The organism is Pseudomonas sp. RL_5y_Pfl2_73 (genome assembly GCF_963970515.1).
Lineage (GTDB): Bacteria > Pseudomonadota > Gammaproteobacteria > Pseudomonadales > Pseudomonadaceae > Aquipseudomonas.
The window spans coordinates 1-114,641 of record NZ_CAXAPD010000004.1 but is presented as its reverse complement, the minus strand read 5'-3'; the positions used below and the strand labels follow the sequence as shown (position 1 = coordinate 114,641).

Sequence of the window (114,641 nt, the reverse complement as noted above, 5' to 3'; positions counted from 1 at the left end):
CAGGGCGAAGTCGTGGAGGACGACGGCGTCGGAGCTGAGTTCTTCGCGAAAGGCGATGTTTTCCAACAGTTGGGTCACGGCGCGGATGCGGTAGGCGGCGGTTTCGTGGAGGACGTCGAGGGGGGCTTGGGTGTCGATGAGCAGGGCGGCGGGGGAGCAGTCGACGCCGGTGAGGGGCATGTATCGGTTCATGGCTAGAGCCTTTATTGATTAATAAAATTAGGACTTCAGGCCGTGGTGTATCGAGTCGCCAAACCCGAGTCGCCATGTGGACGACGGGACAAACTATAGGCATCGCGGATTGGCTGGGGCAAGGCTCGCTATTGCGGGGGATTTCCCAAGTAGTTGTAAGATTTTTAGTCGACGGTGATCGAGCGCCGGTTGTGGCCAGAAATTGCACGCGTCGGGCTGTGGACACTGTGTAGGAGCTGCCGAGTGAAACGAGGCTGCGATCTTGCCCCAGACACTTGAGTCTCAAGCGAAAGATCAAAAGATCGCAGGCTTCGCCAGCTCCTACGGGGCTGTTGCGGTCTCGACCCGCTCGCTCATTGACGCCCAAGGACGATGAGCATGCCGGTCAGGATGACCGCGACGGTGGCGCCGCCGATTATGGACACACTCTGCTGGAGGACGCCGAACTGTACGGTAAATGGCACAGGGGATGGCAGGGGGGCTGTGCTGGAACAGTGAGACGGTTGCCATGACCGATCAATAAATCAAGTTGAAGTAGTCGGCGTCCATCAATCTGCACATTCGGGTATCCGCGCTTTCGCAGCGATTGCTCATCCACTTCGAAAAGGTCGGTTCCAGGATTTGTTGATAGTCCAACTTCAGATTGATCGCCCCGTACCTGCATGTGATGGTCGCAAGGGCGGGTGTCTGCTCGTTCCCATCGTCCTCATGGATAACGTACTCGGCGCCTTCAAATTGCAACGATGCCGGGTCGACCACGTCCACCAGGCTTTCGCTCTCCCATTCGTAGTCGTCCTGTACCTCGACGAAGAAAATATCTTCCACCGATTCAATGTTTCTATGGATATCAGGGACGGCAGGGCAGGTGATTTCACCGGCATGGGCGTGGCCGATGATCAGCAAAAGCAACACCGCACCTCCAGCCAGTTTTTTCTTCATGTGCCAGGCTCCAGGGCTCAGTTCAACTATTCACGGCTTCGCTCGGGCGGGCTACTGTCAACGTTGGCAGTTATTTATGTCAATTTAGAACTGTATAGGAATGTTTGGTAACTTTTAGACATATTAAAAAGCGCAGTTTTCGTTGAATCAGACACTTCTGACGGCCTTTGGAGAATTTTCTGTAATGGCTATCGGCCATTTATGTAATGCGTTTAGGAACAATCTGCGTCCGCGCCAGTCCAACGCACGCTTTACGCCGCTCTTCATGGGCGGCTTTTTCATGCTCAAGAGGATGTCCCGGATGAAGGTTTCACGCGGTTTTGCACTGTCTTGGCTGTTGATACTGGCCGCCAGCCCGGCCTTCGCGCAGTTCAGCCTCAGTGATGCAGCCAATGTGGTGTCGGCGATGCAGGGCAACCAAGGCGAGCAGGGTGAGGGCGCCGTGGCCGCCGCGCCGAAAGCCGCCGGCCTGCTCAACACCTTGGGATCGGAACTCAAGATCACGCCGGAACAGGCCATCGGCGGTGCCGGTGCGATGCTGGGGCTGGCGAAGAACCGACTCAGTGAGCCGCAGTTTTCCGAGTTGAGCAAAAGTGTCCCGGGCCTGGATCAGATCGCTGGGAACAGTGCCATCGGCGGGCTCAATGGCCTGGGCGGTTTGCTCGGGGGCGGGTCGGACAAGAATGCATTGCTCGACGGCTTGCTGGGCAACGTCAAGGACACCGGCGACCTGAACAATGCCTTCAGCGCGCTGGGCATGGACAGCGGCATGATCGGCCAGTTTGTCCCGATCATCTTGCAGTACCTCGGTCAACAGGGTGTTGCCGGTTCGCTGTTGCAGAACTTGGGCGGTATTTGGGGGAGTGGTGCGGGGGTTTGATGAGGGTGTGGCGACATCGAAAATCCGCCACGCAACCATCAGAATCTCAAGCTGAAATAGTCGGTGTTCACTCGTCTGCAGGTGTTGGTGTCCCGGCTGACGCAACGGTCGGCCGCCGAGGGCAAAGACATCGGCTGATAATCCAGCGTGAGATTGTTCTCGCCGTAATTGCAGGTGATGGTCACCCTCCTCGTTACCTGCTCATCTTCGTCGGGCTCATGGACCGCGAACTCGGCGTCGTTGAAGGGCAGTGCCGCCGGGTTGAGCTCCTGCACGAGGCTCTGGCTTTGCCATTCGGGATCATCCTGCATTTTTATCGTCGCAGTGTTGTCATGGAGTTGTGCCACGGCCGGACAAGTGACTTCTCCGGCGTGGACATGGCCGATCATCAGCAGAATTATTCCGCCGCCGCCCGTCATGAAGTTTCGCATGGGTGTGCTTCCGTATGATGTCCCGGCGACATGGTTACGGCTGGGGCTGGTGAGGGGTACTGTCAGGGTTGACAGTTTTTTAGGTTGATTTGGAATTGATTTTTGTTTAACTGACATCTCTGGCGATAAAAAATCAATGTTCAGAGATTGGCCATTTGCCTTTGTCCAATCCTTTCAAGAGTCAGGGCGACGCAAAGCTCTAGGATCCCCTTGCATTGGAATTACGAGGCAACAACGTTTCAGGAGGGCGAGGGGGGACAGGCGGAGGTGGTCCGTCTGGACGTGTAGCGGATGAAACTTGCCGATTTTGGTAACGAGGCGCAGGCCGATTGAAATAAAGCGGTGGCGCTTCTCGACTCATCCAAAACTGCTCAGCGTCATTAATAAACTCCGGAAGAGAATATTGTGGCGGCGATATTGATATCGCCTCCTCATAACTTGGTAGAGCAGGTTTAGGTTGAGGTCGTTTTAGATATAAGGTCTCAACCGCATTAGCCATAGGGTTTCGATTGGTTGGTCGGATTGCATTTGAAATGCTATCTGTCCTTCGTGATACGGTACTCAAGGTTTCAGATGCCAACGTCTGGACCTTCCTAACTGCGGTTGACATGGGCGTTCGAGATCTGCCAATAAGACTCAGAAATTTCTGAACTGCTTTAGAAACCGTAAAAAAATTATGTCCATTTGGGTCCGTTCGATTGACCGGCTCTCCCTCGCAATATCCATAAGTATTCATCCCCCCCTCCCCAAACGGACTCAAACTATCCGGACTATTAAACCGCATCAACACCGGATTAAATGCCCGATACCCATTCCCCAACAAATAATGCCCCGTCACCGGATCCGGCCGTTCGCCGTTAAATCCCAGCAAACTGAGCAGACCGTTCGCTGCCGGGCGATGGCCGTAAGGGCTATAGGCAAGGGGATGAACCCGGTTCGCATCGAGCACATTCAACACCGACCGCTGCTGATCGGTCGCCAGTAGCGCAGTCTCAACCTTCACATCCTCGCGCCGAAGTTGCGCCAGCAACTGGTCGTCGTGCTGAAAGACGCTACGTTGCACCGCGCCCTGTATCTCCGTCGCCAATCGGCTCTTGCAGTAAAACCGCTGAATTCCAGCCTCAGCGGAAGGCGCACAATCGACCAGGCGATCCAGCGGGTCGTAGCGGTAGCGGCACAATACGGTTTCGCGAGGGGCGGTAGGCATGCTCCTGGCTCCGTTCAAGGTCCAAACATCCGCGCCTCTAGCATCGGAGTTTTTTCAGCCGCTGCCTACTATCAGAACTGTTAGGTTCCACTCCCTTCGTTGCGCAATTGGGCGATGCGCCGGTCCTTTTCAGTCCAGAGCCGGTTGACCCAATCCTGCACCTGTTGGCGAAACACCGGGTCGTTTTCGTAGTCGCCTTGCCACAGTGCCGGGTCCAGTTCGCGGGTCTGGATGTCGATGATGACCCTGGGCACCGCGCCGCTGATCAAGTCCCAGAACCCGGGGATGCGGTCTTGCGGATAGACCACGGTCACGTCCAGCACCGCGTCCAGTTGCTCGCCCATGGCAGCCAGCACGAACGCCACGCCACCGGCCTTGGGCTTGAGCAGGTGGGTGAAGGGCGATTGCTGTTGTTGGCTTTTGGTGGCGGTGAAGCGGGTGCCTTCGAGGTAGTTGACCACGGTGACCGGTTGGCGCTTGAACAGCTCGCAGGCGGCCTTGGTGATTTCCAGGTCCTTGCCGGCCAGTTCCGGGTTCTTCGCCAGGAACGCCTTGGTGTAGCGCTTCATGAACGGGTAGTCCAAGGCCCACCAGGCCAACCCCAGGAACGGCACCCAGATCAGTTCTTTCTTGAGGAAAAATTTGAAGAACGGCGTGCGCCGGTTGAGGGTCTGGACGAGGGCGGGGATGTCCACCCAGGATTGGTGATTGCTGATCACCAGGTAAGACGTATCGCCGCGCAGGTCCGCGCCGCCGCGGATGTCCCAGCGGGTGGGGATGCACAGGGCAAAGATCAGCTTGTCGATTTCGGCCCAGGTCTCGGCGATCCACATCACCGCCCACGAGGCATAGTCGCGAAAGCGCCCGGGCAGGACCAGTTTGAGCAGGGCGAACACCATCAGCGGCCCGAACAGCACCAGGGTGTTGAGCAACAGCAACAGGGTGACGAAGCAGCCGGTGAGCAGGCGGCGCATAGATGACTCTTGCAAACAGGTGGGCGGGCCATGATAAGCAAGCTTCGGGCGGCAGGCCAAATCGGTGTGGACGAAAGTTTCACCTGGGCTAGGGTAGGTTGGGACTGCTTTTGTGGCCAGAGATTGCTCCCGCTGGGCTGTTGTAGGAGCTGCCGAAGGCTGCGATCTTTTGATCTTTCGCTTTGGACTCAAGTGCCTTTGGAAAGATCGCAGCCTCGTTTCACTCGACAGCTCACAGGGCCGAGCGGGAGCAAGCGCCCTCGCCACAGGTGTGCGATCAACCGAACGAATTCATCAGCCACGGTCTAAAAAACCACGCCCACAATGGAAGCCCTAACTACATGAAATCAGTCCTCGCCCTGCTTTCCCTGATGGCCCTTCCAGTGCTGGCCGCCGAGCCGACCCTGTACGGGCGCTATGAATACATCGCGTTGCCGGATATCGGCGGTGAAGTGCTCAAGGCCAAGATGGACACCGGCGCCCTGACCGCGTCGCTGTCAGCCAAGGACATCGAGACCTTCACCCGTGACGGCGACGATTGGGTGCGGTTCCGCCTGGCGACCAAGGATGCGAGCAACAAGGTCTACGAACACAAGATCGCGCGCATCAGCAAGATCAAGACCCGTTCCGAAGAGGATGAGGACGACGACGAAAAGATCGCGCCCACCAAGCGCCCGGTGGTCGATCTGGAGTTGTGCCTGGGCAACGTCAAGCGCACGGTCGAGGTCAACCTGACCGACCGCAGCAGTTTCAATTATCCGCTGTTGATCGGGGCCAAGGCGTTGCGTGAGTTTGGCGCGGCGGTGAACCCGGCGCGGCGGTTTACGGCGGATAAGCCGGATTGTTGATGCAGTAGACGAATTCGTATTGTTCTCAAAATTATTTGCATGAGCCGCTCGTTATTCGCGTATGAGTTTGGCAGGTGTATGCATGCTTATATAACGGGCGCGAGCGTATTTAGCTTGGGTAATTTGACTACTAGATGTTCGTTTTAAAGGATCCAGTCCCAGTTCGCTATACCTAACATTTACCTCGGATAGTTTTTTAGGACTACTCAGATTTCGCGCAACATCGACCCTGGTATCGTAAGCTATGGTATTAAGCATTCTGGTTCCGTCAGGTTGGAGCAAAAAAGATGGTTTTGTTATTTTTGGATGTTTTTCAAAATTTTGTAACATTCTAAAAAATTCATACCGCAGCACGCTTTGGTAGGCATCGGTTAATGGTGGGTTGACGGAAAAATCACTGTGCTGCCCTAATGCTTTTTCGCGTTTTTCCGCGACTGTTACTAGGTTTTTGATTTTTTTCTGGTTCCTCATTACATGAGCAGATCTAGCAGACGTTCTCTTTAAACTGTTTTTAGCTACCCGGCCACTCTGGCCAGCGATAGATTTTGATGCACTTGCCGGTCTAATAATCTGTTTTAGGACACCACTAACAGGTGGAATTGGAGTATGCCCCGTAGGGTCCGTCCAATTAATCGGATCTCCCACGCCATACCCATATGCGTTCAATCCCCCCTCCCCAAAGGGACTCAAACTATCCGGACTATTAAACCGCATCAACACCGGATTGAACGCCCGATACCCATTCCCCAGCAAATAATGCCCCGTCACCAGATCCGGCCGTTCGCCGTTAAACCCAAGCAAACTGAGCAAGCCGTTTTCCGCCGGGCAATGGCCGTAGGGGGTGTAGGCAAGGGGGTTAGGCCCGGTGGCATCGAGCACATTCAACACCGACCGCTGCTGATCGGTCGCCACCAGGGCGGTATCGACCTTTACATCCTCGCGCCGAAGTTGCGCCAGCAACTGGTCCTCATGCTGGAAAACGCTACGCTGCACCGCGCCCTGTATCTCCGTCGCCAAGCGGCTTTTGCAATAAAAGCGTTGGATGTTGGCGACCTCGGAGGGCGCACAATCGGCCAGGCGATCCAGCGGGTCGTAGCGGTAGCGGCACAATACGGTTTCGCGAAGGGAGGCAGCCATCGATTCATCTCCATCTGGAGTCCAAAAAACCGGTTTTCAGCATCTGCCATTTTCCAGTGCGTGCCTACTATCAGAACTGTTAGTCCTGACCGCCAACCACCGGTCAACTCGACTGCCGATTGACTCCCCCCAAACCTTGCGGCACCGTTCCGGCAACTTTACTGCCGGGCCCGCAAGCCATGCCTCATATCCTGATTGTCGAAGACGAAGCCGCCATCGCCGATACACTGGTGTTTGCCCTGCAAGGGGAGGGGTTTGACACCACCTGGTTGAGCCTTGGCGCAGCCGCTCTCGAACACCAGAAAAACACCCCGGCGGACCTGATCATTCTCGATGTGGGCCTGCCGGATATCAGTGGATTCGAGACTTGTAAAAAAATCAGACGTTTCAGCGACGTTCCGGTCATCTTTCTTACAGCTCGGGATGGCGAGATCGATCGGATCGTGGGTCTGGAGATCGGTGCCGACGATTACGTGGTCAAGCCCTTCAGCCCCCGCGAGGTGGCGGCCAGGGTCCGGGCGATTCTCAAGCGCGTGGCTCCGCGGCCGGCGGCGGAGGTGGGCATGGCGTTGTTTCAGGTCGATTCCGACCGCGTGCAGATCAACTATCGCGGCACCCCGCTGAACCTCACCCGCCACGAATTCCGCCTGCTCAATTGTCTGCTGGAGCAACCTGAGCGGGTCTTCAGCCGTGAGCAATTGCTCGATGCCCTGGGCGTGGCCAGCGATGCCGGCTACGAGCGCAGCATCGACAGCCACATCAAGAGCGTGCGCGCCAAGTTGCGCCTGATCCGGGCTGAGGCCGAACCGATCCAGACACATCGGGGCCTGGGCTACAGCTACAGCCCGGGGCACAGCTGATGTCGTTGGGGATCCGGATTTTCCTGGTGTATGTGCTGTTTATCGCCTTGACCGGTTATTTCGTGCTCAACACGGTCATGGAGGAAATCCGCCCCGGCGTGCGCCAGTCCACCGAAGAAACCCTGGTGGACACCGCCAACCTGATGGCCGAGATCCTGCGGGACGATTTCAAGGCCGGCACCCTCAACCAGAATCGCTGGCCGCAGTTGCTCAAGGCTTACGGCGAGCGCCAGCCGGCGGCGACGATCTGGGGTTTGCCGAAAAACCAGGTCAGCCATCGCATCTATGTCACCGATGCCAACGGCATCGTGGTGCTCGATTCCAGTGGCGTGGCGGTCGGGCAGGATTATTCGCGTTGGAACGACGTTTACCTGACCTTGCGCGGCCACTACGGCGCCCGTTCGAGCCGCAGCGATCCGGACGATCCGGCGTCGTCGGTGATGCACGTCGGCGCGCCGATCCGCGACAACGGCCGCATCATTGGTGTCGTCACGGTCGCCAAGCCCAACAGTTCATTGCAGCCTTATGTTGATCGTACCGAGCGACGGCTGCTGGCCTATGGCGTCGGTTTGGTGGCCCTTGGCTTGTTGCTGGGCGGCTTGCTGTCGTGGTGGCTCAGCGCGGCATTGCGGCGTTTGACCACTTATGCCCAGGCGGTCAGCCAGGGGCGGCGGGTGGAAGTGCCGCATTATCGTGGGGGCGAGTTCGAGCAACTGGCGGGCGCTGTGGAGCACATGCGCACGCAACTGGAAGGCAAGGCTTACGTCGAGCGTTATGTGCATACGCTGACCCACGAGCTCAAGAGCCCGCTGGCGGCGATTCGCGGGGCCGCCGAGCTGCTGCAAAGCGACATGCCCGCCGCCCAGCACCAACGCTTCGTCAATAACATCGACAACGAAAGTGTGCGCATGCAGCAGTTGATCGAACGGTTGCTCAACCTGGCCCAGATCGAGCAGCGCCAGGGGTTGGAAGAAGAAGTCGCGGTGCCGCTGGCGGCGTTGATGGACGAGCTGCTGGAAGCGCGTGGCGGCTGGATTGAAAGTCGCCAGTTGATGGTTGAGCAGCACATCGCTGCCGACCTGACGCTGACCGGTGAGCCGTTTCTGTTGCGCCAGGCCTTGGGCAATCTGTTGGAAAACGCCCTGGACTTCACCCCCGTCAACGGTCGGCTACGTATCAGCGCCGAGCGCAACGGGAACCGCGTCGAGATTCGTTTGTTCAATCAGGCCGCGCCAATTCCCGACTACGCGCTGCCACGCCTGAGCGAGCGCTTCTACTCCCTGCCGCGCCCGGACAGCGGCCGCAAGAGCACTGGCCTGGGGCTCAACTTCGTGGAGGAGGTGGTGCAGTTGCATGGGGGGCAATTCAGTATTGGCAATGTCGCGGGTGGGGTTGAGGTGGTGTTGAGCTTGCCTTGAGGGAATTTGGTTAATCTTGTTATTGATTAATTTACATAACCATTTTTTAGGTTTAATTTCCCCTCAGCACCGGCGAACAATTTTGTAGACCTGTCAGCAAGCCATGCCTTACGGCGAGATGACTTTCGGTCGGCTGGTCCTATTCGTGGATACACAACCGGGAGCATGAGCATGGTGAGCCTCTGGCAAAAACTGCAGGCCAAGTTGTTGCGCGCCTTCGCCAAGAGAATGAAAGCGAAGTTTACCTACGACGCTGCGCTGTTTGCGTTGCGCGCCGTTGTCGTGCAGACCATTCCGACCCCTTGGGGGGATGCGCGGGCGCTGTTCTACTGGCCCCATTCGCAGCCCTCGGTGAAGCTGGCGGTGTACCTGAATTTTCATGGCGGTGGCTTTGTTGCGGGGACCCCCGAACACGATGACAGCTATTGCCGTCGACTGGCCCATAACCTGAACTGCCTGGTGGTCAATCTGGACTACGTGCTGGCGCCAGAGCACGCCTTCCCCGCAGCCCCGCGACAGTGCTTCGCGGTGCTCGAATGGCTGGCCAGCGAAGCCGAAACGCTGGGCATCGATCCTCAGCGTTTCGCCGTCGGCGGCCATAGCGCCGGCGGCAATCTGGCTGCCGTTGTAGCGGGTCTGGCGCGAGGGCATCAAGGGTTGAAGGTGGTGCATCAGTTGATCGACTATGCGGCGCTGGATCTGCACCAGGACCCTGCCTTGAAGACGTCCACCAGTGCCCGGCCACTGCTCAATGCCGGCCTGATGCGCTTCTTCAACAACTGCTACCTGAGCGATCCGGCACAGGCTCGCGATCCGTTGGCCTCTCCCCTGTTGGCGCCGGTCGACGCGCTGGTGGGGATGCCGGCTGCCACGGTGATCACGGCGCAATACGATATCTTGCGTGCCGAAGGCGAGGCCTATGCCGAGAAGTTGCGCCAGGCCGGCGTGCCGGTGCGCCAGCGAATGTTTGAAGGCTGCGACCATATGTTCACCCACTTGGGACCGGACGAGTCGGCCGAGGAGGCCTGGCAGCTGATGGAGGATTCCCTGCGCGAAGCTTTCCAGACCGTGGACGTGGCGAATGCCGGGGTTCGTGCTCGACACGACGATGGCAGTCTCCACACAATCTCCACAATCGCTCCATAAGCCCAGCACACAACCACCCCAGACTCTCCCTCATTCGAACAGGGAGAGCCCCACATGAACCGCAGCCTCGCCATAAAACTGGGCATGATCGCCCTTTTGATTCTCTTGCTGATGATCCCGCTGTTGATGATCAACGGCCTCATCGACGAGCGCCAGGAGCTGCGCGACGGCGTGCTGCAGGACATCGCCCGCAGTTCCAGCTACAGCCAGCAACTGATCGGGCCGATGATCGTGGTGCCGTTTCGCAAGAGCGTGAAGGTCTGGAATACCAACGAGAAGACCGGCGTGCGTTTCCTGGAAACCGTCGAGCGAACCGGCGAGTTGTATTTTTTGCCGGAGCAGTTTGAGCTCGACGGTCAGGTCCGCACCGAAACCCGTGCCCGGGGTATCTACGAAGCGCGGATGTTCCACGCCGATAACCGGATCGATGGCCGCTTCAAGGTGCCTGAGCGCTACGGTGTTGCTGCCAAGGATTTTGCCGATTACCGTTTTGATGAGCCGTACCTGAGCGTTGGCATCAGCGATATTCGTGGCATCGAGAATGCGCTGACCCTGACGCTCAACCAGCAGACCGTCGACTTCCTGCCTGGCTCGCGGCTCGGCTGGCTGGGGCAGGGTGTGCATGTGCCGCTGCCGATGATCACCGCCCAGGGCGGCCCTGAGTTGACCTTCGGTTTCGACCTGCGCCTGCAAGGCACTGGCAATTTCCAGATTCTGCCAGTGGGCAAATCCACCAAGGTGCACCTGTCGGCCGACTGGCCACATCCGAGTTTCATCGGCAACTACCTGCCCACCCAGCGTGAGATCAATGAGCAGGGTTTCAGTGCCGACTGGCAGACGTCGTTTTTCTCCACCAACCTCCTGGAAACACTGCAGGCCTGCGAACCGCGCGATGGTTGTGACGCGTTCCGCAGCCGGGCCTTCGGGGTGAGCTTCATCGATCCGGTGGACCAGTACCTCAAGAGCGACCGGGCGATCAAATATGCGCTGCTGTTTGTCGCCCTGACCTTCGCCGGCTTCTTCCTCTTCGAGGTGCTCAAGAGCCTGGCGGTGCACCCGGTCCAGTACGCCTTGGTGGGCGTGGCGCTGGCATTCTTTTACCTGCTGCTATTGTCGCTGTCGGAGCACATCGGCTTCACCCTGGCGTACCTGGTGTCGGCCAGTGCCTGTGTCGTGCTGATCGGGTTTTATGTTTGCCATGTGCTGCGCAGCGTGAGTCACGGTCTGGGGTTTTCGGCGGGGCTGGCGGGCTTGTACGGTTTGCTCTACGGCCTGTTGAGCGCCGAGGACTACGCGCTGTTGATGGGCTCGCTGTTGCTGTTCGGCCTGCTAGGCGTGTTCATGGTCCTGACCCGCAAGTTGGACTGGTACGGGGTCGGGTCGAAGCCAGCCGCGGCGATGAACTTCGAGTTGGGAGAGGTGAAATGAGCCGGTCGTTGGGGTTGCGTGAGGACCGGCAATGGCGAGAAGTGTTAGTGATGCAGGTTGCTGGGTTGTTTCCTTTGGATCCGGTGTGCCCCTATCGCGAGCAAGCTCGCTCCCACAGGGGATCCCGGTGGTCCAAACAAAACAACCCAATGTGGGAGCGAGCTTGCTCGCGATGAGGCCGGAACGTTCAATGCAGAGCTAAACCCTGGGCACCGTCTCGACCATCGAAGGCCGCACGCTCACCTCGGCAAACCACTGCGCCAATTGCGGGTTGGCCTCGCGCCATTCCAGATCGGGATGGCGCAAATCCAAGTAGCCCAGGGCGCAGGCCACGCTGATGGAGGCCACGTCGAAATGGCAGGCCAGTTCGGCAATCGCTTCGGCTTCGAGCTGGCCCAGGGCACGGCGAATCTTGTCCCGCTGCGCATCGAGCCATTCGTCCCAGTGCTTTTCCACAGGGCGCAGCGCGGTTTCGTAGCGGATCATCACGGCCGCATCCATGATCCCATCGGCCAGGGAGGCCAGGGTCAGGCGCCGCCAGCGGGCCGCGCCGTCCCGGGGGATCAGCGGGTTGCCGACGTGCTGGTGATCGAGGTAGTCGAGGATGACGCGGCTGTCGTGGATCACCGTCCCGTTGGCCAGGCGCAGGGCCGGGATCTTGCTCAACGGGTTGTCATCGATGAGCGCCCGGTCCGGCTTGACCGGCGAGAGCTGGCTGAGCTGCAACGCCACGCGGTCTTGCTGGCCGGTTTCGTGCAGCAGCACCAGGACCTTGCGCACGAAAGGGGAAGCGGGGTTGTGGAACAGCGTCATGCTGGGGGTGGACATGCGGATATCCTCGATAAACGGCCAGGGGCTTAGCCTAGCCAGTTACGGGGTGGCTGGCGAGCGGTCGGGTGACCAGTTGGATTCCAATGTGGGAGCGAGCCTGCTCGCGAAAGCGGGGTGTCAGTCAACTTCAATGCAACTGACTCACCGCAATCGCGAGCAGGCTCGCTCCCACATTGGGTTTGCGTCCGGTTGGAGTTATCCGCGCTTGATCAATCCCCAAGCCCCCAGCACCGTCGGTATTCCCAGCCCGACCCAGCTCACCGCATCCCAGGCGCCGTCACCGAGTAATGCGCTGACCAACCCCGCCGCACTGAGCGCACCAATCATCAGGGGAATACCAAACACTTTCCAGAAACTCGACTGCCGAGGCCTCACGAGAGGACCTGCGTGCCGATGGTCGCGCGCTTGGCCGCTTTGCGCCGCACCAGCCACAGGTAAACGCCGCTGCCGAGGATGATGATGGTCAGCACATCGAGGGTCGCCCAGAAGATCTGCATCGGCCGGCCACCGTAGTCGCCGAAGTGCAGGGGCAGGGACAGGCTCATCATGTCCATGTACCACGGTCGCTCGGCGACGGCGGTGACGTCCAAGGTGGTGGCATCGATCAACACGGGGGTGAGCAGGTGCGAGGTCAGGTGGGTGTCGCCCTTCATGAAGACGCTGTAGTGGTGCTCGCTGGAGAACAGCGTGCCGGGGAAGGCGATGAAACTCGGCGCCATGCCAGGCGCGACGCCCTTGGCAATATCCAGCAAGCGGGTGGCCGGGGCCAGTTGGGTCAGCGACGGGACGTCGCGGTAGGGTTCGACCATGGCGCTGAGGCTGTCGTTGCGCCACGCGGCGATGATCAGGTCGGCGCAGGCGGCGATCACACCAGTGATACCCACGGTCAGCGCCCAGACCAGCGTGACCACGCCGATCAGGTTGTGCAGGTCGAGCCAGCGCAGGCGCGTGGATTTGTCCTGGCGCACCGTGGCGAACTTCAAGCGACGCATGAACGGCAGGTACAGGACCACCCCGGAGACGATAGCGATCACGAACAGCAGGCCCATGAACGCCAGCAACATCTTGCCCGGCAGCCCGGCGAACATGTCCACGTGCAGGCGCAGCATGACCATCATGAAACCGCCATTGGCCGAGGGCATTTCCAGGGTCTCGCCGGTACGCGCATCGAGCATGAAGGTGTGGGATGAGTTGGGTTCGGTACCCGGCGTCGGCGCCATGATGGTGATGACACCATTGGGCTCGTCATCGTCCCAGCCAAAATACTGGACCACTTCCCCCGGGCGATGGGCCTTGGCTTTTTCCAGCAGTTGTTGCAGGTCCAGTGGCGGCGTGTCGGCGGGCATTTCCCGAAGCTGCGGAGCGTCGCCCAGCAAGTGTTCGATTTCATGGTGGAAGATCAACGGTAGCCCGGTGATTGCCAGCATCAGCAGGAACACCGTGCAGATCAGGCTGGTCCAGGTGTGGACGAAGGACCAGCGGCGGATGGTTTTGCTTTTCATGATCGATTCGGATGCAAAAGGGCACCTTGTGGCGAGGGGTATCTGTGGGAGCAAGGCTTGCCCGCGAAACAGGCGATGCGGTCTTTCTGAAACCGAGTCGCCTCCATCGCGGGCAAGCCTTGCTCCCACAGGCGAACCACCCTAGGAGCAGAGAATTTAGAGTGAGGGCGCCTGCTGCCGTCGTTTCCACTGGCTCAGGCGCTGTTGCAGGTCAAGTGGGCTGTGGAGCTGCTGCTGACGGGCGCGGCTGAACAGGATCAGCGCCAGTTCCGCCGTGGCCAGGGCGTCGGCACTGGCGTTGTGGCGGTCGAAGACTTGCAGCTTGAACCAGTCGATCCACTCGTCCAGGCCGGATTTGCGCAGGTGGGCCTGGGGGCAAAGCATCGGGGCCAGGTCTGCCACGTCGAGGAACGGATGCTGCAGGCGATAGCCCAGGTAATCTTTCAAGGCGCGCCCGAGCATGTGGGAATCGAACGGTGCGTGAAAGGCCAGCAGCGGACTGTCGCCGACAAACTCCATGAACGCCAGTAGCGCCTCGGCCGGGTTGCTGCCAGCGGCGATGGCACTGGGCGCCAGGCCATGGATCAACACACTCGGCCCGAGTTTCTGCTTATCGCATTGCAAGGTGCGTTCGAACTGTTGGCTGAAGTCGATGGCGCCGTCTTCGATGACCACCGCACCGATGGACAGCACCTGGTCCTTGTTCAGGTTCAACCCGGTGGTTTCCAGGTCCAGCACGACCCAGCGTTGTTCCCGCAGGTCGCATTCACCCAAGGCTGAAGCCGCCGGCAGGCGTTCCAGGTGCTTTTGCATTTCTTCGGGCAACATGGGTTGGGCTGGGCGCAACCAGGAAAAAATGCTCACAACTGATACCTCAGCGTTAGGCTGCTTTGCAGACGTTGGGCCTGGCGCAGGGATTCGCGCAGGATGCGTCGGTCCAGATGGTTGAGGCTGTCAGGGTCTACGCGGTTGGAGTAGGGCAGGTTCTCGCGGGTTTGCAGTTGGTGTTGCTGCATGCGGGTTTGCTGGATGAAGTGATAGGCCTCTTCATAGGCTGCGCCATCGAGCGGTTCGATGACTTGTTTGTCGACCAATTGCCGCAAGCGTTCCAGGGTATTGTTGGCTTCGATGCCGTTGGCCAGCGCCAGCAGACGGGCGCCGTCGACGAAGGGCGTCAGGCCCTGCACCTTCAGGTCTAGGGTGGCCTTTTCGCCATTCTTGCGGCTCAGCACGAAATCCCTGAAGCGTCCCACGGGCGGGCGGTGGCGTAAGGCGTTTTCGGCCATCATGCGCTGGAACAAGCGGTTATCGGCCACTTGGTCGAGGAGATGCCGACGCAATTGATCGCAGCCTTGCTCATCGCCCCAGACCACCCGCAAGTCGAAATAGATGCTCGAGCCCAGCAGGTTTTCTGGCGTCGCTTCGCGGATGAATGCCGAAAAGCGGCGCGCCCATTCGGCGCGGGACAGGCACAGCTCGGGGTTGCCGGCCATGATGTTGCCCTTGCACAAGGTGAAGCCGCACAAGGCCAGGTTCTGGTTGATCTGCTGGGCGATGGGCAGCAGCAGGCCACGAATCTGCGCGGCATGGGCGGCGTCCCGGGCTTCGAACAAAATTCCGTTGTCCTGGTCGGTGTGCAGGGTTTGTTCACGTCGGCCTTCACTGCCGAAGCACAGCCAACTGAACGGCACGCCTGGGTCACCCTTGTCGGCCAGGGTCAGCTCGATGACCCGGCACACAGTGTGATCGTTGAGCAGGGTGATGATGTGGGTGATCTGGGTCGACGACGCGCCGTGGGCCAGCATGCGCTCCACCAGTTGGCCGATCTCGCCGCGCAGGGCCACGAGGTTTTCCACTCTGGGCGCGTTGCGGATGGTCCGGGCCAGGTGCACCAGGTCGACGCGCTGCAAGGAAAATAGATCGCGCTCCGATACCACGCCACACAGGCGATGGTCCTTGACCAGGCAGACGTGGGCGATGTGCCGTTCGGTCATGGCGATGGCTGCGTCGAAGGCGCTGTGATCCGGCGAGAGAAAAAACGGCGCCTGGGTCATGTGCCCGACGATTGCCTGGGAAAAGTCCCCGGTACCATCGGCCACCACGTGCCGCAGGTCGCGCAGGGTGAAAATCCCCACCGGGGCTTTCTGCTCGTTCACCACCACGATGCTGCCGACCTGCTGCTCGTGCATCAGCTTGACGGCTTCGCGCAGCGGCATATCCGGGCTGCAACTGACCGGATGGCGCATCGCCAGTTCACCCAGCCGTGTATTGAGGGAGTACTGGGTCCCCAGGGTTTGTGCGGACTTTTGCTGGACCTGCTGATTGACCTGATCGAGCAAGCTGCTGACCCCACGCAGGGCGAAGTCGCGAAACGGGCCGGACAGGGCGAACAGCTTGATGAAGGCCTGCTTGTTCAATTGCAGGCAGAACGTGTCTTCGCCGGCCCGGTGTTCGGTGCGTGTGGCCCGTTCGCCCAGCAGTGCGGCGAGGGGGAAACATTCGCCGGTGGTGATCTCGAAGGTGGTCTCTGTACCCCCCTTGGCCGTATGCGGACGTTCGCCTACCACCCGGCCTTGCTTGACGATGTAGAAGTGTTCCACCAGGCCGTCGGCCGGTTTGATGATGGTGTCGCCCGGCGCATAAAAGCGCAGCAGGCATTGCTCCACCAGATAGGCCAGATGAGCGTTTTCCATCTGGTTGAATGGGGGAAAGCGCTGGAGAAACTGCAGTGTCCCCTGGATGTTTTGCAACACCGCGGTTTTCCCTGCCTGGGTGAAGGCGTCCGCTTTTTTCATAACCATTGCGCAGTCTTTTTTGATTGTTTGTGGTCGGATCCGTTATTGCATGGTCGGCCCCTCAGCGTGGGGTGCCCATTGGACGTAAGTCTAGGTCGCTGAATAGGGGTGGGCTTACGGAAAAAGGCTACGCTAGGTGGCAGAAAAGTCTTCATTAATGTTCTTGGTAAAAAATCCGACGAAGTGCACATTGAAGCGCAGCAGAACGATGTCTGACCACTGTGCCAGGGGATTGATTTAAAGAACGTAGAGAGCACCATGTCCGACCACGATATTTTGAGTGACGCCGAGCGCGAGGCGCTGAGTGCCGCCATGCTGGAACCTGACCTGCCGCCGCAGCGCGTCTTGATCGTCGATGACGACAAGGACGCTCGTGAGCTGCTGTCGGAGATCCTGGCGTTGGACGGGATTCGCTGCATGACCGCTGCCAGTGGTGAAACGGCACTCAAGATGCTGGAAACCAAGCCATCGATCGGCCTGTTGATCACCGACCTGCGGATGCGCAACGTCGATGGCCTGGAACTGGTTCGCCTGGTGCGCGAGTCCGAGCGGGCGGCGTTGCCGATCATCATCGTGTCGGGTGATGCCGACGTGAAGGACGCCATTGAAGCCATGCGCCTGAGCGTGGTGGACTTTTTGCTTAAGCCGATCGATACCGACAAGCTGTTGGGGTTGGTCAAGCGTGAGTTGGGGATGGAGCTTTAAGATCATCTGTGGGAGCAAGCCTTGCTCCCACAGATGAATACCGTCGCCATAAAAGCGCTATGAAAGCGGTCGAGTACTGGAAAATGAAAAAACCCTGATCTTTCGATCAGGGCTTTTTTTTGTGCCGCTGTTTACCGCTCAATCACAACCCATTGGCGGCCTTGAACTCGCGCCGACGGCGGTGCAGTACCGGCTCGGTGTAGCCGTTAGGCTGCTTCGTGCCTTCGATCACCAGCTCGACTGCCGCTTGAAAGGCGATGTTGCGGTCGAAGTCTGGTGCCAGCGGACGGTATAGCGGGTCGCTGGCGTTCTGGCGGTCGACCACCGGCGCCATGCGCTTGAGGCTTTCCATCACCTGGTCCTGGGTGACGATGCCGTGGCGCAGCCAGTTGGCAATGTGCTGGCTGGAGATACGCAGCGTCGCACGGTCTTCCATCAGGCCGATGTCGTTGATGTCCGGCACCTTGGAGCAGCCGACACCCTGGTCGATCCAGCGCACCACGTAGCCAAGGATGCCCTGGGCATTGTTGTCCAGTTCGTTCTTGATTTGCTCCGGTGTCCAGTTCGGGTTGACGGCCAGTGGGATGGTCAGGATGTCGTCCACCGATGCGCGAGCGCGTTTGGCCAGTTCGGCTTGGCGAGCGAACACGTCGACCTTGTGGTAATGCAGCGCGTGCAGGGCCGCGGCGGTCGGCGAGGGCACCCATGCGGTGTTGGCGCCGGCCAGCGGATGAGCGATTTTCTGTTCGAGCATCGCCGCCATCAGGTCCGGCATCGCCCACATGCCTTTGCCGATTTGTGCGCGACCTTGCAGGCCGGTGCTCAAACCGATGTCGACGTTCCAGTTCTCATACGCGCCGATCCACTTCTCGGCTTTCATGTCGGCCTTGCGCACCATCGGGCCGGCTTCCATGGAGGTGTGGATTTCATCGCCGGTACGGTCGAGGAAACCGGTGTTGATGAACACCACGCGCTCGCTGGCGGCCTTGATGCAGGCCTTGAGGTTGACCGTGGTACGACGCTCCTCGTCCATGATCCCGACCTTGAGGGTGTTGCGCGGCAGGTTCAGCACGTCCTCGACGCGACCGAACAGCTCGTTGGTGAACGCGGCTTCTTCCGGGCCGTGCATCTTCGGCTTGACGATGTACACCGAGCCGGTGCGGCTGTTGCGACGGCTGGTGTTGCCGTTGAGGCTGTGGGTCGCGGCCAGGCTGGTGATCAGACCGTCGAGAATGCCTTCTGGCACTTCGTTGCCATGCTTGTCCAGGATCGCGTCGATGGTCATCAGGTGGCCGACGTTACGCACGAACAACAGCGAGCGGCCGTGCAGGGTCACGCTCGAGCCGTCGACGGCGGTGTAGACACGGTCGGGGTTCATGGTGCGGGTGAAGGTCTGGCCACCCTTGGCGACTTCTTCAGCCAGGTCGCCTTTCATCAGGCCGAGCCAGTTGCGGTAGATCACCACTTTGTCGGCTGCATCGACGGCGGCGACCGAGTCTTCGCAGTCCATGATGGTGGTCAGCGCGGCCTCCATCAAGATGTCTTTGACGCCGGCGGCGTCGGTCTGGCCGACCGGGGTACTGGCATCGATCTGGATTTCGAAGTGCAGGCCATTGTGCTTCAACAGCACGGTGGTCGGTGCCGAGGCATCGCCCTGGAAGCCGATCAACTGGGCATCGTCACGCAGGCCGCTGTTGCTGCCGCCCTTGAGGGTGACCACCAGTTTGCCATCAACGATTTTGTAATTGGTGGAGTCGACATGGGAGCCGGCCGCCAGGGGCGTGGCTTCGTCGAGGAAGGCACGGGCGAAGGCGATGACCTTGTCGCCGCGGACCTTGTTGTAGCCTTTGCCTTTTTGCGCGCCATCGGCTTCGCTGATGGCATCGGTGCCGTACAGCGCGTCATACAGCGAACCCCAGCGGGCGTTCGATGCGTTGAGGGCGAAGCGGGCGTTCATCACCGGCACCACCAGCTGCGGGCCGGCCATGCGGGCGATTTCGTCATCGACGTTTTGGGTCGTGGCCTGGAAATCCGCCGCTTCTGGCAGCAGGTATCCAATGTCTTGCAGGAAGGCTTTGTAAGCCACGGCGTCGTGGGCCTGGCCGACACGGGCCTGGTGCCAGGCATCGATCCGCGCCTGGAAATCATCGCGTTTGGCGAGTAGGGCTTTGTTCTTCGGTGCCAGGTCGTGGATGACCTTGTCGGCGCCGGCCCAGAACGCGTCGGCGGTGAGGCCGGCTCCGGGAATGGCTTCGTTATTCACGAAGTCGAACAGGACTTTGGCGACCTGCAGGCCACCGACTTGAACGTATTCAGTCATTGCTTGCCTCACTCTGCTCAGCTATTTCGCTTTTCAGCTCTTCGATTTTGACAATGAAGCCTCGGGACATTTAAAGCACAAACCCCGGAACCAGTGCATGCCATCGCTGGCGGCTGGGTGGTAAGCCTTGCTGACGGGGCTTTTCAGGGATGCGACTGCGCCTTAAGCAGACATCGGTACAGCGTTATGTAGTGCTAGCTGCGGCATACTACATGATCAATTGCGGTTGTGAAAATTAGACTAATTGCGTCGTTCCGCGACCGACTAAAGTGTTACGGTCACGTCGAGACACGGGATGTTCTCAAAAAATAGATGAATTGTTCCATATAATTTTAGTGTTCGTACACAAATCACTGTGAGGAGGGAGCTTGCTCCCCTGTGGAGCTGCCGAAGGCTGCGATCTTTTGACCTTTCGCTTTAGACTCAATTGATAGGGACAAGATCGCAGCCTCGTTGCACTCGACAGCTCCTACGCAGCTCTTACACAGTCCAGCGGGAGTAAGCTCCCTCGCCACAAAAGCGCGAACGTGCTGATTGTCTCTCTTGCCTATACTGTCCCTTCCCCAACAAGAGGACTGCGCCATGGACCACCTCGTCATCACTGTTTTTGCCCCGGACAAGCCCGGGCAGGTCGAGCGCATTGCCGATTGCATCGCCGAACACGGCGGAAACTGGCTGGAAAGTCGCATGTCGCGCCTGGCTGGGCAGTTTGCCGGAATTCTGCGAATCAGCGCCCCGGCCGAGGTCCATGAGGAACTGATCGAAGCCTTGCAGGGGCTATCGACTCACGGCATCCGCGTGTTGATCGCTGAAAGCGCCCTTGAGGAGTCCTGCGCCTGGAAACCCATCACCATGGAGCTGGTGGGCAACGACCGTCCCGGCATCGTGCGGGACATCACCCGGTTGTTGAGCGAGCAGGGCGTCAATGTCGAGCGTCTGGTGACCTACGTCCGGCCGGCGCCGATGAGCAGCGAGCTGCTGTTCCACGCCGAAGCGACTCTGGGGGTGCCGTTGACCTTGTCGCTGGAGACGTTGCAGGAACACCTGGAGACCCTGGCCGATGAGTTGATGGTGGAGCTCAAGCTCAGCGACGAAGCGTAATCAAGGTTATCCAAGGAAAAACGGCGCCTGCCTGTGGATAACCTGTAGAGACCCGGCTCCAGCCCAAGCCCGCCGGGGCTTAGCGGTTAATGATCAAAAAAGCACCAGTTTTCAAGGGCTTGTGCACAAACGGCGGGGATCACGCTGTGGATAACCTTGGGAAGGATACGTGCAGGCCACGGCAGGCGTGGCCTGGAGAACTTTGTGTGTTTTTTGATCAGTTGCGCCGACGCATGCTGATCATCGCATCGACGCTGTACACCGCCAGACCGGCCCAGATAAACAGGAACGCCACCAGCGTGCTGGACGACAGGTGCTCACCGAACAGCATCACGGCGAGCAACAGCACCAGTGTCGGCGCGATGTACTGGAGAAAACCGATGGTAGTGTAGGGCAAATGCCGTGTTGCGGCGTTGAAACACACCAACGGCACCAGCGTCACGGGGCCGGCCGCCACCAGCCACCAGGCTTCGGAGGTGGTCCAGAAGGCCGCCTGGGCACTGGTGGCCGTGGGATTGAACAGCAACCAGGCAATGGCGATCGGCACCAGCATCCAGGTTTCCACCACCAGCCCCGGCAACGCCTTGACCGGTGCCTGCTTGCGGATCAACCCATAGAAACCGAAGGTCAGCGCCAGTACCAGCGACACCCACGGCAGGCTGCCCACTTGCCAGACCTGCTGCGCCACACCGACCGCCGCCAATCCCACCGCCAGCCATTGCATGCGGCGCAGGCGCTCGCCCAACAGCAACAGGCCCAGCAATACGTTCACCAGCGGGTTGATGTAGTAACCCAGGCTGGCTTCGAGCATGCGGCCGTGGTTCACCGCCCAGACGTAGGTCAGCCAGTTGGCTGCGATCAGGGTCCCGCTCAGGGCGAGGATCGCCAGGCGCTGTGGATTGTCCCGCAGTTCACGCCACCAGCCCGGGTGCTTCCAGACCATCAGCAACGCCGCGCCGAACAAGGCCGACCACAGCACCCGGTGGATGATGATCTCCACCGACGGGACGCTGGCGATGGCCTTGAAGTAGATCGGGAACAGACCCCAGATGATGTAGGCACTCAGGCCCAGGATGTACCCGCGACGTGGGTTGGCGGCTTGCATGCAGAATCCTTGCTTAGGCAGCTAACAGAAGGGTGATTGTAAGGAGATTTGTCTGGTTGTGCTGTGAGTATTGTGCACAATCACCGCAGATCCCACAGGGTGGTTCTGCGGTACATCAGAACAGCTTCAACGGCTCTTCATTGAGCGCCGCCAATTGCTCGCGCAACGCCAGCACCTGGTCGCCCCAGTAGCGTTCGCTGCCGAACCACGGGAAGCTACGGGGGAAGGCCGGGTCGTCCCAGCGTCGCGCCAGCCAGGCGCTGTAGTGCATCAGACGCAAGGCCCGCAGTGGTTCGATCAGCGCCAATTCCCGCGGGTCGAAGTCGTGGAACTCACGGTAGCCGTCCATCAGTTCCGACAATTGCCCCAGGCATTCCTGGCGATCGCCGGCGAGCATCATCCACAAGTCCTGCACCGCTGGGCCCATGCGACAGTCGTCGAGGTCGACGATGTGGAACACCTCGTCGCGGCACATCATGTTGCCCGGGTGGCAATCGCCGTGCATGCGGATGTTCTGGTGGGGCGTGGCGGCGTAGACCTCTTCAACGCGCTTGAGCAGGTCCCGGGCGACCGACTCGTAGGCCGGCAGCAGGCTACGCGGGACAAAGCCGCTTGCCAGCACGGTGGCCAGTGAATCGTGGCCGAAGTTCTTCACGCCCAGGGCTTCACGGTGTTCGAACGGGCGGGTCGCACCGACCGCGTGCAGGCGCCCGAGCAATTGTCCCAGGCGATAGAGTTGATCGAGGTTACCCGGCTCCGGTGCACGGCCGCCGCGACGGGGGAACAGGGTGAAACGAAACCCGGCGTGTTCGTGCAGGCTGGTGCCGTTGTGGATCAGTGGTGCGACGACGGGCACTTCGTATTCGGCCAGTTCAAAGGTAAAGCTGTGCTCTTCCAGGATCGCTTCGTTGGTCCAGCGCTGAGGGCGATAGAACTTGGCAATCAGCGGCTCGGAATCTTCGATGCCCACCTGGTAGACGCGGTTCTCGTAGCTGTTGAGGGCCAACACGCGGGCGTCGCTGAGGAATCCGATGCTTTCAACGGCATCGAGCACCAGGTCGGGCGTGAGGGTTTCAAACGGATGGGACATGCTGACTCCTGCGCAGCGGCAGGGCTGCCGCGTCCGGCCCAGCATGGTAGCGCAGACAGAGGCAGATAGGTGGTGGCTGTTGAGACCATCGCGAGCAAGCTGACCCGAGCCCTGTGGAAGCGGGCTTGCTCGCGATGAGGCCTACTCAGGCGCCGATCACCCCGCCATCTTCCCGGGTAATCACCATCACCGAGGACCGTGGCTTGCCGTTGGGCAAGTGCTCAGGAAAGGTCGAGCCGCCGTTTTCCCCAGGATGCTGGATCCCGACGAACAAGGCCTTCTGGTCCGGGGCAAAACTGATCCCGGTCACTTCGCAGCCCACCGGCCCGACCATGAAACGGCGAATTTCACCACTGTTAGGGTCGGCGCAGAGCATCTGGTTGTTGCCCATGCCGGCAAAGTCCCCGGCGTTGCTGGAGTCACCGTCGGTGAGGATCCACAGCCGGCCGGCTTTGTCGAAGCCCAGGCCGTCGGGGCTGTTGAACATGTTCTGCGCATTGATGTTGGACGAACCGGCTTTCGGCGTGCCGGCGTGTACCGTCGGGTTGCCGGCGACCACGAACAAGTCCCAGTCGAAGGACTTGGACGCGTGGTCGTCGCGGTCGGTGCGCCAGCGCAGGATCTGCCCGTAGACGTTCTTGGCCCGAGGGTTCGGCCCATCCACCGGTTGGCCGTCTTCGCCACGCTTGGCGTTGTTGGTCAGGGTGCAATAGACCTGGCCGTCTTTGGGGCTGACCACGATCCACTCAGGGCGGTCCATGCGGGTGGCGCCCACGGCACTGGCGGCCAGGCGCGCATGGATCAGCACTTCGGCCTGGTCGGCGAAACCGCTGCTGGCGTCGAGGCCGTTCTTGCCGTGGGTCAACTCGATCCACTGTCCCTTGCCTTTTGGGTGGTCCGGGTTGCCGTCGCCGGCATCGAAGCGCGCCACGTACAAGGTGCCATCGTCCAGTAGATGACGGTTGGCCTGGGCATTGCGCGGGTTGATGCGCTCGCGACTGACGAACTTGTAGATGAACTCACCGCGCTCATCATCGCCCATGTACACCACGGCACGACCGTCATTGGTTTGCGCCAGGGCGGCGTTTTCGTGTTTGAAACGGCCCAGGGCGGTGCGTTTCACGGGAGTGGATTGCGGATCGAACGGGTCGATTTCCACCACCCAGCCGTGGCGATTGAGTTCGTTGGGGTTCTTCGCCAGGTCGAAGCGCGGATCGTACAGGTGCCAGTTGATCTCGCGGCTGGTGACGGTCGCGCCATAGCGTTTTTGCGCTTCATCGAACTGCAAGTCGGACTTACTGCTGCCGAAGCAGTCGGTGAAGTTTTCTTCGCAGGTCAGGTAAGTGCCCCACGGCGTCATGCCGTTGGCGCAGTTCTGGAAAGTCCCCAGTACATTTTTGCCGCTCTGGTCGGCACTGGTTTTAAGCAGGTCGTGGCCGGCGGCCGGGCCGCGCAGGCGAATCGGCGTGTTGCCGTGGATCCTGCGGTTGTAGCGCGATTGCTGGACGAACTGCCATTGGCCGCGACGACGCTGGACCTCGATCACCGACACCCCTTCGCTGGCCTGGGCCTTGTGCACGTCTTCGGCCGACTGCGGCTGGCCGCCGTGGGGGAAGAGGTAGCGGTAGTTGGTGTATTCGTTGTTGATCGCCATCAGCGCCCGGTTATTGTCGCCGGGGAAGGGGAACAGGCTCATGCCGTCGTTGTTGTCGCCGAACTGCTCTTCCTGTGCGCGGGCGGTGCCGTTGCCACTGGGGTCGAAGGCCGGTGCTTTTTTCTGCAGTGGCTGGCCCCAGCTGATCAGCACCGAGGACTTGTAGCCTGGCGGCAACGTGATGGTGTCGGCCGTGGCGGCGGCGATGCTGTTGAAGCCCAGCAGGCGGCTGTTGCCTTCGCTCACGGCGGCGGCCAGGACGCTGCGGCTCAGCAGGTTGCCGCCCAGGAACATCGCCGCGCCGCACAGGGCGCCGGCGCTGATGAAGCTGCGCCGGCTCAGGCCGACGATCTTTTCCAGGTCGGTGGATTGGTTTTCTTCTAATAGGCTCATCTGAGGCTCCCTGCTGGTTTTGGCAGTCACCTTAGAGCGGGTCGATGAAACTATTGTTGCAACACGCTACAGCGGTGTGCCGAGCAGCACATTTGTCGCTGAAAACGTCACTTGCACCGGTGAGCCGGTTTCCAGATGCTGCTTGTGTAGCTCAAGCGGGTCGGCCAGGGCGCACAGCGTCTGGCCGTTGGGCAGGCCGATGCGCACTTCGCTGGGGCCGTCTTCGGCGGCGTCGACCTGTTCGATCAGGCCGCGCAGCGTATTGGTCCCCGGTTTTTCCGCTTGTTCGATGGGGTGCAATTGCAGCCAGCCAGCCTTGATCAGCGCCACCACGTCGGTGCCGACAGCCAGCTCCAGGCGCAGCGTGCTGTCATGGGTAATCTGGGCTTCGATGAGCAGGCCCCGGGCCAGCTCCAGGCGTACCCGGTCGTTGTGCCCCTGGGCCTCGATACTCAGGACCTTGCCATGCAATTGATTGCGGGCGCTGGTGCGCAGCATCAGGCGACTGAGCAGGCCCAGGTCGCCGGCATCCTCGCTTGCTTCCAGCAGTTGCGTCTGCAGCATTTGCAGGCGCAGATACAGGCGCAGCACGCGTTGACCTTCCTCCGACAACTTGGCGCCGCCACCGCCCTTGCCGCCGACACTGCGTTCCACCAACGGTTGGTCCGCCAGGTTGTTCAACTCATCGATGGCATCCCACGCCGCCTTGTAGCTCAGGCCCGCGCTCTTGGCTGCGCGGGTGATCGAACCTTGTTCGGCGATATGCTGCAACAGGGCGATGCGTTGCGGGCGCCGAACGATGTGCTGGGTCAGAAGCGTGGGCAAGGACATGGCGGAAACTGCGTGTAAAGGTCGATGAGCGGACGTTGGCGCCTTGGGCGTGGCGCGTCAAGCCGACTCTCCGGGTTTCGGCGTGCGAGCCAGGCAGTACACATCGACCCGCGCAGCGCCGGCATCGAGCAGCAGGGCGGCCAGTGCCTGAGCGGTGGCGCCAGTGGTGAGCACGTCGTCGACCAACGCCAAGTGACGGTTGCGCAACGATGCCTGGGGCGCGAGGGCAAAGGCCTGACGCAGGTTTCGCCGCCGGGCCCTGGCATCGAGAGCCTGTTGGGCGGGGGTGTCCTGGGTGCGTCGCAGCAGGTGTTCTTCGCATGGGATCGCCAGCGGCCCACTGAGCCAGCGGGCCAGCAACGCTGCCTGGTTGAAACCGCGCTGGCGCAAACGCCGGGCCGCCAGTGGCACCGGCACCAGCGCGTCGGGCCGCTCCAGCCCTTCGTCGAAATGGTGTTGCAGCGACTGCGCCAACAATTCGCCCAGCAGCCTGCCCAGGGGCCATTTCGCCTGATGCTTGAAACGGGTGATCAGACTGTCCATCGGGAAGTCGTAGGTCCAGGGCGCCAGGACCCGTTTGAAGGCCGGCGGTCGCGAGGCGCACTGTCCGCAACGCAGTCCGGCCATGGGCAGCGGCAAGGCGCAGACGCTGCATTGATCGCCGAGCCAGGGCAACTCGCTTTCACAGGGTGTGCAGATGGGTTGTGGCGTATCGGTGCTTTCGCCGCACAGCAGGCAGGGTTGTTTGTTTTTTAACCAGATGTAAACCGGTCCTTTGTATCGTGGTTGACAGCGCATGGCTCTTCCTTAAATATGCCGAACATCCGTGTCGCGCCTGTGGGTATTCCATGCCCCAGGCGCTAGCCAAGCATAATCAAGGAAATGCCCATGAGCGCCAGCACCACTGCCAACCTGCGTCATGACTGGTCTTTGGCCGAAGTCAAAGCACTCTTCGTCCAGCCATTCAATGACCTGCTGTTCCAGGCGCAGACCGTGCACCGCGCGCACTTCGACGCCAACCGCGTCCAGGTTTCCACGCTGCTGTCGATCAAGACCGGCGCGTGCCCGGAAGATTGCAAATATTGTCCGCAGTCCGGTCACTACAACACCGGGCTGGATAAAGAGAAATTGCTCGAAGTGCAGAAGGTCCTCGAAGAGGCCGCGCGCGCCAAGTCCATTGGTTCGACACGCTTCTGCATGGGGGCGGCCTGGAAGCACCCGTCGGCCAAGGACATGCCCTATGTGTTGGAAATGGTCAAAGGCGTGAAGGCCATGGGCCTGGAAACCTGCATGACCCTGGGCCGACTCGACCAGGAGCAGACCGAAGCGCTGGCCCTGGCCGGCCTGGACTACTACAACCACAACCTCGACACCTCGCCGGAGTTCTACGGCAGCATCATCACCACCCGCACCTACAGCGAGCGCCTGCAAACCCTGGCCTACGTGCGTGATTCGGGGATGAAGATCTGCTCCGGCGGCATCCTCGGCATGGGCGAATCCCTGGACGACCGCGCCAACTTGCTGATCCAACTGGCGAACCTGCCAGAGCACCCAGAATCGGTGCCGATCAACATGTTGGTCAAAGTTGCCGGCACGCCGTTGGAGAATGCCGAGGACGTCGATCCGTTCGATTTCATCCGTATGCTCGCTGTGGCGCGGATCATGATGCCCCAGTCCCATGTGCGCCTGTCCGCCGGCCGTGAAGCGATGAACGAGCAAATGCAGTCCCTGGCGTTCCTGGCCGGAGCGAACTCGATTTTCTACGGCGACAAGCTGTTGACCACCGCCAACCCGCAAGCCGACAAGGACATGCAGTTGTTCGCACGCCTGGGCATTCAGCCCGAAGCCGGCGAAGAACATGCCGACGAAGTGCATCAGGCGGCGATTGAACAGGCGCTGGTGGAGCAGAAGAGCAGCGAGCAGTTCTATAACGCCGCTGTTTGAGTTGACGCAAAACCCAGTGTGGGAGCGGGCTTTGTGGGAGCCAAGCCGGCTCCCACAGGGGATCTCATCCCGTCTTAAATCAGTGGTTCACCCCGAGGCCTGCATGCCCTTCGATCTCGCCGCACGCCTGGCTGCCCGTCGTGCCGACAACCTCTATCGCCAGCGCCCGCTGCTCGAAAGCCCGCAGGGCCCGGAAGTGGTGGTGGACGGCCAGCCGTTGCTGGCGTTCTGCAACAACGATTACCTGGGCCTGGCCAATCACCCGCAAGTGATCGAAGCCTGGCGCGCCGGGGCGCTCCGTTGGGGGGTCGGGGGTGGCGCCTCCCATTTGGTGGTCGGCCACAGTGGCCCTCATCACGCCCTGGAAGAAGCCTTGGCCGACCTGACCGGCCGCCCGCGGGCGTTGTTGTTCACCACCGGTTACATGGCCAACCTCGGCGCCGTCACTGCGCTGGTGGGGCAGGGCGACACAGTGCTGGAAGACCGCCTCAATCATGCTTCGCTGCTCGACGCTGGGCGGTTGTCCGGTGCGCGTTTCAACCGGTACCTGCACAACGATGCCTCGAGTTTGGCCAGCCGTCTGGAGAAAGCCACCGGCAATACTCTGGTGGTCACCGACGGCGTGTTCAGCATGGACGGCGACATTGCCGACCTGCCGGCCCTGGCCCGTGAAGCCAAGGCCAAGGGCGCCTGGCTGATGGTCGACGATGCCCACGGTTTCGGTCCGCTGGGGGCCCATGGCGGCGGTATCGTCGAGCATTTTGGCCTGAGTCAGGATGACGTGCCGGTGCTGGTGGGCACTCTGGGCAAGGCCTTTGGCACCGCCGGGGCTTTTGTCGCCGGCAGTGAAGAATTGATCGAGAGCCTGATCCAATTCGCTCGCCCCTATATCTACACCACCAGTCAACCGCCGGCCCTGGCCTGCGCCACGCTCAAGAGCCTTGAACTGCTGCGCAGCGAGCATTGGCGGCGCGAGCACTTGCAGGTGCTGATTCGTCAGTTCCGCCAGGGCGCCGAGCAGATCGGCCTGCACTTGATGGACAGCTTCACGCCGATCCAGCCGATCCTGATTGGCGATGCGGGGCGGGCCATGCGCTTGTCGCAGATGCTGCGTGAGCGCGGGTTGATGGTCACGGCGATCCGCCCACCCACCGTACCGGCCGGCAGCGCCCGTTTGCGCGTGACCCTGACCGCCGCCCACAGCGAGGCCCAGGTGCAGCTATTGTTGAATGCACTGGCCGAGTGTTTTGCCCTATTGGGACCGGAGCCAAGCGATGCGTGATCGACTGATACTGCTGCCGGGCTGGGGGTTGGGCGTTTCACCACTGGAGCCGCTGGCGGCGGCATTGCAAGGGCTCGACGAACACTGGCGAGTGGAAATCGAACCGTTGCCGGCGTTGGTATCGAACGACCCCGATGAATGGCTCGAAGAGTTGGACGCCACCGTGCCTCAGGACGCCTGGCTGGGCGGTTGGTCCCTGGGCGGGATGCTGGCCGCGGCGCTGGCGGCGCATCGGGGTGAGCGCTGCCGCGGTCTGCTGACCCTGGCGAGCAATCCGTCCTTTGTCGCCCATGAGCAATGGCCGAGCGCGATGGACGGCCAGACCTTCGATGGCTTCCTCGCTGGCTGTGCGGCCGATCCACGCCAGACCCTCAAGCGCTTCAGTTTGTTGTGCGCCCAGGGCTGCAGTGATCCACGCGGGTTGTCGCGGTTGTTATTGGCCGGGGCGCCGAGTACATCGCCCGAGGTCTTGATGGCCGGGCTCGAACTGCTGGCTCAATTGGACACTCGCGCCGCATTGCAGCGCTTTGGTGGCCCGCAACTGCATCTGTTTGCCGGGCTCGATGCGCTGGTGCCGGCCGAGGCCGCGGGTGAATTGCTGGCCTTGCTGCCGGATGTCGAAATCGGTCTGATCGAACAGGCCGGCCACGGATTCCTTCTGGAGGACCCGCACGGTGTAGCGGGGGCGATCCAGGCTTTTTTGCATGAGTCCGGCGATGACTGATCTGTCTCTTCCCCAATTGCCCGGTGCCTTGCCCGACAAGCGCCAGGTGGCAGCTTCGTTTTCCCGGGCGGCAACCAGCTATGACAGCGTGGCCGAACTGCAACGCGACGTGGGCCAACAGTTGCTCGGGCGCTTGCCGTCTTCGTTTGTCCCGCAACGTTGGCTGGACCTGGGTTGCGGCACCGGCTATTTCACCCGGGCCCTGGGCGCGCGTTTTGGCGTGACTTCCGGTCTGGCGTTGGACATCGCCGAGGGCATGCTCAACCATGCTCGTCCCCAAGGTGGCGCCGCGCATTTTGTCGCTGGCGACGCTGAGCGGTTGCCTTTGCAAGCGGCCAGCTGCGACCTGGTGTTCTCCAGCCTGGCGGTGCAGTGGTGTGCCGATTTTACCGCGGTGCTGAGCGAGGCCCATCGTGTGTTGAAACCGGGCGGGGTGTTTGCCTTCACCAGCCTCTGCGTAGGCACACTGTACGAGTTGCGCGACAGTTGGCGTCAGGTGGATGGCTTGGTGCACGTCAACCGTTTTCGTGGGTTCGAGACGTATCAACACCTTTGCGCGGACAGCGGGCTGAATGTCGTCAGCCTTGAAAACCGTCCCCATGTGTTGCATTACCCCGACGTGCGCAGTCTGACTCACGAATTGAAGGCCTTGGGCGCCCACAATCTGAACCCCGGTCGCCCCGGCGGCTTGACCGGCAGGGCGCGGATCCTGGCGCTGGTTGAAGCCTATGAGCCGTTTCGTCAGGCGCAAGGGCTGCCGGCGACTTACCAGGTGGTCTACGCCGTTTTGGAGAAACCGCTATGAGCCTAGCCTATTTCATTACCGGCACTGACACCGACGTGGGCAAGACCACCGTCGCGGCGGGGCTGCTGCACGCCGCGCGCCAGGCCGGCATGAGCACCGCCGCCGGCAAGCCCTTGGCCTCCGGTTGTGAGGTCACGCCCAAGGGCCTGCGCAATGCCGATGCCCTGGCGCTGCTGGCCGAGTGCTCGGTGCCGCTTGAGTATGCCCAGGTCAATCCGCTGGCATTCGAGCCGGCCATCGCGCCGCACCTGGCCGCCCGGGAAGCCGGCGTGGCGCTGACGGTGCAGTCCTTGTTGGGGCCGATGCGTGAGGTGCTGGCCCTGGAGGCCGATTTCACCTTGATAGAGGGTGCGGGCGGCTGGCGCGTGCCGTTGGCCGATCAGGATAATCTTTCGGATCTGGCGATGGCTCTGGGCTTGCCGGTGATCCTGGTGGTGGGCGTGCGCCTGGGTTGTATCAGCCATGCGTTGCTGACCGCCGAGGCCATCGCCCGGGACGGCCTGCAACTGGCCGGTTGGGTGGCGAATATCATCGATCCCAAGACCTCGCGCCTGGAAGAAAATCTCGCCACCTTGGCCGAACGCCTCCCGGCGCCGTGTCTGGGGCGCGTGCCGAGGGTCAAAGGCATTACGGCCGATATCGTGGCTGAGCATCTGCACCTGGATTTGCTGGATTAATCATCCAAGGGAAGGTTTTTACTATGACAAGGCACTGTGCCATTAGTGTTTTTGTCGGGTCTTTTCCTTGGGGTTCTGATTCAATAGCCATTGTCGACCCTTCAAGAAGACGAGCCCTGCCATGGAAATCTCAGGAAACACCGCGTTCTATGCCGGTCTGAGCACGATTCAGACAGGGCAGAACCGTGTCGATCAGGCGGCCGGCCAGATTGCCAACACCACGATCGAGCGTTCGGTCACCAGCCAGTCGTCCGAAGTCCAGGTTGATCGCCTGCGGTCAGTGGATCGTAGCCAGCAGTCGGACCTGACCAGCAACATGGTCGAACTGTCCCAAGGCAAGTCCCAGGTGCAGTTGGGCGTGAACGTGGCCAAGGCATCCGACGAAATGCTCGGTACGTTGATCGATACCTTCGCCTGATCCTGCTCTTCAGATTTTCGAGAACGCCGCGATTATTCGCGGCGTTCTTGCCTCTAACGTCTTATTGCTCAACTAATATTTTCCTACGCACATCGCGGATTCTTCAGCGCGATGGATTTCCCGTGTCCGACATTTTTTTCGGCTGATGATGAACGGCAAAAGATCGGCGCTTGACAAGATTTGGGCGTAAACGTATGTTTCAAACAACTGTTTGACCGCTACAACAAATCCACGCGGTCGTTCATTCCCGGTTACATCAGCAGAGGTTTATCGCTATGCCTGACTACAAGGCCCCCTTGCGTGATATTCGCTTCGTTCGTGACGAACTGCTTGGCTACGAAGCGCATTATCAGAGCCTTCCGGCTTGCCAGGATGCAACTCCGGACATGGTTGACGCCATTCTCGAAGAAGGCGCCAAGTTTTGTGAGCAGGTGCTGGCTCCGCTGAACCGCGTGGGCGACATCGAAGGTTGCACCTGGAGCGAGTCCGGCGTGAAGACCCCGACGGGTTTCAAGGAAGCCTACAAGCAATTCGTCGAAGGCGGCTGGCCAAGCCTGGCCCACGACGTCGAGCACGGTGGTCAAGGACTGCCGGAATCCCTGGGCCTAGCGGTCAGCGAGATGGTCGGTGAAGCCAACTGGTCGTGGGGCATGTACCCGGGCCTGTCCCATGGCGCGATGAACACGATTTCCGAGCACGGTACGCCCGAACAGCAAGAGGCCTACCTGACCAAGCTGGTTTCCGGCGAATGGACCGGCACCATGTGCCTGACCGAACCGCACTGCGGCACCGACCTGGGCATGCTGCGCACTAAGGCCGAGCCTCAGGCCGACGGTTCCTACAAAGTTTCCGGTACGAAGATCTTCATTTCGGCCGGCGAACACGACATGGCTGACAACATCGTCCACATCGTGCTGGCGCGCCTGCCGGACGCACCGGCTGGCACCAAGGGCATTTCGCTGTTCATCGTTCCCAAATTCCTGCCTAACGCGGACGGTTCCATCGGCCAGCGCAATGCGGTGAGCTGTGGTTCCCTGGAACACAAGATGGGCATCCACGGCAACGCCACTTGCGTGATGAACTTCGACGCGGCCACCGGTTTCCTGATCGGCCCGGCGAACAAAGGCCTGAACTGCATGTTCACCTTCATGAACACCGCACGCCTGGGCACCGCGCTGCAAGGCTTGGCCCACGCCGAGATCGGCTTCCAGGGCGGTCTGAAATATGCCCGTGATCGCCTGCAAATGCGTTCCCTGACCGGCCCGAAAGCGCCAGACAAGGCCGCCGACCCGATCATCGTGCACCCTGACGTGCGTCGCATGCTGCTGACCATGAAGGCTTTCGCCGAAGGTAACCGGGCGATGGTCTACTTCACCGCCAAGCAGGTCGACATCGTCAAGTACGGCGAGGATGAAGAAGAGAAGAAAAAAGCCGATGCGCTGCTGGCGTTCATGACGCCTATCGCCAAGGCTTTCATGACCGAAGTCGGCTTCGAATCGGCCAACCATGGCGTGCAGATCTATGGCGGCCACGGCTTCATCGCCGAGTGGGGCATGGAGCAGAACGTTCGCGACAGCCGTATCTCTATGCTGTACGAAGGCACCACCGGCATCCAGGCCCTCGATCTGCTGGGTCGTAAAGTGCTGATGACCCAGGGTGAGGCGCTCAAGGGTTTCACCAAGATCGTCCACAAGTTCTGCCAGGGCAACGAAGGCAACGAAGCGGTCAAGGAGTTCGTGGAACCCCTGGCTGCGCTGAACAAGGAATGGGGCGAGCTGACCATGAAAGTCGGTATGGCGGCCATGAAGGATCGCGAAGAAGTCGGCGCGGCGTCGGTGGACTACCTGATGTACTCCGGTTACGCCTGCCTGGCCTATTTCTGGGCCGACATGGCGCGCCTGGCGGCGGAAAAACTCGCAGCCGGCACCACTGAAGAAGCCTTCTACACTGCCAAGCTGCAGACCGCGCGTTTCTACTTCCAGCGCATCTTGCCGCGTACCCGTACCCACGTGGCAACCATGCTGTCGGGCGCCAACAACCTGATGGACATGAAGGAAGAGGACTTCGCGCTGGGCTACTAAGCCTAACGCGGTTCTTCCAAGCCGCTGTTTCTTCGGGAGCAGCGGCTTTTTCATGTCCGCCGTAAATCACCTTGTGGGAGCGGGCCCGCTCTCACAGGGGGATCTCTAAACATTTCGAAAAAACATTCATCCAACTCGACCCTAAGAAAACCGTCCCCTCTGCCGTTACAGCGATGGCAGTGTGACATCTGTCACGTCTCGCGTGCCTTACTGCTCCAGTTGCAGGCACAATGCCATCCTTGATCAGCCGGGTCGGAGCTTTACCCTTGCCGCGTTCTTCCGCTGTACGTCTAAGCCATTTCCTACCGTCATTGCTGTTGTTGCTAGCGGGGCTTGCAGCTGCCTACGTCAAGGATCTCAACGTTTTCTTCACCTCGCTGTTCAACGTCCTCCCGACACTGGTGTTATTGCTGGGCGGGGCGTATTGCGCGGTTTACCGACGTCAACGTGAGCTGTTTCTGATGGTCACGGTGTACATCGCCTATTTCTTGCTGGATACCCAGACTGACTTCTACCGCGATAACGGCAAGGTGCGCGAAGACGCGGCGGTGGTGTTCCATCTCGTTTGCCTGTTGCTGCCACTATTGTTCGGGCTGTTCGCCGCCTGGCAGGAGCGCACCCATCTGTTCCAGGACATGGTGGCGCGGTTCGCGGTGTTGTTGGTTTTTGGCAGTGTGGCGCTGGCCCTGGAGCAGAGTTTTCCCCAGGCCCTGCTGTTGTGGCTTTCTGAGATCCGCTGGCCGGCGTTGCACGGCGCCTGGATGAGCTTGATCCAATTGTCTTACCCAATGTTCGCCACCGCGTTCCTGCTGCTGGCCTGGCAGTATTGGCGCAACCCCCGGCCACTGCATGCTGCGCAATTGGTGGGGGTGCTGGGGTTGTTCTGGATGCTGCCGAAAACCTTCATCCTGCCGTTCACCCTGAACATCATGTGCAGCCAGGTGATGCTGATGATCGCCGCGGCGGTTGCCCACGAGGCCTATCAAATGGCCTTCCGTGACGAGCTCACCGGCCTGCCCGGGCGTCGGGCGCTGAACGAACGCATGCAGCGCCTGGGTCGCAATTATGTGCTGGCGATGAGCGACGTGGACCACTTCAAGAAATTCAACGACACCCACGGCCACGATGTGGGTGACCAGGTCCTGCGCCTAGTGGCCAGCAAATTGTCGAAAATCGGCGGTGGCGGTAGGGCGTATCGCTATGGCGGTGAGGAATTTGCCCTGGTGTTCGCAGGCAAGACCATCGACGAGTGCATGCCCCATCTGGAAGTCATCCGTCAGTCCATCGAGACGTACGCCATCCAGCTGCGCAACCCCGACAGTCGTCCCCAGGACGATCAGCAAGGCCGCCAGCGCCGTTCCGGCGCCGGAACGTCCAGCGTCTCGGTGACGGTGAGCATCGGCGTCGCGGAGCGCGTTGAGCAACGCACGCCTGAAGAAGTGCTCAAGTCCGCCGACCAGGCGCTCTATAACGCCAAGGGCGCGGGGCGTAACTGTGTGATTGCCTTCGGGCAGAGCCGCCGCGGCGCGGTGCGCATGGAGGCTGCCGCGGGTTGAGTGATGACGGCGCATTCAGCGTCTGGACTGTGATTGTGGGCCTGGGTGGCCGGCAGTAGGTTGAAACGATCTGCTACCGGAGAAGACCACCATGCCCGAGTACAAAGCCCCGCTGCGCGACATGCGCTTTCTGATCGATCACGTCTTCGATTTCCATGGCCGCTATGCCGAGCTGGGCGCCAGCGATGCCAGCCCGGACATGGTCAGCGCGATTATCGAGGAAGGCGCCAGGTTCTGCGAGAACGTGCTGGCGCCGCTCAATCGCTCCGGTGACGAAGAAGGTTGTCATTTCGACAACGGCGTAGTCACCACACCGACAGGCTTCAAGCAGGCTTTCGCACAGTACGTGGAGGGCGGCTGGCATGGGCTGGCGGTGGACCCGGCGTATGGCGGCCAGGGCTTGCCCAGCTCCCTGGGCCTGGTCATCAGCGAGATGATCGGCTCCAGCAACACCTCCTGGGGCATGTACCCGGGCCTGACTCACGGCGCCATGTCGGCGATTCACGCCCACGGCACGGCAGAACAGAAACAGGCCTACCTGAGCAAACTCACCGCCGGCCAGTGGACCGGCACCATGTGCCTGACCGAAGCCCACTGCGGCACCGACCTGGGTATCATCAAAACCCGCGCCGTACCCCAGGCCGACGGCAGCTACGCGATCTCCGGCAGCAAGATCTTCATTTCCGCTGGCGAACACGACATGAGCGATAACATCATCCACTTGGTGCTGGCCAAGTTGCCAGATGCTCCCGCCGGGACCAAGGGCATCTCGCTGTTCATCGTGCCCAAGTTCCTGCCCGACGCCACGGGTGAGGCAGGGGCGCGCAATGGCGTTTCCTGCGGTTCGATCGAACACAAGATGGGCATCAAGGCATCGGCCACCTGCGTGCTCAATTTCGATGGGGCCAAGGGGTTCCTGATCGGCGAGCCGAACAAGGGCCTCAATTGCATGTTCACCATGATGAACCACGCCCGGCTCGGCACCGGCATGCAGGGCCTGTGCCTGGGCGAGGCGAGCTTCCAGGGCGCGATCAAGTACGCCAACGACCGTTTGCAGATGCGCTCGCTGACCGGCCCCAAGGTGCCGGAAAAGGCCGCCGACCCGATCATCGTCCATCCCGATGTGCGCAGAATGTTGCTGACCATGAAGGCCTTCAACGAAGGCAACCGGGCGCTGACGTATTTCACCGCGCAACTGCTCGATACCGCGCACCTGAGCCCGGACGAATCCGCCCGCCAGGAGGCCGATGACCTGTTGGCATTTCTCACCCCGATCTGCAAGGCCTTCATGACCGACACCGGGCTGGAAGTGACCAACCACGGCATGCAAGTGTTCGGCGGTCACGGCTTCATTCGCGAATGGGGCATGGAACAATTGGTGCGAGATTGTCGCATTGCGCCGATCTACGAGGGCACCAATGGCATCCAGGCCCTGGATTTGCTGGGGCGCAAAGTGCTGGGTAGCCAGGGCAAGTTGTTGCGAGGCTTCACCAAAATCGTCCACACCTTCTGCGCCGCGAACGCCGGGCATCCGCAGCTCAAGGAGTACGTCGCCCAACTGAACGGACTCAACCAGCAATGGGGTGAACTGACCACCCAGGTCGGTATGGCGGCCATGAAGAATCCCGATGAGGTGGGGGCCGCCTCCGTGGATTACCTGATGTACAGCGGCTACATCATCCTGGCCTACCTGTGGGTGCGCATGGCCTTGGTAGCCCAGGCGCAGCTTGACAGCGGCCACGGTGATGGGGATTTCTGTCAGGGTAAATTGGCGACGTGTGAGTTTTACTTCAAACGTCTGCTACCGCGCACGACCGCCCATCGGGCTGCCGTCGAGGCGGGGAGTGATTGCCTGATGAAGCTGCCGGCGGAGTTGTTTGCGCTTTGATTGAGGGTGAATGCCAACGATCGCAGGCTTCGTCAGATCCTACATGGAAATGCGTATTCCCCGTAGGAGCTGGCGAAGCCTGCGATTTTTGTTGGTGACTAAAAATAACAAAACAGTCATGGGTTGACCCTATGTGTCGCAAAAGTTGTTGAGGTACACTCAGGTCATTGCGAAAACCGTCTTTTACGAACCAACTGTTTAGATCCTGCGAGGTTTGCCATGGCTGACTACAAAGCGCCCCTGCGCGATATGCGCTTCGTCCTCAATGAAGTGTTCGAGGTCGCGAAACTCTGGGCCCAATTGCCGGCGCTGGCCGACACCGTGGATGCCGAAACGGTCGAAGCGATCCTTGAAGAAGCCGGCAAAGTCACCAGCAAAAGCATCGCGCCCCTCAACCGCTCCGCTGACGAAGAAGGTTGCCACTGGGCCGACGGCGCCGTCACCACGCCGGCAGGTTTCCCACAGGCCTACAAGACTTACGCTGAAGGCGGTTGGGTCGGTGTCGGGGGTGACCCGGTGTACGGCGGCATGGGCATGCCCAAGGCCGTGTCGGCCCAGGTCGAGGAAATGGTCAACTCCGCCAGCCTGTCCTTCGGTCTGTACCCGATGCTGACCGCCGGCGCTTGCCTGTCGATCAATGCCCATGCCAGCGAAGAACTGAAAGCGGCGTACCTACCGAACATGTACGCCGGCATCTGGGCCGGCTCCATGTGCCTGACCGAGCCTCACGCCGGTACGGACCTGGGGATCATTCGTACCAAGGCTGAGCCCCAGGCCGATGGTTCCTACAAGGTCAGCGGCACGAAGATTTTCATCACCGGCGGTGAACACGACCTCACCGAGAACATCATTCATCTGGTGCTGGCGAAACTGCCGGACGCGCCGGCAGGTCCCAAGGGCATCTCGCTGTTCCTGGTGCCCAAGTTCATGGTCAATGCCGACGGCAGCTTGGGCGCGCGCAATGCAGCCAACTGCGGCTCTATCGAACACAAGATGGGCATCCAGGCGTCCGCCACCTGCGTGATGAATTTCGACGAAGCCGTGGGTTATCTGGTAGGCGAGCCGAACAAGGGCCTGGCGGCGATGTTCACCATGATGAACTACGAGCGCCTGGGGGTTGGCATCCAAGGCCTGGCCTCCGGTGAGCGTTCCTACCAGAACGCCATCGAATATGCCCGTGACCGCCTGCAAAGTCGTTCGCCAACCGGTGCGCAGAACAAGGACAAGGTCGCTGACCCGATCATCGTCCACCCCGACGTGCGTCGGATGCTGCTGACCATGAAAGCCTCGAACGAAGGCGGTCGGGCCTTTTCTACCTACGTGGCGATGCAACTGGATACCGCCAAGTTCAGCGAAGACCCAACCACACGCAAGCGCGCCGAAGACCTGGTGGCGTTGCTGACACCGGTGGCGAAGGCCTTCCTGACCGACCTGGGCCTGGAAACCACCGTCCATGGTCAACAGGTGTTCGGCGGCCACGGTTACATTCGTGAATGGGGCCAGGAGCAACTGGTGCGCGATGTGCGTATCACCCAGATCTACGAAGGCACCAACGGTATCCAGGCGCTGGACCTGGTGGGGCGCAAGATCGTCGGCAGCGGCGGTGCGTTCTACAAGTTGTTCGCCGATGAAATCCGTCACTTCACGGCCACCGCGAACAGCGATCTGGCGGAGTTCATCAAGCCGTTGAACAGCGCTGTCGGCACGCTGGACGAATTGACCGACTGGCTGTTGGACCGGGCGAAAAGCAACCCGAACGAAATCGGCGCGGCGTCGGTGGAGTATCTCCAGGCGTTTGGCTACATCGCGTATGCCTACATGTGGGCACTGATGGCCAGGGCGGCCTTGGGCAAAGAAAACCAGGATGATTTCTACGCGAGCAAACTGGGCACGGCGCGATTCTATTTCGCCCGCCTGCTGCCGCGTATTCATTCCTTGAGCGCTTCGGTCAAGGCGGGCAGCGAGTCGCTGTTCCTGTTGGAATCCGGCCAGTTCTGAAATGATGACGATGTGTAAGCATTCTCTTACACGTCGTGCTGGCGTTTTCCCTCTATCGACGGATTGGATCCAGGGCTAATCTAGCTTCCATGGATGTCGCGCAGGACGCGCAGAGTAACAACATGGATACGTAGGATTCTGCCAGGACGGCAGAGTGAAATGGATGTCAGGGAAACAGTCTGCAAAGCCCCGCTTCGGCGGGGCTTTCTTTTTGTGCGCGTTTTTTGTTCCTGTCAGGCACCCACCATCGGGGCTGCTTCTGGTTGCGATTCACTGAACCCTGGCGAGCGGCATGGGGTCAATGAGCTATAGGGCAATTTGGCCATCGTCGATCAGGGAGTCATCCATGGATTTCATTCGCATCATTATCGCCATCCTGATACCGCCACTGGGAGTGTTCCTGCAGGTCGGCTTCGGCGGGGCTTTCTGGCTGAATATCCTGCTGACACTGCTGGGTTATATCCCCGGCATCGTGCATGCGGTGTACATCATCGCCAAGCGCTGAATTCATCGGTTATAGAACCCCCTGTGGGAGCGAGCAAGCTCACTCCCATAGTTTTTTGGTGTCCTATAGGTCGCTATCCATCACCTTGCGATAGAACAACCACTCGTGCTCCAGCGCATGGGCCTGGTTCGCGGCCTTGCGAAAACCGTGGCGTTCATCGGGATAGTAGTGCGCCTCGACCGCCACGCCGTTGGCCTGTAGAGCACTGGCCATGTCGCGGGTTTGTTGCGGTACCACCACAGCGTCCAGTTCACCCTGAAAAAAGATCACCGGCACCCGGATGTTCCCGGCGTGCAGCAGTGGGGTGCGGGCGCGGTAGCGTTCGAGGTCCTGTTGCGGATCGCCGATCAGCCAGTCCAGATAGTCACCTTCGAACTTGTGCGTGGCACGGCCCAGGGCGACAGGGTCGCTCACGCCATAGAGGCTGGCGCCGGCCCGGAATACATCGTGGAATGCCAGGGCGCAAAGGGTCGTGTAGCCACCGGCACTGCCGCCTCGAACGAACGCACGACGGCCGTCGATCAGGCCTTGCTCGTCCAGATAGGCGACCACCGCGCAGGCATCCTCGACATCCACCACGCCCCAATTCAAATGCAACGCCTGCCGATAGGCCCGGCCATAGCCGCTGCTGCCGCGGTAGTTGAGATCGGCGACGGCAAAGCCACGCTGGGTCCAATACTGGATACGCGGGTCGAACAGGGGATAACAGGCCGAGGTGGGGCCGCCGTGAATGAACACCACCAATGGCGGTTTTGCGGGTGCGTTCATGGCCGGGTAAAAGAACCCGTGGGCCTCCCCTGACGCGGATGGATAGCGCAGGGTTCGAGGGCGGCTGATCTGTTCGACGGGTAATGGCGTGATGCCGCCGGCCAGCACGGCCACTTCGTGGCTATGCCGCTCAATGGCAATGATCGCCGATGGGTGGGTCGGCGAGGCTGCAACGGCGTAGATGAACTGCTCATCCAGCGTCAGGCTGCGAAAGCGGGTGTAGGTGCCGGTGAAGTCCTCATCGGCATCGTCTCCTTGGCACAGGCCCAGGCGTCCGAAGCCCGCGTCGGTCCAACTGGCCAGGTACGTGTGTTCACCCAGCGGCAGCCAGGTACAACCACCCAGTTGCCAAGGCGCTGGGGCATGATCGGCTTGGGCGGCGGGCAGCGGTTTCAGGCCCTGGGCCGACTCCATCCAAGGCTGCCAATAACCACCGCGATCAGTCAGGCAATAAAGACGACTGGTCGCGTCGAAGCGCGGTTGCTGGATGGACTCTTCTTCACCGTTGCCCGCGACACAGCGCGGCTCACCCCAACCCGTAGCGTTGCGCTCGGCGAGCATCAAGCGCGTTGCGGTCCATGGTTGATGCGGACGGCTCCACTCGATCCAGGCGAGCCGCTGACCGTCCGGGCTCACGGTCGGCGAAGCATAGAAATCAGCGCCTTCGGCCAGCAGATGCCGTTGATGATCCGCCAACCCAATCGACACCAGGCGATGCTGATTGGCGTGTTCTTCCACCGCCAATACCTGGCCGTCGACGAAGCCTAGATCCCCATAGCGGCAGTCACCCGAGGTCAGCGCCACGGGGCGTTCGTCATTCAGGGATTGGTGGTACAGCTGCTGGTCGGCCTCATTGACGAACAGCACACCGTCATGACTCAGGCAGAATGATCCGCCGCCGTATTCATAGATCCGGCTGCGCGCGCTGAACCCGTCCGGTGTCAGGCAGCGAGGCATGGCGTCTTGCCAATGCCAGATCCGGCAGGCGCCGTCTGCGGGGCGGTATTCATTCCAAAACAGACCCAAAGGCCCCAGCTGCAGTTCGGCGAAGTCGGTGCCGGCGGCAACGGCCTGGGCGGCGCTGAAAGGCTCAACCTTTGGCGATGAGGCGCGAGTTTCGTTCATTGCGAAAGGCCAATTGTTCAATGGTTTGCGTGGCGTGCTCGGCGTCTTCACGCGCCTGCAGAATCACCCCGTGATGTTCGGACTTGCTGCACACAGGGTCGGCGTTGCTGGCGTCGCCTGTGAGCATGAACGCCTGGCAGCGGCAGCCGCCGAAGTCCTTTTCTTTTTCATCGCAGGAGCGGCACGGTTCGGGCATCCAGTCATAACCGCGGAAGCGGTTGAAGCCGAACGAGTCGTACCAGATGTGCTGCATGCTGTGGTCGCGCACGTTGGGAAATTGCACCGGCAGCTGGCGGGCACCGTGACAGGGCAATGCCGTGCCGTCCGGCGTGACGGTGAGGAAAATACTGCCCCAGCCGTTCATGCAGCCCTTGGGGCGTTCTTCATAGTAGTCCGGCGTAACGAAAATCAACTTGCACGGGTTGCCTTCGGCTTCCAGCTTGGCGCGGTATTCGTTGGTGACGCGCTCGGCGCGCACCAGTTGCTCCCGGGTGGGCAGCAGGCCGGCGCGGTTGAGCTGCGCCCAGCCGTAGAACTGGCATGTGGCGAGCTCGACGAAGTCGGCTTCCAGGGCAATGCACAGCTCGATGATGCGATCGATCTTGTCGATGTTGTGCCGATGGGTCACGAAGTTCAGCACCATCGGATAACCATGGGCCTTTACCGCCCGGGCCATTTCCAGTTTTTGCGCGAAGGCTTTCTTCGAACCGGCCAGGAGGTTGTTCACCTGCTCGTCGCTGGCCTGGAAACTGATCTGGATATGGTCGAGGCCGGCCTTCTTGAAGTCGCTGATTTTCTGCTCGGTCAAGCCGATGCCGGAGGTGATCAGGTTGGTATAGAACCCCAGCCTGCGTGCCTCGCCGATCAACTCGGCCAGGTCCTGGCGCACCAACGGTTCGCCGCCGGAAAAGCCCAACTGCGCGGCGCCCATCTCGCGGGCTTCGCGAAAGACCTTGAACCACTGCTCGGTGCTCAACTCCTGGCCCTGCTCGGCAAAGTCCAGCGGGTTGGAGCAGTACGGGCATTGCAGTGGGCAGCGATAGGTCAGCTCCGCCAGCAACCACAGCGGTAAGCCGACTTCAGGCTTGGGCGGCAGACCGCTGCTCTCAGGCAAGTTCGATCCAGTGCTGTGCACGGGCGACCTCCATGAATTGCTCGATGTCGTCACCGAGTTCCGGCACGTCGGGGAACTGCTTCGCCAACTCGCCGATGATGGCCACGACATCTCGTTCACCATCGATCAGGCCACCGATCAACGCCGCGCTGTCGTTGAGCTTGATCATGCCTTCAGGATAGAGCAGCACGTGACCTTTCTGGGCCGGTTCGTACTGGAAGCGATAGCCGGGGCGCCAGTGCGGGGTTTTACTGCGGTCGAAACTCATAAGGCGATCCCTTTGTGCCACACCCGTTGTTCGGTCACGCTGTGGTAGGGCGGGCGGTTCAATTCATAGGCCATGCTCATGGCGTCGAGCATGCTCCAGAGGATGTCCAGTTTGAACTGGAGAATTTCCAGCATGCGCTCCTGCCCTTGGCGGGTGGTGTAGTGCTGCAAGGTAATTGCCAGGCCATGCTCTACATCACGCCGGGCCTGGCCCAGGCGGGTGCGGAAGTATTCATAGCCGGTCGGGTCGATCCATGGGTAATGCTGGGGCCAACTGTCCAGGCGCGACTGGTGGATCTGCGGGGCGAACAGTTCGGTCAGCGAGCTGCTGGCGGCTTCCTGCCAGCAGGCCCGGCGGGCGAAGTTGACATAGGCATCCACGGCGAAACGCACACCGGGTAGCACCAGCTCCTGGGAACGCAGTTGATCGGGGTCCAGGCCCACCGCCTGGCCCAGCCGCAACCAGGCTTCGATGCCGCCGTCTTCGCCGGGAGCGCCGTCGTGGTCGAGCAGGCGCTGGATCCACTCGCGGCGGATTTCCCGGTCCGGGCAGTTGGCCAGGATCGCGGCGTCCTTGAGCGGAATATTGACCTGGTAGTAAAAACGGTTCGCGACCCAGCCCTGGATCTGCTCGCGAGTGGCACGGCCTTCATACATCGCCACGTGATACGGGTGATGGATGTGGTAATACGCACCCTTGGCACGCAGGGCGGCTTCGAACTCGGCGGGGGACAGGGGGGTGTTAGTCATTGTGGTTCTCCGGGCAATTCCCGTGGATTCTGTGGCGTCAGGGTTGGCCCCATCGCGAGCAGGCTCGCTCCCACACTCGATCTGTAACGCATGAAATATCCGGTACGACTCAAATTACTGTGGGAGCGAGCCTGCTCGCGATGGCGTCTCATCAGCCAGCAGCGATTGGCTGACACAGCGCACACCCACTCCCACAATCGTCGCGTCCTTCCTACAACTCAATACTCATTCCGTCGTAAGACACTTCAATCTTTCGACGTACAAGCTCAGCTCGCTCGGGCGAGTCTTCGTCCAGGATCGGGTTGGTGTTGTTGATATGGATAAGGACTTTGCGCGGTCCAGGCACTTGTTCCAGTACTTCCAGCATGCCGCCGGGGCCATTCTGGGCCAGGTGGCCCATTTCCCGACCGGTGCGGGTGCCGACGCCACGGCGCAGCATTTCATCGTCGTCCCACATCGTGCCGTCCACCAGCAGGCAATCGCAGCCGGCCATGAGCGCCAACAACGACGCGTCGACCTTGCCCAGGCCTGGGGCATAGAACAGCTTGCCGCCCGTGCGCAGGTCTTCGACGATCAACCCGATGTTGTCACCCGGGTGCGGGTCAAAGCGATGCGGTGAGTAGGGCGGTGCGGCGCTGCGCAGGGGTAGCGGGGTGAAGCGCAGGTTCGGGCAGGCGGCGATGGTGAAGCTCTGGTCGAGTTCGATGCGATTCCAACTCAACCCGCCGTTCCAGTGGGTCAGCATGTTGAACAGCGGAAAGCCGGTGCTCAGGTCTTCATGGACCATGTCGGTGCACCAGACTTGATGCGGGCAACCTTCACGCAGGCTGAGCAGGCCGGTGGTGTGGTCGATCTGGCTGTCCATCAGGATGATCGCGCCAATGCCGGTGTCGCGCAGGGCCCGGCCCGGCTGCATCGGGGCAAACGCCTGGAGCTGGGCGCGGATGTCCGGGGAGGCGTTGCACAACACCCAGTTCACACCGTCATCGGACAGGGCGATGGACGATTGGGTGCGCGCCTGGGCCCGCAGGCTGCCGTCGCGAAAACCTGCGCAATTGGCGCAGTTGCAGTTCCACTGGGGGAAACCGCCACCGGCGGCAGAACCTAGAATCTGGACGAACATGGCTGCTCCATCTGCAAACCGAAATAAAAACGCCTCGGCTGACCGAGGCGTAGTGCTGCGTGCTTAATCGCCTGCAGCATTCAACGGCTGGCGAAGTACATGGTGACTTCGAAACCGATACGCAGGTCGATATATGCGGGTTTGGACCAGGACATGGGAATACTCCTTTGGTTGGGATGCTTTCGTTAGATAGAACGGTTGAGACCTATACATATAGTCCACCTCCTTTCGGAGATGTTCAGATGCTTAGGCGCCTATGTTACTAAATCTGACATGTTCGTTCGCCGTGATTCTCGAAGAAAGCTCATTACACCCCCTGTAATGATCACTACGCCGCTTGCCAGCGCTCTCTCGGGCAGGTTCCGTTGCTCAGGCAATACCATCCCCCTTCAGCCTCGATCAAGTGTTGGACGGCCATTTGCAGCTGCGTGCGATCCAGGCACACGATGGCAGCGGACAGTTGCTCAAGATAATCCGACGGGTGGCCGGCCAGCGTGCCCTGCCAGAGTAGCTCAGCGGCCTGGGCGCAGGGCAGGGCGGTGCTCTGGAGTTGGGCGGCGAGCGCCTGCTGCTGGCCGGTCAGGGATGAGTCATCGAGCTGCTCGATCAGCGCCGGTAACCCGGTCAGGAATTGCTCGATGTGGGCGCTCAGTTGCGGCGCCGAGAGGCTGGGTGATTGGACGCCGAACAACATTCCGGTTTGCCCGTCGATCTGTTTCAACCCACTGAACACCGCATAACCCAACTGCAACTCCACGCGCAGGCGCTGGTAGAACGGCGTCTGACACAGCTGCGCCAGCAACCGCCAGGCGGCTTCGTCGGCCAGTGTCGAGGTGGCTGTCGGGCAAAACAGCAATACGGCCGGTTCTTCGCCGTGAGTCTGGAGTGTATGCCAGGTGCGTTGCCCGCGAGGTGCCGGTACCTGGCTGGCTTGATCGCCGACGATGCCCGGCACCCGGGCCAACGCAGGGCCCAGCGCCCCTTGGGTGGCGGCCGACAGGCCGATGGACAGCCCGTCCCATCGGGCCGTTGCCCACACACTTTGGTCGCAGTCGGGCACTGGCAGCGCTGATGATTGCCGGTTGTGCCGGCAGTGATTCGGCAGCGCCTTCAACAGATGTCGAATCGGTATCGGCGGGGTTTCGTGAACGGTGCGGGCCATTGGCAGTGGTTGCGCAAGCTTTACCAGCAGGTGTTCGAGCACCAGCGGTATCGGCGACTGCAAGCCGACCAGTTTCAGCAGCCATTGATGACCGGAGGGTTCGAAGCTGACGTCCACGCCAGCCTGGCGAGCATCCTCACGCACATCCTGCAGGTGCCGGTCGAGCCTGAATGGAAAGTCGAGCGGTGCCTGGGTCGTCAGTTGCCAACGCAGGTACACCGCGCCTTCACGAGCGTTGTCCGGCAGCGCCTGGCTGAACTGCATCGGCGAGCGTTCCCGGCGACCCCGGGAGCGGTCCTGGGCGAAGGTTCGCAAGCCGCGGTGGGCGCTGGTCTGGCCGCGTATCAGTCCGGCGCGGGGCGCTTCGCTTGGCATTTGCAAGAACGGGTTGGGCGCGGGCAATTGCCATTGTTCGATGATGTTATCGACAGGGTGCAGTTGCTTGAGAATTTCCCTGAGCCTCACGAGGTCGTTCGCCAGCAGCGGCGCGCCACACCCGTCACCGTCCCCGCGGGCCACCTGCAAGGCCGACCCTGTCTCCTGCCGACGCACCAGCTGTGCGGTGAACTCCTGGCGCAGCGGCGCCCAGTCGTCCTGGGCGGCAAAGAACCCCAGCCAGTCGTGCAGCAGCGGCTGGATCTGCGCCGCTGCCTGAGCGTCGGCATGCTTGAGTTCGATGTGCAGCAGCGCCTGCCCGGTAAATTCATACAGCACGGTGGCTTTAAGGCTGTCAGCCAGGCCGCGCTGACGCAGCGTGGCGAGCAGGCCGCCTGGTTTGCTGGAGTTCAGCCACGTACAGAGAAAGTCCAGGGCTTGAGGCGAGGCGGCGGGCAAATCTTCGAAGGCGAACAGCAGATCAAGGCAACCCTCGTGGCCCTGTTGATAACTCGTCTGGGACGTTGCCATCAGCTTTGGCGGTGCCGGCCTGGCAAGCGCTTCGCCGGCCGGTACATGGCTGCCAAATTGTTCAGCCAATGCTTTCAAGGCGTCGATGCTTTGCGGGCCGACCAGGCTCAGGGTCATCTGGCCGCTTTGGTAAAAGCGGCGATAGAAGTCGTGCAATGCGCTTTGGAACTCGGCTTGCGTCACCGCGAGGCTGTCGCGATTGCCAGCATGAAAACCGCGCAACGGATGGGCCGCCGACAGGCCGTCAAGCAAGGCAAGCTGTCGCTGGGCCGCAGCATCCTGGGACCAGGCGACGAACTCGGCGTGCAGCACTTCCCGTTCGCGCAACTGATCGGCTTCATCCAGGCGTGGGTGGGCGAGCATGTCCCACAATCGTTCCAGTCCGTCGACGAAGGTTGCGGGTGGCAATTCGAAGAAAAAATCCGTGGTGCGTTCGCTGGTGCGGGCATTGAGCTGGCCGCCGTGGCGCTGCACGTAGGCCATGAGGTTCTCCCCAACGGGAAAACGCTCGGTGCCGAGGAAGAACAGATGCTCGAGCAAGTGCGCCAATCCCGGCCAGGCCAAGGGCGCATCATGGCTGCCAGCCGCGACTCGCAGTACCGCAGCGCTGCGCTTGAGGCCTGGGACATGACGCAATGTCACCCGCAAGCCGTTGGCCAGGGTTTCAGTGTGGGGGTGGAGGGAGTCGGGGGCCGGCATGAGCGCTTCCAGAACAAAGATGCGCTCATGCTAGCGGATTAGGCCGCGTTCTCAATCCTCAATCAGTGTTTGTGCAGGTCGTCGTAAAGCTCAGGGCGTCGATCGTGCAGGTAGTTGTAGGCCGCGCGGGAGTCTTCCATCAGTTGTCGATCCAGTTCTCCGACGATCAAGGTCTCATCCAGCCCAGCAAGGGCCGGGCGGCTGCCATTCGGTGCGGCGATGCTGCTTTGGCCGCAATACTGCAATTCACCTTCCTGGCCGCAGTAGTTGGCGTACGCCACGAAACACTGGTTCTCGATGGCCCGGGCCCGCACGGTGACGTCGGCGATGAACGTGTAGGGTTGCATGTTGGCGGTAGGCACCAGGATAAGCTCGGCACCGGCCAGGGCCAGGCGTCGGGCATTTTCCGGAAACTCCAGGTCGTAGCAGATCAGGAGGCCGAGCTTCCAGCCATTGAGCTCCACGATGGGCAATGCGGCGTCGCCGGCGCTGAACATGGCGTGATCGAGGTCACCGAACAGGTGGCTCTTGCGGTAGTTGGTCAGGCGCTCGCCCTGGGCGTCGATCAGCTGCACGGCGTTGTAGATATGTCCGTCTTCGTCGCGCTCAGGGTAGCCATAGACAATCGCCAGGCCTGCGGCCTTGGCAATGCGGGCGATCTGTTGCGCCCACTCGCCGTTGTAGACCTCGGCCAATACATTCACCGCGTCGACGCCGATGTTGTAGCCGGTCATGAACATCTCCGGCAGCACCAGCACATCGGCGCCCCTGGCTTCCAGTGCCACCTGGTGCAAGCGTTGCAGGTTGCCGGCTGGGTCCAGTGGCAGCGGCGGGCATTGGTAGAGGGCTACACGCATCAATAACTCCTTTTATTCGGGCAGAGCGATCGGACCGATCTCATGGAACACATCACCTGGGCCCGGGTTCTCGGCGTGAGTTTCACCGCCGAAGTGCTTCATGATTCCCCACACGGCATTGAGTGAGGTCTGTACCGCGCCTTCGACCCAGGCCGGTGTCCATGAGACGTCATCACCGGCGATAAAGATCCCGCGCTGTTCGGCTGGCATGTCGTCCTGCATGAAATGCGCATACATGCGCTGGTTGTAGCGATAGTGGCCGGGCAGGGCGCCCTTGAAGGCCCCGAGGAAATGCGGGTCGGCTTCCCAGGATACGGTGATCGGGTCACCGATGATCCGTGCGGCGATGTTCACCTTGGGATAGATTTTCTTCAGGGCATCGAGGGCCAGCTTCACGCGTTTTTCCACCGGGTGCGGGAGCATTTTCAGCGCGTCGCTCATCCAGGAATACGACAGGCAAATCACCCCTGGCTTGTCGTCCCCGTTATCGAACAGATAGGTACCACGGGTAAGACGGTCGGTCAGGGTCATGCTCATCAGGTCGCGGCCGGTCTGCGGGTCCTTGTCCTTCCAGAATGGCCGGTCGACCATCACGAAGGTCTTCGACGATTGCATGTAGCGGGTGCGGTCCAGGGCCATCCACATTTTTTGCGAGAACAGTGCTTCTTCACACTCGATCTGGGTGGTCAGCAGCCAGCTCTGGCAGGTGACCAGCACCGCGGCGTATTCGCGGGTGTTGTCCCAGACGTCGGTCACGCTGAACCGGCCATCAGATGCGCGGGCAATGCGCTTCACGCCGCCGCGTGGGGCGCCCAGGTGCAAAGCATTCAGGCTGGTACCTGCCGGCCAGTGTACGCAGCGTTCGGGCACGTGGTTCCAGATGCCGTGGGGCACCTGCTCGACGCCGCCGACCACCAGGTGCTGGTGGTCGTCGCAGTTGGTCATTACGACACGGAAGATTTCCAGCATCGAATTGGGGAAGTCCGAATCCCAGCCGCCCGTACCGAAACCGACCTGGCCGAATACTTCGCGGTGTTGGAACGACAGCTTGGCGAAGGCCTTGGAGGTGGCGACGAAGTCGTAGAAGGTGCGGTCGTCCCAAAGGGGCACCAGGGTGTTCCACAGCGCCTTGAGGCGTGGCACGTCGCGGTCGCGGATGGCCTGCTGGATGTCGCCGAAGCGCGAGCCATCTTCCAGCGCATCGGCCCAGGCATCGGCGACTTCCTGGAACAATGCAGGTAGGTCCGCCAGCTTCTGTGCGTAGTAGGTCTGGCCTTCCAGGTCGATGACCGTGCTGCCGGAAGCCGGGGTCAGCGGGTTGGGGAACGGCTTGGTCTCCAGGCCCAGCTTGTCGACGTAATGGTAGAACGCGGTGGATGACACCGGAAAACGCATGCCGCCCAGCTCGGCAATCACCCCTTCGGCGCCATTGAACGCTTGTGAGCGCAGGCGCCCACCCATCTTCGATGCCTCGTAGACCACCGGCTTGAGGCCCAGCTTCATCAGCTCGTACGCCGCCACCAGACCGGCGATCCCGGCACCGACAATCGCCACTTCGGTACCGTGGTGGTGGGCGGGAATGCTGCCCAGGCCGGCCGGATGCTCGATCCAGTCGTCAAAGGCGAAAGGAAAGTCCGGCCCGAAAATGGTGATGGGCTTCTTACCGTCTGCTGGGTGGCGATTGTTCTTGTTCATGGCTGACCTTGGTGGGCGACTCGACGCAGTGTTCGCGTCTGAGTATAGGAAAGATGCCAGCCATTCTAGGGAGGGTGGAGCACGTTAATAAGACACAATATGTCGTCGTTTTGAGTGCATTTCAGTCATTTTGATCTATTTATAAATCATAGTGACGAAACGGGTCCCCTGTGGGAGCGTGCTTGCTCGCGATAGCGGTATGTCAGTCCATGAAGGTGCTGAGTGAATTAACGCCATCGCGAGCAGCCTCGCTCCCACAGGTTAAGTGATGCAGGGTTTAGACTGGTTGGCCTCGATCGATCTTGCTGCTGAGGATGATCGAGGTGGTGGTCTTCTCCACGCCGTCCACGCTGCCAATCTGGTCCAGCAACTGGTCCAGCTGTTCCGGCGAGTCCGTGCGCAACCAGGCGACATAATCGAACTCTCCACTGACGGCGCACAGCTGCTGCACCTGGGCCATGGCGCTCAAGCGTCGCAGCACGTCCTTGCCGGAGCGCGGTTGGACCTTGATACCGACGTAAGCCTGCAAGCCGCCGTCAATCACTCGTTGCCCCAGGCGCACGCCATATCCGGTAATCACCTTGGTCTTTTCCAGGCGCGCCAGCCGCGAGGTCACGGTCGTGCGGGCGATACCCAGCTGCCGGGCGAGCATGGCGATGCTTTCCCGGGCGTTGATTTGCAGCGCCGCGATCAGTTGACGGTCGATTTCGTCGAGGACGGGAGGGCGGGTGTCAGTCAAAGTGGGGCTCCGGCACAGGCATTCGATGGCGAGCATGTTACAGGCTCTCACGTGCGAAATAGCCAATGGCAGGTAAAGCCAGTGTGCGCCAGGCGGGGGCCAGAGACGGCACCGAGAAATCGTGCCAGGGCTTCAGTGCGCCTCCGTGAACCGCCGCCGCGTCAGGAAAAGCACCACGCCCAGCGGCACGGCCAGCAGTGCTAGCAGCTCCAGGTCAAAGCCCAGCACCTGCTGCTCACCAACCTTGAAGATGCTGACCAAGCCCGTTGCCAGCAGCGCCAAACCCAGCCACTTGCGCAGCGGGTATGGTTTCAGAAACTGAACGAGGATCGCGCCCAGCACCAGAAGGACGACAGTTTGCATGATGTAGGGCATGTGCAGTTCCTCAGACCTTGATGACCAGCGTCACGACAGAGCGCTGTGGGCCAATCCCGCCATGGACCTCTCCCTCGATGCTGGCCAGCACGTCACCTGCATGCAGGGTCGGCAGGGCCCCTTTGAGGTACCAGTTGACACCTGCCGTCACGACTGTACCTGAAGCCCAGCCAATGAGCGGCCCGCCCAACGCACCTACTTTCCCGGCAACGCCACCTGAGGCCGCAGCAATTCCCTTGGCGACGTTGCCGCGCATAGTGGTGATAGCATCGGCTTGCTGCCGGATGAGGGGATTGGAAATGCAGACTGTCAGCAGGCATGGCAGGTTTCGAGCCTGCATTCGGTCGTACATATCGACGACCATGCTGTTGACTTGGTAATGGGCGCGTTTCGCTTCGCCAAAGTGCAGCTCGCGCAGGCGACCTCGGTCGCTTTCCATGAGGGTGATTTGAGACAGATTGAAGACGATCCCTTGCTCGGACCTGTACTGCGTGGTCTTCTCGAACTTCATGCGCGTATCCATTCATGCAAAAAGCCGATGATTTTCTACAAGCGGTGACTAAGATGCAAACGGTCTTTGATGTGAGGCCCCGGGGAATTTGACGTCTGCACGGGGCTCATCGCCAGTAAGCCAACTCCCCGGTAACAACACCTCGAGCGCGTCGGTTATGGAGACGTTAGGCCGAGGCGCCTTCGCACGAGGCACTGGCCGGGGAATGCTGTGACCGTGTAAAGCTCCGTCGACAACTTCTGCATTGCGCTGAGGGTTAAGGGCGTGCAATCAAACTGCAATCGCGGAATCCCGCCGCACCTCTCTCGCGAGCCTGAAGGCGGCGGATGATAGTCGGGATGCCCCTCGGTGCGCTCACCACGTGCAGAAGCCCAGAAGTATTTCGCGTGATGCTTGTAGACGTCGGTGACTTCCGATAGGTCTAAGCGACTGTATCTGTGGTGGTCCATCCAGAAACACGAAAGCCGCGCAATGCGCGGCTTTGGAGTTGGTGGGCCCACACGGACTTGAACCGTGGACCAAAGGATTATGAGTCCTCTGCTCTAACCAACTGAGCTATAGGCCCTCAGTAGGTCGCGGATTATAACGGCGGTTTCTCGGCTGTGCTATCCGAAAAATCCGAAACGGTCATGCGAAGAAACGTTGCGGCAAACTCATCGGCGCACAGGGGCAGGCTGACGATGTAACCCTGGATCTGTTCGCAACCTTCTTCGGTCAGGAATTGCTGCTGGGCCAGGGTTTCGACGCCCTCGGCGATGACGGTGAATTGCATGCTGCGGCCCAGGGCGATGATTGCCCGCACGATGGCCGCGTCGTGGGGGTCGTCGGGCAGGCCGCGGACGAAGGATTGGTCGATCTTGAGGATGTCCAGTGGCAGGCGCTTGAGGTAACTCAGGGAGGAATAGCCCGTGCCGAAATCGTCGATGGCCAATTGCACGCCGAGTTCTTTCAGCTGGTGCAGCACCGTCAAGGCCTCTTCGGCCTGGCTCATGATGAAGTTTTCGGTAATTTCCAGTTGCAATAAGCCGGGTTCGAGCTGGTGCTCGCGCAGCAGTTGTTCGATACGTCCCAGTAGATTGGGTTGGCGCAGCTGGGCCCCGGCCAGATTGACCGAAAGGGAGCCGAGGCTGTCGTAGGCGTCATTCCATTCGCATAACTGCCGGCAGGCGCGCTCCAGCACCCAATCGCCGATTTGCAGGATCATGCCGTTTTCTTCCGCCAGGGGGATGAAGTGTTCCGGCGGGACGTCGCCAAACGTGGGGTGAGTCCAGCGGATTAATGCTTCGGCCCCCACCAGTTGGTTGTCGACGAGGCTGATTTTGGGTTGGAAGGACAATGATAACTCGTTGCGTTCAATCGCCCGCCGTAGCTCATGCTCCAGGGCCACTCGCTCGCTGGCCTGGGCGGTGAGGTCGCGGGTGTAGCTTTCCACCCGGTTGCGTCCCTTGGCCTTGGAACGGTACATCGCCGCGTCGGCATTCTTCACCAGTGTGGCGACGTCGCAGCCGTCCTGCGGGTAGAGGCTGGTGCCGATGCTGGCACTGATGAAGAACTCGTGCTCGCCGGCCTGGAACGGCGCGCCAAAGCAGTTCAACAGCTTTTGGGCGATGTGCTCGGCATCGCTGGGCTGTTGCAGGCCCGGCAGCAGGATGATGAACTCGTCGCCGCCCAGGCGCGCCACGGTGTCGATGTCGCGCAACTGCTCGCGCAAGCGTACGGCAATACCCTTGAGCAACAGGTCGCCGACCGGGTGCCCGAGGCTGTCATTGATGTGCTTGAAACGGTCCAGGTCCAGGAACAGCACGGCACCCTGGCCACCGTTTTCCTGCTGGCCATTGAGAGCCGCCAGCAAACGGCTTTCGAACAGCGTGCGATTCGGCAGGCCCGTCAACGGGTCGTGGTGGGCCTGGTAATCGAGCCGGGCCTGGGCGTGTTTGAGGCTGGAAATATCGGCGAAGACTGCGACGAAATGGGTGATCTGTCGGTCCCGATTGCGCACCGCGCTGATGGTCAGCCAACTGGGGTACAGCTCGCCGTTCTTGCGTCGGTTGGAGATCTCTCCTTGCCAGTGCCCTTCGGCCGTCAGCTGGTGCCACATCGCGGCGTAAAACGCGCTGTCGTGCAGGCCGGAAGCCAATAAGCGAGGTGTATGGCCCAAGGCTTCGGTTTCGCTGTAGCCAGTGATTTCGGTGAAGGCTCGGTTCACTGCGCTGATGTGCTGTTGCGTATCGGTGATCAGCACGCCTTCGGCAGTGCTTTCGAACACGGTGGCGGCTTGTTGCAGTTTCTCCTGCATCAGATGGCGTTCGGTGATGTCCCGGGCGATGGTCAGCATGCAGTCATCGTTGCCGATGGGCAGCGGGCGACTGGAGACTTCACAGAGTCGGATCTGCCCGTCGTTGCGCCGGATATGGCAGCTGAAGTCCTTCACGAAGCCGTCTCGCTTCAGCAGGTCGAGCATCTGCGTTCGCTCATTGAGGTTGACCCAGATGCCCAGGTCCAGGGTTGAGCGGTCCACCGACAGGGCACTGTTGAAACCGGTAATGCGACTGAAGCCTTCATTGACTTCGATCAGCAGGCCGTCGCTTTGCCGGGACAACAGCAGGCCATCGGGCGAGGCGTGGAACGCCTTGGCAAACTTCTCTTCGGATGTCTGCAATTGCTGCTGGGTTTCTTTGAGCTGGCTGATGTCCCGCACCACCACGACCAGGGCTGGCGTCGTGTCGAGATCGAAGGGCTCGGCGGAGATCAGCCCGGTGAACATCTGGCCATTGCTACGACGGAAGGGCATTTCCAGGTTGCGAATGCTGCCGGCCTGCAAGCGCTGCAACAGGCCCGGACCCACGCCCGGGATGCCCCATATATTCAGTTCGGTTGCGCTGCGCCCCACCACCTCGGCGGCACTCAGGCCGATCTGCTCTTCGAAGGCCTTGTTGACCTCCAGCAGGCAACCGTCAAATAACCGTGCCATCACCAGGATGTCCGGGCACTGGCGGAATACTGAGGCGAATTTCTGCTCCGAAAGGCGCAGTGCTTCCTCGGTGCGCTTGGCTTCGCTGATGTCGATCATCAGCCCACGCATCAGCGGTTCGTGCCCGTGTTCGATCAGGCTGACAATGTCGCGCACCCACAGGCAGCGGCCATCGGCGGTGATCACGCGATAATCGACGCAGTGGTCGCGACCCGCCAGCACTTCTTGATCGCAGTAGTTCTGGGCACGGATCAGGTCGGCCGGATGAATGATGTTGCGCCAGAAGCCCGGTATCAGCCAATGGGAAAGGGGATAACCCAGCAAGTCTTCGGCGTGGGGTGACACGTAGCTGTAAGTGAAGTCGCTGACCCTTGCCTCCCAGGCAATGGCTGACAGGCTCTCCACCAGCCCACGGTAATGGTATTCGCTGCTTCGCAGCTCCTGTTCCAGCTCGACCCGCCGGGCGATTTCCGAGCTCAATCGGCGGTTGATGCGAATCACCACCGCCAGTATGCCGACCAGGAGCAGCAACGCAGGCAGGCCGTAAAGCAGCAAATCTGACCAGAGCTGGCGGTAGTCATGCACATTGCCGACCCACTTCTGCTGGATCTCGGCAACTTCGGCCGGGCTCATGTCCGCCATGACCTTGTCCAGGATGCCGACCAATATTTTATTGTTTCGAGGGACGGCCATTGCCAACTGATAGCGGTACGGCGTTTCCCCGCTGACATAAAGGCCTTCGAGCTTGAGTTGGCGCAGGCTCCAGACACTGGAAGCCAGATCGCCGACTACCGCGTCTACTTCGTCGGTGGCCAGGGCTTGCAGGGCTGAACTGACGTTGGGCAGCGCCACCAGGTTCAGGTCGGGGTGGTGGTTGCGCAGTAATTCATGGGGGGCATAGTTCTTCACCACGGCGATTTTCAGCCCATACAGTTCCTTGAGGTTGTGCGGCTGGGCGCCACCGCGGTGGGCCAGGATGACAATGGGGAAGTCCAGGTAAGGCCGGCTAAACGCCAGGTAATTCTGGCGCTCCGGCGTGGACATGATGCCCGGCAAAATATCGATTTTTCCCTGAGCGACCTGCTCCAGCACGGCGGTCCAGCTGGCTGGCTCGATGGGGGTGAGCTTGATGGCCAGCCGTTCACGAATGATGTCGACGTAGTCGGCAGCCAGGCCCTGATAGCGGCCCTGGTCGTCACGAAACTCAAACGGCGGCCATGAGGCATCGACACCCAGGTGCAGGTCGGGGTGGTCCTTGAGCCAGCGGCGCTCCTCGTCGGTGAGCGTCAACGCGCCAGCTGTTGCGGTCCAGGTTATTAATGACAGCAAAAGCGCGGCCGTCAGTCTGGGCATCACTGTCTCGTCATGGCTTGGTGAGGATGATTCGAGTGTAGACGGGCAACAGGGTGCAGGGGAGCGTAACGAAAGGGATTTTATCTGGGCATAGCAAAACCCCCGGCAGGGCCGGGGGTTTTGAAGGTCACTCGTCGAGGAAGGAGCGCAGATGCTCGCTTCGCGTCGGGTGGCGCAGTTTGCGCAACGCCTTGGCTTCGATCTGACGAATCCGCTCACGGGTTACATCGAACTGCTTACCGACTTCCTCAAGGGTGTGGTCGGTATTCATGTCGATGCCGAAGCGCATGCGCAGTACCTTGGCTTCACGAGCAGTGAGGCCGGAGAGTACTTCGCGAGTTGCTTCCTTGAGACTCTCGACAGTGGCGACATCGATCGGAGACTGCATGGTGGAGTCTTCGATGAAGTCACCCAGGTGGGAGTCTTCGTCATCACCGATCGGGGTTTCCATGGAGATCGGCTCTTTGGCGATCTTCAATACCTTGCGGATCTTGTCCTCAGGCATCTCCATGCGTTCGCCCAGCTCTTCCGGCGTCGGTTCGCGACCCATTTCCTGCAACATCTGCCGGGAAATACGGTTGAGCTTGTTGATCGTCTCTATCATGTGCACCGGGATACGGATGGTGCGGGCCTGGTCGGCGATCGAGCGAGTGATCGCCTGACGGATCCACCAGGTGGCATAAGTCGAGAACTTGTAGCCGCGACGATATTCGAACTTGTCCACCGCCTTCATCAGGCCGATGTTGCCTTCCTGGATCAGGTCGAGGAATTGCAGACCGCGGTTGGTGTACTTCTTGGCGATGGAGATCACCAGACGCAAGTTCGCTTCGACCATCTCTTTCTTCGCGCGACGGGCCTTGGCCTCGCCGATCGACATGCGACGGTTGATGTCCTTGATCTCTGCGATGCTCAGGCCAGTCTCGGCCTCCAGCGCACTGAGCTTCTGCTGGCAACGAATGATGTCCGGTTGCAGGCGGGCAATGGCTTCAGCGTATTTGCTCTTGCCCTTGGCCAGTGCATCGCTCCAGCTTTCGTCGACTTCGTTGCTAGGGAACTGGCGCAGGAAATCGGTGCGCGGCATGCGGGCGTCACGCACGCAAAGCTGCATGATCGCGCGCTCTTGCTGGCGCAAGCGATCCAGGGCACTGCGAACACGCTCGACCAGGCCTTCGAATTGCTTCGGTACCAGCTTGATCGGCATGAACAGCTCGGCCAGTGCCAACAGCTCGGCAATCGCCTGCTTGTTGTTGCGGCCGTGCTTTTTCAGCGCCTTGCGGGTGATTTCCATCTGGTCGGCCACAGCGCCGAAACGCTGTGCTGCGATGACTGGATCGGGACCGCTTTCGGCTTCTTCCTCGTCGTCGCTCGCTTCTGCGTCGTCGTCATCGGTCTCGTCGTCGGCCTTGACGGCTTTCGCGTCGACCGGCGGCGGCACTTCGGCGGCAGGCGGCGCAATGCCGTCGTCCGGATCGATGTAGCCGCTCAAGACGTCGGACAGGCGACCACCTTCGGTGGTGACGCGGGTGTACTCGGAGAGAATATGGTCAACCGTGCCAGGGAAGTGCGCGATTGCGCCCATCACTTCACGGATGCCTTCTTCAATACGCTTGGCGATTTCGATTTCGCCTTCACGCGTGAGGAGCTCTACCGTACCCATTTCACGCATGTACATGCGCACGGGGTCGGTGGTGCGACCAATGTCGGTCTCGACCGCTGCCAACGCTGCGGCCGCTTCTTCAGCGGCCGCCTCGTCGGTATCGGCGTCGGCCAGCATAAGGGCATCCTTATCTGGAGCAACCTCGAATACGTTGATCCCCATGTCGTTGATCATGCGGATGATGTCTTCCACCTGTTCCGGATCTGAAATATCCTCCGGCAGGTGGTCGTTGACCTCCGCGTAAGTCAGGTAGCCCTGCTCACGACCCAATAGGATCAACTCTTTGATACGAGACTGCTGTTGCGCTTTTCCGGACATAACACCCTATCCACTGAAGGTCTTGGCGGGCAAAAAAACAAGCCGAGGATTATACCTGAGCTGTGACCTCACGCGCCAGTTGAGGTCGGGTTTGATGCGCAAACATTGCGGCTGAGTAAGTCGCGCAATTGGTTTTTCTCTTCGCTGGTTAGCTCGCTCTGGCGAGCTTTTCGCAGAAGTTGTTCCAGGTTTCGCTCGCGTTGGCGGGCGGACAAGCTAGTAATGGTGTCGAAAAACTGTTGTTCAAGGTTGTCTCCCTCAATCAGCCATTCTTTCTCGGCCAGGGCCTTCAACAGGCGCCCCTGTTCGGTACCGTGCCACCGTGCAATCAACTGGAAAGAGTTTAGCTTGGGGTTCTTCTGCACGGCTTCAAGGAGTGCAACCAGCAATTGCGTATTGCTGTGGTCCTCGGCGGCGAAGTGCCCGGCGTCCTCTACTTTTTCCGCCAGTTGTGGGTGATGCAGCAAGGTGCGCAAGGCGGCTAGTGTTGGTGGTTCGACGGCGGCCGGGACGCGCGGGGCACGTGGTTGGTCGCGATCACCGCGCTTGCCGTTCTTGTCCCAGGGTTTCTTGTCCCATTTCTTGCCGCCGCTGCCGGGTTTTTTCGGTGTCCATTCCTGCTGGGGGGCGTAATCCTGCTGGGGTTGATGATAGTCGGCGAAATCCGGCATCGCGTCGTAATCGATGCCCGGGTCATAAGCGGGTGGCGCCTCCTGGGGGGCGCTGTGCACCAGTTGATTGACCGCTTCGCTGTTCAGGCCGGTGATCTCGGTCAGGCGCTGGCGCATGAGTGTGCGCAGGTTGGCGCCGGGCACCTTGTCGATCAGCGGTGCCGCGAGGGTGGCCATGTGGGCCTTGCCTTCGAGGGAGCGTGGATCGGCTTCTTCGGTCAACTGCTGGAAAAAATAGTCGGCCAGCGGTTGTGCGTGCTGATTGATCCGCGCACGGAATGCGTCGGTACCTTCGGAGCGCACCAGGGTATCCGGGTCCTCGCCCTCGGGCAGAAACAGAAAGCGTGCCCGGCGTCCGTCCTGCAGGCATGGCAAGGTGGCCTCCAGTGCCCGCCAGGCGGCGTTGCGGCCGGCCTGGTCGCCGTCGAAGCAGAACAGCACGTTGGGCACCACGCGAAACAGGCGCTTCATGTGCTCTTCGCTGGTGGCCGTGCCCAGGGTCGCCACGGCGTTGCGCAGGCCTTGCTGGGCCAGGGCAATAACGTCCATGTAGCCTTCGACGACGATGATTTCGTCGAGGTTGCGGTTGTTCTTGCGTGCTTCGTACAGACCGTAGAGTTCCTGGCCCTTATGGAACACCGGGGTTTCCGGGGAGTTCAGGTATTTCGGCTTGTCGTCGCCCAGCACCCGGCCACCAAAGGCGATGATCCGCCCGCGTGTGTCGCGGATCGGAAACATGACTCTGTCACGGAAGCGGTCGTAGCGCTTGCCGGTTTCGGCATTTTCAATCAGCAGGCCGGCGTCGATCATGGCGCGCTGTTGCAGCGTATCGCTGCTTAGGTGCTTGTACAGGTTATCCCAGCCGGGCGGGGCAAAGCCGAGGCCGAAGTCTCGGGCGATTTCGCCGGTCAGGCCGCGGCCCTTGAGATAATCCACCGCAGCCTTGCGTGCCGGATGGCTTTTGAGGGCCTGGCGATAGAAATCCGCTGCCGCCGTCAACAGTGGGTAGAGCGGAGAATCGGTCGGTTGGCGTGGCTTGTGCTGCCGACCGCTTTCCTCGCGGGGTATTTCCATGCCGGCGGCTTTGGCCAATTCTTCGACGGCCTGGGGGAAGTCCAGGTTGTCGTGGTCCATGATGAAGCCGAGAGCATTGCCGCCAGCGCCGCAGCCGAAGCAATAGTAGAACTGCTTGTCGGGGCTGACGCTGAAAGAAGGCGTTTTCTCTTTATGGAACGGGCAGCAGGCCGTGTAGTTCTTGCCCGCTTTCTTCATTTGCAGGCGAGAGCTGACCACGTCGACGATGTCGGTGCGGTTCAGGAGGTCGTCAATAAAGCTCTGGGGAATCAGCCCGGCCATGGCGTTCTCATCATCACTGCGCGAAATATGGACCCGAAATCGGCAGGCGTAACCGGGTTTGGGTTTGAGGCACGCTAAATCGGTGGCTCGACCGGGTCGTCTGCATTATCGCTGTCGGGAAGTGTATCTGCCGAAAATCCACTGACGTTAATAACTATCAGTATTCGACTGTTTGAATGTGTTGTGCGGGCTCCGGTAACGGCCGTTCAGGCCTCGGATAGCTCATGAAGCGGACACGCAGGCAGGTGCCTTGGGCTGATCGTCGTTAGAGGAATCAGGGTGTGCTCGTCGGTAGCCTTGGAAGGCTCGTCAGGAAAGACGTGCACCGCTGGCAAAAGAGCCAGGTCTGACGCGGTGAAGCGGGTTGTCTTGGTCGCGTCTGCGGCTTTGACAGTGAAGCATCAAGCGTTATTCCGCAAATGCCATTAGCCCGGCTTGAAGGCCGGGCTTGGCAGAAGCTTGCTACGGACGTCTGTGTATTAGTACAGACGTACGGCGCGGCGCTGTTCGCGCTGAACTTTCTTGGCGTGACGCTTAACAGCGGCTGCTGCCTTACGTTTACGCTCAGAAGTCGGCTTCTCGTAGAATTCGCGGCTACGAACTTCAGCCAGAACACCGGCTTTTTCGCAGGAGCGCTTGAAACGACGCAGAGCTACGTCGAAGGGTTCGTTCTCTTTTACTTTGACGGCTGGCATCCAGAGCTACCTTCATTCATTACCGGGGTCAACATCCTCGCGGCAAAAGAGCACTTGAAGACGTCGGTTTTTAAGGGTTGCGGATGTTAACCCCTCAACGCTCGGAATGCAAAGCCTCTGATCGAAAACCGCTGGTCGGGGCACAACGCGGCGACTATTATGCGCGCCTTCGAATTCAGCCTCTACAAGGCGCAAACCCATGCTAGTACTGGGATTAGAAACTTCCTGCGATGAAACTGGTGTCGCACTTTACGACAGTGAACGCGGCTTGCTGGCCGATGCGCTGTTCAGCCAGATCGACCTGCACCGCGCCTATGGCGGGGTGGTGCCCGAGCTTGCCTCCCGCGATCACGTCAAGCGCATGCTGCCCTTGATCCGCCAGGTTCTGGCCGAAGCTGGCTGCGTGCCGACCGAGATCGACGGCATCGCCTATACCGCCGGCCCGGGCCTGGTGGGCGCGTTGCTGGTGGGCGCCTCTTGTGCCCAGGCGCTGGCCTTTGCCTGGGGGATTCCAGCCCTGGGCGTGCATCACATGGAAGGCCACCTGCTGGCGCCGATGCTGGAGTCGCAACCGCCGCAGTTTCCGTTCGTCGCTTTGTTGGTCTCGGGCGGCCATACGCAGCTCATTCGGGTCGATGGCATCGGCCAATACGCGTTGCTCGGCGAGACGCTCGACGATGCTGCCGGCGAAGCGTTCGACAAAACTGCAAAAATGATGGGCCTCAATTATCCCGGTGGGCCGGAAATCTCCCGACTTGCGATGCAAGGGGTCGATGGGCGTTTCGTGTTCCCGCGGCCGATGTGCGACCGTCCCGGCCTGGATTTCAGTTTCAGCGGGTTGAAGACCTTCGCCCTGAACACCTGGCAGCAGTGCGTCAGCGCCGGGGACGACAGTGAGCAAACCCGTTGCGACATCTCGCTGGCGTTCCAGCAGGCTGTGGTGGAGACTTTGACCATCAAGTGCAAGCGTGCCCTCAAACAGGCCGGGCTTAAGCGTCTGGTGATCGCTGGCGGCGTGAGCGCGAACAAGGCCTTGCGGACATCGCTGGAGAAGATGCTCGGCGACATGAAGGGCGACGTTTACTACGCACGGCCGGAGTTCTGTACAGATAACGGCGCGATGATTGCCTTTGCCGGTTGCCAGCGTTTGCAGGCCGGCCAGCACGAAAGCCTGGCGATCAGCGTCCAGGCGCGCTGGCCGATGGAGCAGTTGGCGCCCCTGTGAGGCGTCATTTAAAAATGCCGTTCGCGCCCGGCGAACAGGTCGCGTAGATTGCCTCGGTGACGCCAGACGATCAGCGCAACCAGTGCGGTCATTGGCAGCAAGGCCGCAGGTTCCTGCCAGGCCAGCAGCGGCAGGGTCAGCGGTGTGGCGATCAGCGCGGCCAGGGAGCTTGTGCGGGTCAGGTAGAACGTCAGCAGCCAGGCACAGACAGCCAGCAGGGCGGCGGGCGGGTAGAGGCCCAGCAGCATGCCGGCGGCGGTGGCGACACCTTTGCCGCCACGAAAGCGAAAGTACAGCGGGAATAGATGGCCGATGACGGCGCAGACGCCGATCCAGGCCTGTTGCTGCAACGAGAGCCCTGCGAGGCTGGCGATCAATACCGGGACAAGGCCTTTGCAGAGGTCGCCCAGCAGGGTCAGGATGGCGAGTTTGCGTCCGGCCAGGCGCAGCATGTTGGTGGCGCCGGCATTGCCTGAACCACTCATTCGCGGATCCGGGCGACCGGTCAGGCGGCTGAGCAAAATGGCGAAGGACAGCGAGCCGAGCAGGTAGGCGAGAATCGCCAGTAACCAAAACATGCTAACTATTCCGGGCGAGGACGCCCTGATTCTAACGGCGCATTGCGCCCTTGTCGTGCTGCGGAGAAGAGTGCTTGGACAGAGTGTTTATCGAGGGCCTGGAAGTCGATACGGTAATCGGGGCCTACGACTGGGAGCGAGGCATCCGACAGTGCCTGCGGCTCGACCTGAGCTTCGCCTGGGACAACCGCCCAGCCGCGGCGGGTGACGACCTGACGCTGGCGCTCGACTACGCCAGCGTATCGTCGCGTATCCAGGCATTTGCCGAACAGGCGCAGTTCCAATTGGTGGAGACCTTTGCCGAGCGACTGGCCCAGGCGCTCATGGACGAGTTCAAGATCACCTGGCTGCGTCTGAAATTAACCAAGCCTGGCGCCGTACCGGCGGCCAGCGGCGTTGGTGTGGAGATCGAGCGCGGATGTCGCTGACTCAGGTTTTTCTCGGGCTCGGCAGCAATATCGAGCGCGAAACCCATCTGTGCGCTGGTCTTGAAGCCTTGGCCGGTTTCCTGGTGGACATGCGCTGTTCGGCCGTGTTCGAGAGCCAGCCGGTGGGTATCAAGAGTGGGCCATTCTTCAATTTTGTCGTCTCGGCCTTCACGGATCTGCCGCTGATGGAGCTGGATCGTCGGCTCAAGTTCATCGAGGCGGACAACGGTCGCTATGCGCCGGACCGTAAGGGACTGCCGCTGGATATCGACGTGTTGTTGTACGGCGAACTGGTCGGCAACTTCGATGGGTTGATCCTACCGCGCGCGGAAATCCTCAAGAACGCCTTCGTCCTGTGGCCTTTGTCGCTGATCGCACCGGATCGAATTCATCCGGGGGTGGGCAAAAGTTTTGCCACGTTGTGGAAAGAATCGCAGATTGACCAGGTGCTGGCGCCGGTGGCTTTCGAATGGCGCGGCCAGCCGCTTACGCCGTCGAATCTGTTGTGAGGCGGCTGCCGCGATCGTGAGCCAGCTCGCTCTCACAGTGGATCTCGGTTGAACACCAGATATGTGTTCGCTGAAATTCTGATGTGGGAGCGAGCTGGCTCGCGATAGCGGCGTTACATCCAGCTGAAATGCTGAGCCAAAACGCCCGTCAGCTCGCCGCTTCCTTGTAGGCCTTCAACGCCCTGAGACGCTCACGCTTGATCGCCTCACCCAGTTCCGGTCCCTTGAAGCCCTTCTCCAGCAAAGGCTGCACCGCCACCGTGCGGGCTGCTGCCGCTGCGCCTCGCAGATAATCAGCCTGTGGATAACTCCGTTCTTCAAGCCCTTTGCGCCCTCGCGCATCCATCTCACAGGCTGCGATGAACTCCTCGAAGCGCTGAGGTCGACGGTACACATCGAAACTCTGCAGCAGCTCAAGCAAAGTAGACGCCTTCAGTTCAAGCGCGCGATGGCCATGGGTGTGGTACTGGCCAACCAATAGCGCCAGTTCCTGACAGTCGCGTGGCGCCTTGAAGCGCTCGTTGACCGCTTTGATCAGCTTCAGTCCCGTGTGCTCATGGGCGATGTGTCGCGGCCATTCGTGCTGGGGGGTCAGGCCTTTGCCCAGATCGTGGAGCAGGCAGGCCCAGCGGACCGTCAGCGGTTGCTCATGCAGGGCGGCCTGCTCCAGCACGCTCAGGGTATGGACGCCGGTATCGATTTCCGGGTGATGGGCTTGAGGTTGAGGCACGCCAAACAGCGCATCGACCTCGGGCATCAGGACTTTCAGGGCCGTGCAGTCGCGCAAGACTTGGACAAATACCTGTGGCTGCTTCTCCATGAGGGCGCGAGAAATTTCTTTCCAGCTGCGCTCGGCCGTCAGCGCTTCCAGTTCGCCGGAGTCGCTGAGTTGGCGCATCAGGTCAAGGGTTTCGTCCGCCACCTTGAAACCCAGCGGCGCATAACGCGCGGCGAAGCGGGCAACCCGCAGGACTCGAAGGGGATCTTCGGCGAAAGCGGGGGAAACGTGGCGTAACACGCGGGCTTCCAGATCACGCTGGCCATGGTACGGATCGGTCAGGTTGCCATGGTCGTCTTCGGCCATGGCGTTGATCGTCAAGTCCCGACGAACCAGGTCTTCTTCAAGGGTCACTTCAGGGCTGGCATGGAACACGAAGCCGCCATAGCCGCGGCCGCTTTTGCGCTCAGTGCGGGCGAGGGCGTATTCTTCGCCAGTCTTCGGCTCGAGGAATACCGGAAAGTCGGCCCCCACGGGGCGAAAGCCCTTGGCGAGCATTTCCTCGGTGGTGGCCCCCACCACAACCCGATCAATGTCGGTGACGGGAATGCCGAGCAGGCGATCGCGAACGGCACCGCCAACTTTATAGATCTGCATAAAAAACCTCCATTGGTCCGACAGGATAACCTTTGCGTCGGACGTCCGGAGGCGAAAACGGGATCAGAGATGAATGACGGCCAGATCCAGGCGACCGTAGTCGCCTTCCGCTTGTTCGCTCCTGGGGGGCACATGATGGGTTTTCATCACTTGGTCGCCCTGCAGGGTTTCCAGGTGGATGTCGAAACCCCAGAGGCGATGCAGGTGTTTGAGTACCTCATCTGTGGAGTCACCGAGTGGTTTGCGGTTGTGCGCCTGGTGACGCAGGGTCAGAGAGCGATCCCCGCGGCGGTCGATGCTGTAGATCTGCACATTGGGTTCGCGATTGCCCAGGTTGTACTGCGCCGCCAGGGTTTCGCGAATGATGCGGTAACCGCCCTCATCGTGAATGGCCGGTACCAGCAGGTCATCTTTCTGATCATCATCGAGGATGCTGAACAGTTTCAGGTCGCGGATCACCTTGGGGGAGAGGTACTGCAAGATGAAGCTTTCGTCCTTGAAGCTGCTCATGGCGAATTTAATGGTGGATAGCCAGTCCGAGCCGGCAATTTCCGGGAACCAGCGACGATCTTCCTCGGTGGGATTTTCACACATGCGTCGGATGTCGCGGTACATGGCGAAACCCAGTGCGTAAGGGTTGATGCCGCTGTAGTACGGGCTGTCGAAGCCGGGCTGGAATACCACGCTGGTGTGGGACGTCAGGAACTCCATCATGAAGCCATCGGTGACCAGGCCTTCGTCGTACAGGTCGTTCATCAGCGTGTAGTGCCAGAACGTGGCCCAGCCCTCGTTCATGACCTGGGTTTGGCGTTGTGGATAGAAATACTGGGCGATCTTGCGCACGATGCGCACGATTTCCCGCTGCCACGGCTCCAGTAACGGCGCATGTTTTTCAATGAAATAGAGAATGTTCTCCTGGGGTTCGGCAGGGAAGCGGGCATTGTCTTTTTCGTTGTACTTGTCTGCACCCTTGGGAATGGTGCGCCACAGATCGTTGATCTGTTTTTGCAGGTGCTCTTCACGGTCCTTTTGGCGCCGGCGTTCTTCTTCGGCGGAAATCGGATACGGCCGTTTGTAGCGGTCCACGCCGTAGTTCATCAGGGCGTGGCAGGAGTCCAGCAGGTCCTCTACCGCGTCGATGCCATGGCGTTCCTCGCATTGCATGATGTACTGCTTGGCGAACACCAGATAATCGATGATTGAGCTGGCATCGGTCCAGGTGCGGAACAGGTAGTTGCCCTTGAAGAAACTGTTGTGTCCGTAGCAGGCATGCGCCACCACCAGGGCCTGCATGCAGATGGTGTTTTCTTCCATCAGGTAGGCGATGCACGGATCGGAGTTGATCACGATCTCATAGGCCAGCCCCATCTGGCCGCGACTGTAGGATTTCTCGGTGCTGAGGAAGTGCTTGCCGTAGGACCAGTGGTGATAGCCCAGCGGCATGCCGACGGACGCGTAGGCGTCCATCATCTGCTCGGCGGTGATCACCTCGATTTGGTTCGGGTAGGTGTCGAGGGCATACCGGTCCGCGATACGGCTGATTTCGCGGTCGTAGGCCTTGATCAGCTCGAACGTCCATTCGGAGCCGGTGGAAATGGGCTGGCGTTTCTGCTCTTTTTTGGCGGTCATGTCACTAACCTGCGCTGGAAGAGTTCACGGAAGACCGGGTAGATATCCCCGGCCGAGACCAATTGCTGTTGGGCAAATGTGTCGGAAAAAGCTTCGGCAATCCGTTCGTATTCGTACCATAAGGCCTGATGTTCGCGTGGAGTAATTTCCACGTAGGTGTAGTACTGGACGAACGGCATGATCTGGTTGATCAGGATGTCACGGCAGATCGGTGAATCGTCGTTCCAGTTGTCACCGTCCGACGCCTGGGCCGCATAGATGTTCCATTCGTTGGCGGGGTAACGTTCGGCCATGATCTCCTGCATCAGCTTCAGGGCGCTGGAGACGATGGTGCCGCCGGTTTCCCTGGAGTAGAAAAATTCCTCTTCGTCCACTTCCTTGGCGCTGGTGTGATGGCGGATGAATACTACATCGATCTTGTCGTAGTTCCGTTTCAGGAACAGGTACAACAGGATGAAGAAGCGCTTGGCGATATCCTTGGTGGCCTGGGTCATGGAGCCGGACACGTCCATCAGGCAGAACATCACCGCCTTGGAGCTAGGGTTTGGCTGTTTCACCAGCAGGTTGTACTTGAGGTCGAACGTGTCGAGGAACGGTACGCGGTGGATGCGGGCGCTGAGTTTCTCGATTTCCGCTTCAAGGTCCTGAATGTCGCCGAAGTTGTCGGGTTCTTCGCGTTTTAGGCGGGCCAGCTCTTCCTTGGCTTCACGCAGTTTTGCCCGACTGCTGCCCGACAGCGCGATGCGCCGGGCATGGGCTGAGCGAAGGGTACGGATGATGTTGATGCGTGACGGATTGCCTTCGTTGCTGATGCCGGCACGCACGGTCTTGAAGGTGTCGGTACCGGTCAGGTTGCGCTTGACCAGGTTCGGCAGCTCCAGGTCCTCGAACATGAACTCCAGGAATTCTTCCTGGGTGATCTGGAACACGAACTCATCCATGCCCTCACCGGAGTTGCTGGCTTTGCCGGGCCCCTTGCCCGCGCCTCCACCCTGAGGGCGGGGGATGTGCTCGCCGCTGGTGAATTCCTTGTTGCCGGGGTGTACGACGGTCTGTTTGCCGCCGCGACCATGGTGAAGCACCGGCTCGTCGATGTCGCGGCCGGGGATACTGATCTGTTCGCCGTGTTCCATGTCGGTAATGGAGCGCCGGCTGACCGCCTCTTCGACGGCCTTCTTGATGTGGTCACGGTAACGCCGCAGAAACCGCTGACGGTTCACCGTGCTCTTGTTCTTGCCATTAAGGCGTCGGTCGATCACATAGCTCATAGGCCCCTCCGGGGGAGCTTCAAGTCGTAAGCCTCAAGCTGCAAGGGGCGTGGCGTCGAGCCATGGGCTCAACGCCGTTCCCTTACAGGCTGTAGCTAGAAGCTTGCCGCTGCTTACTGCGATTTCCGGACCCGCAGATACCACTCGGAGAGCAGTCGTACCTGTTTGTCGGTGTAGCCACGTTCGACCATGCGTGTGACGAAATCGTTGTGTTTTTGCTGGTCCTCCTTGCTGGCCTTGGCGTTGAAACTGATGACTGGCAGCAGGTCTTCGGTGTTGGAGAACATTTTCTTCTCGATGACCACCCGCAGCTTTTCATAGCTGAGCCAGGTTGGGTTCTTGCCATTGTTGTTGGCCCGGGCGCGCAGTACGAAGTTGACGATCTCGTTGCGGAAGTCCTTCGGATTGCTGATGCCCGCCGGTTTCTCGATTTTTTCCAGTTCCTCGTTGAGGGCCACGCGATTGAGTATTTCGCCGGTTTCCGGGTCGCGGTACTCCTGGTCCTGGATCCAGAAGTCTGCGTACAGCACGTAGCGGTCGAAGATGTTCTGGCCGTACTCGCTGTAGGACTCCAGGTACGCCGTCTGGATTTCCTTGCCGATGAACTCGATGTAGCGCGGGGCCAGGTATTCCTTGAGGAAGCGCAGGTAGCGCTCGCGGGTCTCGGCCTGGAATTGCTCCTGCTCGATCTGCTGTTCCAGCACGTACAACAGGTGAACCGGGTTGGCCGCGATCTCGTGAGGGTCGAAGTTGAAGACCTTGGACAGGATCTTGAACGCGAAACGTGTGGACAGCCCATTCATCCCTTCATCGACCCCCGCGTTGTCGCGGTATTCCTGGATCGACTTGGCCTTCGGATCGGTGTCCTTGAGGTTTTCACCGTCGTACACGCGCATCTTCGAATAGATGTTGGAGTTTTCCGGCTCCTTGAGGCGCGACAGCACTGTGAACTGGGCAAGCATCTTCAGGGTGTCGGGCGCGCAATGAGCCTTGGAAAGCGAACTGTTGAACAACAGTTTGTCGTAGATCTTCACCTCATCGCTCACTCGCAGGCAGTACGGCACCTTGACGATGTAGATCCGGTCGATGAAGGCCTCGTTGTTCTTGTTGTTGCGGAAGGTATGCCATTCCGACTCGTTGGAGTGGGCCAGCAGGATACCGGTGAATGGAATGGCCCCCAGGCCCTCGGTGCTGTTGTAGTTGCCTTCCTGGGTGGCGGTCAGCAGCGGGTGGAGCACCTTGATAGGCGCCTTGAACATTTCGACGAATTCCATCAGCCCCTGGTTGGCCCGGCACAGCGCACCCGAATAGCTGTAGGCGTCGGCGTCGTTCTGTGGGAATTCTTCCAGTTTGCGGATATCGACCTTACCCACCAGGGCGGAAATATCCTGGTTGTTTTCGTCACCGGGTTCGGTCTTGGCCACCGCGATCTGGTTGAGGATCGATGGGTAGAGCTTGACCACTTTGAACTGGCTGATGTCACCGCCAAACTCGGCCAGGCGCTTGGTCGCCCATGGCGACATGATGGTACTGAGGTAGCGGCGCGGAATGCCGAAGTCTTCCTCGAGGATCGCGCCGTCTTCGGTGGCGTTGAACAGCCCCAGGGGCGATTCGAACACTGGCGAGCCCTTGATGGCGTAGAAGGGCACTTTTTCGATCAGTTGCTTGAGCTTCTCGGCCAGGGACGATTTACCACCACCCACGGGGCCGAGTAGATAAAGGATTTGTTTCTTCTCTTCCAAGCCTTGGGCGGCATGGCGGAAATAGGACACGATCTGTTCGATGCATTCCTCCATCCCGTGGAAGTCTGCAAAGGCCGGATAGCGGCGAATCACCTTGTTGGAGAAGATTCGCGAGAGCCTCGAGTTGGCCGAGGTATCCAGCAGCTCCGGTTCTCCGATTGCCAGCAACAGACGCTCCGCAGCCGATGCATAGGCACTGCGGTCCTGCTTGCAGAGTTCGAGGTACTCCTGCAGCGTGTATTCCTCCTGCCGCGTTGACTCGAAACGTTGCTGGAAGTGGCTAAAAATGCTCATGACGTCACCTCGCTCGATACGTGGAGCCGGTGTCGGATCAATCAGTCGATGCTGGACAGCCGCTGGGAACCCAGTTGCCGTTTACCCCCCAGAATGCTTCCAAGAATGCAGGCTCTTGAAAGCTGACTCCCGATGACCCGCGCGCCGGTGTACCGGCTCTCCCCTGTTTTGGATGGCCTGAGGCTAAGGATAGTTCGGAATCGGGGAGGTAAAGGTGGAATACGTAATTAGTTATGGCTGACCGTTCGTCTGCCATCATCAAGCCCGCGGTTCACGCGGGCTTGGCCGGCATAAAAAATTATTCGTGATGATCTTGCGCTGTTTCTAAAGGATAAGTCGCACGCCACAACTCAAAACCACCGTCCATGCTGTAGACATCGCTGAAGCCTTGGCTGACCAGATAAGCGGCTGCGCTCTGGCTGGAGTTGCCGTGATAGCAGACCACGACCGTAGGCGCATCGAGGTCGGCGGCACGGATGAAGTCGGCGATGGAATGGTTATCCAGGTGCCTGGAACCACGGATATGCAAAGCCGCAAAAGTGGCAGGGTCGCGGACGTCGACGATGACCGCGCCTTGGTCGCGCAGGGCCTGGGCCTGTTCCGGGGGGATGCGTTTGAATTCGGTCATGAGGGGCTCCTGTAGCGCTGAAGCGCAACGCCGGTCAGGCCGGCAATGGTGCAATGGTCGGGTGATGGATTTTAGCGTGGCCCTGTTCGTCGCAATCGCAACGCAGTTGCTCGTCAGTGTCGACGTTCATCAGCGTCATGGCGCTGCCCCACACGCAGCCGGTATCGAGGGCGAAGACGCCGGGCTCGTCGGATTGGCCGCCCAGTGCCGCCCAGTGCCCGAAAATGATCTTCAAGTTACGGGTCTTGCGCTCGCTGTGCTTGAACCAGGGGGCGTAGCCGGGCGGCGCCGTCTCGATGCCTTCCTTGCCCTTGAGGTCGAGCTTGCCGTCGCGGGTGCAGAAGCGCATGCGCGTGAAATAATTGGTAATGACGCGAAGACGGGCGCTGCCGGTAAGGTCGTTGTCCCATTTGACCGGCTCGTTGCCGTACATGCCGTCCAGGTAAGGGGCGAATAGATTGTCGTCGCGCAATGCCTGTTCGACTTCTCCAGCGCACTTGAGCGCCTTGCGCAAGGACCACTGGGGCGGGAGGCCAGCATGGACCAGCGCAAGGTTGCGCTGTTCGTCGTAGTGCATGAGCTTCTGCTGGCGCAACCACTCGAGCAATTCAACGCAATCGGGGGCGTCGAGGATTTCGCTCAACGTGTCGGATTTTTTCAGGCGCTCGATGTTCTGCCAGGCGGCCAAAAGGTGTAGGTCGTGGTTGCCGAGCACGCACACCAGCGACTGACGAATACTGTAGAGAAAGCGCAACGTCTCGAGGGACTGCGGGCCACGGTTGACCAGGTCGCCCACCAGCCACAGCGTGTCTTTTTGAGGATCGAAGGCGACGCGCTCCAGCAGGCACTTGAGCGGGTCGAGGCAGCCTTGCAGGTCGCCGACCGCATACGTGGCCATTAGTGCAGGGCTCCGGGCACGGCCAGGCGGAAGGGCTTGATGACGGCGTCGAAGCGTTTGCCGTCCTCGGCCAGCATCTGGTAGGTGCCCTGCATGGTGCCGACCTTGGTCGTCATTACTGTTCCGCTGCTGTAGCTGTGGCTTTTGCCAGCGTCGATCAACGGCTGCTGGCCGACGACACCTTCGCCACGCACTTCTTCGACATGGCCATCGCCGTCGGTGATGATCCAGTGCCGCGACAGGAGCCTGGCCGGCAGGGAGCCGCTATTGCGTACAGTAATGCTGTAGGCGAAGGCGAAGCGGTCATGCTCGGGTTGCGATTGTTCTGCCAGAAAACGGGTGGTGACGCTGACGTCGACCTGGTAACGAGGATCGGACATGCAAAAAGGCCTTAAAAGCGAAGCGGGACGCGGGCGCGACTCAGGAGATCAGTCTAGGCCAAGTATCGGGTAGTAGGCCAGACTGGCTTACTGCCCGATAGCGGTCATCGTCCGTTCAGTCGGCGTCGACGTGTGCAGCGGCCTGTTCACTGAGCTTGTCGGCCAGGCGCACGAAAGCGGCCAGGTCCAACTGCTCGGGGCGCAGGCTGCCATCGACGCCAGCGGCTTCGATTTCGGCGCTACTGAGCAGCAGTTTCAAGGTGTTGCGCAAGGTCTTGCGGCGCTGGTTGAACGCTTCGCGTACCACCCGCTCCAGCAGGCGATGATCCTTGGCTGGGTGCGGCAGGACGGCATGGGGCACCAGGCGGACGATGGCCGAGTCGACTTTCGGCGGCGGGTTGAACGCGCCCGGGCCTACGTTGAACAGGTGTTCGACGCGGCAATGGTACTGGACCATGATCGACAGGCGACCCCAGTCACCACCGCCAGGGCCGGCGGCGAGGCGTTCGACCACTTCTTTTTGCAACATGAAGTGCATGTCGCGAATCAGGCCGGCGTTGCTCAGCAGGTGGAAGATCAGCGGCGTGGAGATGTTGTACGGCAGGTTACCCACCACCCGCAGGCTGTTCGGCGCGGCGTTCAGGCTTTTGAAGTCGAACTTCAGCGCATCGCCCTGGTGCAGGCTGAAATTGCTCCTGCCGGCGAACTGCTGGTTGAGGATCGGAACCAGGTCCTTGTCCAGTTCCACCACGTCCAGTTGCGCGCCGCTGTCGAGCAGCCCCTCGGTGAGGGCACCCTGGCCCGGGCCGATTTCCAGCAGGCGGTCGTCGGGCTTGGCCCGGATGGAGCGCAGGATGCGATCAATCACGCCGGCGTCATGCAGGAAGTTCTGGCCGAAACGCTTGCGCGCGCGGTGTTGGTATTGCTCGGTCATAAATGGGTCTCGGCCATCTGGTAGGCGGTTTCCAGCGCGACTTGCAGGCTGCCGGTATCGATTTTGCCGCTGCCGGCCAGGTCCAGGGCGGTGCCATGGTCCACGGAGGTGCGGATGATCGGCAGGCCCAATGTCACGTTGACCGCCGCGCCAAAGCCTTTGTACTTCAGCACGGGAAGGCCTTGGTCGTGGTACATCGCCAGCACCGCGTCGCAGTGCTCCAGATATTTTGGGGTGAACAGAGTGTCGGCAGGCAGCGGGCCACGCAGGTCCATGCCCTCGCTGCGCAAGCGCTCCAAGGTGGGTTCGATGATGTCGATTTCTTCACGGCCCAGATGTCCGCCTTCGCCTGCATGGGGATTGAGCCCGCAGACAAGGATGCGTGGCCGGGCGATGCCGAACTTTTCCTGCAGGTCGGCGTGCAGGATGCGGGTGACCCGCTCCAGGCGTTGCGCGGTGATGGCGTCGGCGATGTCCCGCAAGGGCAGGTGAGTGGTCACCAGGGCCACGCGTAGGCCACGGGTGGCGAGCATCATGACCACTTGCGCGGTGTGGGTCAGCTCAGCCAGGAATTCGGTATGCCCGGAAAAGGCAATCCCGGATTCGTTGATTACGCCTTTGTGCACCGGAGCGGTGATCATGCCGGCGAACGCTCCGTCCAGGCAGCCTTCACCTGCGCGGGTCAGGGTCTGCAGGACGAACGCGGCGTTGGCCTTGTCCAACTGCCCGGTGACGACCGGAGCGCCCAGGGGCGTGTCCCAGACATACAGGCTGTTGGCGGGCGCCGGGACGTCCGGCCAGGCTTGCGGTGTCACCGGCAACAGGTTGACGACCACCCCCAGTTGCGCGGCCCGCTCAAGGAGCAGGTCGCGACTGGTGATGGCAATCAGGGGGTGTGGCTGGGCTTGCGAGGCGAGCAGCAGGCACAGGTCGGGACCGATGCCGGCTGGTTCGCCGGGGGTTAGCGCGAAACGCTTGGGTTTCACTGCGCTGCCTGGTCTGCACCAGGAAGTTTGATTTCAACGTAGGCTTCGTCGCGAATCTGACGCAGCCAGGTTTGCAGCTCTTCGTCGTATTTGCGGTTGCGCAAGACAGTCATTGCCTGCTGTTCGCGAGCCTGGGTGGTGCTGTCAGTGGCGCGACGGCCAAGGACTTCCAGCACGTGCCAGCCATAAGGGCTCTTGAACGGTTTGGACAGTTGGCCTTGCGGTGTTTCAGCCATGACCTGGCGGAACTCCGGAACCAGTGCATTAGGGTCAACCCAGTTCAGGTCGCCGCCGTTGAGGGCCGAGCCTGGGTCTTCCGAAAAACTCTTCGCCAGTTCAGCGAAGTCTTCGCCCGCTTCGATGCGGTCGTAGAGTTTCTCGGCCAGGCGCTTGGTTTCGGCTTCGCTGCGAATCTCGCTTGGCTTGATCAGGATGTGGCGAACATGCACTTCGTCACGGACCTGGGTTCCACCACCGCGCTTTTCCAGCACTTTCAGGATGATAAAGCCCCCGGGTGTACGCGCTGGCTGGGTGATATCGCCCACGGCCATGGCGCTCAGCTCGCGGTCGAACGGAGGCGGCAGTTGAGCGGGCTTGCGCCAGCCCATGTCGCCGCCTTCCAGGGCGTTGTCGCTGCCCGACTTGGCAATGGCCATCTGGCCGAAATCAGCACCTTGCTTGAGCTGCTGGTAGACATCCATCGCCTGGCGGTAAGCGCTCTGGATCGCTTCGGAGTTGGCGCTCTCCGGGGTAGGAATCAGGATGTTCGCCAGGTGCAGTTCTTCGGAAAGCTGCATCTTGCCCAGGTCGGAAGCGAGGAAGTTCTTCACTTCCTGCTCGGACACTTGAATGCGTTCGGCTACGCGGCGCTGGCGCACACGGCTGATAACCATCTCGCGGCGAATCTGATCGCGAGCGTCCTCGTAAGAGAGGCCGTCGCGAGCCAGGGCGGCGCGGAACTGGTCGATGGTCATGTTATTGCGCTGGGCAATGGTGCCGACGGCCTGGTTCAGCTCTTCATCGGTGATGCGAATGCCGGAGCGTTCGCCGATCTGCAGTTGCAGGTTTTCGACGATCAGGCGTTCGAGCACTTGCTGGTCCAGTACGCCTGGCGGCGGCAGGCCACCGCCGCGCTTGGCAATGGTTTGCTGCACTTCATGGACGCGCTGGTCCAACTGGCTCTGCATGACCACGTCGTTGTCGACGATGGCCACCACTTTATCGATGGACTGTACCGCGGCGTTGGCCGCGGTACCCAGGAACAGCGCGCCCAGCATCAGCGGGCGCAGACAATCAGAAAGCTTGATCTTCACGTTCACGATAACCTTGGATGCCTTTGTCGAGGAAGCTCTCTACCTTGGCGCCGGTGAGGCCGCCGAGTCCCTTCAGGACAATTTGGAGGAAGATGCCGCGGTCGCCTTTTTCGTTTTCCGGGGCAGCCTGACTGAACTCTTCATAGTCGACCCAGTAACGGTTGATCAGGCGCAGTTTCCAGCAGCAGTTGTCGTATTCGAAACCACCGAAGGCTTCCAGGGTACGGTTGCGGTTGTAGTCATACTGCCAGCGGCTGATGAGGTTCCACTGCGGCACGATCGGCCAGATGACCGAGAAGTCGTGCTGCTTGATCTTGTAGTAGTCCTTCACGTAGTTCGGATCACCCGGCCTGCCGTAGTCGCCACCCCCCACTTGCCATTGACCAGTGGTCTCGTCGTAACGGACCTGATCGTTGCGATAGCGATAACCGGCGTTGATGACCTTGTTCGGGTTGTCTTCCGGCTGGTAGTGGAACATCGCGCTGCCCGAACGAGGGCTGCGGGTGTCCGGATCCCAGTTGTAGGTGGCGGTGGTGCGCCAGTCGCGGTTCCAGCGGTATTCGTATTCCAGGGCGTACGGGGAGACATCCGACTTGGCGTCTTCACGTGTCTTGAAGTCGATACCTGGCAACTGGACTTCGCGATCCTTGAAATAAAATGCCTGGCCGACAGCGACACGTTGGCGTTCGAAGCCGTTTTCTTCGATCCAGCGGCTGGTTACGCCCAGGGACAGCTTGTTTTCGTCGCCGACACGGTCGGAGCCGGTGAAGCGGTTGTCGCGGAACAGCGAGGAGTAGCTGAAGGTCGACTCGCTGGTATCGAAGACCGGAATATCGCTCTGATCCTTCTCCGGTACATAGAGGTAGAACAGGCGTGGCTCCAGGGTCTGGCGATAGTTGGTGCCGAACCACTGGGTGTCACGGTCAAAATACAAGCCGCTGTCGATGCTGGCGATTGGAACGCCGCGGCTCTGACTGCTGCTGTAGGTGCCACGCAGGCGATCAGTTTCGGCGCTCTGCGAAGCAACCTGCGATTTGCCTCTGCTATCCAGGTCCAGGTCATATTGGGTGTACTGGTATTTCAGAGATGGCTTGATATAGCCGTAGCTCGCTTCCATCGGCAGGCTCATGACCGGCGCCAAATTCAAGCGATTGCCGTTCGCTCGAGCAAGCCCGCGGATGTTGTTATCCAGCCACGGTGATGTATCGCCCTCTTCGTTGCTGTACAGGCCCTTGCGCAAATCCCGATCAAACCGCACCAACTCCGTCTTGTAAGCGAAGTCCAGGCCGTACGGATGCTGAGGCAGCTCACCGTCGAAGGTGATCTGCGGCAAACGGTTATAAGGCGTGATTTTCGAGATCGTCGCCATCTGGTAAGCCTGGGCATTCAAGCGGGCAACGTAGTTGTCCCCCCGATAGCTGACGGCTCCTTGCTGGTTCACATAGTCTTTGGACTCGACACCGATCTGGTCGGTCTGCAAATCCTGGAAGTAGTACGGGTCGCTGATCTTTGTGTAGTCGACTTCCGTCAGCACGCGCGAGTCGAGGCCGCCCTTGTGCTGCCAGTTATACATGTAGCGGGTCTTGCTGTAATCGGACTGCTTGGCGCGTTCGTCTTCGTCGTCGTTGAGGTACGCCGCGCCGAACTGCCCTTCGCTGGACTTGGTCAGGTAGCGGAACTCGCCTTCCATCAGCATGCCGCGCTTGCTCATGTAGCGCGGGTACAACGTGGCATCGTAGTTCGGCGCCAGGTTGAAGTAGTACGGGGTGACCAGCAGGAAACCGGTGTCGGTGCCGCTGCCGATGGTCGGCGGCAGGAAGCCGGACTGGCGACGGTCGTCGATCGGGAAATAGATGTACGGTGTGTACAGGACTGGAATGTCCTTGACCCGCAGCGTCACGTTGGTCGCGGTACCGAAGCCGGTGGCCGGGTTCAGGGTGATGTTGTTGCCCTTGAGCGTCCAGGCGTTGCTGTTCGGTTCGCACGTGGTGTACGTACCGTCCTTGAGACGGATGATCGCGTTCTCGGCGCGCTTGGCGTACAGCGCGTTACCACGGATGCGCGACTTGTGCATGACGTATTCGGCGTTGTCGACCTTGGCTTCGCCGGTGTCCAGCTGTACATCGGCATGATCGCCAACGATCAGTGCGCCGTTGTCGCGAACCCGCACGTTGCCGCTCAGCTCGCCACGGTTCTCGGCCTGGTACAGGCTGGCCTCGTCGGCCTCGACCTGCATGCTGCCCTGGCGCATGACCACGTCGCCGGCCAGGGTCGCCACCTGTTCTTCCTGCTGATAGCGCGAAGCCTTGGCGCCGAGGAAGGTGGGGGCGTCGCTCTTGGCGGTCTTGTCATTCATGCCAGGACGCGTCGGCTCGATATAGGCACCGGCGCAGTAAGGGCCGGTTTCAGCCAATTGCGCCGGGGTGAGGTTCTCTCGTGGAACCCAATCCAGGTGACTGTAGTCTGCACTGCGCGACTTCAGGCCACGGCCCTTGGCTTCGGTAACGAGCATCGGCTTTTCGCCGGCTTCCTCGCCCGAGCTGCTGTCGGCTGGCGCCGCGCCGCTGTCGGAAACCGCACTGCCGTCATGCACGGGGCGCGGCGGCAACGCGGCGGCCGGTGTCTTGGGTGCACAGTCCCAGGCACCCGAAGCGGAGACGGAGCAGTCATACTGCTGCGCCGCGACGACGAATGAAGAGGCCAGGGGTTGCAGGGCCAGCAGACTGCCGGTGACCAGCAACGGAAATTTTTTACGAAACGCGGGGGATTTCAATGCCATCTTATTAGTCCGGGCTTCCTGCGTGCCATCTGCCCGCGGTGTGGGCCGCACGCCTCTCGATGGTCTGAAAGTTGGGTAGGAACAGATCATTTCTGGTCCGCTCCCCCCTAAAAACCGTACGTGCGCCTTTCAGCGCATACGGCTCAAGTCTCTACTTAACCCCCGAAATCGGGAGCCGGTTTGTTCACTGTTAGCCCACGAGCATGAAGCTGCTGGTGGCAAATGGGATGCAATAGTACCCGGTTGCTTAGCGAGTCACCACCGCCTTGTGAGCGATAAATGATGTGGTGGTCGTGCCACCCCGTCTCCCTGGTTATCGGGTTCTTGCACAGTAAACACAGACCTTTTTGCGATTGAAACAGGTTTGATACTTGTTTGCGGTATTTCAGCTTCCCGAGCATCCGGGACATCCGCAGTTTCTCGCCCATTTCCTCCATCGAAGGATCGAACGGGTTGTACTCCCCGCTGATTTTTCTGTGCCTCTCGATCGGCGTAGCCTCAAGGGTGTATAGCCTGATCTCCTCTTTGTCCCCAGTCGCTGTCAGTAACGTGGTGCAGAACACCCAGTTTCGACCCTCGATGAGTTGGAAATACTTCTTCCTGATCCAGTCGAGGCTTTTGTTCGGGTGTCGCCGTTTTGCCCAGCGCCATAGCGCTTGGAATATTTGAAAGTCCATGCGGCTGTACGCCTTCTTGGCGACTACTGGCTGGTGATACGACGCCCAGCCTCGCAGCATCGGGTTCAGCAATCGGATCAGATCCTCTTGCGTCACCGCTTTGTTGGTGCTGATGACATCCTTGGCTTTGCGATAGAACGCTTTCGCGTTTTTCTTGCTCGGCTTGATCAGAAGCTTTCCGCCGTACTTGCGGAAATTCCAACCCAGAAAGTCAAAGCCTTCATCTATATGGACGACACGGGTTTTCTCAGGGGAAAACTGCAATCCGCGCACCGCGAGGAACTGCTCCACCCAAGGTTTGACTTCGCTGTCGAGCACCTCTTTCGATTCGCCAGTGATCACAAAATCGTCCGCATATCGCACTACATTGATTTTCAGCTTCTTGGCCCGTGTCACGCCCAGATGTCGCTTGAGCTGTGTTTCCAGGCCATCCAGCACCATGTTTGCCAAGGTCGGCGAGATAATCCCGCCTTGAGGTGTACCGGCATCCGTTGCCTGAAGCTGGCCTTTATGGATCACGCCTGCTTTCAACCATTTGCGAAGAACCATTTTGTCCGTAGGGACGTGGTGGATCAGCCAGTCGTGGTTGATATGGTCAAAGCAGCCCTTGATGTCCGCTTCCAAAACCCATTTGGCCGATAGCCTCTTGGACAGGCAAACGAACAACTGCCCCATCGCATCCGCCGTCGAGCGTTCGATCCTGAAACCGTAGCTATTTGGATCACCCGTGGTTTCTGCAATGGGCGCCAGAGCAAGCAAATACAACGCCTGCATTGCCCTGTCAGTCATGGTCGGGATGCCCAAAGGGCGCTCCTTTCCATTTGACTTCGGGATAAACACTCGCCGTAGCGGCCGAGGTTTATACCCGTGGCGCTTCAATCCATCTGCCGCTTTCCATTTGGCATCCGGTGTATCCCAGAGCGCGCGATCGACTCCCGCCGTGCGCTTGCCCTGGTTTTCAGTGACTCGCCGCACGGCCAGGTATCTGGCCGTGCGTGAGCGGGTCAGCATCCGTTGCAAGGCTTTCACCCTGCGCCAGTTGCCTTCCCGACAAGCCTTCGCAATCCGTATCTGCATTGCCCGAACGTTCCGCTGAACGCGACACCAGTCGATGTCGTGCCATTGCTGCGGAACGTCGGAAGGCGCAGACACGGCCATTTGGCTGTGTTCTATCATGCTGCCTTCCTCTCAGATGACCCTGAGCAAAAGACGTACGCATCCCCTGATGGGGAGGGGCGCTCCCGTCAGGGTTGGACTATTGGAAGGTCCGGTATTTCTGGACCTCGAAGTTCATTGAAACAGGCTCAATCAGCATTCATGCGACGAAAGACCACGCAGAAGTCTGCCCGGTTTCCCGTGGGATAATGTTCCAATCCCTATCCGAACCATTACAGCCCGGCGTTCGCTTTCTCTGCGATCCCATACCCGCACAGCCAACAGTTCACCTTGCGGTTTGCCTGCCCGAAGGCAGCCATACGGGCTTACCACGTTCCCTGACTGTCACACGACTGGTTTAGGACCTGCCTTTTCGCCGGAGGCTTGTGCAGCGACGTATTCCCACATCCCACAGGAATATCTGGCCTCGTACCTTTTGGTTCATGCCTGACAGCAGTTTGGGCATGGTTATCCTTACGGCGTTTATCAGCAGTTCACTTACGTTGCCCTTGCCAGCCAGCCTAGCGCCTCAACCCGGTACTGCTCCGAGCATCCATGACTTGCCTCGCAGCAAGATCACGCCCTGACGGGGGCTACATTGTCGGAAGAGCTTCATACCCCACCGTTACCAGTGACGCATGTCTTCCTAGGCTATCGTTGGTCGCACAACGAGTCCGCTACTGTTCAGTGACTGCAACAGTTGGACAATGACAGACAGAACTTTCGCTCATGTCTCCAGTTGAAATGGACAAGGACCGTAGGAAAACGGCTTGTCTGGGTGATGTTCCCCCTATTTGCAGAAGGAGGAACCCCTGCGGGGATTCTTCCCGTCAGAGTAAGGCCATGGGGCCGATGTGATGAAGTAAGCACTCCCAGTCCGAAATCCGGACCATAACCACGCTTCCGAGTGCTAAGTGGTTTTGGGTTCGCTATTGCGCCGCAGCGACAACGAGTCTTTTAAGCGAAGGACTCCTTGGGCGGTTTTGTTTCCCGAATTGGCTGCCGGGCTGTTGGTTCCTTTGCAAGAACCCTTCACGATGACTCCTCATCGCGAAGCTGGAGGCACGCTACGCGTGTCGCACAAGATGCTGGATAATAAAGCATGACCCGCTTGACGGCTAGCGCCGTCGGAGACCCTTGCAATGCCCGACCAAGATGTACGCTTGCAACACCTGAAAGTTTGGCTCGATGAACAACTGCCGATCCTTTTCACTCAACAGGGTTGGGGCACCGTACCCCCGGCCACGTTGACCGCCGCCAGCAGTGACGCGAGTTTCCGGCGTTACTTCCGCTGGGAAGGCGAGGGCCGCAGTTTGATCGTAATGGATGCGCCACCGCCCCAGGAAAACTGCAAACCCTTCGTGGATATTGCTTTTTTGCTGGCGAAATCCGGTATCAACGTGCCAAAAATTTATGCCGAAGACCTCGATCGCGGCTTTCTTTTGCTCAATGACTTGGGCAACCAGACCTATTTGGACGTGATCAACGGCGAAAATGCCGACGATTTATTCCTCGATGCCCTGCACGCCTTGCTGGCTTTCCAGCAATTGCCAATGGTTGCGCCGCTGCCGAGCTACGATGTCGCGTTGCTGCGTCGGGAGTTGGAATTGTTCCCCGAGTGGTACGTCAAGCGCGAGCTGGGTATCGAATTGGATTCGGCCCAGCAACAACTCTGGCAGCAGGCCAGCGAGCGGCTGATCGACAGCGCCCTGGCCCAGCCCAAAGTGCTGGTGCACCGCGACTACATGCCGCGCAACCTGATGCTGAGCGTGCCGAACCCCGGCGTGCTGGATTTTCAGGATGCGGTCTATGGCCCCGTTACCTACGACGTGACCTGCCTGTTCAAGGACGCCTTCCTCAGTTGGCCCGAGGCGCGTGTGCGTGGCTGGCTGGAGAGTTACTGGCAGCAGGCCAGCGCCCTCGGCATTGCCGTCCAGCCGGATCTCGAGGACTTCTTGCGAGCCAGCGACTTGATGGGTGTGCAGCGCCATCTCAAGGTCATCGGGATTTTCGCGCGCATTTGTCATCGTGATGGCAAGCCGCGCTACCTCGGCGATGTACCGCGATTCTTTGCTTATATAGAAGCGGTCATTGCCCGTCGTCCGGAACTGGCACCGCTCGATGAGTTGCTTGGCAGCCTGCGGCAGTCGTCTGGAGCAACGGTATGAAGGCGATGATTCTGGCGGCGGGCAAGGGCGAGCGCATGCGGCCCTTGACCCTTACCACGCCAAAGCCGTTGATTCGCGTCGGTGGTGTTCCCTTGATCGAATACCACTTGCGGGCGCTGGCCAGGGCCGGGTTCACCCAGATCGTGATCAATCACGCCTGGCTCGGTCAGCAGATCGAGGATCACCTGGGGGATGGTTCACGGTTTGGTGTGAGCATTCGGTTTTCGCCCGAAGGCGAGCCGCTGGAAACCGGCGGTGGAATCTTCCGGGCCTTACCGCTGCTGGGCGATGATGCGTTTGTGGTGGTGAACGGCGATGTCTGGACCGACTACGATTTCAGCGCTTTGCGCCGGCCCCTCGAAGGGTTGGCGCACCTGGTGCTCGTCGATAATCCCGAGCATCACCCAGACGGCGATTTCGTCCTCGCCGACGGAAAGGTTCACGATAGGCACGCGCCTGCCGACAACCTGACCTATAGCGGCATCGCCGTCCTGCACCCGCGGTTGTTCGACGGTTGCTCGGAGGGTGCGTTCAAGCTCGCACCGCTGTTGCGCGCGGCCATGGCCGAGGGGCGCGTCAGTGGCGAGCACCTCAAAGGGCATTGGGTCGATGTCGGCACCCATGAACGTTTGGCGCAGGTCGAAACCTTGATAGAAGCGAGCGGTTGATATGTGGTGGCCAGGGACTCTGATTGGAGCCGGGGCGGGCTTTGCCATCGCCAGCATCCCGGGGGCCATGCTTGGGGCGTTGTTGGGACAGGCGCTGGATCGGCGCCTGAACCTGCAGGGCTGGGCGCAGGTACGTGAGCGTCTGGGTGGACGCCCGGCGTTACGCAACGATGAACTGTTGTTTGTATTGCTCGGGCGGCTGGCCAAATGCGATGGCCGTGTGGTCGATGGCCACATCCAGCAGGCTCGCCAGGAAATGCGGGCGCTGGACTTGAGCGAGTCGGCGCAACGCCGGGCGATCGCGGCATTCAACCGGGGTAAGTCCGGAAACGATCGTTTGCGCGGCTACATGCGTCGCCTGGCCGTCCAGCCTCATGCGGCTGAAGGGGTCTTGCGCGCGTGTTGGCGGATGGTCTGGGCCGATGGGCGTGCCGGTGTCAGCGAGCGGGAACTGTTGGCCCAATGGGGGCGCTGGTTGGGCTGGACACCGCAACAGGTCCAGGCGCTGGCGGCTGATTACGAGCCGCAGAAACTGTCGCGGCCCAACAGCGGGGTGACTTATCAGGAAGCCTTGCGCTTGCTGGGGGTTTCGGCCACCAGTGAACCGTCACAGATCAAGCGCGCTTACCGACGCCTGCTCAGTCGTCATCATCCGGACAAGATTGCCGGCAGTGGGGCAACGCCCTTGCAGGTGCGTGAGGCCACCGACAAAACCCGGGAGCTGCATAACGCCTATCGACTGATTCGCGAGCGGCGGGATTTTCGGTAGCCCGCTGGCCTGCGGTCGGAGCTGCCGAAGGCTGCGATCTTTTGATCTTGATCTTGATCTTTCGCTTGAGACTCAACGGGTCTTGGAAAGATCGCAGCCTCGCTCCGCTCGGCAGTTCCTACCGCGCGGTCCGGCGGGAGCAAGCGCTCTCGCCACGGTGAAGGGTGGCGAAGTCAGCCTTATTCCCCCGCCTTCTGCGGATTCAACCAGCCCCGAACCCGACGAAACAGCTGCTCCTGCGCTGCCGCCGGGTTCGGCAGGGCCTTGAGGGACACCTGGCTGAAGGTCGAGCCTTTCAAGCGTTTGCTAGCTTGCAAGCGCTCCAGCGCCGCGTTGCGATCCAGCGGCTTGTCCATGTAGAAAATGTCGGCGGTCGCCAGTTTCAAGGTCGAGGTCAGTTCGGCCAGGACCGGCTTGGCGGTGACCGGGGTCTGGGCGTCCACCATCACGAAGCGTTCGATTTGCGAGGGCTGCTTTTCACTCAGGTAACGTGCGGCCCAATAGGCGCCGGTGCCATGGCCCAGCAGCACGATGCGGCGTGCGCTTTGCTGCTCGGCGTAGGCTAGCGCGGCATCGATACGGGCGAAGATGCGCTCGGCGTCGGCGTCGGCGTGTTCTTCATCGGTTTGGGCAATGACTGGGTCTGCCGCATCGACTTCGCCACCTGCGACCTGTTCGATCGGCGCCGAGGTGGTGGCGTCCGGTGCTGCCGCAGCGGTGTCGGCTGGTTTGGTTTCGGGCGGTGCTTGCACCTCGCGCGGTGCAATGACGTCGCTTTGCAGGTCCGGCAGGGTGATACTCAGGCTGCTCCACTCAACATCGGGCAATTTTTTCCGCAAGGGGCCGATAGCTTGAGGCCAGTCAGCTGTTTCGCCGGCGCCGGGGACTATGATGACTGCGCCTTTGGGATCGCTGGTGTTGGCCGGTTTCCACAGCGCCAGGAAGGCATCGCTGCCGGTCTGCAACTGTTGTTGTTCTTGAGGCGGGACTGTTCGCTCAAGTGCGATGGCTTCTTCCTCGCTACGCTCGAGCAAGGGTTGGCGCTCGACGGTTTTTTCCTCGACAGGTTGCTGTGCGGCGGGCGCCGTTTCGCTGGCCTGTACGGAAAAGACACTTGGCAGGATCAGCGACAGGCACAATGCTGGCAACGCCAGGCGATAAACAGAGGGCATCGGATATTCCATGACCAGAAGTATTTCCGGCAGCCTAATGGGTTGGTCAGTATTTGTCAGTGCATGAGACTTCGATGATGCGTTTTTGCTGCCTGTGGGTTATCGGCTGTTTATGGCTTCCCTTGATGGCGTGGGCCGCCCCCGCGCCCTCGGCGCAGGGGGTGCAATTGAATGCAGGGCAGCGCCAATGGCTGGTGCAACATCCGCAATGGCGGGTCGGCTTGGTATTGCATGCACCCTATGCGCAATACGACCGACGCTTGCAGCGTTTGTCCGGCACCAACGTCGAGTTGATGCAATGGCTGGCCAAGGCGTTGAACGTCGAGCTGACCTGGCGCAATTTTCCAGACCTGGCGCAACTGGAAGCAGCGGTGCGCGCCGGCGAGGTGGACGTTGCTCCGGGCCTGACCCAGTCTCCGAGTGGGCTCAAGCTCTGGCGCTTTTCCGATCCCTACATGCGCGTACCGCAATTGATCGTCGGCGGGCAGAAAGGGGCCGAGGGGGTGGAGTTGGAAAAAGTCGACGCCCAGGCCCGGGTCGCGGTGCGTATGCCCAGCGCCACGGCCGATTACTTGCGCAGCAACTACTCGACGCTGAATCTGCAAGGTGTGCCGATGGAGCGCGAGGCCCTGCAATTATTGCTGACCCAGCAAGCCCGATACGCGGTGGTCGATGAGGCGCAACTCGGGCGGCTGATGGTCGAGCCCGAATTCGCCGAGCTGGTGGTGGTGGGTGACATCGGCCTGCCGCAGTTGCTGCGAGTTGCCACGCGCCGGGACTGGCCAGAGCTGGCCGCGATCATCAACAACGGTTTGCAGGCGATCCCGGCCAAGGAACTGGAGCAGCTGCACAGCCGTTGGCTCAAACCAAAATATCCACGCCTGACCGAGACCCCGGGCTTCTGGCAAAACTTGACTCTATTGATTCTGGCCCTGCTGCTCAGCAGCGTCGCCATCGTGTTCTGGCAGCGCCGCCAGCAACGCGCACTGGAGCGCCGTCTGCGGGCCGCGAGGGAGGACATCGCCCAGCGTACTGCCAGCGAGGAAGCCTTGCGCCTGACGCAGTTTTCCATCGATCAAAGTACGGTCGGCATCCTCTGGGTCCATTGGGACAGCCACGTGCGTTATGCCAACCGAGCGGCTGAAACCATGCTCGGCTATGCCTCGGGCGCCATCATCGACCGTCCCTTGATCGACTTCGAGCCGGGCTTGCACATGGATCGCTGGCTGAACCTGTGGAAGCGCGCCCGGGCCAGTGAAGATGGGCCGCAGAGTTTCGAAACCGAATGCGTGCGAGCCGATGGCAGCATCCTGCCGACCGATGTTTCCCTGAGCTTTCTACGGTTTCGCGACGCCGAATACCTGGTGGTCTATCTCAACGACGTGACCGAACGCCGACGTGCGCTGGCGGCGCTACGCGAAAGCGAAGCGCGCTTGCAAGGCATCGCCGCTAATGTGCCAGGTCTGGTCTTTCGCCTGGAGCGGGCGCCGGTAACCGGCCAGATCGACTTTGCCTACATCAGCGAAGGCAGCGAAAGCCTGGTGGGTTATTCCCCTGCAACCCTGGCCCGCAGCGACACCGGGCTGCGCAGCCTGGTGCACCCGCAGGACAAGGCCAATTACCACCGTACTCAGGACCAGGCATTGGACACCGACAGTGACTGGTCATGGCAGGGCCGCATCCTGACCCGCGAAGGCCAGGAGCGCTGGGCCGAGATCAAGGCGATTACCCGTCGTCTCGAAGATGGCGCCTATGTCTGGGACGGAATCGTCTGGGACATCACCGAAAGCAAGCGCATCGAACTGGAGCTGGCCAGTTCTCGGGAACAGTTGCGCGAGTTGTCGGCGCACTTGGAAAGCGTGCGGGAAGAGGAAAAGGCGCGCATTGCCCGGGAAGTTCACGACGAGCTGGGCCAGATGCTGACGGTGTTGAAGCTAGAAACATCCATGTGTGAATTGGCCTATGCCCAACTCGACCCGGGCCTGCATGAGCGGCTTAACAGCATGAAGCGCCTGATTGCCCAGTTGTTCCAGTTGGTGCGGGATGTGGCGACGGCGCTGCGCCCGCCGATTCTGGATGCGGGCATTGCCTCGGCCATCGAATGGCAGGCTCGGCGTTTCGAGGCGCGTACGCAGATCCCATGCCTGGTGCAGGTGCCGGATAACCTGCCGCCCCTGAGCGACGCCAAGGCCACTGGCCTGTTCCGGATTCTCCAGGAAGCGCTGACCAATGTGATGCGCCATGCCCAAGCGCATACTGTAGAGCTGACGCTGATTCAGGACGGCGACGAATTGTGTCTGACGGTCAGCGACGACGGTGTAGGATTTATTGCCAATGCGGGCCGGCCGATGTCGTTTGGCCTGGTCGGCATGCGTGAGCGGGTGCTGATCATGGGCGGGCAGTTGACCCTGGAGAGCGAGCCGGGGGAGGGGACGACCCTGTCGGTGCGGGTGCCGTTGCATGAGGCCTGATGGGGTGGGCTGCCTGGGCTGGCCCTATCGCGAGCAGGCTCGCTCCCACAAAGTTATGTGCACATATCAATCAATGTGGGAGCGAGCCTGCTCGCGATGAGCCCCTGAATCTGGAGAGCAACGTGATCCGTGTACTGGTAGCCGAAGACCACACCATCGTCCGTGAAGGCATCAAGCAATTGATCGGCCTGGCCAAGGATCTGCTGGTGGTGGGGGAGGCGAGCAATGGCGAACAGTTGCTCGAGACCTTGCGCCACGTGCCCTGCGAAGTGGTGTTGCTGGACATTTCCATGTCCGGCGTCAATGGCCTGGAGGCGATCCCACGGATCAGGGCGCTGAGCAATCCGCCGGCCATCCTGGTGCTGTCGATGCATGACGAAGCGCAAATGGCCGCCCGTGCCCTGAAGGTCGGCGCCGCCGGCTACGCGACCAAGGACAGCGACCCGGCCCTGCTGCTCATGGCGATTCGCAAGGTCGCGGCCGGCGGACGCTACATCGACCCGGACCTGGCCGATCGCATGGTCTTTGAAGTCGGCCTGACCGACACGCGACCGCTGCACTCGCTGCTGTCGGAGCGTGAGTTCTCAGTCTTCGAACGCCTGGCCCAAGGCGCCAACGTCAACGATATTGCCCAGCAACTGGCCTTGAGCAGCAAAACCATCAGCACCCACAAGGCGCGTCTGATGCAGAAGCTCAACATCACCTCCCTGGCGGAGCTGGTGAAGTACGCGATGGAGCACAAGTTGCTCTAATCCTCACCACAATTTCCCCCTGTGGGAGCGGACTTGCTCGCGAAGACGGACTGACATTCAGCGATTTGTCGGCTGACACTGCGCCTTCGCGCGCACGCCCGCCCCCACAAGGAAGATGGGGGGCATATCCATTTGCGACACGCCCCAACAGCGCTTTTGCCCCTACTTGCGGTGTGCCGCTGCTAACCTCCCGCCGCCCGTATCCAATCCCGCCATCCCTGTAGGGCAATCCCTACCCCGGATCTTCCATCGCGCTGAGGTGATTCTCTCCTGCGTCCCGATTTGCGCGGGTCCCAGGCTCCACTAGGCTTGATTCACAAGCAGTCATCAATACAAAAGGTGCGGGTATGAGCCAGGTCGATTCAAGCGCGGGGGCCAGTGATGTGCTGGTCAGCTTTCGTGGTGTGCAAAAGAGCTACGACGGCGAGAACCTGATCGTCAAAGACCTCAACCTGGATATCCGCAAAGGCGAATTCCTGACCCTGCTCGGGCCTTCCGGCTCCGGCAAGACCACCAGCCTGATGATGCTCGCCGGGTTTGAGACCCCAACCGCCGGTGAGATCCTGCTGGCCGGGCGCTCGATCAACAATGTGCCACCGCACAAGCGCGACATCGGCATGGTGTTCCAGAACTATGCCTTGTTCCCCCACATGACTGTCGCCGAGAACCTGGCGTTCCCGCTGACCGTGCGTGGCCTGAACAAGAGCGACGTGAGTGATCGGGTCAAGCGCGTCCTGAGCATGGTCCAGCTGGACAGCTTCGCTCAACGCTACCCGGCGCAATTGTCCGGTGGCCAGCAACAACGGGTAGCGTTGGCCCGGGCGTTGGTGTTCGAGCCACAGTTGGTGTTGATGGACGAACCCCTGGGGGCGCTGGATAAGCAATTGCGCGAACACATGCAGATGGAAATCAAACACCTGCACCAGCGCCTTGGTGTGACCGTGGTCTACGTGACCCATGACCAGGGCGAAGCCCTGACCATGTCCGACCGCGTGGCGGTGTTCCACCAGGGCCAGATCCAGCAGATCGCCCCACCACGCACCCTGTATGAAGAGCCGAAAAACACCTTCGTCGCCAACTTCATCGGCGAGAACAACCGTATGAACGGTCGCCTGCACAGTCAAACCGGCGAGCGCTGCCTGGTGGAGCTGGCGCGCGGTGAGAAGGTCGAGGCACTGGCGGTGAATGTCGGCAAGCCAGGCGAGCCGGTGACCCTGTCGATCCGCCCTGAGCGGGTGAGCCTCAACGGCGCCAGCGAACAATGTGTCAACCGCTTCTCAGGGAGGGTGGCGGAATTCATCTATCTGGGCGACCACGTCCGGGTTCGCCTGGAAGTCTGCGGCAAGGCCGACTTCTTCGTGAAACAACCGATTGCCGAACTCGATCCCGGGCTCACCGTCGGGGACGTGGTTCCGCTTGGCTGGCAAGTCGAGCATGTGCGTGCGCTCGATCCCCTTCTAGAGGCGAATTGATCGCCCCCTGCTGTACCAACACCAACCCTGCACGTGGAGAGAACAATAAATGTTGAGATCCCTGAAGTTCACAGCCCTGACCCTGGGCATGATGGGTACGGCAAGCGCGATGGCGGCAGGCCCGGACCTGACCGTGGTGTCTTTTGGCGGGGCGAACAAGGCGGCTCAGGTCAAAGCCTTCTACGCACCGTGGGAAGCGGCCGGTAACGGCAAGATCGTAGCTGGCGAGTACAACGGCGAAATGGCCAAGGTCAAGGCCATGGTCGACACCAAGAGTGTTTCCTGGGACCTGGTAGAAGTCGAGTCCCCGGAATTGTCCCGTGGCTGTGACGAAGACATGTTCGAACAACTCGATCCGGCCCTGTTCGGCAAGGCCGAAGACTACGTCAAGGGTGCCATCCAGCCTTGCGGCGTGGGCTTCTTCGTGTGGTCGACTGTGCTGGCCTACAACGCCGACAAACTGAAGACCGCGCCGACCAGTTGGGCAGACTTCTGGGATACCAAGCAATTTCCAGGCAAGCGCGGTCTGCGCAAAGGCGCCAAGTACACCCTGGAATTCGCCCTGATGGCCGATGGCGTAGCGCCAAAAGACGTCTACAAAGTGCTGGCTGGTAAAGACGGCCAGGACCGTGCGTTCAAAAAGCTCGATGAACTCAAGCCGAACATCCAGTGGTGGGAAGCTGGCGCCCAGCCGCCGCAGTACCTGGCGTCCGGTGACGTGGTCATGAGCTCTGCCTACAACGGCCGGATCGCCGCAGTACAGAAAGAAAGCAACCTGAAAGTGGTGTGGAACGGCGGCATCTACGACTTCGACGCTTGGGCCATCCCACGTGGCCTGGACAAGACGCGCGCTGAAGCGGCGAAGAAGTTCATCGCTTTCTCGGTGGCGCCGCAGCAGCAGAAGACCTATTCGGAAAACATCGCCTACGGTCCGGCCAATACCCAGGCTGTGCCGTTGCTGGCCAAAGATGTCCTGAAAGACATGCCGACCACCCCGGAAAACATCGCCAACCAGGTGCAGATCGACGTCAGCTTCTGGGCTGACAACGGTGAACAACTGGAACAGCGCTTCAACTCCTGGGCGGCCAAGTAGGCGCTGCCGAAGGCTGCGATCTTTTGATCTTCAGTGTCCATGAGGGCCTCGAAAGATCGCAGGCTGCGCCAGCTCCTACAGGATTTGCGTTTCACCATAAACAGAGGCGGCTCGCCGCCCCTGTAACGATCAAAGAGATTTGCGGAGTTCGCCATGGCCATCGCCGTTCCACTGAACGCAGGCACCAGCCCCACCCTCAAGCAGCGGCTCAAGCACGCCGAGCGGATCAACCGCTGGAAGGCCCAGGCTTTGATCGCGCCGCTGGTGCTGTTTCTGTTGCTGGTGTTCCTGGTGCCGATCGTGGCGCTGCTGTTCAAAAGCGTCAGTAACCCGGAAGTGGTGGGTGCCATGCCGCGCACTGTCGCCGCCGTCGCTGCCTGGGACGGACGCGGTTTGCCGGGCGAGCCGGTGTACAAGGCTGCCAGCGAAGACCTGGCCGAAGCCCGCAAGAATCAGACCCTGGGCGACTTGTCCAAGCGCCTGAACATGGAACTGGCCGGCTATCGCAGCCTGATGACCAAGACCGCTCGGGCGTTACCGTTTGCCACCGAGCCGGCTTCCTATAAAGAAGCCTTGGAAAACCTCGATGAGCGTTGGGGCGACCCGGCGTACTGGCAGGTGATCCGCCGCAACACCAGCGACATTACCCCGTATTACCTGCTGGCGGCCGTCGATCACCGCATCGATGACCTCGGCGAACTGGCCCCGGCCACCCCTGACCAGTCGATCTACCTGGATATCTTCGCCCGCACGTTCTGGATGGGCTTGGTGATCACCACGATCTGCCTGGTGCTGGCCTATCCGCTGGCCTATCTGCTGGCGAATCTGCCATCGCGTCAAAGCAACCTGTTGATGATCCTGGTCTTGCTGCCGTTCTGGACCTCGATCCTGGTACGCGTCGCCGCATGGATCGTGCTGCTGCAGTCGGGCGGCTTGATCAACAGCGCCCTCATAGCCATGGGCATCATCGATAAACCTCTGGAGTTGGTGTTCAACCGTACCGGTGTGTACATCTCCATGGTCCACATCCTGCTGCCGTTCATGATCCTGCCGATCTACAGCGTGATGAAGGGCATCTCGCCAACCTATATGCGTGCGGCGATTTCTCTGGGTTGCCACCCGTTCGCCAGTTTCTGGCGGGTGTACTTCCCGCAGACCTATGCCGGTGTCGGCGCCGGTTGCCTGTTGGTGTTCATTCTTGCCATCGGTTACTACATCACGCCGGCGCTGCTGGGCAGTCCGAACGATCAGATGGTCAGCTACTTCGTCGCGTTCTACACCAACACCAGCATCAACTGGGGCATGGCCACGGCGCTCGGCGGGCTGCTGTTGCTGGCGACCGTCGTGCTTTACCTGATTTACAACTGGCTGGTGGGCGCCAGTCGCCTGCGCCTGAGCTAAGGGGAGATCGAAATGCTGAGTCCTTACATGTCTCCCGTCGAACGGGTGTGGTTCTACAGCTTGCGCATACTCAGCGGGCTGATCCTGCTGTTCCTGATCCTGCCAGTGCTGGTGATCATCCCACTGTCGTTTAACTCCGGCAGTTTCCTGGTGTACCCGCTGCAAGGTTTTTCGATGCAGTGGTACCACGATTTCTTCGCCTCGGCCGAATGGATGCGGGCGCTGAGAAACAGCATTATCGTGGCCCCGGCGGCGACGGTGCTGGCGATGATCTTCGGCACACTGGCGGCCATCGGCCTGACCCGGGGCGACTTCCCAGGCAAGGCGCTGGTAATGGCCCTGGTGATCTCGCCGATGGTGGTACCGGTGGTGATCATCGGCGTGGCCAGCTATCTGTTTTTCGCGCCGCTGGGGATGGGCAACAGTTTCGTCTCGCTGATCGTGGTCCACGCGGTGCTGGGCGTGCCGTTCGTGATCATCACGGTGTCGGCGACCCTGCAGGGGTTCAACCACAACCTGGTTCGGGCCGCCGCCAGCCTTGGGGCTTCGCCACTGACGGCGTTTCGTCGGGTGACCCTGCCGTTGATCGCCCCTGGCGTGATCTCCGGCGCACTGTTCGCCTTCGCGACGTCGTTCGATGAAGTGGTGGTGACCCTGTTCCTGGCTGGCCCTGAGCAGGTCACCCTGCCACGGCAGATGTTCAGCGGCATCCGCGAAAACCTCAGCCCCACCATCGCGGCGGCGGCGACGCTGCTGATTGTCTTCTCGGTGATCCTGTTGCTGACTCTGGAGTGGTTGCGTGGGCGTAGCGAGAAACTGCGGACTGCCCAAGTCTGAGGCCTGCGTTGGTCCCTGCGGGAACGGGCTTGCTCGCCGAAGCGGTGTAACAGTCGACATAGATGTTGGATGTTCCACCGTATTCGCGAGCAAGCCCCACACAATGGGTTTGCGGTGTATTCATGCGCTGAATGGCAGACAACCCTCAATACCGAGCTATCCTTGTGCCAGCCCATACTCGAATAAGAGGCCGCGCACATGAGTCTTTCCTCATTCAAGATCGCCCATAAACTGATCACCGGTGCCGCTGCCATCGAGCAATTGGCCGCGGAATTGACGCGTCTGGACGTCGACAACCCGCTGATCGTGACCGATGCGGCGCTGGTCAAGTCCGGCACCGTGGAACTGGCCCTGCAACATCTGGGCGGACGGGACTACGAGATTTTCGACCGAGTCATGCCGGACCCGGAAATCGCCATTGTCGAAGACTGCATGCAAGCCTATCGCGACGGTGGCCATGATGGCCTGATCGGGCTCGGCGGCGGCAGTGCGATCGACATCGCCAAGTGCGTGGGGGTCTATGCCGGTTACCACGGCGAGCTGCAAGATATGTTCGGTGTCGATCAGGTGCCGCGCAAAGGCCCGCCCATGATTGCCATCCCCACCACGGCCGGTACCGGTTCGGAAGTCACCAACGTGGCGATCCTCTCCGACAAGGCCGCGCAGCTGAAAAAAGGCATCGTCAGCGATTATCTGTTGCCGGACGTGGCGTTGGTCAGTCCGCAGATGACCCTCACATGCCCGCGCAGCGTCACGGCTGCCAGTGGTGTTGATGCGCTGGTACACGCCATCGAGGCCTACCTGTCACTCAATGCTTCGCCAATCACCGATGCCCTGGCCATCGGCGCAATCAAGCTGATCACCCGCGCGCTGCCCAAGGCCTATGCCAACCCGGCTCACCTGCAAGCCCGTGAAGACATGGCCACGGCCAGCCTGATGGCCGGCATGGCATTCGGCAATGCCGGGGTCGGGGCGGTGCATGCGCTGGCCTATCCGTTGGGCGGGCGCTTCCACGTGTCCCATGGCGTCGCCAACGCTTTGTTGCTGCCGTACGTCATGGCCTGGAACAAGATGGCGTGTGTCGAGCGCATGCGTGACATCGCCGAGGCCATGGGCATCAAGACCGCTCACTTGAGCGATCTCGAAGCTGCCGACGAGGCTGTGGAAGCCATGGTTGCGCTGTGTGCCGCCGTGGAAATTCCCCAAGGCCTCAGTAGCCTTGGCGTGACCGAGGACGTGATTCCATCCATGGCGGTGGAGGCTGCGGGAATAGAACGGCTAATGCGCAACAATCCGCGCAAACTGAGCGCCGCCGATATCGAGAAGATCTACCGCGCGGCGTATTGATCGATTACCACGGTGGGCGCGCCAAATCTTGAGGTATACAATGCGCGCCATCGTGATTTCGCTCAAAACAGGTGCGTCATGCAGCCCTTCGCTATTGCTCCGTCGATTCTCTCTGCCGACTTCGCCCGCCTGGGTGAGGAAGTGGACAACGTTCTGGCCGCCGGGGCCGACATCGTGCACTTCGATGTCATGGACAACCACTACGTGCCCAACCTGACCATCGGCCCGATGGTCTGCGCGGCGCTGCGCAAATACGGCGTCACCGCGCCGATTGACGCGCACCTGATGGTCAGCCCGGTGGACCGCATCGTCGGTGACTTCATCGAGGCCGGCGCGACATACATCACTTTCCACCCGGAAGCCACGCTGCATGTCGACCGTTCCCTGCAGTTGATTCGCGAAGGCGGTTGCAAGGCCGGCCTGGTGTTCAACCCAGCCACGCCCCTGGACGTGCTCAAGTACGTGATGGACAAGGTCGACATGATCCTGCTGATGAGCGTCAACCCAGGCTTCGGCGGGCAGAAGTTCATCCCGGGCACCCTCGACAAGTTGCGCGAAGCCCGTGCGCTGATCGATGCCTCGGGCCGTGATATCCGCCTGGAAATCGACGGTGGCGTGAACGTGAAGAATATCCGTGAAATCGCCGCGGCTGGCGCCGACACGTTTGTTGCGGGCTCGGCGATCTTCAATGCACCCGACTACAAAGAGGTGATTGCACAAATGCGCGCCGAACTGGCCCTGGCGCGCCCATGAGCGGCTTCGAGCAGCTGTTCCCCGGCAGCTTGCCGCGTCTGGTGATGTTTGACCTCGATGGCACATTGGTCGATTCGGTCCCGGACCTTGCGGCGGCGGTGGACACGATGCTGCTCAAACTTGGACGTCCGCCTGCCGGCCTCGACTCCGTGCGTCACTGGGTCGGCAACGGCGCGCCGATGCTGGTGCGTCGGGCCCTGGCCAATGACATCGACGCCCAAGGTGTCGATGATGCCGAGGCCGAGCGGGCGCTGGCGTTGTTCAATGACGCCTACGAAGACAATCACCAACTGACGGTGGTCTATCCCGGCGTGCGCTCCACCCTCAAGTGGCTGCAAAAGCAGGGTGTGGAAATGGCGCTGATTACCAACAAGCCGGAGCGCTTCGTTGCGCCGTTGCTGGACCAGATGAAAATCGGCCGCTACTTCCGCTGGATCATCGGCGGCGATACCTTGCCGCAGAAAAAACCGGATCCGGCCGCGCTGTTCTTCGTGATGAAAATGGCCAACATCCCGGCCTCCCAATCCTTGTTCGTCGGCGACTCGCGCAGTGATGTGCTGGCGGCCAAGGCGGCAGGGGTCAAATGCGTGGCGCTGAGTTACGGCTACAACCACGGCCGGCCAATCGCTGAAGAGTTTCCGACGCTGGTGATCGACGATTTGCGCCTGTTAATTCCCGGTTGCCTGGACCCGGTTGCTGAGATAACGTTGCCCGACGCTGTTCAATCCTCTTCTGGAAACGCCATCGTGGTGGTCACTCGCAAGCTTTGGATGAAAGTCATGAAAGCCCTGGCCCGCTGGCGTTGGCGCACCTGACGTGATCCTGGCCGGTTATCCGGCGTGTTTGCTTACCTGACTGTCAGCTCCTCTTGCCACGAGGCACCCCATGATCCGCGAAGAATTCCTGCGTCTAGCCGCTGCCGGCTACAACCGCATCCCCCTTGCTTGTGAAACCCTGGCCGATTTCGACACGCCGCTGTCGATCTATCTCAAGCTGGCCGACCAGCCCAACTCCTACTTGCTCGAATCGGTGCAGGGCGGCGAGAAATGGGGCCGTTATTCCATCATTGGCCTGCCGTGCCGTACGGTGCTGCGGGTCCATGACCATCGCATCAGCGTGACCCACGACGGTGTCGAAATCGAAAGCCTCGAAGTTGAAGACCCGTTGGCCTTCGTTGAAACCTTCAAGGCTCGTTACAACGTGCCAACCATCCCTGGCCTGCCGCGCTTCAACGGTGGCCTGGTGGGGTATTTCGGCTACGACTGCGTGCGCTACGTGGAAAAACGCCTGGGCACCTGCCCGAACCCCGATCCGCTAGGCGTGCCGGACATTTTGCTGATGGTGTCTGACGCGGTTGTCGTTTTCGACAACCTCGCCGGCAAGATGCACGCCATCGTCCTGGCCGATCCGTCCCAGGAAGATGCCTACGAGCAAGGTCAACAAAGCCTGCAAGCACTGTTGGAAAAGTTACGTCAGCCGATCGCTCCGCGTCCCGGTCTGGACTTCAGCAAGCAGTCGGCAGCCGACCCGGTGTTCCGTTCCAGCTTCACCCAGAACGATTACGAGCGGGCCGTCGATACCATCAAGGAGTACATCCTCGCCGGTGACTGCATGCAGGTCGTGCCGTCGCAACGGATGTCCATCGACTTCAAGGCCGCCCCCATCGATCTTTATCGGGCGCTGCGCTGTTTCAACCCGACGCCCTACATGTACTTCTTCAACTTCGGCGACTTCCATGTCGTGGGCAGTTCGCCGGAAGTGCTGGTGCGGGTCGAAGACAACCTGATCACCGTGCGGCCGATCGCCGGCACTCGTCCCCGTGGCGCCACGGAGGAGGCTGATCGGGCACTGGAAGAGGACCTGCTGTCGGACGACAAGGAAATCGCCGAGCACCTGATGCTGATCGACCTGGGGCGCAACGACACCGGGCGGGTCTCGGAAATCGGGTCGGTGAAGCTCACCGAGAAGATGGTCATCGAGCGCTACTCCAACGTGATGCACATCGTCTCCAACGTCACCGGCCAGTTGAAGGCCGGGTTGACGGCGATGGACGCCTTGCGGGCGATCCTGCCGGCGGGCACCTTGTCCGGTGCGCCGAAAATCCGTGCGATGGAAATCATCGACGAACTGGAGCCGGTCAAGCGGGGCGTGTACGGCGGGGCCGTGGGTTACTTTGCCTGGAACGGCAACATGGACACCGCCATTGCCATTCGCACCGCCGTCATCAAGAACGGCGAACTGCATGTGCAGGCTGGCGGCGGCATCGTCGCCGACTCGGTGCCGGCGCTGGAGTGGGAAGAAACCCTGAACAAGCGCCGGGCCATGTTCCGCGCCGTGGCACTGGCCGAGCAGACCTCCAGCAACTGACCCGCCCTGACGCGACGTAGGCGTTATGTAGAAGCTATGTAGAAGCTATGTAGGAGCTGTCGAGTGCAACGAGGCTGCGATCTTTCCCCTGACAATTGAGTCATGATCAAAAGATCAAAAGATCGCAGCCTTCGGCAGCTCCTACAGAAGCAGGTCGCCCTTTGTTAGAAATCCAGGCTGACCCCCAGGCTTACCCCTTGCTGGGTCAGGTCATCGTCCTTGCGCAGCGTATAACCGCCCCGCAGCGCCAAGTCGTTGGTCAACTTGTGGCTGACCCCCAGGCTCAGGCGATTCAGGTGGCTCTGTGGCGTGTAGCCTTCCAGGGTGAAGTCGTTGACTGGCAGGCTATTGAGGGCGATGTTCACTTTTTGTGTGTCGTCTTCGTACTCGCGTTCGTGGGCATATTCGCCAAACACCTGAGTCTGTCGGGTGATGTTGTATTTGCCTTGCAAGCCAATGCCCAGGCGTTTTGAGTCGCGGGTCTGGTCATCAAAGGTCAGGGCAGTGGAACGGCTGCTCTTTTCCGAATAGCCATCGACTTCCACCTTCGCATAGTCAGCGCTGATGAATGGCGAGAGGTGCCACTCGCTGCCAGGCTGGGCGATGTCGTAGCCCACCCGCGTGCTGAATGCCCATAGACGGCCATCCGTGTCGCCTTTCTCCTGCGCTTCGTTGACACCCAAGTCGAACTTGCGCTCCAGGTTGTCGTAGTCGAGCTTGCCGCCGGTCAGTGCCGCATCGGCCCACCAGCGGTTTTGCTGGAACTGGGCGAAAGCGCTCGCCAGGTAGCTGTTGAGCTTGTACTTCGAATCGTTATGGCCTGCTTCCATGTCCTGGCGGTAGAGACCGGCGGCGACACCTACGCGCCACGCGTCGTTGAGGCGATAGCTGCCGCCGATGTTCAGGCTGTAGCCGCTGCCGTCGGCGCTGGCGCCGCTGCCCTGGCTGTCCATGTCCAGATGCTGGCCGCCGCCGGCGACGATGGCTCGCCATTGGCCGACTGCCTGCCAGTTCTCCCAGTCCGATTGCCACTGGCTGCGTAACTCGTCCTGGTGGGCGCGTAGGGTCGAATGGGCCATTTCCGGCAGCAGCGTCAGCTCCCATGGCGCCGCGAGCAGGGAATAGGCGTAGTCGGCGATCAGTTTTTGCCCGGTTTCGGTTGGATGAACCGCGTCGTTGTAGATCAATTTGCTGGGATCAGGCGTGGCACTGTTGATGCCATAGGTGGCGTTTTCCGTGCAGCCGTTGCCGCTGAAGCAGGTCGCGGTGAGGTTCTCGCCAGTGGCGAGGCCAAATCTTGCCGGTTCGGCGAAGCTTTCCTTCAGCAAAAGCGGAATGTTCAACGCAATGATTTGAGCGTCGATACCTTGCAGTCGCGTGATCAGCTGTTGGTTGAACTGGTTGCCCAGTTGCGAAAAGACGTCTTGCAAAGGACCGCCGTTGAGGCCTGGGGTCAGGCCCAGGTCGGGCAACAACCAGACCATCACATAGCGGGCACCGGCCGTTTGCAGCCCCTGGACGCTGTCGGCCAGGCGGTCTGCGGCAGCGTTCGCTTGTGCAGGGTTCAGCACCAGGCCTTGAAGGAAGTCGTTACCACCACCGGAAATGTAATAAAGCGCATTCGGATCGGCGCGCAGGTCATTGGACTGCAGATAGCCGGGACGGCTGCGCTCGCCGGTGTCGGACGCGCCGGTAATCGATTCGAGGATCTGGTCGGTACGATAACCGCCCACCGCCCAGTTGTTGCCGTCTGCCAGCCCCTCGCTGGCGCGGACCGCCGAAGTGGAAGCGGCGGTCTCGTCGGCGGAATAGCCCAGGCGCCCACCAAGCAACTGGGTGGAGTTGGCGGAATAGGCTTCGCCGCTGCCGTCGGTATAGATCGGACCGGTTCGGTTGGTATAGCGCTCGGTGGAGCCGGGTGGACCGTTCGGATCGGCGAGCTGACCAGCGTCGTTGAGGCTGTCGCCGAACACGATGAATGTGGAATAAGGGTTGGGAGCGGCGCTCGCCTGGGCGCAGGCTATTGCCAGCAGGCAACCGGCAATCGGTACGAACAACGTCTTCTTTATCATGGGAAAGTCCGTTTTATTTTATTTTTGTTAGAAAACGAAACGACAGTACCAAAAGCTTCCGGCGTTTTGTCATCTATCCGGAACGGCGTGATTGTTTCAAAGCCCTTCGGGAACGGTCATATTGCGTGCTCCGCCCAGCTAAGCTACTGTGCCGGAACGTATGAACGAGACTTCCCCTGTGTCGATTGTCAGCAAACTTCTGGATCAAATGATCAAGGCACACGCCCGCTGGCGTTGGCGCGCCTGAACATTCTCCGCCGGCCTTGCCGGACCTGTACCGATTTACCTTCTTTACCCGCTTGTTAGAGCCGCTTCGCTGGCGTATCACTTACTTCGCCACGCGCAGCAGGGTGCGGCTCGCTCTCTGAAGGCTGTATTTAAAGTCAGTGAATTCAATAGGTTGCTTACGCCATGTTGCTGATGATCGATAACTACGACTCTTTTACCTACAACGTTGTGCAATACCTCGGCGAGCTGGGCTCTGAGGTCAAGGTCGTGCGCAACGACGAATTGACCATCGCCGAAATCGAAGCCCTCAGGCCTGAACGCATCGTGGTTTCGCCCGGCCCGTGCACGCCGACCGAAGCGGGTATTTCCATCGACGCCATCAAGTATTTCGCCGGCAAGCTGCCGATCCTGGGTGTTTGCCTGGGGCATCAGTCGATTGGCCAAGCGTTCGGCGGTGACGTGGTGCGTGCCCGACAAGTCATGCACGGTAAGACTAGCCCGGTATTCCACGAGGACAAGGGCGTGTTCGAGGGGCTGAATCATCCGCTTACCGTAACCCGCTACCACTCCCTGGTCGTCAAGCGTGAAACTCTGCCTGACTGCCTGGAGCTGACGGCCTGGACCCAGCTTGAAGACGGCTCGGTCGATGAAATCATGGGGTTGCGCCACAAGACATTGAATATCGAGGGTGTGCAATTCCATCCCGAGTCTATTCTCACCGAGCAGGGCCACGAACTGTTCGCCAACTTTCTCAAACAAACCGGCGGCACGCGCTAAGGACTTTTCATGGATATCAAGACAGCCCTGAGCCGTATCGTCGGCCATCTCGACCTGAGCACCGACGAGATGCGCGACGTGATGCGCGAAATCATGACCGGCCAATGCTCGGATGCGCAGATCGGCGCGTTCATGATGGCCATGCGCATGAAGAGTGAGAGCATCGATGAAATCGTGGGTGCGGTTTCGGCGATGCGTGAGCTGGCGGACAAGGTCGAGCTCAAGACGCTGGACGGTGTGGTGGATGTCGTCGGTACCGGCGGTGACGGCGCTAACATCTTTAACGTCTCCACTGCTTCGTCGTTTGTTGTCGCGGCGGCCGGTTGCACCGTTGCCAAACACGGTAATCGGGCAGTTTCCGGCAAGAGCGGCAGTGCCGATCTGCTGGAGGCGGCCGGCATTTACCTGAACCTGACGCCGATTCAAGTCGCGCGCTGTATCGACAATGTTGGCATTGGTTTCATGTTTGCCCAGACCCATCACAGCGCCATGAAGCACGCCGCCACGCCGCGCCGTGAGCTGGGGCTGCGTACGCTGTTCAACATGCTCGGCCCGCTTACGAATCCGGCCGGCGTGAAACATCAGGTAGTCGGAGTGTTCAGCCAGGCGTTGTGCCGACCATTGGCTGAAGTCTTGCAACGCCTGGGCAGCAAGCACGTGCTGGTGGTCCATTCGAAGGATGGGTTGGATGAATTCAGCCTCGCGGCGCCTACATTCGTGGCCGAACTGAAAAATGATCAGATCAGTGAGTATTGGGTCGAACCTGAAGACCTCGGCATAAAGAGCCAGAGCCTGCACGGGCTGGCGGTCGATGGCCCGGCCCAGTCGCTGGAGCTGATTCGCGATGCCCTGGGTCGTCGCAAGACTGAGAATGGCCAGAAAGCCGCTGAGATGATTGTGCTTAATGCCGGCGCTGCGTTGTACGCCGCCGACCACGCCAGCAGCCTCAAGCAAGGCGTGGAACTGGCCCATGATGCGTTGCACACTGGCCTGGCCAGGGAAAAGCTCGAAGAGTTGGGTGCATTTACCGCTGTATTCAAAGTGGAGAACGAAGGATGAGCGTGCCAACGGTTCTGGAAAAGATTCTGACTCGCAAGGCCCAGGAAGTGGCCGAGCGCAGCGCTCGGGTCAGTCTGGCCGAGCTGGAAAACCTGGCGCGTTCAGCGGATGCGCCGCGCGGCTTTGCCCAGGCTCTGATCGATCAGGCCAAGAAAAAACAGCCGGCGGTGATTGCCGAAATCAAGAAGGCGTCCCCCAGCAAGGGCGTAATTCGTGAACACTTCGTCCCGACCGATATCGCGCGAAGCTACGAGAAGGGTGGTGCAACCTGTCTCTCGGTGTTGACCGACATCGATTTTTTCCAAGGGGCCGACGATTACCTGAAGCAGGCGCGGGCGGCCTGCAAGCTGCCGGTGATCCGCAAGGATTTCATGATCGACCCGTACCAGATCGTCGAGGCGCGTGCGTTGGGCGCCGATTGCGTGCTGCTGATCGTTTCCGCCTTGGACGACGTGAAAATGGCCGAGCTGGCTGCGGTTGCCAAAGGCGTCGGGCTGGATGTTCTGGTGGAAGTCCATGATGGTGACGAGTTGGAGCGAGCCCTGAAAACCCTCGATACCAAACTGGTCGGCGTGAACAATCGCAACCTGCATACTTTCGAAGTTAACCTGGAAACCACCTTGGACCTGTTGCCGCGCATTCCTCGCGATCGCCTAGTCATCACCGAAAGCGGCATCCTCAACCGGGCCGATGTCGAGCTGATGGAGGTTAGTGATGTGTACTCGTTCCTGGTGGGCGAAGCGTTCATGCGCGCCGAGAACCCGGGTACGGAGTTGCAGCGACTGTTCTTTCCTGAACGAGGCCTGCCGGTGAGCGGCTCGACGCTGGACTGATCCATGTCGCCTGTGATTTCCCTGACCGTTGAAGCTGGCCTGCAAGCCGAACAGGATCTGTTGGCCCGCATCTGTGCGGGCCCCGCCGAGTTCGGCCTGCTGTTCTGGCAGCCCAACGATCGTGCGCTGGTGATGCCGCGTCGCTTGAGTCGCCTGCCGGGGTTTGAACACGCCTGTGAAATATCGGCCGCCCATGGTTGGCCGGTTTTGTTGCGTGAAACGGGTGGCGAACCGGTGCCGCAGTCAGCCGCTACGGTCAATATCGCTCTGGTCTACGCACCACCGCGCAGCGAAGGTGACCACGGACGTATCGAAACCGGGTATCGCCGGTTGTGCGATCCCATCTGTCAGCTGTTGGACGAGTTGGGCGGGGCGGCTTCGCTGGGAGAGGTGGCAGGGGCTTTTTGTGACGGGCGCTTCAACGTCAACCTCGACGGCCGGAAAATGGTGGGCACCGCTCAGCGCTGGCGCCAGAGCAAGGGTGGTCAACGTCCGGTGGGTCTGGTTCATGGCGCGCTTTTGCTGGAGAACGAGCGCGAATCCATGGTCACGGCAGTCAATCGCTTCAATGAGGCTTGCGACTTGGAGCAGCGAGTGCGGGCCGAGAGCCATATTGCCCTGCATGAGAAATTCCCGGCGCCTCACGCGCTGGAGCGACTTGACGCTTTGTACCGGGAGTTGCTGAGCAATCTGCTGGGCGCTTAACGCGTTCCGAACACCACCATGGTCTTGCCTTTGACGCTGACCAGGTTGCGCTCTTCCAGATCTTTGAGAACGCGACCGACCATTTCACGTGAACAACCGACAATCCGACCAATCTCTTGGCGGGTTACCTTGATCTGCATGCCGTCCGGGTGGGTCATGGCATCGGGCTGCTTGCACAGTTCCAACAGGCAACGTGCGACACGTCCGGTGACGTCGAAAAATGCGAGATCGCCGACCTTGCGGGTGGTATTGCGCAGTCGCTGTGCGATTTGTCCGCTGAGGACGTAAAGAATGTCCGGGTCTTGCAGGGACAGTTCTCGGAATTTGGCGTAGCTGATTTCCGCAACTTCACATTCAATCTTGGTCCGCACCCAAGCACTACGTTCCTGTTCCTTGCCCGCCTGTTCGAACAACCCCAGCTCGCCGAAGAAATCTCCGGAATTGAGGTAGGCGATGATCATTTCCCGACCGTCGTCATCTTCTATGAGGATAGTGACCGAGCCCTTGATGATGAAAAACAGCGTTTCGGAACGATCTCCCGCACAAATGATGTTGTGTTTGGCTGGATGACGGCGGCGCTGGCAATGCATCAAGAGCTTGTCGAGATTCTTGATCTTGAGCGTGGGAGTAATGGCAACCATGGTTGTATCCCGAAAGACTGCGCGGTGTGGTGGTTTGGTTTTTATAGACGCGAATAGCTATTGCTAAAAGCTGGCCATACGCCATCGAGTTGGCGCCAGCTTAACAGAGGCATCCCTATTTGATTTGAGAATTTACCTACATGCTGGCAGGTCAGGTCTCCTAAGACGGAGGGCAGTCATGTCGGAGCGCTGTGCTAAGCTGGCGACCCTTTTTTAACAGTGGAGTCTTGGCGATGAAGGCACGCATCCAATGGGCTGGCGAAGCCATGTTCCTCGGTGAGTCAGGCAGTGGTCATGTGGTCGTCATGGACGGCCCGCCAGAGGCCGGTGGGCGGAACCTGGGGGTTCGGCCGATGGAAATGCTCCTGCTGGGCGTCGGCGGCTGCAGCAACTTTGACGTGGTCAGCATTCTTAAAAAGTCCCGCCAGGCCGTCGAAAGCTGCGAAGCTTTCCTGGAGGCAGAACGTGCTACTGAAGATCCCAAAGTGTTTACCAATATCCACATGCACTTCGTGGTGAAGGGGCGAGCCCTGAAGGAAGCCCAGGTCAAGCGCGCCATTGAGTTGTCCGCCGAGAAATACTGCTCGGCTTCGATCATGCTCGGCGCCGCCGGGGTCGAAATCACCCACGATTATGAAATCGTCGAGTTGGGTTGAGAGTCGATAGTTAATCGCAACGGCCTGCGACTGCTCGTGCTGACGTTTTCGATTTGAAATAAAGGCGACACCCTTTGGGGGAGTCGCCTTTTTAAATTTCCGTGGGAATGAACGATTCAGTCCCTGATCGCCGTCAAATCCGATAGGTGCTCTTGGTCATGACCTTGGCCAGCAGGCTCATGCCGAACTTCACCGGGGCAGGAAAACGGAAGCCACCTGCCTCTAGCGCACTCTCGGCATGGTGTTCCTCGTCCACGCGCATCTGCTCGAGGATCGCCCGGGATTTTTCATCTTCGGCCGGCAGTTGTTCGAGGTGTTCGTTCAAATGCTTGCACACTTGATGCTCGGTCGCCGCAACGAAACCGAGGCTGACTTTGTCGCTGATCAGCCCGGCAACGGCGCCGATCCCGAATGACATCCCATAGAACACCGGGTTCAGGACGCTGGTATGACTGCCCAGTTGGCGAATCCGTTGTTCACACCAGACCAGATGGTCGATTTCTTCCTCGGCGGCATGCTCCATTGCCTCACGCACTTGCGGTAGCTTCGCTGTCAGCGCCTGGCCCTGATACAGCGCCTGGGCACAGACTTCGCCTGTGTGGTTGATACGCATCAGTCCGGCGACGTGGCGGGTTTGCTCGTCACTCAGTTGCGCGTCCGGCTGCACGATAGCCGGTGATGGGCGGTACGGCTGGCCACTGAAGGGCAGCAGCGTGCGCATCGCGGTATCGGCTTGCAGTAACAGACGGTCAATCGGCGAGTAGTGACGTTGGGTAGTCATGCTTACCTCCGGGAAAAATCACAGCGGCCAGTTTAACCTAATCGACCGCCGAAGATTTGCGTTGGGTCAGGGGTATCAGCCCGGCGGCCAGTTCATCTGGCGCTGCCCCAGCACATGCATATGAATGTGATAGACCGTTTGCCCACCCAGTTCATTGCAATTCATCACCACGCGAAAACCTTCTTCACAGCCCAATTCAAGCGCCAGGCGCTGAGCAGTGAACAAAATGTGTCCAGCCAGGCCTTTGTCTTCTTCGGCCAGGTTATTGAGGGTGCGGATCGGTTTTTTCGGTATGACCAAAAAATGTACAGGCGCCTGGGGGGCGATGTCGTGGAAGGCCAATACCTGGTCATCCTCGTAAATGATCTTTGCCGGGATTTCCCGGTTGATGATCTTGGTGAACAGAGTATCCACAGCTGTTTTCTCCATTGGGTTCGTCGAGGTCGGGGGTATGAGGGCTTCGGTTTAGGCGCCTAGTGGTTCAACTTGAAGAGATTAGCGCGGGCAATAAGCCTTGTTGATCATGCCGGTGATGGTTCGGACCAGCCATCGCGACCCTAGCCGCGGCAGTGCGGCCAGCCAGCGGTTGCGGCATCCGGGAATGATGATGGCGCGGTTGCGGTCCAGCGCGCGCACGGCGTACAGGGCCACTTCCTCCGGGCTCATCAGCAACTGGCGGTCGATGAGTTTCTGTTCGTCCATCTGCGCCCTGGAAAAAAAGCTGGTTCGGGTTGGGCCGGGGCACAGCACCGAGACCTTGATCGCACATTTTTTCAGTTCAACCCGCAGGGCTTCGGAGAAATGCAGCACATAGGCCTTGCTGGCGTAATAGGTACTCATCCAGGGGCCGGGCTGGAACGCGGCAAGCGAGGCGACGTTGAGGATCTGGCCGCCGCCAAGCAGCGCCATGCTGTTACCAACGGCATGGCAAAGCCGTGTCAGGGCGAGGATGTTGACTTCGATCAGATCTTGTTCGGTCATCCAGTCCTGGCCCAGGAACGGCCCGCTGGTGCCGATGCCTGCACAATTGACCAGCAGGTCGATCTGCCGCTCACCTTCCTCCAACTCCAGGAGAAAGCCTGAAAGCCTCAGTGGCTCTCCCAGGTCGCAAGCCCGGAACAACACTTCCACGCCAAAGCGCTGGGTCAGTTCGATTGCAATACTTTCCAGCCGATCACGCTGTCGAGCCACCAGTATCAGGTTGCGGCCGCGCCGTGCCAGCGCTTCGGCCATGGCCAGGCCAATGCCGCTGGAAGCGCCGGTGATCAGTGCGTAACGGGTCATGCAGTTCTCCATCGCAACAGCCCGCCGCCCGCTGACTGGGCTGTCACCGGCATGAAGCGCGCTTATTGTTCCTCTTGTTCATAGTCTACAGAAGGCGAGGCGGGCTCGGCTGCTTCGACGGCTGGTTCTTCGGTGGTTTCGTTGCTGAACTCGCTGCTTTCATAGCTGCTTAGGCTGCTGCTGTCGTAGTCCTCTTGGAGGGCTCCGAAGATGCCGGCAAAGGTCGCCAGGAAAACCAAGACGAGCATCACAACCCAAAGCGACGCCAGCAATTTGACCGCCGTGGAGTTGCGCGGTGGTGGCGGACCATACTGGTTTGCACCGGTATTGCCTGGGGCAATGATGAGGATGAACGGGAAGATGCTGCCCACGAATGGAACGAGGTTGACCAGCCACAACCACCCCGACCAGCCGAGATCATGCAGTCGCTGGACGTTGAACTGGATGCTCACGAAGGCAAAGGCAAGTACAACGGCTGCGCCAAGCAGGCCGCCGACGACCAGCGCAGCTGTCGAGTTGGAGGCCAATAGCCAGGCTGTGGCTAACCAGAAGCCCAGGCCGGCCAAGGGCAGCATGGTGAGGGTCAACACCATGGTCCAGGCCAGGTAACGCAAACGCCCGATACGGCCATCGAAGCTGAAGGGTTTTAGCGTGCTGTACTCGGCGAGCGCTTCACCCACTTCGGCGCGGGGAGGCGCGTACGGCGAGACGGGGTCGACGATCGACTCTGGATGGCGTCCGCCCGCCTGTTGCGGCGACTCCTGTACTTCGCCAAGGCTCAGTTGGAGGGTGGGTTCGGCTTCGATTCGGGCATCGATTCCGCTCTTGTTGAGCGCTTCCAGGTACTGCTGGGCTTCGTTCTGGGACAGGTTGCTTTTAAGGGCAACCTTGCGACCCGTGAACAGCCGTTCAATGGCGCTGATATCGCTTTTGAACAGTTGGGCGAGGTTGAGTTTGGCTGTGGTGGTATCGACGCCCGGCATCAGGCTTCCGTCGAATACGATGTTGAAACGGGTTTCGTTCATGCCCGGCATCCTTGTCTCTGAAAGTTAGATAACTGTCTTTATGGGGGGCTCGCGCGGGGCCATTGCCCGCCAAGCTGCGCCGCCCGGGCATGTGCCTGACGGTATTCTTCATCCAGGCGTGCCACCAACTGATCGACGCTGGGCAAATCATCGATTTCACCCACGCCCTGGCCCGCGGACCATACGGTTTTCCAGGCTTTGGCTTCATCGTTCAGTGGTTTGAGTTTTGAGCCAGAATCCACCTCGGCCTTGTTCTGCAGGGCGGCTAGATCGAAACCGGCGTTCTCCAGGCTCTGGCGCATGAAACTGGCCGGCACTCCGGATACAGCGGGAGTATGCACGATGTCCGCGGCTCTGGATGTGAGCAACATCTCTTTATAGGCGTCAGGGGCGTGGCTTTCGTTCGTACCGATAAAGCGCGTACCGAAGTAGGCTAGATCGGCGCCGAGCAGTTGTGCGGCCAAAATCTGATGGCCGTGGTTCAGGCATCCTGCAAGCAGCACGGTTTTGTCGAAAAACTGGCGAATCTCGGCGACTAGTGAAAACGGGCTCCAGGTTCCGGCGTGTCCGCCTGCGCCGGCGGCCACGGCAATCAAGCCATCGACACCGGCTTCGGCGGCTTTCTCGGCATGACGCCGGGTGGTCACGTCATGGAACACCAGTCCGCCATATCCATGGACGGCATCGACCAACTCCTTCACCGCGCCCAGGCTGGTGATGACAATAGGCACCTTGTGTTCGATGCAGATGGCCAAGTCGGCCTGAAGCCGCGGATTGCTGTGATGGACGATCAGGTTCACGGCATAGGGGGCTGGATTTTTCAGGGGCGCCAGGCCTGCTTCGATTTCCTCCAGCCATGCCTTGAAACCACTGCTTTCGCGCTGGTTCAACGCCGGAAAGCTGCCGACGATGCCATTGCGGCAGCAGGCCAACACCAGTTGCGGATTGGAAATCAGGAACATTGGCGCTGCCACGACGGGCAGGCGCAAACGTTGTTCAAGCAGAGCGGGCAACGACATCGCTAGTACCCCGGATAATGGATGCTGATTGGAGATTAGAACGGTCGGACCACGACCAGAATTACGATAGCCAGCAATATCAGAACCGGCACTTCATTGAACCAGCGATAAAAGACATGGCTGCGGGTGTTTTCGCCACGGGCGAAGCGCTTCACCTGGGCGCCGCACATATGGTGGTAACCGATCAGCAGTACGACCAGGGTCAGCTTGGCGTGCATCCAGCCACCTTGGGTGAAGTAGGCGCCGGCGTTGAGGCTGAGCAGCCAGATACCGAATACCAGGGTGGCAATCATCGCTGGGCCCATGATGCCGCGATACAACTTGCGCTCCATGACGCTGAAACGTTCTTTGCTGACGCTGTCCTCGCTTTGGGCGTGATACACAAATAGGCGAGGCAGGTAGAACAGGCCGGCGAACCAGCAGACCATGCTGACGATGTGAAGTGCTTTGAGCCACAGATAGAGCATTTTTAGTTATTCCCATAATTCACGGTAGCCCGATAGTAGAGGTTAGAGCGGCCACACGTCACCTTGACGGTTGTCGCCGCGCCCTGCGGCCCCTATCATCGACGGCTTTCCAGTGGGTTCGTTGAGGGCAGGTTTATGGTCAAGGTCGGTATTGTCGGCGGCACGGGGTACACCGGTGTCGAACTGCTGCGTCTGTTGGCACAGCATCCGCAGGCTGAGGTGGTGGTCATCACCTCCCGATCCGAGGCCGGCCTGGCCGTCGCCGACATGTATCCGAACCTGCGAGGGCATTACGACGGTCTGGCGTTCAGCGTTCCGGACATCAAGACCCTCGGTGCCTGCGATGTGGTGTTCTTCGCCACGCCCCATGGTGTCGCCCACGCCTTGGCAGGTGAACTGCTGGCCGCCGGGACCAAGGTCATCGACCTGTCGGCGGACTTCCGCCTGCAGGACGCCGATGAATGGGCCAAGTGGTACGGCCAGCCCCACGGTGCGCCGGAACTGCTTGATGAGGCGGTCTACGGCTTGCCGGAAGTCAATCGCGAGAAAATCAGGCAGGCACGATTGATCGCCGTACCGGGTTGCTATCCGACGGCCACACAGTTGGGGTTCTTGCCTCTGCTTGAAGCAGGCCTTGCCGATGCCTCGCGTCTGATTGCCGACTGCAAGTCCGGTGTCAGCGGTGCCGGGCGCGGAGCCAGTGTCGGCTCGCTGTATTCCGAAACGTCGGAAAGCATGAAGGCATACGCGGTCAAGGGGCATCGCCACCTGCCAGAAATTCGCCAGGGATTGCGCCGGGCCGCGGGCAAGGAGGTCGGCCTGACCTTCGTGCCGCACCTGACGCCGATGATTCGTGGCATCCACTCCACGCTTTATGCAACCGTCGTCGATCGTTCGGTTGACCTGCAGGCGTTGTTTGAAAAGCGTTACGCCAACGAGCCGTTCGTCGACGTAATGCCGGCCGGCAGCCATCCGGAAACCCGCAGCGTGCGCGGTGCGAACGTTTGCCGGATCGCCGTGCATCGTCCGCAGGATGGGGATCTGGTGGTGGTGTTGTCGGTCATCGATAACCTGGTCAAGGGCGCGTCCGGCCAGGCAGTGCAAAACCTGAATATCCTGTTCGGGCTGGATGAGCACTTGGGGCTATCCCATGCGGGGATGTTGCCGTAACGGCGGCCACACCGCTTCAGGTTGGCAGCTACACGCTTGAAGCTTGTAGCTCGCCGCTGTTCTTCTAAATAGTTGACCGATTTTCTAGGAGAAGCGGATAATGCCCGCCATCACGCATTATGGCGGCGTAAGCGCCGGGAGATATTCAGCATGAGCGTCGAAACCTTCACCCCCACGGCTTTGCAATTCACCCACGGTGCTGCGCACAAGGTGAAGAGCCTGGTCGATGAAGAGGGCAATGATCGTTTGAAGCTGCGCGTATTTGTAACGGGTGGCGGTTGTTCCGGTTTTCAGTACGGTTTCACTTTTGATGAAGAAGTGGCCGAAGATGACACGATCGTCGAGCGCGAAGGGGTCAGCCTAGTGGTCGATCCGATGAGCTTCCAGTACCTGGCGGGTGCCGAGGTGGATTATCAGGAAGGCCTGGAAGGTTCGCGTTTCGTGATCAAGAACCCTAACGCGACCACGACCTGTGGGTGCGGTTCTTCGTTTTCGATCTGAGTGCTTCAGTAAAAAAGCCGCAGTGCCTTACGGCCCTGCGGCTTTTTTTGTCCGCGATTATTGGATTCAGGCCGGATAGATGGCGCCGAGTACGCGCAGGCCGCGGGCGCCGGTGACACTTGGGCGGTTGCCTGGAATACCTTCAAGACAACAATGAGCAAGCCAGGCGAACGCCATGGCTTCAACCCAATCCGGGTCTACGCCGTACACAGCTGTACTGCTGACTTTGGCGTCCGGCAGCCAGTCAGCCAGGCGCTTCATGAGCGTCTGGTTATGTGCGCCGCCGCCACAGACCAGCAACTCCTGAGTATTGGATTGGGCATGTTGGAGCGATTCGACGATGGTCAGGGCTGTCAGTTCGAGCAATGTTGCCTGTACGTCTTCTGGGGTGAAGGCTGGCAACTGCGACAAATGCTGTGTCAGCCAAGGCAGGTTAAATACTTCGCGTCCGGTACTTTTCGGACCCTTGGTGACGAAGAAGGGGTCGCTGAGCAGTGTTTTGAGTAGAACGGGTTCGACCTTCCCACTGGCAGCCCATTGGCCGTTGCGATCGAAATGCTCGCCTCGTTGTTGGTGTATCCAGGCATCAAGCAATACGTTGCCTGGGCCACAGTCGAAACCGGCTACTGGTTTTTCGGGCTCTATCAGGCTGAGATTGCTGAAACCGCCGACATTCAGCACGGCGCGACTGCCGACTCGTTCTTCGAACAGTGCTTCGTGAAACGCTGGAACCAGCGGGGCGCCTTGTCCTCCGGCGGCGACATCACGACTGCGGAAATCGCTGACGATGGTGATGCCGGTCAATTCGCTCAACAAGGCCGGATTACCAATCTGTACGGTAAATCCGCGGGCGGGTTCATGGCGGATGGTCTGGCCGTGGCTGCCAACTGCTGTGATGTCTTCGGGCTTGAGTTTCTGTTCGTTGAGTAGGGTATGGATACCCTGTGCAGCCAGCTTTACCCAGCTTTGCTGGGCAATGGCGGAGCGGGCGATCTCATCGGGCCCACTGCTGCACAATCCGAGCAATTCGGTGTGCAGGGCGACGGGCATCGGGATGTAGTGCGTGGCGATCAATTTGATCGCCGGGGTCAGTTCGATCAGTGCGATATCCAAGCCATCCAGGCTGGTCCCGGACATTACACCGATATAGAGGGCCATGGCTTAGCGCTTGCTCGAGGCCAGCAGCGTGGCTTTCTCTTGATCCATGCGGGCCATCAAGGGGTGGCTTTGAGCCAGGAAGCGCGCGCGCTCGGCCTTGGCGATCGGGTCGGCCATCGGCAACTTCTGGCCTAGTGGATCGACGTGGACGCCATTGACCTGGAACTCATAGTGCAAGTGTGGGCCGGTGGACAGGCCGGTAGTGCCGATGTACCCGATCACCTGGCCTTGCTTGACGGTGCCGCCCGTCTTCACTCCTTTGGCGAACCCCTGCATGTGGCCGTACAGCGTGCGGTAGGTATTACCGTGCTGGATGATCACGGTGTTGCCGTAACCGCCGCGACGTCCGGCCAGCAATACCTTGCCGTCGCCGGCAGCCTTGATTGGCGTGCCGCGGGGAGCTGCGTAGTCGACACCTTTATGGGCGCGGATCTTGTTCAGGATCGGATGCTTGCGGCCTACCGAGAACCTCGAGCTGATGCGTGCGAAATCAACCGGCGTACGGATGAACGCTTTCCGCATGCTGTTGCCGTCGGCGGTGTAGTAGCTGCTGTTGCCTTGCTTGTTGGTGTAACGCACCGCGGTATATGTTTTGCCGCGGTTGGTGAAGCGCGCGGAGAGAATCGGGCCGTTGCCGACGCTCTTTCCATTGACCACTTTCTGTTCATAGATGACGTCAAACTCGTCACCCTGGCGAATGTCTTGGGCGAAGTCGATGTCGTAGCCGAATACGCTGGCCATGTCCATGGTCAGGCTGTGGGAGAGGCCTGCGCGTGCAGCCGACTGAGACAATGAACTGTTAATGACGCCGTGAGCGTAGGCCGAGCGGACGGTAGGTCTGGTAATGATGCGGTTGAATGCATACCCCTTGTCGTTTCTGGTTACGGTGATGCTTTCCAGATCGCTCAGCTTGGTGTGCAGGTTGCTCAGCTGTCCGTCTGGATTGAGTTCGAATTCGAGTTTCTGACCGCGTTGCAGTTGAGCGAATTGCTTGGCTTGCTTGTCGCTGGCCAGGATTTCATGGACCGAAGTCGGGGGCAGGCCTACCTTTTCGAAGAGGGTGGAAAGGGTGTCGCCCTTGGCAACAACCACTTCGAGATGCTCTGGCCCTGTCTTTTTTTCTGCCGCAGGCGCTTCTGCCTGAGCGGCGCCCTCGTTGGTGTCTTCCGGGCTGTTTTCAATCTGCGCAAAAGGAGAGGCGGCCGGTTCGTTTGTGGCTTGAACGGTTTCGCCGGCGTCTTGTTCTCGTGTCAGTTGTTCAGCAGGGCTTTCCAGTTCAAGACTCAGAGTCGTCTTTTTGGCTTCAACATCGCTGGAGGGAAACACCAGGAGCGCCAGGCTAAGGAGGGCTGCAATGCCACTTGCGGCAAGCAGGTGGGTCTTTGGGTAAAGCGGCGGCGCTTTAGACGGTTCTGTGATCATAGGTAGTTTTGACTTTTGAAAAGATGAATTGGAAAAGATGAATGACATGATGAAGATGAAATAACTGTATAAAATATAACCAAAACCCCTGCGAAGCAAGCCCGCGGACGCTCTGTTCTGTGGATTGGCGTCCGCGCGCCGGGCAAACCTTGTATTTGGTGCGCGATCTTGTATGGTTGGGGCCCTTTGAATCTGAGCCTTACGGGTCTGTTATGAAGTCGGTTGAAGAGCAGCTAGCGCTGATCAAACGTGGTGCGGAAGAACTGTTGGTCGAGTCCGAGCTGATCGAAAAGCTCAAGCGCGGGCAGCCGCTGCGTATCAAGGCTGGTTTCGATCCGACGGCGCCCGATCTGCACCTGGGTCATACCGTGCTTATTAATAAGCTGCGCCAGTTTCAGGATCTGGGGCACCAGGTCATCTTCCTTATAGGTGACTTTACCGGGATGATCGGTGATCCGAGCGGTAAGAGTGCTACGCGTCCACCGCTGACTCGTGAGCAGGTTCTCGATAACGCCGAGACCTACAAGACTCAGGTTTTCAAGATTCTTGATCCGACCAAGACTGAAGTGGCTTTCAACTCTACTTGGATGGATCAGATGGGGCCGGCGGACTTCATTCGTCTGACGTCTCAGTACACCGTGGCTCGCATGCTCGAGCGCGATGATTTCGACAAGCGCTATAAATCCAATCAGCCAATTGCGATTCATGAGTTTCTCTATCCGCTTGTGCAGGGCTATGACTCGGTCGCGTTGCGTGCGGACGTTGAGCTCGGCGGTACCGACCAGAAGTTCAACCTGTTGATGGGGCGTGAGCTGCAGCGCGGTTATGGTCAGGAGGCGCAGTGCATCTTGACCATGCCGTTGCTGGAAGGCCTGGATGGTGTGAAGAAGATGTCCAAGTCGCTGGGCAACTACGTAGGTATCCAGGAGGCGCCGGGTGTCATGTACAGCAAGTTGGTCTCCATTCCTGATGTGCTGATGTGGCGTTACTTCGAGCTGTTGAGTTTCCGGTCCATGGATGAGATCAATGCGTTCCGTGCGGATGTGGAGGCGGGGGCTAATCCGCGAGACATCAAGATCAAACTGGCCGAGGAGATCGTTGCTCGTTTCCATGGTGAGGAGGCTGCGGCCAGTGCTCATCGTGCGGCGGGTAATCGTATGAAGGATGGCGAGCTGCCGGATGATTTGCCGGAGATTGAGCTGGCTGCTGCCGAGGATATGCCGATTGCGGCAGTGCTTAATAAGGCGGGCCTGGTCAAGAATGCAGCGGTGGCGCGAGACCTTCTGGGTTCGGGCGGTGTGCGTATAGATGGTGAGGTTGTGGATCGCACCTATATATATGAGCTGGGCGCTACTCATGTATGCCAAGCCGGCAAGAAGGCTTTCGCACGTATTACGCTGAAATCAGAACAGAGCTGAAAATAGGTGTTGACGGCAGATTCTGGACGTCTATAATTCGCCCCACTTCCGGCGCAGTCGAAACGGAAAACTCCTTGAGATTCAATGAGTTAAGTAGGTTTCGAAAGTGTTGGGCTTCAGGTCATCGAAGTCCGGAAGGAGCGGATAGAGCAGTGTTATTTAGCGCTATCGGCGGTTCGATCTTCTCGGTCGAAAGCGGTGAAAAAGAGGTGTTGACAGCAGCGAGTAACGCTGTAGAATTCGCCTCCCGCTAACGAGAGATCGGAAGCGCAAGTGGTTGAAGTTGAAAAGGAAACTTTGAAAACTTCTTAAAATAACCGCTTGACAGATGCACGGGGCGCTGTAGAATGCGCGCCTCGGTTGAGACGAAAGGCTCAACCAATCGCTCTTTAACAACTGAATCAAGCAATTCGTGTGGGTGCTTGTGGAGTCAGACTGCTAGTCAACAGATTATCAGCATCACAAGTTACTCCGCGAGAAATCAAAGATGTAACCAACGATTGCTGAGCCAAGTTTAGGGTTTTCTCAAAACCCAAAGATGTTTGAACTGAAGAGTTTGATCATGGCTCAGATTGAACGC

100 protein-coding genes and 1 tRNA gene (1 of these 101 running past the window's edge) are annotated in these 114,641 nt (G+C 60.1%); 43 read left to right on the top strand and 58 right to left on the bottom strand.

From position 1 onward, the window contains the following. Together AACY42_RS05260 and AACY42_RS05255 are read right to left on the bottom strand one after the other, a co-directional pair. Positions 1-192: the 5' portion of a hypothetical protein gene (locus tag AACY42_RS05260; RefSeq protein ID WP_053182600.1), read on the bottom strand. It extends 81 nt beyond the left edge of the window; 192 of the gene's 273 nt are visible here — the first part of the coding sequence; the start codon lies at positions 190-192; the stop codon falls past the left edge of the window. 516 nt (positions 193-708) lie between these two features. Then, positions 709-1,131 (bottom strand): DUF3757 domain-containing protein, encoded by a 423-nt coding sequence (locus AACY42_RS05255; protein ID WP_339477292.1) that lies wholly within the window; start codon positions 1,129-1,131, stop codon positions 709-711. 301 nt (positions 1,132-1,432) lie between these two features. On the opposite strand from AACY42_RS05255, the gene AACY42_RS05250 reads away from it, so the two are divergent. Then, positions 1,433-2,011, top strand: coding sequence for a DUF2780 domain-containing protein (locus tag AACY42_RS05250; protein ID WP_339477291.1), 579 nt, complete (start codon positions 1,433-1,435; stop codon positions 2,009-2,011). Positions 2,012-2,049: 38 nt separating this feature from the next. Here the strand turns inward: AACY42_RS05250 and AACY42_RS05245 are convergent, their stop codons facing one another. From AACY42_RS05245 to AACY42_RS05235, 3 genes are all read right to left on the bottom strand, one after another. Next, positions 2,050-2,442: a DUF3757 domain-containing protein gene (locus AACY42_RS05245; protein WP_339477289.1), complete on the bottom strand. Its 393-nt coding sequence runs from the start codon at positions 2,440-2,442 to the stop codon at positions 2,050-2,052. Between the two features lie 199 nt (positions 2,443-2,641). Further along, positions 2,642-3,649 carry an RHS repeat-associated core domain-containing protein gene (locus AACY42_RS05240; protein WP_339477288.1) on the bottom strand — a complete coding sequence of 336 codons (1,008 nt, stop codon included), beginning with the start codon at positions 3,647-3,649 and terminating at the stop codon, positions 2,642-2,644. An 80-nt stretch (positions 3,650-3,729) separates the two neighbouring features. Further along, the gene (locus AACY42_RS05235) at positions 3,730-4,623 is read right to left on the bottom strand and encodes an acyltransferase (RefSeq protein ID WP_339477285.1); all 894 of its coding nucleotides are present in this window, start codon (positions 4,621-4,623) and stop codon (positions 3,730-3,732) included. A gap of 341 nt (positions 4,624-4,964) precedes the next feature. On the opposite strand from AACY42_RS05235, the gene rloA2 reads away from it, so the two are divergent. Further along, positions 4,965-5,471, top strand: a complete 507-nt coding sequence (gene rloA2 / locus AACY42_RS05230; protein ID WP_339477283.1) for a retropepsin-like aspartic peptidase RloA2 — start codon at positions 4,965-4,967, stop codon at positions 5,469-5,471. A gap of 51 nt (positions 5,472-5,522) precedes the next feature. Here the strand turns inward: rloA2 and AACY42_RS05225 are convergent, their stop codons facing one another. Then, positions 5,523-6,608, bottom strand: a complete 1,086-nt coding sequence (locus AACY42_RS05225; protein WP_339477281.1) for an RHS repeat-associated core domain-containing protein — start codon at positions 6,606-6,608, stop codon at positions 5,523-5,525. A 179-nt stretch (positions 6,609-6,787) separates the two neighbouring features. On the opposite strand from AACY42_RS05225, the gene creB reads away from it, so the two are divergent. The 4 genes from creB to creD all read left to right on the top strand — a co-directional run bounded on the left by creB (position 6,788) and on the right by creD (position 11,460). Further along, a complete protein-coding gene (gene creB / locus AACY42_RS05220; RefSeq protein WP_339477279.1) occupies positions 6,788-7,468 on the top strand; it encodes a two-component system response regulator CreB in 681 nt (226 codons plus the stop codon). Beyond that, on the top strand, positions 7,468-8,886 hold the full coding sequence (creC, locus tag AACY42_RS05215; protein ID WP_339477276.1) for a two-component system sensor histidine kinase CreC: 1,419 nt from the start codon (positions 7,468-7,470) through the stop codon (positions 8,884-8,886). The genes creB and creC overlap by 1 nt, the downstream gene beginning before the upstream one ends. 171 nt (positions 8,887-9,057) lie before the next feature. Further along, entirely contained in the window at positions 9,058-10,032 is a 975-nt protein-coding gene (locus AACY42_RS05210; protein ID WP_339477274.1) for an alpha/beta hydrolase, read from the top strand. A 54-nt stretch (positions 10,033-10,086) separates the two neighbouring features. Beyond that, on the top strand, positions 10,087-11,460 hold the full coding sequence (gene creD, locus AACY42_RS05205; RefSeq protein ID WP_339477273.1) for a cell envelope integrity protein CreD: 1,374 nt from the start codon (positions 10,087-10,089) through the stop codon (positions 11,458-11,460). 198 nt (positions 11,461-11,658) lie between these two features. Here the strand turns inward: creD and AACY42_RS05200 are convergent, their stop codons facing one another. From AACY42_RS05200 to AACY42_RS05180, 5 genes are all read right to left on the bottom strand, one after another. Further along, positions 11,659-12,288, bottom strand: a complete 630-nt coding sequence (locus AACY42_RS05200; protein WP_339477271.1) for a glutathione S-transferase — start codon at positions 12,286-12,288, stop codon at positions 11,659-11,661. A gap of 198 nt (positions 12,289-12,486) precedes the next feature. Beyond that, entirely contained in the window at positions 12,487-12,666 is a 180-nt protein-coding gene (locus AACY42_RS05195; protein WP_339477269.1) for a hypothetical protein, read from the bottom strand. After that, complete coding sequence (locus tag AACY42_RS05190; RefSeq protein WP_339477266.1) at positions 12,663-13,793, bottom strand: PepSY-associated TM helix domain-containing protein; 1,131 nt, start codon at positions 13,791-13,793, stop codon at positions 12,663-12,665. The genes AACY42_RS05195 and AACY42_RS05190 overlap by 4 nt, the downstream gene beginning before the upstream one ends. 156 nt (positions 13,794-13,949) lie before the next feature. After that, positions 13,950-14,657, bottom strand: a complete 708-nt coding sequence (locus AACY42_RS05185) for a 3'-5' exonuclease (RefSeq protein WP_339477264.1) — start codon at positions 14,655-14,657, stop codon at positions 13,950-13,952. Next, on the bottom strand, positions 14,654-16,588 hold the full coding sequence (locus tag AACY42_RS05180) for a putative nucleotidyltransferase substrate binding domain-containing protein (RefSeq protein WP_339477673.1): 1,935 nt from the start codon (positions 16,586-16,588) through the stop codon (positions 14,654-14,656). Before AACY42_RS05180 ends, AACY42_RS05185 begins: the two co-directional genes overlap by 4 nt. 258 nt (positions 16,589-16,846) lie before the next feature. On the opposite strand from AACY42_RS05180, the gene AACY42_RS05175 reads away from it, so the two are divergent. Continuing rightward, positions 16,847-17,293 carry a response regulator gene (locus tag AACY42_RS05175; RefSeq protein WP_339477261.1) on the top strand — a complete coding sequence of 149 codons (447 nt, stop codon included), beginning with the start codon at positions 16,847-16,849 and terminating at the stop codon, positions 17,291-17,293. Positions 17,294-17,435: 142 nt separating this feature from the next. Here AACY42_RS05175 and AACY42_RS05170 read toward each other — a convergent pair whose 3' ends face one another. Next, a complete protein-coding gene (locus AACY42_RS05170) occupies positions 17,436-19,613 on the bottom strand; it encodes a malate synthase G (RefSeq protein ID WP_339477259.1) in 2,178 nt (725 codons plus the stop codon). 582 nt (positions 19,614-20,195) lie between these two features. Between AACY42_RS05170 and AACY42_RS05165 the strand changes: the two genes are divergently transcribed. After that, positions 20,196-20,714, top strand: coding sequence for a glycine cleavage system protein R (locus AACY42_RS05165; protein WP_339477257.1), 519 nt, complete (start codon positions 20,196-20,198; stop codon positions 20,712-20,714). Between the two features lie 217 nt (positions 20,715-20,931). Here AACY42_RS05165 and rarD read toward each other — a convergent pair whose 3' ends face one another. The 5 genes from rarD to AACY42_RS05140 form a co-directional block, all read right to left on the bottom strand. Further along, positions 20,932-21,819: an EamA family transporter RarD gene (gene rarD / locus AACY42_RS05160; RefSeq protein WP_339477255.1), complete on the bottom strand. Its 888-nt coding sequence runs from the start codon at positions 21,817-21,819 to the stop codon at positions 20,932-20,934. Positions 21,820-21,934: 115 nt separating this feature from the next. Further along, on the bottom strand, positions 21,935-22,909 hold the full coding sequence (locus tag AACY42_RS05155; RefSeq protein WP_003206247.1) for a serine/threonine protein kinase: 975 nt from the start codon (positions 22,907-22,909) through the stop codon (positions 21,935-21,937). Positions 22,910-23,054: 145 nt separating this feature from the next. Then, positions 23,055-24,956: a PhoX family protein gene (locus AACY42_RS05150; RefSeq protein ID WP_339477253.1), complete on the bottom strand. Its 1,902-nt coding sequence runs from the start codon at positions 24,954-24,956 to the stop codon at positions 23,055-23,057. A 66-nt stretch (positions 24,957-25,022) separates the two neighbouring features. Further along, positions 25,023-25,787: a TOBE domain-containing protein gene (locus AACY42_RS05145; RefSeq protein ID WP_339477251.1), complete on the bottom strand. Its 765-nt coding sequence runs from the start codon at positions 25,785-25,787 to the stop codon at positions 25,023-25,025. Between the two features lie 57 nt (positions 25,788-25,844). Further along, positions 25,845-26,585 (bottom strand): ComF family protein, encoded by a 741-nt coding sequence (locus AACY42_RS05140; protein ID WP_339477250.1) that lies wholly within the window; start codon positions 26,583-26,585, stop codon positions 25,845-25,847. 90 nt (positions 26,586-26,675) lie between these two features. Between AACY42_RS05140 and bioB the strand changes: the two genes are divergently transcribed. The 11 genes from bioB (at position 26,676) to AACY42_RS05085 (ending at position 39,665) form a co-directional block, all read left to right on the top strand. Next, the gene (gene bioB / locus AACY42_RS05135) at positions 26,676-27,731 is read left to right on the top strand and encodes a biotin synthase BioB (protein ID WP_339477248.1); all 1,056 of its coding nucleotides are present in this window, start codon (positions 26,676-26,678) and stop codon (positions 27,729-27,731) included. Positions 27,732-27,834: 103 nt separating this feature from the next. Beyond that, entirely contained in the window at positions 27,835-29,013 is a 1,179-nt protein-coding gene (bioF, locus tag AACY42_RS05130; protein ID WP_339477245.1) for an 8-amino-7-oxononanoate synthase, read from the top strand. Next, the gene (locus AACY42_RS05125; RefSeq protein WP_339477243.1) at positions 29,006-29,737 is read left to right on the top strand and encodes an alpha/beta fold hydrolase; all 732 of its coding nucleotides are present in this window, start codon (positions 29,006-29,008) and stop codon (positions 29,735-29,737) included. Before bioF ends, AACY42_RS05125 begins: the two co-directional genes overlap by 8 nt. Further along, complete coding sequence (gene bioC / locus AACY42_RS05120; RefSeq protein ID WP_339477241.1) at positions 29,730-30,542, top strand: malonyl-ACP O-methyltransferase BioC; 813 nt, start codon at positions 29,730-29,732, stop codon at positions 30,540-30,542. The genes AACY42_RS05125 and bioC overlap by 8 nt, the downstream gene beginning before the upstream one ends. Continuing rightward, positions 30,539-31,219, top strand: a complete 681-nt coding sequence (gene bioD / locus AACY42_RS05115; RefSeq protein WP_339477239.1) for a dethiobiotin synthase — start codon at positions 30,539-30,541, stop codon at positions 31,217-31,219. The genes bioC and bioD overlap by 4 nt, the downstream gene beginning before the upstream one ends. A 121-nt stretch (positions 31,220-31,340) precedes the next feature. Then, positions 31,341-31,637, top strand: coding sequence for a pyrroloquinoline quinone biosynthesis protein PqqE (locus AACY42_RS05110; protein ID WP_339477236.1), 297 nt, complete (start codon positions 31,341-31,343; stop codon positions 31,635-31,637). A gap of 275 nt (positions 31,638-31,912) precedes the next feature. Then, positions 31,913-33,718: a phenylacyl-CoA dehydrogenase gene (locus AACY42_RS05105; protein WP_339477233.1), complete on the top strand. Its 1,806-nt coding sequence runs from the start codon at positions 31,913-31,915 to the stop codon at positions 33,716-33,718. A 266-nt stretch (positions 33,719-33,984) separates the two neighbouring features. Continuing rightward, positions 33,985-35,274 (top strand): GGDEF domain-containing protein, encoded by a 1,290-nt coding sequence (locus AACY42_RS05100; protein WP_339477230.1) that lies wholly within the window; start codon positions 33,985-33,987, stop codon positions 35,272-35,274. Between the two features lie 91 nt (positions 35,275-35,365). Continuing rightward, positions 35,366-37,162, top strand: coding sequence for an acyl-CoA dehydrogenase C-terminal domain-containing protein (locus AACY42_RS05095; RefSeq protein ID WP_339477227.1), 1,797 nt, complete (start codon positions 35,366-35,368; stop codon positions 37,160-37,162). Positions 37,163-37,381: 219 nt separating this feature from the next. Further along, the gene (locus tag AACY42_RS05090; RefSeq protein WP_339477225.1) at positions 37,382-39,160 is read left to right on the top strand and encodes an acyl-CoA dehydrogenase C-terminal domain-containing protein; all 1,779 of its coding nucleotides are present in this window, start codon (positions 37,382-37,384) and stop codon (positions 39,158-39,160) included. Positions 39,161-39,506: 346 nt separating this feature from the next. After that, positions 39,507-39,665, top strand: coding sequence for a YqaE/Pmp3 family membrane protein (locus AACY42_RS05085; protein ID WP_339477223.1), 159 nt, complete (start codon positions 39,507-39,509; stop codon positions 39,663-39,665). A 63-nt stretch (positions 39,666-39,728) separates the two neighbouring features. On the opposite strand, the gene AACY42_RS05080 is transcribed toward AACY42_RS05085, so the two are convergent. The 17 genes from AACY42_RS05080 to rpsU form a co-directional block, all read right to left on the bottom strand. Then, positions 39,729-41,558 carry a S9 family peptidase gene (locus tag AACY42_RS05080; RefSeq protein ID WP_339477220.1) on the bottom strand — a complete coding sequence of 610 codons (1,830 nt, stop codon included), beginning with the start codon at positions 41,556-41,558 and terminating at the stop codon, positions 39,729-39,731. Further along, complete coding sequence (gene pqqE / locus AACY42_RS05075; protein ID WP_339477219.1) at positions 41,524-42,693, bottom strand: pyrroloquinoline quinone biosynthesis protein PqqE; 1,170 nt, start codon at positions 42,691-42,693, stop codon at positions 41,524-41,526. Before pqqE ends, AACY42_RS05080 begins: the two co-directional genes overlap by 35 nt. Further along, positions 42,665-42,940 carry a pyrroloquinoline quinone biosynthesis peptide chaperone PqqD gene (gene pqqD / locus AACY42_RS05070; protein ID WP_339477217.1) on the bottom strand — a complete coding sequence of 92 codons (276 nt, stop codon included), beginning with the start codon at positions 42,938-42,940 and terminating at the stop codon, positions 42,665-42,667. The genes pqqE and pqqD overlap by 29 nt, the downstream gene beginning before the upstream one ends. Continuing rightward, positions 42,937-43,689: a pyrroloquinoline-quinone synthase PqqC gene (gene pqqC, locus AACY42_RS05065; RefSeq protein ID WP_339477215.1), complete on the bottom strand. Its 753-nt coding sequence runs from the start codon at positions 43,687-43,689 to the stop codon at positions 42,937-42,939. The genes pqqD and pqqC overlap by 4 nt, the downstream gene beginning before the upstream one ends. 211 nt (positions 43,690-43,900) lie before the next feature. Beyond that, entirely contained in the window at positions 43,901-44,812 is a 912-nt protein-coding gene (pqqB, locus tag AACY42_RS05060) for a pyrroloquinoline quinone biosynthesis protein PqqB (protein WP_339477212.1), read from the bottom strand. Positions 44,813-44,892: 80 nt separating this feature from the next. Continuing rightward, positions 44,893-44,967, bottom strand: coding sequence for a pyrroloquinoline quinone precursor peptide PqqA (gene pqqA, locus AACY42_RS05055; RefSeq protein ID WP_003177660.1), 75 nt, complete (start codon positions 44,965-44,967; stop codon positions 44,893-44,895). Positions 44,968-45,140: 173 nt separating this feature from the next. Then, the gene (pqqF, locus tag AACY42_RS05050; protein WP_339477209.1) at positions 45,141-47,579 is read right to left on the bottom strand and encodes a pyrroloquinoline quinone biosynthesis protein PqqF; all 2,439 of its coding nucleotides are present in this window, start codon (positions 47,577-47,579) and stop codon (positions 45,141-45,143) included. 62 nt (positions 47,580-47,641) lie between these two features. Then, a complete protein-coding gene (locus AACY42_RS05045; RefSeq protein WP_339477206.1) occupies positions 47,642-48,436 on the bottom strand; it encodes a carbon-nitrogen hydrolase family protein in 795 nt (264 codons plus the stop codon). A gap of 12 nt (positions 48,437-48,448) precedes the next feature. Then, positions 48,449-50,131: a flavin monoamine oxidase family protein gene (locus AACY42_RS05040; protein WP_339477203.1), complete on the bottom strand. Its 1,683-nt coding sequence runs from the start codon at positions 50,129-50,131 to the stop codon at positions 48,449-48,451. 277 nt (positions 50,132-50,408) lie between these two features. Next, positions 50,409-50,870, bottom strand: a complete 462-nt coding sequence (locus tag AACY42_RS05035) for an Lrp/AsnC family transcriptional regulator (protein WP_339477202.1) — start codon at positions 50,868-50,870, stop codon at positions 50,409-50,411. Positions 50,871-51,002: 132 nt separating this feature from the next. Next, the gene (locus AACY42_RS05030; protein WP_339477200.1) at positions 51,003-51,245 is read right to left on the bottom strand and encodes a hypothetical protein; all 243 of its coding nucleotides are present in this window, start codon (positions 51,243-51,245) and stop codon (positions 51,003-51,005) included. Positions 51,246-51,255: 10 nt separating this feature from the next. Further along, a complete protein-coding gene (locus tag AACY42_RS05025) occupies positions 51,256-51,756 on the bottom strand; it encodes a hypothetical protein (RefSeq protein WP_339477199.1) in 501 nt (166 codons plus the stop codon). A 488-nt stretch (positions 51,757-52,244) separates the two neighbouring features. Further along, positions 52,245-52,321, bottom strand: a tRNA-Ile gene (locus AACY42_RS05020). 15 nt (positions 52,322-52,336) lie between these two features. Further along, positions 52,337-56,080, bottom strand: a complete 3,744-nt coding sequence (locus tag AACY42_RS05015; protein WP_339477197.1) for a bifunctional diguanylate cyclase/phosphodiesterase — start codon at positions 56,078-56,080, stop codon at positions 52,337-52,339. A 127-nt stretch (positions 56,081-56,207) separates the two neighbouring features. After that, positions 56,208-58,055 (bottom strand): RNA polymerase sigma factor RpoD, encoded by a 1,848-nt coding sequence (rpoD, locus tag AACY42_RS05010; RefSeq protein WP_339477195.1) that lies wholly within the window; start codon positions 58,053-58,055, stop codon positions 56,208-56,210. A gap of 68 nt (positions 58,056-58,123) precedes the next feature. Beyond that, positions 58,124-60,082: a DNA primase gene (dnaG, locus tag AACY42_RS05005; protein ID WP_024616738.1), complete on the bottom strand. Its 1,959-nt coding sequence runs from the start codon at positions 60,080-60,082 to the stop codon at positions 58,124-58,126. Between the two features lie 479 nt (positions 60,083-60,561). Beyond that, the gene (rpsU, locus tag AACY42_RS05000; protein WP_002551877.1) at positions 60,562-60,777 is read right to left on the bottom strand and encodes a 30S ribosomal protein S21; all 216 of its coding nucleotides are present in this window, start codon (positions 60,775-60,777) and stop codon (positions 60,562-60,564) included. Between the two features lie 199 nt (positions 60,778-60,976). On the opposite strand from rpsU, the gene tsaD reads away from it, so the two are divergent. Continuing rightward, positions 60,977-62,002 carry a tRNA (adenosine(37)-N6)-threonylcarbamoyltransferase complex transferase subunit TsaD gene (tsaD, locus tag AACY42_RS04995; RefSeq protein ID WP_339477186.1) on the top strand — a complete coding sequence of 342 codons (1,026 nt, stop codon included), beginning with the start codon at positions 60,977-60,979 and terminating at the stop codon, positions 62,000-62,002. 8 nt (positions 62,003-62,010) lie between these two features. Here the strand turns inward: tsaD and plsY are convergent, their stop codons facing one another. Next, positions 62,011-62,580, bottom strand: coding sequence for a glycerol-3-phosphate 1-O-acyltransferase PlsY (gene plsY, locus AACY42_RS04990; RefSeq protein WP_003206189.1), 570 nt, complete (start codon positions 62,578-62,580; stop codon positions 62,011-62,013). A gap of 74 nt (positions 62,581-62,654) precedes the next feature. Here plsY and folB point away from each other — a divergent pair, with 74 nt between their 5' ends. Together folB and folK are read left to right on the top strand one after the other, a co-directional pair. Further along, entirely contained in the window at positions 62,655-63,008 is a 354-nt protein-coding gene (folB, locus tag AACY42_RS04985; protein WP_058542852.1) for a dihydroneopterin aldolase, read from the top strand. After that, positions 62,999-63,517 (top strand): 2-amino-4-hydroxy-6-hydroxymethyldihydropteridine diphosphokinase, encoded by a 519-nt coding sequence (gene folK, locus AACY42_RS04980; RefSeq protein ID WP_339477183.1) that lies wholly within the window; start codon positions 62,999-63,001, stop codon positions 63,515-63,517. Before folB ends, folK begins: the two co-directional genes overlap by 10 nt. A gap of 148 nt (positions 63,518-63,665) precedes the next feature. On the opposite strand, the gene AACY42_RS04975 is transcribed toward folK, so the two are convergent. From AACY42_RS04975 to ltrA, 12 genes are all read right to left on the bottom strand, one after another. Then, positions 63,666-64,892 carry a multifunctional CCA addition/repair protein gene (locus AACY42_RS04975; RefSeq protein WP_339477180.1) on the bottom strand — a complete coding sequence of 409 codons (1,227 nt, stop codon included), beginning with the start codon at positions 64,890-64,892 and terminating at the stop codon, positions 63,666-63,668. A 63-nt stretch (positions 64,893-64,955) separates the two neighbouring features. Beyond that, positions 64,956-66,521: a SpoVR family protein gene (locus tag AACY42_RS04970; RefSeq protein WP_339477177.1), complete on the bottom strand. Its 1,566-nt coding sequence runs from the start codon at positions 66,519-66,521 to the stop codon at positions 64,956-64,958. After that, entirely contained in the window at positions 66,518-67,789 is a 1,272-nt protein-coding gene (locus tag AACY42_RS04965; protein WP_339477175.1) for a YeaH/YhbH family protein, read from the bottom strand. Before AACY42_RS04965 ends, AACY42_RS04970 begins: the two co-directional genes overlap by 4 nt. A gap of 113 nt (positions 67,790-67,902) precedes the next feature. Further along, the gene (locus AACY42_RS04960) at positions 67,903-69,825 is read right to left on the bottom strand and encodes a PrkA family serine protein kinase (RefSeq protein ID WP_339477173.1); all 1,923 of its coding nucleotides are present in this window, start codon (positions 69,823-69,825) and stop codon (positions 67,903-67,905) included. A 298-nt stretch (positions 69,826-70,123) separates the two neighbouring features. Further along, on the bottom strand, positions 70,124-70,453 hold the full coding sequence (gene glpE, locus AACY42_RS04955) for a thiosulfate sulfurtransferase GlpE (protein ID WP_339477170.1): 330 nt from the start codon (positions 70,451-70,453) through the stop codon (positions 70,124-70,126). Positions 70,454-70,487: 34 nt separating this feature from the next. After that, on the bottom strand, positions 70,488-71,351 hold the full coding sequence (locus AACY42_RS04950; RefSeq protein ID WP_339477168.1) for a symmetrical bis(5'-nucleosyl)-tetraphosphatase: 864 nt from the start codon (positions 71,349-71,351) through the stop codon (positions 70,488-70,490). After that, positions 71,351-71,731 (bottom strand): Co2+/Mg2+ efflux protein ApaG, encoded by a 381-nt coding sequence (gene apaG / locus AACY42_RS04945; protein WP_339477165.1) that lies wholly within the window; start codon positions 71,729-71,731, stop codon positions 71,351-71,353. The genes AACY42_RS04950 and apaG overlap by 1 nt, the downstream gene beginning before the upstream one ends. Positions 71,732-71,846: 115 nt before the next feature. Further along, a complete protein-coding gene (rsmA, locus tag AACY42_RS04940; RefSeq protein WP_339477164.1) occupies positions 71,847-72,665 on the bottom strand; it encodes a 16S rRNA (adenine(1518)-N(6)/adenine(1519)-N(6))-dimethyltransferase RsmA in 819 nt (272 codons plus the stop codon). Further along, complete coding sequence (gene pdxA, locus AACY42_RS04935) at positions 72,662-73,651, bottom strand: 4-hydroxythreonine-4-phosphate dehydrogenase PdxA (protein WP_339477162.1); 990 nt, start codon at positions 73,649-73,651, stop codon at positions 72,662-72,664. Before pdxA ends, rsmA begins: the two co-directional genes overlap by 4 nt. Next, the gene (gene surA / locus AACY42_RS04930; RefSeq protein ID WP_339477160.1) at positions 73,648-74,964 is read right to left on the bottom strand and encodes a peptidylprolyl isomerase SurA; all 1,317 of its coding nucleotides are present in this window, start codon (positions 74,962-74,964) and stop codon (positions 73,648-73,650) included. Before surA ends, pdxA begins: the two co-directional genes overlap by 4 nt. Then, positions 74,945-77,743, bottom strand: a complete 2,799-nt coding sequence (locus AACY42_RS04925) for an LPS-assembly protein LptD (protein WP_339477158.1) — start codon at positions 77,741-77,743, stop codon at positions 74,945-74,947. The genes surA and AACY42_RS04925 overlap by 20 nt, the downstream gene beginning before the upstream one ends. Positions 77,744-77,898: 155 nt before the next feature. Next, positions 77,899-79,596: a group II intron reverse transcriptase/maturase gene (gene ltrA / locus AACY42_RS04920; protein WP_339477155.1), complete on the bottom strand. Its 1,698-nt coding sequence runs from the start codon at positions 79,594-79,596 to the stop codon at positions 77,899-77,901. Between the two features lie 1,121 nt (positions 79,597-80,717). Between ltrA and AACY42_RS04915 the strand changes: the two genes are divergently transcribed. The 3 genes from AACY42_RS04915 to AACY42_RS04905 are packed head-to-tail and all read left to right on the top strand — an operon-like array spanning position 80,718 to position 83,180. Continuing rightward, entirely contained in the window at positions 80,718-81,743 is a 1,026-nt protein-coding gene (locus AACY42_RS04915) for an aminoglycoside phosphotransferase family protein (protein ID WP_339477152.1), read from the top strand. Further along, the gene (gene murU / locus AACY42_RS04910; protein WP_339477150.1) at positions 81,740-82,411 is read left to right on the top strand and encodes an N-acetylmuramate alpha-1-phosphate uridylyltransferase MurU; all 672 of its coding nucleotides are present in this window, start codon (positions 81,740-81,742) and stop codon (positions 82,409-82,411) included. The genes AACY42_RS04915 and murU overlap by 4 nt, the downstream gene beginning before the upstream one ends. Position 82,412: 1 nt before the next feature. Next, entirely contained in the window at positions 82,413-83,180 is a 768-nt protein-coding gene (locus tag AACY42_RS04905) for a TerB family tellurite resistance protein (protein ID WP_339477148.1), read from the top strand. Between the two features lie 179 nt (positions 83,181-83,359). Here the strand turns inward: AACY42_RS04905 and AACY42_RS04900 are convergent, their stop codons facing one another. Beyond that, positions 83,360-84,352 (bottom strand): alpha/beta hydrolase family protein, encoded by a 993-nt coding sequence (locus AACY42_RS04900; protein WP_339477145.1) that lies wholly within the window; start codon positions 84,350-84,352, stop codon positions 83,360-83,362. Positions 84,353-84,426: 74 nt separating this feature from the next. On the opposite strand from AACY42_RS04900, the gene AACY42_RS04895 reads away from it, so the two are divergent. From AACY42_RS04895 to trpE, 10 genes are all read left to right on the top strand, one after another. Then, positions 84,427-86,823 (top strand): PAS domain-containing sensor histidine kinase, encoded by a 2,397-nt coding sequence (locus AACY42_RS04895; protein ID WP_339477144.1) that lies wholly within the window; start codon positions 84,427-84,429, stop codon positions 86,821-86,823. Positions 86,824-86,945: 122 nt separating this feature from the next. Next, positions 86,946-87,575, top strand: a complete 630-nt coding sequence (locus tag AACY42_RS04890) for a response regulator transcription factor (protein ID WP_339477141.1) — start codon at positions 86,946-86,948, stop codon at positions 87,573-87,575. Between the two features lie 347 nt (positions 87,576-87,922). Further along, on the top strand, positions 87,923-89,047 hold the full coding sequence (locus AACY42_RS04885; RefSeq protein WP_339477138.1) for an ABC transporter ATP-binding protein: 1,125 nt from the start codon (positions 87,923-87,925) through the stop codon (positions 89,045-89,047). A 49-nt stretch (positions 89,048-89,096) separates the two neighbouring features. Then, positions 89,097-90,140 carry an ABC transporter substrate-binding protein gene (locus AACY42_RS04880; protein WP_122566694.1) on the top strand — a complete coding sequence of 348 codons (1,044 nt, stop codon included), beginning with the start codon at positions 89,097-89,099 and terminating at the stop codon, positions 90,138-90,140. A gap of 153 nt (positions 90,141-90,293) precedes the next feature. Further along, positions 90,294-91,541, top strand: a complete 1,248-nt coding sequence (locus AACY42_RS04875; RefSeq protein WP_339477135.1) for an ABC transporter permease — start codon at positions 90,294-90,296, stop codon at positions 91,539-91,541. 12 nt (positions 91,542-91,553) lie between these two features. Further along, the gene (locus AACY42_RS04870) at positions 91,554-92,378 is read left to right on the top strand and encodes an ABC transporter permease (protein ID WP_339477134.1); all 825 of its coding nucleotides are present in this window, start codon (positions 91,554-91,556) and stop codon (positions 92,376-92,378) included. A gap of 198 nt (positions 92,379-92,576) precedes the next feature. Then, the gene (locus tag AACY42_RS04865) at positions 92,577-93,725 is read left to right on the top strand and encodes an iron-containing alcohol dehydrogenase (protein WP_339477132.1); all 1,149 of its coding nucleotides are present in this window, start codon (positions 92,577-92,579) and stop codon (positions 93,723-93,725) included. Positions 93,726-93,803: 78 nt separating this feature from the next. After that, on the top strand, positions 93,804-94,478 hold the full coding sequence (gene rpe / locus AACY42_RS04860) for a ribulose-phosphate 3-epimerase (RefSeq protein ID WP_339477130.1): 675 nt from the start codon (positions 93,804-93,806) through the stop codon (positions 94,476-94,478). Next, positions 94,475-95,293, top strand: a complete 819-nt coding sequence (locus AACY42_RS04855; protein ID WP_339477127.1) for a phosphoglycolate phosphatase — start codon at positions 94,475-94,477, stop codon at positions 95,291-95,293. The genes rpe and AACY42_RS04855 overlap by 4 nt, the downstream gene beginning before the upstream one ends. 70 nt (positions 95,294-95,363) lie before the next feature. Further along, positions 95,364-96,845 carry an anthranilate synthase component I gene (gene trpE / locus AACY42_RS04850; protein ID WP_339477124.1) on the top strand — a complete coding sequence of 494 codons (1,482 nt, stop codon included), beginning with the start codon at positions 95,364-95,366 and terminating at the stop codon, positions 96,843-96,845. A gap of 164 nt (positions 96,846-97,009) precedes the next feature. On the opposite strand, the gene estP is transcribed toward trpE, so the two are convergent. Then, positions 97,010-98,917: an esterase EstP gene (gene estP, locus AACY42_RS04845; protein ID WP_339477122.1), complete on the bottom strand. Its 1,908-nt coding sequence runs from the start codon at positions 98,915-98,917 to the stop codon at positions 97,010-97,012. 411 nt (positions 98,918-99,328) lie between these two features. Here estP and AACY42_RS04840 point away from each other — a divergent pair, with 411 nt between their 5' ends. The 4 genes from AACY42_RS04840 to AACY42_RS04825 are packed head-to-tail and all read left to right on the top strand — an operon-like array spanning position 99,329 to position 102,519. Further along, positions 99,329-99,922, top strand: a complete 594-nt coding sequence (locus AACY42_RS04840; protein ID WP_339477119.1) for an aminodeoxychorismate/anthranilate synthase component II — start codon at positions 99,329-99,331, stop codon at positions 99,920-99,922. Positions 99,923-99,931: 9 nt separating this feature from the next. Next, positions 99,932-100,981, top strand: coding sequence for an anthranilate phosphoribosyltransferase (gene trpD / locus AACY42_RS04835; RefSeq protein WP_339477117.1), 1,050 nt, complete (start codon positions 99,932-99,934; stop codon positions 100,979-100,981). Further along, entirely contained in the window at positions 100,978-101,814 is an 837-nt protein-coding gene (gene trpC, locus AACY42_RS04830) for an indole-3-glycerol phosphate synthase TrpC (protein ID WP_339477115.1), read from the top strand. The genes trpD and trpC overlap by 4 nt, the downstream gene beginning before the upstream one ends. A 3-nt stretch (positions 101,815-101,817) precedes the next feature. Further along, entirely contained in the window at positions 101,818-102,519 is a 702-nt protein-coding gene (locus tag AACY42_RS04825; RefSeq protein WP_339477113.1) for a lipoate--protein ligase family protein, read from the top strand. Here the strand turns inward: AACY42_RS04825 and crp are convergent. Continuing rightward, positions 102,516-103,160 carry a cAMP-activated global transcriptional regulator CRP gene (gene crp / locus AACY42_RS04820; protein ID WP_339477111.1) on the bottom strand — a complete coding sequence of 215 codons (645 nt, stop codon included), beginning with the start codon at positions 103,158-103,160 and terminating at the stop codon, positions 102,516-102,518. The genes AACY42_RS04825 and crp overlap by 4 nt on opposite strands. Before the next feature lie 233 nt (positions 103,161-103,393). On the opposite strand from crp, the gene AACY42_RS04815 reads away from it, so the two are divergent. Then, a complete protein-coding gene (locus AACY42_RS04815; RefSeq protein ID WP_339477106.1) occupies positions 103,394-103,816 on the top strand; it encodes an OsmC family protein in 423 nt (140 codons plus the stop codon). 133 nt (positions 103,817-103,949) lie between these two features. Here the strand turns inward: AACY42_RS04815 and coq7 are convergent, their stop codons facing one another. From coq7 to hemJ, 6 genes are all read right to left on the bottom strand, one after another. Next, positions 103,950-104,597 carry a 2-polyprenyl-3-methyl-6-methoxy-1,4-benzoquinone monooxygenase gene (coq7, locus tag AACY42_RS04810; protein WP_339477104.1) on the bottom strand — a complete coding sequence of 216 codons (648 nt, stop codon included), beginning with the start codon at positions 104,595-104,597 and terminating at the stop codon, positions 103,950-103,952. Between the two features lie 75 nt (positions 104,598-104,672). Then, positions 104,673-105,011, bottom strand: a complete 339-nt coding sequence (locus AACY42_RS04805) for a histidine triad nucleotide-binding protein (protein ID WP_339477103.1) — start codon at positions 105,009-105,011, stop codon at positions 104,673-104,675. A gap of 81 nt (positions 105,012-105,092) precedes the next feature. Continuing rightward, positions 105,093-105,881: an SDR family NAD(P)-dependent oxidoreductase gene (locus AACY42_RS04800; RefSeq protein WP_339477101.1), complete on the bottom strand. Its 789-nt coding sequence runs from the start codon at positions 105,879-105,881 to the stop codon at positions 105,093-105,095. Between the two features lie 62 nt (positions 105,882-105,943). Continuing rightward, complete coding sequence (locus AACY42_RS04795; protein WP_339477099.1) at positions 105,944-106,906, bottom strand: DUF805 domain-containing protein; 963 nt, start codon at positions 106,904-106,906, stop codon at positions 105,944-105,946. Between the two features lie 38 nt (positions 106,907-106,944). Continuing rightward, positions 106,945-107,925 (bottom strand): NAD(P)H-dependent flavin oxidoreductase, encoded by a 981-nt coding sequence (locus AACY42_RS04790; protein ID WP_339477096.1) that lies wholly within the window; start codon positions 107,923-107,925, stop codon positions 106,945-106,947. Between the two features lie 35 nt (positions 107,926-107,960). After that, positions 107,961-108,392 carry a protoporphyrinogen oxidase HemJ gene (gene hemJ, locus AACY42_RS04785; protein ID WP_003206117.1) on the bottom strand — a complete coding sequence of 144 codons (432 nt, stop codon included), beginning with the start codon at positions 108,390-108,392 and terminating at the stop codon, positions 107,961-107,963. A 135-nt stretch (positions 108,393-108,527) separates the two neighbouring features. On the opposite strand from hemJ, the gene argC reads away from it, so the two are divergent. Next, complete coding sequence (argC, locus tag AACY42_RS04780) at positions 108,528-109,562, top strand: N-acetyl-gamma-glutamyl-phosphate reductase (protein ID WP_339477092.1); 1,035 nt, start codon at positions 108,528-108,530, stop codon at positions 109,560-109,562. A 150-nt stretch (positions 109,563-109,712) separates the two neighbouring features. Next, positions 109,713-110,063, top strand: a complete 351-nt coding sequence (gene erpA / locus AACY42_RS04775) for an iron-sulfur cluster insertion protein ErpA (RefSeq protein ID WP_003177727.1) — start codon at positions 109,713-109,715, stop codon at positions 110,061-110,063. Positions 110,064-110,129: 66 nt separating this feature from the next. On the opposite strand, the gene AACY42_RS04770 is transcribed toward erpA, so the two are convergent. Next, entirely contained in the window at positions 110,130-111,221 is a 1,092-nt protein-coding gene (locus AACY42_RS04770; RefSeq protein WP_339477088.1) for an anhydro-N-acetylmuramic acid kinase, read from the bottom strand. Positions 111,222-111,224: 3 nt separating this feature from the next. Next, entirely contained in the window at positions 111,225-112,643 is a 1,419-nt protein-coding gene (locus AACY42_RS04765) for a peptidoglycan DD-metalloendopeptidase family protein (RefSeq protein ID WP_339477086.1), read from the bottom strand. A gap of 212 nt (positions 112,644-112,855) precedes the next feature. Here AACY42_RS04765 and tyrS point away from each other — a divergent pair, with 212 nt between their 5' ends. Continuing rightward, positions 112,856-114,061 (top strand): tyrosine--tRNA ligase, encoded by a 1,206-nt coding sequence (gene tyrS, locus AACY42_RS04760; protein ID WP_339477084.1) that lies wholly within the window; start codon positions 112,856-112,858, stop codon positions 114,059-114,061. Positions 114,062-114,641 lie beyond the last annotated feature (580 nt).

What these genes read in the sequence shown, in the direction of transcription:
- murU (WP_339477150.1), top strand. Translation starts at nt 81,740, where the DNA reads ATGAAGGCGATGATTCTGGCGGCGGGCAAGGGCGAGCGCATGCGGCCC.
- AACY42_RS05165 (WP_339477257.1), top strand. Translation starts at nt 20,196, where the DNA reads ATGGACCACCTCGTCATCACTGTTTTTGCCCCGGACAAGCCCGGGCAG.
- AACY42_RS05025 (WP_339477199.1), bottom strand. Translation starts at nt 51,756, where the DNA reads ATGAAGTTCGAGAAGACCACGCAGTACAGGTCCGAGCAAGGGATCGTC.
- AACY42_RS04975 (WP_339477180.1), bottom strand. Translation starts at nt 64,892, where the DNA reads ATGCAGATCTATAAAGTTGGCGGTGCCGTTCGCGATCGCCTGCTCGGC.
- AACY42_RS04795 (WP_339477099.1), bottom strand. Translation starts at nt 106,906, where the DNA reads ATGAACGAAACCCGTTTCAACATCGTATTCGACGGAAGCCTGATGCCG.
- AACY42_RS05155 (WP_003206247.1), bottom strand. Translation starts at nt 22,909, where the DNA reads ATGTCCCATCCGTTTGAAACCCTCACGCCCGACCTGGTGCTCGATGCC.
- AACY42_RS05085 (WP_339477223.1), top strand. Translation starts at nt 39,507, where the DNA reads ATGGATTTCATTCGCATCATTATCGCCATCCTGATACCGCCACTGGGA.
- pqqF (WP_339477209.1), bottom strand. Translation starts at nt 47,579, where the DNA reads ATGCCGGCCCCCGACTCCCTCCACCCCCACACTGAAACCCTGGCCAAC.
- folK (WP_339477183.1), top strand. Translation starts at nt 62,999, where the DNA reads ATGTCGCTGACTCAGGTTTTTCTCGGGCTCGGCAGCAATATCGAGCGC.
- apaG (WP_339477165.1), bottom strand. Translation starts at nt 71,731, where the DNA reads ATGTCCGATCCTCGTTACCAGGTCGACGTCAGCGTCACCACCCGTTTT.
- trpD (WP_339477117.1), top strand. Translation starts at nt 99,932, where the DNA reads ATGGATATCAAGACAGCCCTGAGCCGTATCGTCGGCCATCTCGACCTG.
- AACY42_RS05125 (WP_339477243.1), top strand. Translation starts at nt 29,006, where the DNA reads ATGCGTGATCGACTGATACTGCTGCCGGGCTGGGGGTTGGGCGTTTCA.
- bioF (WP_339477245.1), top strand. Translation starts at nt 27,835, where the DNA reads ATGCCCTTCGATCTCGCCGCACGCCTGGCTGCCCGTCGTGCCGACAAC.
- bioB (WP_339477248.1), top strand. Translation starts at nt 26,676, where the DNA reads ATGAGCGCCAGCACCACTGCCAACCTGCGTCATGACTGGTCTTTGGCC.
- trpE (WP_339477124.1), top strand. Translation starts at nt 95,364, where the DNA reads ATGATCCGCGAAGAATTCCTGCGTCTAGCCGCTGCCGGCTACAACCGC.
- erpA (WP_003177727.1), top strand. Translation starts at nt 109,713, where the DNA reads ATGAGCGTCGAAACCTTCACCCCCACGGCTTTGCAATTCACCCACGGT.
- AACY42_RS04905 (WP_339477148.1), top strand. Translation starts at nt 82,413, where the DNA reads ATGTGGTGGCCAGGGACTCTGATTGGAGCCGGGGCGGGCTTTGCCATC.
- AACY42_RS04970 (WP_339477177.1), bottom strand. Translation starts at nt 66,521, where the DNA reads ATGACCGCCAAAAAAGAGCAGAAACGCCAGCCCATTTCCACCGGCTCC.
- AACY42_RS05105 (WP_339477233.1), top strand. Translation starts at nt 31,913, where the DNA reads ATGCCTGACTACAAGGCCCCCTTGCGTGATATTCGCTTCGTTCGTGAC.
- AACY42_RS05190 (WP_339477266.1), bottom strand. Translation starts at nt 13,793, where the DNA reads ATGAAAAGCAAAACCATCCGCCGCTGGTCCTTCGTCCACACCTGGACC.
- AACY42_RS05110 (WP_339477236.1), top strand. Translation starts at nt 31,341, where the DNA reads ATGGAAATCTCAGGAAACACCGCGTTCTATGCCGGTCTGAGCACGATT.
- AACY42_RS04825 (WP_339477113.1), top strand. Translation starts at nt 101,818, where the DNA reads ATGTCGCCTGTGATTTCCCTGACCGTTGAAGCTGGCCTGCAAGCCGAA.
- AACY42_RS05240 (WP_339477288.1), bottom strand. Translation starts at nt 3,649, where the DNA reads ATGCCTACCGCCCCTCGCGAAACCGTATTGTGCCGCTACCGCTACGAC.
- AACY42_RS05175 (WP_339477261.1), top strand. Translation starts at nt 16,847, where the DNA reads ATGTCCGACCACGATATTTTGAGTGACGCCGAGCGCGAGGCGCTGAGT.
- creC (WP_339477276.1), top strand. Translation starts at nt 7,468, where the DNA reads ATGTCGTTGGGGATCCGGATTTTCCTGGTGTATGTGCTGTTTATCGCC.
- AACY42_RS04895 (WP_339477144.1), top strand. Translation starts at nt 84,427, where the DNA reads ATGATGCGTTTTTGCTGCCTGTGGGTTATCGGCTGTTTATGGCTTCCC.
- AACY42_RS05150 (WP_339477253.1), bottom strand. Translation starts at nt 24,956, where the DNA reads ATGAGCCTATTAGAAGAAAACCAATCCACCGACCTGGAAAAGATCGTC.
- AACY42_RS05180 (WP_339477673.1), bottom strand. Translation starts at nt 16,588, where the DNA reads ATGAAAAAAGCGGACGCCTTCACCCAGGCAGGGAAAACCGCGGTGTTG.
- AACY42_RS05080 (WP_339477220.1), bottom strand. Translation starts at nt 41,558, where the DNA reads ATGAACGAAACTCGCGCCTCATCGCCAAAGGTTGAGCCTTTCAGCGCC.
- AACY42_RS05210 (WP_339477274.1), top strand. Translation starts at nt 9,058, where the DNA reads ATGGTGAGCCTCTGGCAAAAACTGCAGGCCAAGTTGTTGCGCGCCTTC.
- AACY42_RS05145 (WP_339477251.1), bottom strand. Translation starts at nt 25,787, where the DNA reads ATGTCCTTGCCCACGCTTCTGACCCAGCACATCGTTCGGCGCCCGCAA.
- AACY42_RS04960 (WP_339477173.1), bottom strand. Translation starts at nt 69,825, where the DNA reads ATGAGCATTTTTAGCCACTTCCAGCAACGTTTCGAGTCAACGCGGCAG.
- argC (WP_339477092.1), top strand. Translation starts at nt 108,528, where the DNA reads ATGGTCAAGGTCGGTATTGTCGGCGGCACGGGGTACACCGGTGTCGAA.
- AACY42_RS04840 (WP_339477119.1), top strand. Translation starts at nt 99,329, where the DNA reads ATGTTGCTGATGATCGATAACTACGACTCTTTTACCTACAACGTTGTG.
- AACY42_RS04855 (WP_339477127.1), top strand. Translation starts at nt 94,475, where the DNA reads ATGAGCGGCTTCGAGCAGCTGTTCCCCGGCAGCTTGCCGCGTCTGGTG.
- bioC (WP_339477241.1), top strand. Translation starts at nt 29,730, where the DNA reads ATGACTGATCTGTCTCTTCCCCAATTGCCCGGTGCCTTGCCCGACAAG.
- pqqC (WP_339477215.1), bottom strand. Translation starts at nt 43,689, where the DNA reads ATGACTAACACCCCCCTGTCCCCCGCCGAGTTCGAAGCCGCCCTGCGT.
- AACY42_RS05040 (WP_339477203.1), bottom strand. Translation starts at nt 50,131, where the DNA reads ATGAACAAGAACAATCGCCACCCAGCAGACGGTAAGAAGCCCATCACC.
- AACY42_RS04765 (WP_339477086.1), bottom strand. Translation starts at nt 112,643, where the DNA reads ATGATCACAGAACCGTCTAAAGCGCCGCCGCTTTACCCAAAGACCCAC.
- AACY42_RS05225 (WP_339477281.1), bottom strand. Translation starts at nt 6,608, where the DNA reads ATGGCTGCCTCCCTTCGCGAAACCGTATTGTGCCGCTACCGCTACGAC.
- AACY42_RS04770 (WP_339477088.1), bottom strand. Translation starts at nt 111,221, where the DNA reads ATGGCCCTCTATATCGGTGTAATGTCCGGGACCAGCCTGGATGGCTTG.
- AACY42_RS04875 (WP_339477135.1), top strand. Translation starts at nt 90,294, where the DNA reads ATGGCCATCGCCGTTCCACTGAACGCAGGCACCAGCCCCACCCTCAAG.
- AACY42_RS05140 (WP_339477250.1), bottom strand. Translation starts at nt 26,585, where the DNA reads ATGCGCTGTCAACCACGATACAAAGGACCGGTTTACATCTGGTTAAAA.
- AACY42_RS04880 (WP_122566694.1), top strand. Translation starts at nt 89,097, where the DNA reads ATGTTGAGATCCCTGAAGTTCACAGCCCTGACCCTGGGCATGATGGGT.
- tsaD (WP_339477186.1), top strand. Translation starts at nt 60,977, where the DNA reads ATGCTAGTACTGGGATTAGAAACTTCCTGCGATGAAACTGGTGTCGCA.
- rpe (WP_339477130.1), top strand. Translation starts at nt 93,804, where the DNA reads ATGCAGCCCTTCGCTATTGCTCCGTCGATTCTCTCTGCCGACTTCGCC.
- estP (WP_339477122.1), bottom strand. Translation starts at nt 98,917, where the DNA reads ATGATAAAGAAGACGTTGTTCGTACCGATTGCCGGTTGCCTGCTGGCA.
- AACY42_RS04870 (WP_339477134.1), top strand. Translation starts at nt 91,554, where the DNA reads ATGCTGAGTCCTTACATGTCTCCCGTCGAACGGGTGTGGTTCTACAGC.
- rpoD (WP_339477195.1), bottom strand. Translation starts at nt 58,055, where the DNA reads ATGTCCGGAAAAGCGCAACAGCAGTCTCGTATCAAAGAGTTGATCCTA.
- AACY42_RS04790 (WP_339477096.1), bottom strand. Translation starts at nt 107,925, where the DNA reads ATGTCGTTGCCCGCTCTGCTTGAACAACGTTTGCGCCTGCCCGTCGTG.
- AACY42_RS05235 (WP_339477285.1), bottom strand. Translation starts at nt 4,623, where the DNA reads ATGCGCCGCCTGCTCACCGGCTGCTTCGTCACCCTGTTGCTGTTGCTC.
- creD (WP_339477273.1), top strand. Translation starts at nt 10,087, where the DNA reads ATGAACCGCAGCCTCGCCATAAAACTGGGCATGATCGCCCTTTTGATT.
- pqqB (WP_339477212.1), bottom strand. Translation starts at nt 44,812, where the DNA reads ATGTTCGTCCAGATTCTAGGTTCTGCCGCCGGTGGCGGTTTCCCCCAG.
- rpsU (WP_002551877.1), bottom strand. Translation starts at nt 60,777, where the DNA reads ATGCCAGCCGTCAAAGTAAAAGAGAACGAACCCTTCGACGTAGCTCTG.
- AACY42_RS04965 (WP_339477175.1), bottom strand. Translation starts at nt 67,789, where the DNA reads ATGAGCTATGTGATCGACCGACGCCTTAATGGCAAGAACAAGAGCACG.
- AACY42_RS04865 (WP_339477132.1), top strand. Translation starts at nt 92,577, where the DNA reads ATGAGTCTTTCCTCATTCAAGATCGCCCATAAACTGATCACCGGTGCC.
- creB (WP_339477279.1), top strand. Translation starts at nt 6,788, where the DNA reads ATGCCTCATATCCTGATTGTCGAAGACGAAGCCGCCATCGCCGATACA.
- rarD (WP_339477255.1), bottom strand. Translation starts at nt 21,819, where the DNA reads ATGCAAGCCGCCAACCCACGTCGCGGGTACATCCTGGGCCTGAGTGCC.
- AACY42_RS04900 (WP_339477145.1), bottom strand. Translation starts at nt 84,352, where the DNA reads ATGCCCTCTGTTTATCGCCTGGCGTTGCCAGCATTGTGCCTGTCGCTG.
- AACY42_RS05095 (WP_339477227.1), top strand. Translation starts at nt 35,366, where the DNA reads ATGCCCGAGTACAAAGCCCCGCTGCGCGACATGCGCTTTCTGATCGAT.
- AACY42_RS05245 (WP_339477289.1), bottom strand. Translation starts at nt 2,442, where the DNA reads ATGCGAAACTTCATGACGGGCGGCGGCGGAATAATTCTGCTGATGATC.
- rsmA (WP_339477164.1), bottom strand. Translation starts at nt 72,665, where the DNA reads ATGACCGAGCAATACCAACACCGCGCGCGCAAGCGTTTCGGCCAGAAC.
- AACY42_RS05030 (WP_339477200.1), bottom strand. Translation starts at nt 51,245, where the DNA reads ATGCCCTACATCATGCAAACTGTCGTCCTTCTGGTGCTGGGCGCGATC.
- AACY42_RS04815 (WP_339477106.1), top strand. Translation starts at nt 103,394, where the DNA reads ATGAAGGCACGCATCCAATGGGCTGGCGAAGCCATGTTCCTCGGTGAG.
- AACY42_RS05170 (WP_339477259.1), bottom strand. Translation starts at nt 19,613, where the DNA reads ATGACTGAATACGTTCAAGTCGGTGGCCTGCAGGTCGCCAAAGTCCTG.
- AACY42_RS04925 (WP_339477158.1), bottom strand. Translation starts at nt 77,743, where the DNA reads ATGGCATTGAAATCCCCCGCGTTTCGTAAAAAATTTCCGTTGCTGGTC.
- AACY42_RS05255 (WP_339477292.1), bottom strand. Translation starts at nt 1,131, where the DNA reads ATGAAGAAAAAACTGGCTGGAGGTGCGGTGTTGCTTTTGCTGATCATC.
- AACY42_RS05250 (WP_339477291.1), top strand. Translation starts at nt 1,433, where the DNA reads ATGAAGGTTTCACGCGGTTTTGCACTGTCTTGGCTGTTGATACTGGCC.
- AACY42_RS04950 (WP_339477168.1), bottom strand. Translation starts at nt 71,351, where the DNA reads ATGGCCACGTATGCGGTCGGCGACCTGCAAGGCTGCCTCGACCCGCTC.
- AACY42_RS04800 (WP_339477101.1), bottom strand. Translation starts at nt 105,881, where the DNA reads ATGACCCGTTACGCACTGATCACCGGCGCTTCCAGCGGCATTGGCCTG.
- glpE (WP_339477170.1), bottom strand. Translation starts at nt 70,453, where the DNA reads ATGACCGAATTCAAACGCATCCCCCCGGAACAGGCCCAGGCCCTGCGC.
- pqqD (WP_339477217.1), bottom strand. Translation starts at nt 42,940, where the DNA reads ATGAGTTTCGACCGCAGTAAAACCCCGCACTGGCGCCCCGGCTATCGC.
- hemJ (WP_003206117.1), bottom strand. Translation starts at nt 108,392, where the DNA reads ATGCTCTATCTGTGGCTCAAAGCACTTCACATCGTCAGCATGGTCTGC.
- plsY (WP_003206189.1), bottom strand. Translation starts at nt 62,580, where the DNA reads ATGTTTTGGTTACTGGCGATTCTCGCCTACCTGCTCGGCTCGCTGTCC.
- AACY42_RS05200 (WP_339477271.1), bottom strand. Translation starts at nt 12,288, where the DNA reads ATGTCCACCCCCAGCATGACGCTGTTCCACAACCCCGCTTCCCCTTTC.
- coq7 (WP_339477104.1), bottom strand. Translation starts at nt 104,597, where the DNA reads ATGACTACCCAACGTCACTACTCGCCGATTGACCGTCTGTTACTGCAA.
- tyrS (WP_339477084.1), top strand. Translation starts at nt 112,856, where the DNA reads ATGAAGTCGGTTGAAGAGCAGCTAGCGCTGATCAAACGTGGTGCGGAA.
- AACY42_RS05045 (WP_339477206.1), bottom strand. Translation starts at nt 48,436, where the DNA reads ATGCGTGTAGCCCTCTACCAATGCCCGCCGCTGCCACTGGACCCAGCC.
- AACY42_RS05015 (WP_339477197.1), bottom strand. Translation starts at nt 56,080, where the DNA reads ATGCCCAGACTGACGGCCGCGCTTTTGCTGTCATTAATAACCTGGACC.
- trpC (WP_339477115.1), top strand. Translation starts at nt 100,978, where the DNA reads ATGAGCGTGCCAACGGTTCTGGAAAAGATTCTGACTCGCAAGGCCCAG.
- ltrA (WP_339477155.1), bottom strand. Translation starts at nt 79,596, where the DNA reads ATGATAGAACACAGCCAAATGGCCGTGTCTGCGCCTTCCGACGTTCCG.
- rloA2 (WP_339477283.1), top strand. Translation starts at nt 4,965, where the DNA reads ATGAAATCAGTCCTCGCCCTGCTTTCCCTGATGGCCCTTCCAGTGCTG.
- bioD (WP_339477239.1), top strand. Translation starts at nt 30,539, where the DNA reads ATGAGCCTAGCCTATTTCATTACCGGCACTGACACCGACGTGGGCAAG.
- AACY42_RS05090 (WP_339477225.1), top strand. Translation starts at nt 37,382, where the DNA reads ATGGCTGACTACAAAGCGCCCCTGCGCGATATGCGCTTCGTCCTCAAT.
- AACY42_RS04885 (WP_339477138.1), top strand. Translation starts at nt 87,923, where the DNA reads ATGAGCCAGGTCGATTCAAGCGCGGGGGCCAGTGATGTGCTGGTCAGC.
- dnaG (WP_024616738.1), bottom strand. Translation starts at nt 60,082, where the DNA reads ATGGCCGGGCTGATTCCCCAGAGCTTTATTGACGACCTCCTGAACCGC.
- crp (WP_339477111.1), bottom strand. Translation starts at nt 103,160, where the DNA reads ATGGTTGCCATTACTCCCACGCTCAAGATCAAGAATCTCGACAAGCTC.
- AACY42_RS04915 (WP_339477152.1), top strand. Translation starts at nt 80,718, where the DNA reads ATGCCCGACCAAGATGTACGCTTGCAACACCTGAAAGTTTGGCTCGAT.